The 115,343-nt window shown below is 31.5% G+C and carries 110 protein-coding genes and 3 tRNA genes (2 of these 113 only partly in view); 43 read left to right on the forward strand and 70 right to left on the reverse strand.

Annotation, left to right across the window (positions count from 1 at the left end):
* Together porV and porU are read right to left on the reverse strand one after the other, a co-directional pair.
* Nucleotides 1-608: the 5' portion of a type IX secretion system outer membrane channel protein PorV gene (gene porV, locus ABD939_RS04135; RefSeq protein ID WP_345164806.1), read on the reverse strand. The gene continues 595 nt to the left of window position 1, outside the view; 608 of the gene's 1,203 nt are visible here — the first part of the coding sequence; its start codon is at nt 606-608; its stop codon lies beyond the left edge, outside the window.
* Nucleotides 609-642: 34 nt separating this feature from the next.
* Nucleotides 643-4,560, reverse strand: a complete 3,918-nt coding sequence (porU, locus tag ABD939_RS04140) for a type IX secretion system sortase PorU (RefSeq protein ID WP_345164808.1) — start codon at nt 4,558-4,560, stop codon at nt 643-645.
* Between the two features lie 263 nt (nt 4,561-4,823).
* Between porU and gldJ the strand changes: the two genes are divergently transcribed.
* The gene (gldJ, locus tag ABD939_RS04145) at nt 4,824-6,521 is read left to right on the forward strand and encodes a gliding motility lipoprotein GldJ (RefSeq protein ID WP_345164810.1); all 1,698 of its coding nucleotides are present in this window, start codon (nt 4,824-4,826) and stop codon (nt 6,519-6,521) included.
* Between the two features lie 78 nt (nt 6,522-6,599).
* On the forward strand, nt 6,600-7,880 hold the full coding sequence (locus ABD939_RS04150; protein ID WP_345164812.1) for a UDP-N-acetylmuramoyl-tripeptide--D-alanyl-D-alanine ligase: 1,281 nt from the start codon (nt 6,600-6,602) through the stop codon (nt 7,878-7,880).
* Nucleotides 7,881-8,069: 189 nt separating this feature from the next.
* On the opposite strand, the gene ABD939_RS04155 is transcribed toward ABD939_RS04150, so the two are convergent.
* The 9 genes from ABD939_RS04155 to ABD939_RS04195 form a co-directional block, all read right to left on the reverse strand.
* On the reverse strand, nt 8,070-8,837 hold the full coding sequence (locus ABD939_RS04155; protein WP_345164814.1) for a LuxR C-terminal-related transcriptional regulator: 768 nt from the start codon (nt 8,835-8,837) through the stop codon (nt 8,070-8,072).
* Between the two features lie 101 nt (nt 8,838-8,938).
* A tRNA-Val gene (locus tag ABD939_RS04160) sits at nt 8,939-9,013 on the reverse strand.
* A gap of 62 nt (nt 9,014-9,075) precedes the next feature.
* Nucleotides 9,076-10,293, reverse strand: coding sequence for a bifunctional folylpolyglutamate synthase/dihydrofolate synthase (locus ABD939_RS04165; RefSeq protein ID WP_345164816.1), 1,218 nt, complete (start codon nt 10,291-10,293; stop codon nt 9,076-9,078).
* A gap of 3 nt (nt 10,294-10,296) precedes the next feature.
* A complete protein-coding gene (locus ABD939_RS04170; protein ID WP_345164818.1) occupies nt 10,297-11,145 on the reverse strand; it encodes an energy transducer TonB in 849 nt (282 codons plus the stop codon).
* A complete protein-coding gene (locus ABD939_RS04175; protein ID WP_345164820.1) occupies nt 11,145-11,537 on the reverse strand; it encodes an ExbD/TolR family protein in 393 nt (130 codons plus the stop codon). The genes ABD939_RS04170 and ABD939_RS04175 overlap by 1 nt, the downstream gene beginning before the upstream one ends.
* A gap of 1 nt (nt 11,538) precedes the next feature.
* Complete coding sequence (locus ABD939_RS04180) at nt 11,539-12,240, reverse strand: MotA/TolQ/ExbB proton channel family protein (RefSeq protein ID WP_345164822.1); 702 nt, start codon at nt 12,238-12,240, stop codon at nt 11,539-11,541.
* A 109-nt stretch (nt 12,241-12,349) separates the two neighbouring features.
* Nucleotides 12,350-13,741 (reverse strand): sodium:proton antiporter NhaD, encoded by a 1,392-nt coding sequence (nhaD, locus tag ABD939_RS04185; RefSeq protein WP_345164824.1) that lies wholly within the window; start codon nt 13,739-13,741, stop codon nt 12,350-12,352.
* A 6-nt stretch (nt 13,742-13,747) separates the two neighbouring features.
* Nucleotides 13,748-14,974, reverse strand: coding sequence for a Glu/Leu/Phe/Val dehydrogenase dimerization domain-containing protein (locus ABD939_RS04190; RefSeq protein ID WP_345164826.1), 1,227 nt, complete (start codon nt 14,972-14,974; stop codon nt 13,748-13,750).
* 161 nt (nt 14,975-15,135) lie between these two features.
* Nucleotides 15,136-16,200, reverse strand: coding sequence for an anhydro-N-acetylmuramic acid kinase (locus ABD939_RS04195; RefSeq protein ID WP_345164828.1), 1,065 nt, complete (start codon nt 16,198-16,200; stop codon nt 15,136-15,138).
* A gap of 138 nt (nt 16,201-16,338) precedes the next feature.
* Here ABD939_RS04195 and ABD939_RS04200 point away from each other — a divergent pair, with 138 nt between their 5' ends.
* The 10 genes from ABD939_RS04200 to ABD939_RS04245 all read left to right on the forward strand — a co-directional run bounded on the left by ABD939_RS04200 (nt 16,339) and on the right by ABD939_RS04245 (nt 24,725).
* Nucleotides 16,339-17,481, forward strand: coding sequence for an acyl-CoA dehydrogenase (locus tag ABD939_RS04200; protein ID WP_345164830.1), 1,143 nt, complete (start codon nt 16,339-16,341; stop codon nt 17,479-17,481).
* A gap of 131 nt (nt 17,482-17,612) precedes the next feature.
* On the forward strand, nt 17,613-17,948 hold the full coding sequence (locus ABD939_RS04205) for an arsenosugar biosynthesis-associated peroxidase-like protein (RefSeq protein ID WP_345164832.1): 336 nt from the start codon (nt 17,613-17,615) through the stop codon (nt 17,946-17,948).
* Between the two features lie 77 nt (nt 17,949-18,025).
* Nucleotides 18,026-19,081 (forward strand): arsenosugar biosynthesis radical SAM (seleno)protein ArsS, encoded by a 1,056-nt coding sequence (gene arsS, locus ABD939_RS04210; protein WP_345164834.1) that lies wholly within the window; start codon nt 18,026-18,028, stop codon nt 19,079-19,081.
* 9 nt (nt 19,082-19,090) lie between these two features.
* Complete coding sequence (locus ABD939_RS04215) at nt 19,091-19,585, forward strand: rhodanese-like domain-containing protein (RefSeq protein ID WP_345164836.1); 495 nt, start codon at nt 19,091-19,093, stop codon at nt 19,583-19,585.
* Nucleotides 19,578-20,207, forward strand: coding sequence for a TIGR04282 family arsenosugar biosynthesis glycosyltransferase (locus ABD939_RS04220; protein ID WP_345164838.1), 630 nt, complete (start codon nt 19,578-19,580; stop codon nt 20,205-20,207). Before ABD939_RS04215 ends, ABD939_RS04220 begins: the two co-directional genes overlap by 8 nt.
* The gene (locus tag ABD939_RS04225) at nt 20,200-21,012 is read left to right on the forward strand and encodes a purine-nucleoside phosphorylase (protein WP_345164841.1); all 813 of its coding nucleotides are present in this window, start codon (nt 20,200-20,202) and stop codon (nt 21,010-21,012) included. The genes ABD939_RS04220 and ABD939_RS04225 overlap by 8 nt, the downstream gene beginning before the upstream one ends.
* Before the next feature lie 75 nt (nt 21,013-21,087).
* Nucleotides 21,088-22,059 carry an arsenosugar biosynthesis arsenite methyltransferase ArsM gene (arsM, locus tag ABD939_RS04230; RefSeq protein WP_345164843.1) on the forward strand — a complete coding sequence of 324 codons (972 nt, stop codon included), beginning with the start codon at nt 21,088-21,090 and terminating at the stop codon, nt 22,057-22,059.
* Nucleotides 22,060-22,128: 69 nt separating this feature from the next.
* On the forward strand, nt 22,129-23,028 hold the full coding sequence (locus ABD939_RS04235; protein ID WP_345164845.1) for a sterol desaturase family protein: 900 nt from the start codon (nt 22,129-22,131) through the stop codon (nt 23,026-23,028).
* Between the two features lie 19 nt (nt 23,029-23,047).
* Complete coding sequence (locus ABD939_RS04240; protein ID WP_345164847.1) at nt 23,048-23,923, forward strand: DUF547 domain-containing protein; 876 nt, start codon at nt 23,048-23,050, stop codon at nt 23,921-23,923.
* Complete coding sequence (locus ABD939_RS04245; protein WP_345164849.1) at nt 23,916-24,725, forward strand: TIGR04283 family arsenosugar biosynthesis glycosyltransferase; 810 nt, start codon at nt 23,916-23,918, stop codon at nt 24,723-24,725. Before ABD939_RS04240 ends, ABD939_RS04245 begins: the two co-directional genes overlap by 8 nt.
* 3 nt (nt 24,726-24,728) lie before the next feature.
* On the opposite strand, the gene ABD939_RS04250 is transcribed toward ABD939_RS04245, so the two are convergent.
* The gene (locus tag ABD939_RS04250; protein ID WP_345164851.1) at nt 24,729-25,457 is read right to left on the reverse strand and encodes a metallophosphoesterase family protein; all 729 of its coding nucleotides are present in this window, start codon (nt 25,455-25,457) and stop codon (nt 24,729-24,731) included.
* A 119-nt stretch (nt 25,458-25,576) separates the two neighbouring features.
* Here ABD939_RS04250 and ABD939_RS04255 point away from each other — a divergent pair, with 119 nt between their 5' ends.
* The 3 genes from ABD939_RS04255 (at nt 25,577) to ABD939_RS04265 (ending at nt 27,868) form a co-directional block, all read left to right on the forward strand.
* Entirely contained in the window at nt 25,577-26,689 is a 1,113-nt protein-coding gene (locus ABD939_RS04255) for a helix-turn-helix domain-containing protein (protein WP_345164853.1), read from the forward strand.
* Nucleotides 26,690-26,804: 115 nt separating this feature from the next.
* Complete coding sequence (locus tag ABD939_RS04260; RefSeq protein ID WP_345164856.1) at nt 26,805-27,296, forward strand: hypothetical protein; 492 nt, start codon at nt 26,805-26,807, stop codon at nt 27,294-27,296.
* Between the two features lie 5 nt (nt 27,297-27,301).
* A complete protein-coding gene (locus tag ABD939_RS04265) occupies nt 27,302-27,868 on the forward strand; it encodes a YceI family protein (RefSeq protein ID WP_345164859.1) in 567 nt (188 codons plus the stop codon).
* On the opposite strand, the gene ABD939_RS04270 is transcribed toward ABD939_RS04265, so the two are convergent.
* From ABD939_RS04270 to ABD939_RS04290, 5 genes are read right to left on the reverse strand one after another with little or no spacing between them, the layout of a single operon-like run.
* Nucleotides 27,865-29,130 (reverse strand): POTRA domain-containing protein, encoded by a 1,266-nt coding sequence (locus tag ABD939_RS04270; RefSeq protein ID WP_345164862.1) that lies wholly within the window; start codon nt 29,128-29,130, stop codon nt 27,865-27,867. The genes ABD939_RS04265 and ABD939_RS04270 overlap by 4 nt on opposite strands.
* Nucleotides 29,127-29,855 (reverse strand): hypothetical protein, encoded by a 729-nt coding sequence (locus tag ABD939_RS04275; protein ID WP_345164864.1) that lies wholly within the window; start codon nt 29,853-29,855, stop codon nt 29,127-29,129. The genes ABD939_RS04270 and ABD939_RS04275 overlap by 4 nt, the downstream gene beginning before the upstream one ends.
* Complete coding sequence (locus ABD939_RS04280; protein ID WP_345164867.1) at nt 29,848-30,852, reverse strand: glycoside hydrolase family 113; 1,005 nt, start codon at nt 30,850-30,852, stop codon at nt 29,848-29,850. The genes ABD939_RS04275 and ABD939_RS04280 overlap by 8 nt, the downstream gene beginning before the upstream one ends.
* Before the next feature lie 36 nt (nt 30,853-30,888).
* Nucleotides 30,889-31,761, reverse strand: coding sequence for a hypothetical protein (locus tag ABD939_RS04285; protein WP_345164869.1), 873 nt, complete (start codon nt 31,759-31,761; stop codon nt 30,889-30,891).
* A gap of 52 nt (nt 31,762-31,813) precedes the next feature.
* Nucleotides 31,814-32,527, reverse strand: coding sequence for a DUF547 domain-containing protein (locus ABD939_RS04290; protein WP_345164871.1), 714 nt, complete (start codon nt 32,525-32,527; stop codon nt 31,814-31,816).
* A 244-nt stretch (nt 32,528-32,771) separates the two neighbouring features.
* On the opposite strand from ABD939_RS04290, the gene ABD939_RS04295 reads away from it, so the two are divergent.
* Genes ABD939_RS04295 through ABD939_RS04315 form a run of 5 tightly spaced genes read left to right on the forward strand, consistent with a single transcriptional unit; the run spans nt 32,772 to nt 38,317 of the window.
* Nucleotides 32,772-34,073, forward strand: coding sequence for an NAD(P)/FAD-dependent oxidoreductase (locus ABD939_RS04295; protein WP_298339620.1), 1,302 nt, complete (start codon nt 32,772-32,774; stop codon nt 34,071-34,073).
* A gap of 2 nt (nt 34,074-34,075) precedes the next feature.
* Nucleotides 34,076-35,665 carry a 4Fe-4S binding protein gene (locus ABD939_RS04300; protein ID WP_345164873.1) on the forward strand — a complete coding sequence of 530 codons (1,590 nt, stop codon included), beginning with the start codon at nt 34,076-34,078 and terminating at the stop codon, nt 35,663-35,665.
* Entirely contained in the window at nt 35,665-36,141 is a 477-nt protein-coding gene (locus ABD939_RS04305; RefSeq protein ID WP_345164876.1) for a toxin-antitoxin system YwqK family antitoxin, read from the forward strand. Before ABD939_RS04300 ends, ABD939_RS04305 begins: the two co-directional genes overlap by 1 nt.
* Nucleotides 36,138-36,830 carry a glycosyltransferase family 2 protein gene (locus ABD939_RS04310; RefSeq protein ID WP_345164879.1) on the forward strand — a complete coding sequence of 231 codons (693 nt, stop codon included), beginning with the start codon at nt 36,138-36,140 and terminating at the stop codon, nt 36,828-36,830. Before ABD939_RS04305 ends, ABD939_RS04310 begins: the two co-directional genes overlap by 4 nt.
* Nucleotides 36,827-38,317: a cellulose synthase family protein gene (locus ABD939_RS04315; RefSeq protein WP_345164882.1), complete on the forward strand. Its 1,491-nt coding sequence runs from the start codon at nt 36,827-36,829 to the stop codon at nt 38,315-38,317. Before ABD939_RS04310 ends, ABD939_RS04315 begins: the two co-directional genes overlap by 4 nt.
* Nucleotides 38,318-38,474: 157 nt before the next feature.
* On the opposite strand, the gene ABD939_RS04320 is transcribed toward ABD939_RS04315, so the two are convergent.
* Nucleotides 38,475-39,161 carry a hypothetical protein gene (locus ABD939_RS04320; RefSeq protein ID WP_345164885.1) on the reverse strand — a complete coding sequence of 229 codons (687 nt, stop codon included), beginning with the start codon at nt 39,159-39,161 and terminating at the stop codon, nt 38,475-38,477.
* Between the two features lie 163 nt (nt 39,162-39,324).
* Here ABD939_RS04320 and ABD939_RS04325 point away from each other — a divergent pair, with 163 nt between their 5' ends.
* Nucleotides 39,325-40,722, forward strand: coding sequence for an MptA/MptB family glycosyltransferase (locus ABD939_RS04325; protein WP_425550276.1), 1,398 nt, complete (start codon nt 39,325-39,327; stop codon nt 40,720-40,722).
* Between the two features lie 39 nt (nt 40,723-40,761).
* On the opposite strand, the gene ABD939_RS04330 is transcribed toward ABD939_RS04325, so the two are convergent.
* Nucleotides 40,762-40,983 (reverse strand): hypothetical protein, encoded by a 222-nt coding sequence (locus tag ABD939_RS04330; protein ID WP_345164888.1) that lies wholly within the window; start codon nt 40,981-40,983, stop codon nt 40,762-40,764.
* 14 nt (nt 40,984-40,997) lie between these two features.
* Nucleotides 40,998-41,318 carry a hypothetical protein gene (locus tag ABD939_RS04335; RefSeq protein WP_345164890.1) on the reverse strand — a complete coding sequence of 107 codons (321 nt, stop codon included), beginning with the start codon at nt 41,316-41,318 and terminating at the stop codon, nt 40,998-41,000.
* 232 nt (nt 41,319-41,550) lie between these two features.
* On the opposite strand from ABD939_RS04335, the gene ABD939_RS04340 reads away from it, so the two are divergent.
* Nucleotides 41,551-41,919, forward strand: a complete 369-nt coding sequence (locus ABD939_RS04340) for a VOC family protein (RefSeq protein WP_345164893.1) — start codon at nt 41,551-41,553, stop codon at nt 41,917-41,919.
* Here the strand turns inward: ABD939_RS04340 and ABD939_RS04345 are convergent.
* The 7 genes from ABD939_RS04345 to ABD939_RS04375 all read right to left on the reverse strand — a co-directional run bounded on the left by ABD939_RS04345 (nt 41,916) and on the right by ABD939_RS04375 (nt 48,604).
* Entirely contained in the window at nt 41,916-42,758 is an 843-nt protein-coding gene (locus ABD939_RS04345; RefSeq protein WP_345164895.1) for a pseudouridine synthase, read from the reverse strand. The genes ABD939_RS04340 and ABD939_RS04345 overlap by 4 nt on opposite strands.
* 54 nt (nt 42,759-42,812) lie before the next feature.
* On the reverse strand, nt 42,813-43,775 hold the full coding sequence (locus ABD939_RS04350) for a carbon-nitrogen hydrolase family protein (protein ID WP_345164897.1): 963 nt from the start codon (nt 43,773-43,775) through the stop codon (nt 42,813-42,815).
* A complete protein-coding gene (locus ABD939_RS04355) occupies nt 43,776-44,678 on the reverse strand; it encodes a geranylgeranylglycerol-phosphate geranylgeranyltransferase (protein ID WP_345164899.1) in 903 nt (300 codons plus the stop codon). It lies immediately after the preceding gene.
* A gap of 73 nt (nt 44,679-44,751) precedes the next feature.
* Nucleotides 44,752-45,681: a mevalonate kinase family protein gene (locus ABD939_RS04360; RefSeq protein ID WP_345164902.1), complete on the reverse strand. Its 930-nt coding sequence runs from the start codon at nt 45,679-45,681 to the stop codon at nt 44,752-44,754.
* Nucleotides 45,682-45,754: 73 nt separating this feature from the next.
* Nucleotides 45,755-46,852: a diphosphomevalonate decarboxylase gene (locus ABD939_RS04365; RefSeq protein ID WP_345164904.1), complete on the reverse strand. Its 1,098-nt coding sequence runs from the start codon at nt 46,850-46,852 to the stop codon at nt 45,755-45,757.
* 9 nt (nt 46,853-46,861) lie between these two features.
* Entirely contained in the window at nt 46,862-47,392 is a 531-nt protein-coding gene (locus tag ABD939_RS04370) for a DUF1697 domain-containing protein (RefSeq protein WP_345164907.1), read from the reverse strand.
* Nucleotides 47,393-48,604, reverse strand: coding sequence for a BaiN/RdsA family NAD(P)/FAD-dependent oxidoreductase (locus ABD939_RS04375; protein WP_345164909.1), 1,212 nt, complete (start codon nt 48,602-48,604; stop codon nt 47,393-47,395).
* 47 nt (nt 48,605-48,651) lie between these two features.
* Here ABD939_RS04375 and ABD939_RS04380 point away from each other — a divergent pair, with 47 nt between their 5' ends.
* A complete protein-coding gene (locus ABD939_RS04380) occupies nt 48,652-49,446 on the forward strand; it encodes an SdiA-regulated domain-containing protein (RefSeq protein ID WP_345164911.1) in 795 nt (264 codons plus the stop codon).
* A 19-nt stretch (nt 49,447-49,465) separates the two neighbouring features.
* Here ABD939_RS04380 and ABD939_RS04385 read toward each other — a convergent pair whose 3' ends face one another.
* The 10 genes from ABD939_RS04385 to msrB form a co-directional block, all read right to left on the reverse strand.
* Nucleotides 49,466-50,707, reverse strand: a complete 1,242-nt coding sequence (locus tag ABD939_RS04385; RefSeq protein ID WP_345164913.1) for a cation:proton antiporter — start codon at nt 50,705-50,707, stop codon at nt 49,466-49,468.
* Nucleotides 50,708-50,841: 134 nt separating this feature from the next.
* Entirely contained in the window at nt 50,842-51,153 is a 312-nt protein-coding gene (gene trxA / locus ABD939_RS04390) for a thioredoxin (RefSeq protein ID WP_345164916.1), read from the reverse strand.
* Nucleotides 51,154-51,254: 101 nt separating this feature from the next.
* Nucleotides 51,255-54,926: a metallophosphoesterase gene (locus tag ABD939_RS04395; protein ID WP_345164917.1), complete on the reverse strand. Its 3,672-nt coding sequence runs from the start codon at nt 54,924-54,926 to the stop codon at nt 51,255-51,257.
* 37 nt (nt 54,927-54,963) lie between these two features.
* On the reverse strand, nt 54,964-55,926 hold the full coding sequence (locus ABD939_RS04400) for an aldo/keto reductase (protein ID WP_345164920.1): 963 nt from the start codon (nt 55,924-55,926) through the stop codon (nt 54,964-54,966).
* Nucleotides 55,926-57,146: a bifunctional alpha/beta hydrolase/OsmC family protein gene (locus ABD939_RS04405; protein ID WP_345164922.1), complete on the reverse strand. Its 1,221-nt coding sequence runs from the start codon at nt 57,144-57,146 to the stop codon at nt 55,926-55,928. Before ABD939_RS04405 ends, ABD939_RS04400 begins: the two co-directional genes overlap by 1 nt.
* Nucleotides 57,136-57,657, reverse strand: a complete 522-nt coding sequence (locus tag ABD939_RS04410) for a peptide-methionine (S)-S-oxide reductase (protein WP_345164925.1) — start codon at nt 57,655-57,657, stop codon at nt 57,136-57,138. The genes ABD939_RS04405 and ABD939_RS04410 overlap by 11 nt, the downstream gene beginning before the upstream one ends.
* Complete coding sequence (locus tag ABD939_RS04415; RefSeq protein ID WP_345164927.1) at nt 57,657-59,219, reverse strand: protein adenylyltransferase SelO; 1,563 nt, start codon at nt 59,217-59,219, stop codon at nt 57,657-57,659. The genes ABD939_RS04410 and ABD939_RS04415 overlap by 1 nt, the downstream gene beginning before the upstream one ends.
* Nucleotides 59,216-59,464, reverse strand: a complete 249-nt coding sequence (locus ABD939_RS04420) for a glutaredoxin family protein (RefSeq protein WP_345164930.1) — start codon at nt 59,462-59,464, stop codon at nt 59,216-59,218. Before ABD939_RS04420 ends, ABD939_RS04415 begins: the two co-directional genes overlap by 4 nt.
* 87 nt (nt 59,465-59,551) lie before the next feature.
* Nucleotides 59,552-60,091, reverse strand: a complete 540-nt coding sequence (msrA, locus tag ABD939_RS04425) for a peptide-methionine (S)-S-oxide reductase MsrA (RefSeq protein ID WP_345164933.1) — start codon at nt 60,089-60,091, stop codon at nt 59,552-59,554.
* Entirely contained in the window at nt 60,081-60,542 is a 462-nt protein-coding gene (msrB, locus tag ABD939_RS04430) for a peptide-methionine (R)-S-oxide reductase MsrB (RefSeq protein ID WP_345164936.1), read from the reverse strand. The genes msrA and msrB overlap by 11 nt, the downstream gene beginning before the upstream one ends.
* Before the next feature lie 158 nt (nt 60,543-60,700).
* Between msrB and ABD939_RS04435 the strand changes: the two genes are divergently transcribed.
* Complete coding sequence (locus ABD939_RS04435) at nt 60,701-61,966, forward strand: Pycsar system effector family protein (protein WP_345164941.1); 1,266 nt, start codon at nt 60,701-60,703, stop codon at nt 61,964-61,966.
* Nucleotides 61,967-61,975: 9 nt separating this feature from the next.
* Here ABD939_RS04435 and ABD939_RS04440 read toward each other — a convergent pair whose 3' ends face one another.
* The 5 genes from ABD939_RS04440 to ABD939_RS04460 form a co-directional block, all read right to left on the reverse strand.
* On the reverse strand, nt 61,976-64,348 hold the full coding sequence (locus ABD939_RS04440; protein ID WP_345164943.1) for a GAF domain-containing protein: 2,373 nt from the start codon (nt 64,346-64,348) through the stop codon (nt 61,976-61,978).
* A gap of 204 nt (nt 64,349-64,552) precedes the next feature.
* Nucleotides 64,553-65,209, reverse strand: a complete 657-nt coding sequence (fsa, locus tag ABD939_RS04445) for a fructose-6-phosphate aldolase (protein WP_345164946.1) — start codon at nt 65,207-65,209, stop codon at nt 64,553-64,555.
* A gap of 10 nt (nt 65,210-65,219) precedes the next feature.
* Nucleotides 65,220-67,256 (reverse strand): transketolase family protein, encoded by a 2,037-nt coding sequence (locus ABD939_RS04450; RefSeq protein WP_345164949.1) that lies wholly within the window; start codon nt 67,254-67,256, stop codon nt 65,220-65,222.
* A 334-nt stretch (nt 67,257-67,590) separates the two neighbouring features.
* Nucleotides 67,591-69,105 (reverse strand): sugar porter family MFS transporter, encoded by a 1,515-nt coding sequence (locus tag ABD939_RS04455; protein WP_345164952.1) that lies wholly within the window; start codon nt 69,103-69,105, stop codon nt 67,591-67,593.
* A gap of 261 nt (nt 69,106-69,366) precedes the next feature.
* Nucleotides 69,367-69,448, reverse strand: a tRNA-Leu gene (locus tag ABD939_RS04460).
* A gap of 101 nt (nt 69,449-69,549) precedes the next feature.
* On the opposite strand from ABD939_RS04460, the gene ABD939_RS04465 reads away from it, so the two are divergent.
* The 6 genes from ABD939_RS04465 (at nt 69,550) to ABD939_RS04490 (ending at nt 76,997) form a co-directional block, all read left to right on the forward strand.
* Complete coding sequence (locus ABD939_RS04465; RefSeq protein WP_345164954.1) at nt 69,550-70,938, forward strand: dipeptidase; 1,389 nt, start codon at nt 69,550-69,552, stop codon at nt 70,936-70,938.
* A complete protein-coding gene (locus ABD939_RS04470; RefSeq protein WP_345164957.1) occupies nt 70,939-72,189 on the forward strand; it encodes a DoxX family protein in 1,251 nt (416 codons plus the stop codon).
* A gap of 154 nt (nt 72,190-72,343) precedes the next feature.
* On the forward strand, nt 72,344-73,204 hold the full coding sequence (locus ABD939_RS04475) for a DMT family transporter (protein WP_345164960.1): 861 nt from the start codon (nt 72,344-72,346) through the stop codon (nt 73,202-73,204).
* Between the two features lie 83 nt (nt 73,205-73,287).
* On the forward strand, nt 73,288-73,653 hold the full coding sequence (locus tag ABD939_RS04480) for a BlaI/MecI/CopY family transcriptional regulator (RefSeq protein ID WP_345164963.1): 366 nt from the start codon (nt 73,288-73,290) through the stop codon (nt 73,651-73,653).
* Between the two features lie 2 nt (nt 73,654-73,655).
* Nucleotides 73,656-75,842, forward strand: a complete 2,187-nt coding sequence (locus ABD939_RS04485; protein WP_345164966.1) for a M56 family metallopeptidase — start codon at nt 73,656-73,658, stop codon at nt 75,840-75,842.
* 54 nt (nt 75,843-75,896) lie between these two features.
* Nucleotides 75,897-76,997 carry a DUF4407 domain-containing protein gene (locus ABD939_RS04490; RefSeq protein ID WP_345164969.1) on the forward strand — a complete coding sequence of 367 codons (1,101 nt, stop codon included), beginning with the start codon at nt 75,897-75,899 and terminating at the stop codon, nt 76,995-76,997.
* A gap of 5 nt (nt 76,998-77,002) precedes the next feature.
* Here ABD939_RS04490 and ABD939_RS04495 read toward each other — a convergent pair whose 3' ends face one another.
* Nucleotides 77,003-77,281, reverse strand: coding sequence for a hypothetical protein (locus ABD939_RS04495; RefSeq protein ID WP_345164970.1), 279 nt, complete (start codon nt 77,279-77,281; stop codon nt 77,003-77,005).
* 227 nt (nt 77,282-77,508) lie between these two features.
* Here ABD939_RS04495 and ABD939_RS04500 point away from each other — a divergent pair, with 227 nt between their 5' ends.
* Genes ABD939_RS04500 through ABD939_RS04510 form a run of 3 tightly spaced genes read left to right on the forward strand, consistent with a single transcriptional unit; the run spans nt 77,509 to nt 81,455 of the window.
* Nucleotides 77,509-80,538 carry an aminotransferase class III-fold pyridoxal phosphate-dependent enzyme gene (locus ABD939_RS04500; protein ID WP_345164972.1) on the forward strand — a complete coding sequence of 1,010 codons (3,030 nt, stop codon included), beginning with the start codon at nt 77,509-77,511 and terminating at the stop codon, nt 80,536-80,538.
* Nucleotides 80,539-80,546: 8 nt separating this feature from the next.
* Nucleotides 80,547-80,975, forward strand: a complete 429-nt coding sequence (locus ABD939_RS04505) for a YybH family protein (RefSeq protein WP_345164974.1) — start codon at nt 80,547-80,549, stop codon at nt 80,973-80,975.
* A 3-nt stretch (nt 80,976-80,978) separates the two neighbouring features.
* Nucleotides 80,979-81,455, forward strand: coding sequence for a GNAT family N-acetyltransferase (locus ABD939_RS04510; protein WP_345164977.1), 477 nt, complete (start codon nt 80,979-80,981; stop codon nt 81,453-81,455).
* A 1-nt stretch (nt 81,456) separates the two neighbouring features.
* Here the strand turns inward: ABD939_RS04510 and ABD939_RS04515 are convergent, their stop codons facing one another.
* From ABD939_RS04515 to ABD939_RS04530, 4 genes are all read right to left on the reverse strand, one after another.
* Nucleotides 81,457-82,704, reverse strand: a complete 1,248-nt coding sequence (locus tag ABD939_RS04515) for an NAD(P)/FAD-dependent oxidoreductase (protein ID WP_345164979.1) — start codon at nt 82,702-82,704, stop codon at nt 81,457-81,459.
* Between the two features lie 18 nt (nt 82,705-82,722).
* A complete protein-coding gene (locus ABD939_RS04520) occupies nt 82,723-83,733 on the reverse strand; it encodes a 4-hydroxyproline epimerase (protein ID WP_345164982.1) in 1,011 nt (336 codons plus the stop codon).
* A gap of 22 nt (nt 83,734-83,755) precedes the next feature.
* Nucleotides 83,756-85,339: an aldehyde dehydrogenase (NADP(+)) gene (locus ABD939_RS04525; protein ID WP_345164985.1), complete on the reverse strand. Its 1,584-nt coding sequence runs from the start codon at nt 85,337-85,339 to the stop codon at nt 83,756-83,758.
* A gap of 88 nt (nt 85,340-85,427) precedes the next feature.
* Nucleotides 85,428-86,384, reverse strand: coding sequence for a dihydrodipicolinate synthase family protein (locus ABD939_RS04530; RefSeq protein WP_345164987.1), 957 nt, complete (start codon nt 86,382-86,384; stop codon nt 85,428-85,430).
* 137 nt (nt 86,385-86,521) lie between these two features.
* Here ABD939_RS04530 and ABD939_RS04535 point away from each other — a divergent pair, with 137 nt between their 5' ends.
* Nucleotides 86,522-87,367, forward strand: a complete 846-nt coding sequence (locus tag ABD939_RS04535) for an AraC family transcriptional regulator (RefSeq protein WP_345164990.1) — start codon at nt 86,522-86,524, stop codon at nt 87,365-87,367.
* A 128-nt stretch (nt 87,368-87,495) separates the two neighbouring features.
* On the opposite strand, the gene ABD939_RS04540 is transcribed toward ABD939_RS04535, so the two are convergent.
* The 6 genes from ABD939_RS04540 to ABD939_RS04565 are packed head-to-tail and all read right to left on the reverse strand — an operon-like array spanning nt 87,496 to nt 91,544.
* Complete coding sequence (locus ABD939_RS04540) at nt 87,496-87,864, reverse strand: MmcQ/YjbR family DNA-binding protein (protein WP_345164992.1); 369 nt, start codon at nt 87,862-87,864, stop codon at nt 87,496-87,498.
* Nucleotides 87,861-88,472, reverse strand: coding sequence for a DUF4230 domain-containing protein (locus ABD939_RS04545; RefSeq protein WP_345164994.1), 612 nt, complete (start codon nt 88,470-88,472; stop codon nt 87,861-87,863). The genes ABD939_RS04540 and ABD939_RS04545 overlap by 4 nt, the downstream gene beginning before the upstream one ends.
* Nucleotides 88,473-89,222 (reverse strand): cyclase family protein, encoded by a 750-nt coding sequence (locus ABD939_RS04550; protein ID WP_345164997.1) that lies wholly within the window; start codon nt 89,220-89,222, stop codon nt 88,473-88,475. It abuts the gene before it with no gap.
* Entirely contained in the window at nt 89,219-90,352 is a 1,134-nt protein-coding gene (gene hemW / locus ABD939_RS04555; RefSeq protein WP_345164999.1) for a radical SAM family heme chaperone HemW, read from the reverse strand. Before hemW ends, ABD939_RS04550 begins: the two co-directional genes overlap by 4 nt.
* The gene (gene ruvC, locus ABD939_RS04560) at nt 90,352-90,906 is read right to left on the reverse strand and encodes a crossover junction endodeoxyribonuclease RuvC (protein WP_345165002.1); all 555 of its coding nucleotides are present in this window, start codon (nt 90,904-90,906) and stop codon (nt 90,352-90,354) included. Before ruvC ends, hemW begins: the two co-directional genes overlap by 1 nt.
* Nucleotides 90,906-91,544 carry an outer membrane beta-barrel protein gene (locus ABD939_RS04565; protein ID WP_345165004.1) on the reverse strand — a complete coding sequence of 213 codons (639 nt, stop codon included), beginning with the start codon at nt 91,542-91,544 and terminating at the stop codon, nt 90,906-90,908. Before ABD939_RS04565 ends, ruvC begins: the two co-directional genes overlap by 1 nt.
* Before the next feature lie 31 nt (nt 91,545-91,575).
* On the opposite strand from ABD939_RS04565, the gene ABD939_RS04570 reads away from it, so the two are divergent.
* From ABD939_RS04570 to ABD939_RS04580, 3 genes are read left to right on the forward strand one after another with little or no spacing between them, the layout of a single operon-like run.
* Nucleotides 91,576-92,550 carry a lysylphosphatidylglycerol synthase domain-containing protein gene (locus ABD939_RS04570; protein ID WP_425550277.1) on the forward strand — a complete coding sequence of 325 codons (975 nt, stop codon included), beginning with the start codon at nt 91,576-91,578 and terminating at the stop codon, nt 92,548-92,550.
* The gene (locus tag ABD939_RS04575) at nt 92,547-93,671 is read left to right on the forward strand and encodes a glycosyltransferase family 2 protein (RefSeq protein ID WP_345165009.1); all 1,125 of its coding nucleotides are present in this window, start codon (nt 92,547-92,549) and stop codon (nt 93,669-93,671) included. Before ABD939_RS04570 ends, ABD939_RS04575 begins: the two co-directional genes overlap by 4 nt.
* Before the next feature lie 20 nt (nt 93,672-93,691).
* Nucleotides 93,692-94,426: a Bax inhibitor-1/YccA family membrane protein gene (locus ABD939_RS04580; RefSeq protein WP_345165011.1), complete on the forward strand. Its 735-nt coding sequence runs from the start codon at nt 93,692-93,694 to the stop codon at nt 94,424-94,426.
* Here ABD939_RS04580 and ABD939_RS04585 read toward each other — a convergent pair.
* From ABD939_RS04585 to ABD939_RS04600, 4 genes are read right to left on the reverse strand one after another with little or no spacing between them, the layout of a single operon-like run.
* Nucleotides 94,423-94,899: a hypothetical protein gene (locus ABD939_RS04585; RefSeq protein WP_345165013.1), complete on the reverse strand. Its 477-nt coding sequence runs from the start codon at nt 94,897-94,899 to the stop codon at nt 94,423-94,425. The genes ABD939_RS04580 and ABD939_RS04585 overlap by 4 nt on opposite strands.
* Before the next feature lie 39 nt (nt 94,900-94,938).
* Nucleotides 94,939-96,069, reverse strand: coding sequence for a tetratricopeptide repeat protein (locus ABD939_RS04590; RefSeq protein ID WP_345165016.1), 1,131 nt, complete (start codon nt 96,067-96,069; stop codon nt 94,939-94,941).
* Nucleotides 96,070-98,490 carry an energy transducer TonB gene (locus tag ABD939_RS04595; RefSeq protein WP_345165019.1) on the reverse strand — a complete coding sequence of 807 codons (2,421 nt, stop codon included), beginning with the start codon at nt 98,488-98,490 and terminating at the stop codon, nt 96,070-96,072.
* 2 nt (nt 98,491-98,492) lie between these two features.
* A complete protein-coding gene (locus ABD939_RS04600) occupies nt 98,493-98,855 on the reverse strand; it encodes a BlaI/MecI/CopY family transcriptional regulator (protein ID WP_345165021.1) in 363 nt (120 codons plus the stop codon).
* A 143-nt stretch (nt 98,856-98,998) separates the two neighbouring features.
* Between ABD939_RS04600 and ABD939_RS04605 the strand changes: the two genes are divergently transcribed.
* The gene (locus ABD939_RS04605) at nt 98,999-99,502 is read left to right on the forward strand and encodes a DUF456 domain-containing protein (protein ID WP_345165024.1); all 504 of its coding nucleotides are present in this window, start codon (nt 98,999-99,001) and stop codon (nt 99,500-99,502) included.
* A 271-nt stretch (nt 99,503-99,773) separates the two neighbouring features.
* Here the strand turns inward: ABD939_RS04605 and ABD939_RS04610 are convergent, their stop codons facing one another.
* The 4 genes from ABD939_RS04610 to ABD939_RS04625 all read right to left on the reverse strand — a co-directional run bounded on the left by ABD939_RS04610 (nt 99,774) and on the right by ABD939_RS04625 (nt 103,907).
* Nucleotides 99,774-100,448 (reverse strand): response regulator, encoded by a 675-nt coding sequence (locus ABD939_RS04610; protein WP_345165027.1) that lies wholly within the window; start codon nt 100,446-100,448, stop codon nt 99,774-99,776.
* A 5-nt stretch (nt 100,449-100,453) separates the two neighbouring features.
* Nucleotides 100,454-102,256, reverse strand: coding sequence for a tetratricopeptide repeat-containing sensor histidine kinase (locus ABD939_RS04615; protein ID WP_345165030.1), 1,803 nt, complete (start codon nt 102,254-102,256; stop codon nt 100,454-100,456).
* A gap of 151 nt (nt 102,257-102,407) precedes the next feature.
* On the reverse strand, nt 102,408-102,551 hold the full coding sequence (locus tag ABD939_RS04620) for a hypothetical protein (RefSeq protein WP_345165032.1): 144 nt from the start codon (nt 102,549-102,551) through the stop codon (nt 102,408-102,410).
* 345 nt (nt 102,552-102,896) lie between these two features.
* Complete coding sequence (locus ABD939_RS04625) at nt 102,897-103,907, reverse strand: LacI family DNA-binding transcriptional regulator (protein ID WP_345165034.1); 1,011 nt, start codon at nt 103,905-103,907, stop codon at nt 102,897-102,899.
* A 196-nt stretch (nt 103,908-104,103) separates the two neighbouring features.
* Between ABD939_RS04625 and ABD939_RS04630 the strand changes: the two genes are divergently transcribed.
* Together ABD939_RS04630 and ABD939_RS04635 are read left to right on the forward strand one after the other, a co-directional pair.
* On the forward strand, nt 104,104-104,907 hold the full coding sequence (locus ABD939_RS04630; protein ID WP_345165037.1) for an HAD family hydrolase: 804 nt from the start codon (nt 104,104-104,106) through the stop codon (nt 104,905-104,907).
* 117 nt (nt 104,908-105,024) lie between these two features.
* Nucleotides 105,025-105,174, forward strand: a complete 150-nt coding sequence (locus ABD939_RS04635; RefSeq protein ID WP_345165040.1) for a PspC domain-containing protein — start codon at nt 105,025-105,027, stop codon at nt 105,172-105,174.
* A gap of 110 nt (nt 105,175-105,284) precedes the next feature.
* On the opposite strand, the gene ABD939_RS04640 is transcribed toward ABD939_RS04635, so the two are convergent.
* The 3 genes from ABD939_RS04640 to ABD939_RS04650 are packed head-to-tail and all read right to left on the reverse strand — an operon-like array spanning nt 105,285 to nt 107,216.
* The gene (locus ABD939_RS04640; protein ID WP_345165042.1) at nt 105,285-106,598 is read right to left on the reverse strand and encodes a glycoside hydrolase family 2 TIM barrel-domain containing protein; all 1,314 of its coding nucleotides are present in this window, start codon (nt 106,596-106,598) and stop codon (nt 105,285-105,287) included.
* A 53-nt stretch (nt 106,599-106,651) separates the two neighbouring features.
* Nucleotides 106,652-107,002, reverse strand: coding sequence for a hypothetical protein (locus ABD939_RS04645; RefSeq protein ID WP_345165044.1), 351 nt, complete (start codon nt 107,000-107,002; stop codon nt 106,652-106,654).
* Nucleotides 106,989-107,216, reverse strand: a complete 228-nt coding sequence (locus ABD939_RS04650; protein WP_345165047.1) for a hypothetical protein — start codon at nt 107,214-107,216, stop codon at nt 106,989-106,991. Before ABD939_RS04650 ends, ABD939_RS04645 begins: the two co-directional genes overlap by 14 nt.
* 348 nt (nt 107,217-107,564) lie before the next feature.
* Between ABD939_RS04650 and ABD939_RS04655 the strand changes: the two genes are divergently transcribed.
* Nucleotides 107,565-109,097 (forward strand): tetratricopeptide repeat protein, encoded by a 1,533-nt coding sequence (locus tag ABD939_RS04655; protein ID WP_345165049.1) that lies wholly within the window; start codon nt 107,565-107,567, stop codon nt 109,095-109,097.
* A 429-nt stretch (nt 109,098-109,526) separates the two neighbouring features.
* Here ABD939_RS04655 and ABD939_RS04660 read toward each other — a convergent pair.
* The 4 genes from ABD939_RS04660 to trxA (ABD939_RS04675) form a co-directional block, all read right to left on the reverse strand.
* A tRNA-Asp gene (locus tag ABD939_RS04660) sits at nt 109,527-109,600 on the reverse strand.
* Between the two features lie 80 nt (nt 109,601-109,680).
* On the reverse strand, nt 109,681-110,610 hold the full coding sequence (locus tag ABD939_RS04665) for a DUF58 domain-containing protein (RefSeq protein ID WP_345165051.1): 930 nt from the start codon (nt 110,608-110,610) through the stop codon (nt 109,681-109,683).
* A 107-nt stretch (nt 110,611-110,717) separates the two neighbouring features.
* Nucleotides 110,718-111,260: a ClpP family protease gene (locus tag ABD939_RS04670; protein WP_345165054.1), complete on the reverse strand. Its 543-nt coding sequence runs from the start codon at nt 111,258-111,260 to the stop codon at nt 110,718-110,720.
* 83 nt (nt 111,261-111,343) lie between these two features.
* On the reverse strand, nt 111,344-111,661 hold the full coding sequence (trxA, locus tag ABD939_RS04675) for a thioredoxin (RefSeq protein WP_345165057.1): 318 nt from the start codon (nt 111,659-111,661) through the stop codon (nt 111,344-111,346).
* Nucleotides 111,662-111,954: 293 nt separating this feature from the next.
* Here trxA (ABD939_RS04675) and ABD939_RS04680 point away from each other — a divergent pair, with 293 nt between their 5' ends.
* Both ABD939_RS04680 and ABD939_RS04685 read left to right on the forward strand, forming a co-directional pair.
* Entirely contained in the window at nt 111,955-112,386 is a 432-nt protein-coding gene (locus ABD939_RS04680; RefSeq protein ID WP_345165059.1) for an SRPBCC family protein, read from the forward strand.
* Nucleotides 112,376-112,702: an ArsR/SmtB family transcription factor gene (locus ABD939_RS04685; RefSeq protein WP_345165062.1), complete on the forward strand. Its 327-nt coding sequence runs from the start codon at nt 112,376-112,378 to the stop codon at nt 112,700-112,702. Before ABD939_RS04680 ends, ABD939_RS04685 begins: the two co-directional genes overlap by 11 nt.
* Nucleotides 112,703-112,704: 2 nt before the next feature.
* Here the strand turns inward: ABD939_RS04685 and dinD are convergent, their stop codons facing one another.
* Complete coding sequence (gene dinD, locus ABD939_RS04690) at nt 112,705-113,544, reverse strand: DNA damage-inducible protein D (protein WP_345165065.1); 840 nt, start codon at nt 113,542-113,544, stop codon at nt 112,705-112,707.
* A gap of 14 nt (nt 113,545-113,558) precedes the next feature.
* A protein-coding gene (gene dnaE / locus ABD939_RS04695) for a DNA polymerase III subunit alpha (protein ID WP_345165068.1) crosses the window boundary here: on the reverse strand, nt 113,559-115,343 show its end. The gene runs 2,619 nt beyond the window's last position; only the last 1,785 of its 4,404 coding nucleotides appear in the window; its start codon lies off the right edge, out of view — the gene reads right to left on this strand; the stop codon is at nt 113,559-113,561.

The following is a 115,343-nucleotide window of genomic DNA, read 5'->3' on the forward strand; positions in this document are numbered from 1 at the left end:
AAGTCAGAATAAGCTTGTTCTTCTCCTTGATAAAATCCCGAAATATCTACCCCAAAAGTACTTGCCGGAGTAGCATCTCCATCTACACCATCTAATCTTAAATCCGAACGCAAGTAACGCATAGCTACCGACATAGCAAACTGATCTGATAAACGCAACGCATAGGATGCATCTATGGTTAATTCATTTGGCCTTTGAATTAATGCTTCAGAGAATTCATCTGTTACAAACTCAATATCTCCTAATGAGAAATATTTTAAACTGGCTGCGAAAGCACTACGTTCATCTATTCTATTAAAATATGTAACATTTCCTAGAAAAATATCGTTTACAAGTTTGCTTAAGTATGGTGTATAACTAACTCCAATACCCGACTTGGTTTCTGAAAAAGCATATTTTGATGAATTCCATTGTTGAGAAAACGCATCAACCGATGTAGCAACTCCCATATCTCCTAAACCAGCTGCACGAGCATCTGGAGCTATCAATACAAAAGGCACTCCTGTTGTAATAACCCTTCTATCTTGGTTAGGGAATATTATTGTTTCTTGAGCATTTACTTTAATTATGAAAGCGAACGCTATATATAGCAATATTTGATTCTTCATGTAATAATTTTTATTTAGCAAATATAATTTTTTATTAGAGTATAACAAGTTTCTCTATTTTTTCTACTTTTTTATTCAATAGGCTGGAATACACTGTAAGCTTATATAAATAGACTCCTTTTCCTATTTTATCACCAAAATCATCTCTTCCATCCCAAATAATATCTTTCGATAGTGAACTGGTAGCTTTTGTACCACCAATAGTTTGCCCATTTAATGTTCTTACTAGTTTTCCTGAAACGGTGAATATCTGTATAGAAACGTCTAAAGGTTCAGAACTATTGTGATTAAACCAAAATTCTGTATAATTTACAAAAGGATTTGGGTAGTTTAGCACATTGTTTATAACCAATTCTTGATCTTCATCGAATACAATAAATTGAATTTCTGATATTGATGAATTATTGTAAACATCCCATGCCTTAAGCGTTAAGGTGTGTAAACCAGGTTCTAAATCTCTAAGAGGGAAACTAAGAACACCCTTTTGATAATCATCAACTTCAGTTTGGTAATAATCATTTAAAACTATAGGATTAGTTTCGTCTCCATCAATAATTGCAACAATATCGTGCCCTATACCACTTGCAGTATTTATTCCATTTTCATCTTCCAATTTAGCTAAAAGCGTAGGAGATTCGTTAGTGATACCGCCTGAAACGAAATTTTCATCGTTCATAAACAGTGTAATTACAGGACCTACATTATCCTCTGTAGCGTTTTCATTTATACCTCCTATTCTTAATGTACTTATATCTGCTCCTGTTTGATCTTGAAGCAATTGCTCATTCTTAGCATAAAAACTTATTTTACCCAAGCCTACAGGTATTCCTATATCTTTAGGTACTACAAAATCGAATTCAAATTGACCATTGGTAACCGATGCTTGGCCTCTAAATATTATTTCACCAAGAGTAGTAAAATCCAGTTTTATTAAGTCTCCTGTAGCATTATCAGTTGTTCCATCGTTTGCTAAAGTTTGCCTATTAACAAGTTTATCATAAATTGTTGCTGATAGTATGCCATTATAATCATCTAATACATTTCCAGACACATCTGTTACTTCACCTGCAAGTTTTATATAGCTTAAAGATTTTAAAGTATCTGTTGGTTGAGTTACCGGAACATCATTTATTTTTGTTAACCGAATACTAGGTTGAGGAAATGCTAGTTTCATTGCTGGGTCTCCAATAAAAAACACCAGGCGTTTTTGGGCTGACCCTGTTATTCTAGAATCATTCTTAGTTAACCTTAAAGCTTCTGCCATAGAAGGATATTCATCATCTTCAAAGTTATCATTATCACTATATGAAAATAAATATTGCCCTAAGGTTTCATTAATATTAATACCAAAAGTCACAAATACTTGTCGGGTTGTTGTTATTAAACCTATAGCTCCTGCTTCTTTACTCCAATATGTAAACTCACCTGCTGTTTCCCGAAATGGGTTATCAAATTTTGTGAATTCACAAGTTACAGTAACAAAACAATTGAGTTTACAAAAATTACGAAACGCCAAAATATCTGGTTTTGACAAAATACGTTCTCCTGCTAAGCCTTCTTCTCCTCCATGCCCAAAATAATTAACTACTAAAGCTCCATTGTCAACAGCATTAATTATTTCATTATTTACCTGAGGATATCTGTTCCCTCCAGCTGAAGATTCCTGTTGAAAAGCATCAGTATGAATTTTAACCACATTAATAAAAGGTTTTTCTTGAGTTACCTCGTCTCCAATAATATCTGTTGTTCCTTGAATAACTTTTTCCCAATCTGAAGTCACTCCCGTGGCGGGATTAAAACTTCGGTCTACATCATCAGATATTACTACAAAATTATTTCTCCAACTACCAAAAGTTTCCTTTGCATAATACGATTCAATTTTATCTACCAACTCTTTTGCTCTTTGAGGAGTATCTGCAAGTATCCTTCCAACAGCGATATCCAACTTATCACTAGTTGCCATAGTACCTTCGTTTTCATCCATCATCCCATAAAAATCATCAGATACAAAAGAATTAGTCAAATTAAAACTATTGTAAGAATACCAAGATGGGACAATATTAGTGTTGTTGGGAATTCTATCTTTATAATCAAAAGATCCATCACCAAATAAACATACATACTTTATCTTATTTTCTGTTGTACTTGCATTATCGTAAACATACTTTATCAAATTTCTTATGGCGCCTACGTCTTGGTTTCCTGTACTAAATTCTGTGTAAATTTCTGATAAACTATAAACCTTTACGTTTAAATTGTATTGTTTTCTATTAATTTCTGCCAAACGATTTGCTTGATTAAGCATATTGTTTGGTGCAACAATGATATAATCTACGTCTTCAAAACTCCCTTCACTATTTAAAAATACTGTACCTTTTATATTTTGGTTTGTTACAGTTGTATTTTCATCAAATTTAGGATCAAAATAGTCTGTAGGCGTTAAAGCAACATAGGTTTTTAAAGTCCCTAATTGAGAGGTAAAAGTAAGATTAGACTCTTCATTGGAGTTTAAAAAGCTAGAAACATTGTATATATCTGTTACGTCCCAAACTTCAGAAATTTGTGAAGCATTACTTATACTGTATTGGCCAACACCAGATAAATTAGCTACAGCCCTCTTTTTGAATTGAAATTGATTTCCTTGAAAATTAAGTGCTCTGGTAGCTTCTATTGATATATAATCTAAATATCCTAATGCGCTTGGATTTCCTTGATTATCATAATCAATACCTACAGAAATAGTTGAACTATTTACATTTAAACTAGCAACATAAAAAGCTTCACTGGCCAAACTTGGAGTAGAAGAACCAGATAATGATCTGTTAGCAACAGATGTCCCATTAACAGAAATATCAACTGAAGTTGTCGTGGTTGAGGCAGCAGCTGTAAAAACTCTTAATTGAATTGGTTCTGTGGTAATTAAATCTGGAAATTCAAAATCAAATGTCTTGCTATTGGATACGTCAAATCGGTCTCCAAACCAACGCCTTCCTATAGAAGCAATGTTATATTGATCAATTTCATGAAATTTATAATCTTCAAAAGTATCTATAACCAAATCTACAGGACCCGTTGGCTGGCTAAAGGGTTGAATTCTTTTACCGTTACCAGCGCCAACATTTATATAATAGTAAGTTTTATCTGTGTAGCAATTAATATTGGTATTACTTTCTGCATTAAACTCTTTAGGACCTTGAGCATAAAATAAAATATAGTCCTGATTATCAAAAACACCATCTTCTTCTCCAACAAATTTTATAGCATTTTCTTGAACATCAAAAGGGTACTCAACAGAATTAGAGAACGGAATCATTCGTCCGCCATTACCATAAAGCTTTATATTTCTTGGATCTACGGTATTTACATTAACCCCCAATCTTTGTAAAAAACTTCTAGATAATCTAAAAACACCAGTAGTGTCAACATAAAATTTATACCATTCTCCAGAATTTAAAACAGAATTAGTAATAATTTTAGAGTTTCTACTTGTTTTAGAAGACAGCTCCTTTCTAGTATTATTACTGTTATAATTTATTTGAAATGATGTAATTTTTTTTAAATTACCATTATCATCCTTTATTATTGGAGATAATTGAAGAAGTGCATTAAGTTTATCTCTAGATTTTGTGTTTTTTAATTTAAATTTTACACCATTTGGTATTAAGTTTACATCTAAATCTTTTAAATCCTGTTTTGTAATAGACTCATACACTACATTACTTATTGTAGTAGAAGTTTCATTTATTTCACTAAAAATTTTGAATTGATTAACAAATTGTAACCCTTGATCAAAATCAAAAGTAAAATACTCTTTGTCAAAAGATGGAATCTCAATACTGAAATTACCTCCAGACAATACTTTTGAAGCCTCCCATTTAATAGTATATTTCTTCTGTTGAGCAAACAGAATAGTCGTACTAATAAAAAATAATAGCAATAATTTTTCTTTCATTGTTAAAATAACGTCTATAATATGTTGTTATTATTAAAAAAACTACATTTTTAAAAACTGCTTCAAAAATACAATAATAAATTATGAAATCGGGCGTTAATACAACACAAAACAATGGTAAAATACATCAAAAACATCGTTGTAATGCATGAAAAATAGGGTGAAATACACTTTTTTTTGGTTAAAATGCATAAAATAGCTTGCGTTATTCGGTTTAATTCTTATATTGCAGCACCAAAAATATTATTAGCTTACTTAAAAGTATGGATATGAAAAAAGTAGTATCATTAAAGGTTTTGTTAGTTTTAGCACTTGTAGTTGTTTCAACTGGCTGTAAAAAATCTTCTAGCTCAAAGAATAGTTCAAGAGCAACAGGATGGAATATCAACTCAAGAGAAGGTGGTTTCCAATACAACGCAGATTTTAAAGAACAAGAAACTTCTCCAGGTTTAGTTTTTGTTGAAGGGGGAACTTTCACAAAAGGTAGAGTTCAGGATGATGTAATGCATGATTGGAATAATAGTCCTAATCAACAGCATGTTCAATCATTTTATATGGATGAAACAGAAGTTACCAATGCTATGTACATGGAGTATTTAGATTGGATTAAAAGAGTTTACCCACCATCGGATGAAAATTTTAGAGCTATATACCATGGTGCTTTACCAGATACATTAGTATGGAGAAATCGTTTAGGCTTCAATGAAGTAATGACGGAAAATTATTTACGTCATCCAGCTTATGGAGAATATCCTGTAGTTGGTGTAAGTTGGATTCAAGCTGTAGAATTTGCCAACTGGCGTTCAGACCGTGTAAACGAATATAACTTAGAAAAAGCTGGTTATTTAAAGCGTGATGCAAAAATATTAGATGTTAATGCTGATTCAAACTTTAGCACAGACACTTATATAAATGCACCAACTTTAACATACGGTGGAAACGAAGAAATTATAAATGCTCAAGGTAGAGGTAGAAGAAATGTACAAACCGATGCTGATGGTAATGAAACTAATATTTATGCTACTCGTGAAACTGGTATAATTTCTCCTAAATACAGACTACCAACTGAGACAGAATGGGAGTATGCTGCGTTAGGATTAAGTGAGATAAGAAGCTATAATATGTACAGAGGGCGTAAAAAATATCCTTGGGATGGACAATACACACGTTCTGGAAAACGTAAAACTAGAGGCGATCAAAAAGCAAACTTTAAGCAAGGAAAAGGTGATTATGGTGGAATTGCTGGCTGGTCAGATGATGGTGCAGATATTACAAACGCTGTAAAATCATACGAACCAAATGATTTTGGATTATATGATATGGCTGGTAATGTTGCTGAATGGGTAGCTGATGTTTACAGACCTATAGTAGATGATGAATTTAATGATTTCAACTACTACCGTGGTAACGTTTATACAAAAAATGCCATTAATGATGATGGTACTGTAAAAGTTGTTACTATTGATGATATTGTTTACGATACCTTATCTAATGGTAAAGTTGTAGCTAGAAATTTACCTGGTGAAATTTTACAAGTTCCTGTAGATGAAAATGAAACTTATTTACGTACTAATTTTGATAAAAGTGATGAAATAAACTTTAGAGATGGTGACAAGCGATCTTCTAGATATTTTGAAAGCTTTAATGATGATGAAGGAATGGAGGGTGAGAAAAAAGATTCTGAAACTAGAAAAATGTACAATTCTCCAAAACACTCTATAACAAGAGATTCTCTTGGAAATATTGTGAGAGAGTATGATAAAGGAAATAACAGAACATCTTTAATTAACGACGAAGTAAGAGTTTACAAAGGTGGTTCTTGGAAAGACAGAGAATATTGGTTAGACCCAGCTCAACGTCGTTATTTTCCTCAAGATATGGCTACAGATTACATCGGCTTCAGATGTGCTATGTCTCGTGTAGGATCTAAAAGTAAAGCAAAAACGAAAACAAAAAACTAGTTAAGTTTTTTAATAATAATCAAAAAGTCCTAGCAATTGTTAGGACTTTTTTTATACATTTAATTCAAAATTTAACCTTTGAAAATAGAACAAATACATCAGCTTTTTTTAGAATGTAATTCTGTTAGTACAGACACTCGTAACATTCAAAAAAACGATATCTTTTTTGCCTTAAAAGGAGAAAACTTCAACGGAAATACCTACGCCAAAATCGCTTTAGAAAAAGGAGCCAAATATGCTATAGTTGATGAAACTGAATTTAGCACCTCTTCAAAAACAATATTAGTGGATAACGCTTTAGAAACACTTCAAAAGCTTGCTACGTTTCATAGACATTATATTGATAAACCAATAATAGCCTTAACCGGCAGTAATGGTAAAACAACAACCAAAGAATTAATAAACGCTGTCTTATCTCAAAAATATGTTACAACTGCTACAAAAGGTAATTTAAATAATCATATTGGAGTTCCATTAACTCTATTATCCCTAACTGATAAAACCGAAATTGGTATTGTTGAAATGGGAGCTAATCACCAAAAGGAAATTGAATTTTTATGTAACATTGCCCAACCAGACTTTGGATATATTACAAATTTTGGTAAAGCTCATTTAGAGGGTTTTGGAGGCGTTAAAGGCGTTATAAAAGGTAAGAGCGAAATGTATACTTATTTAATTAAAAATAAGAAAACAATATTTGTAAATGCTAATGACCCTATTCAAGTTGAGAAAACTAAAAAAGCAAATGTTTTCACTTTTGGTAATAGTGTTTTAGGAACCGACGTGTCAATTAATTTTGTTGAAGCACAACCTTTCGTGTCTTGTGTTTTTAGAAATGCTATAATTCAAAGTCAACTTATTGGCGAATATAATTTCAATAACATTTCGGCAGCAATAACAATTGGTAATTATTTTAAAATTGAACCTAATGATATTAAGTCTGCTATTGAGAATTTTGTACCTAAAAATAACAGATCCCAGATAATAAAAAGAGGTACTAATAAAATTATTTTAGACGCCTACAATGCAAATCCTTCAAGTATGAGAGCTGCATTGGTTAGTTTTGAAAAACAACAAGGGTATAAAATTGCTATTATAGGAGATATGTTTGAGTTAGGAAAAGACGCTAAATTAGAACATCAAAATATTGCTGCTTTGGCTATTTCTTTAAATATTGATCAAATATTTTTTATTGGAGAAAACTTCTATGAATCAAAAATAAATTCTGAAAAATCCTTTCAATGCGACACATTTGATGATTTTAAAAATGAATTTGATTTATCTCAAATGGAAAACACTACTTTTCTAATTAAAGGCTCGAGAGGTATGGCTTTAGAACGAGTTTTAGATTTAATTTAATAAAATTAAAAAAGTGCCTGTTTTAATTTACTAAAACAAACACTTAATATTATATAATTCTCCCTAAGAACTAATTAATAGCATTGTAAATATCTAACTTAAAGACTTAATCTACAATACTCAATTTGAGTATTTTAATGTATTTACTTCTGGTTTTCGATAAAATGGCATTTAAAACAGCTTAATAACTTATATTAAATTCTGATTTAATTTTAAAATACCAATTAACTCTCCAGTAGATGAGATGTTTAATTTTTTCAAGATATTTCGTCTATGTGTGTCTACAGTGTTAGAACTTATACTAAGCTTTTCGGCTATTTTTTTACTTGAATAATTTAAGATTAATAAACGTATTATATCTCGTTCTCTATTGGTAATACCATTTGATAATAGCTTTTGCGAAAAATTACTAAAATATTTAGTTTCATACTCATTAGCATCATTAAGCAATTTAGCTGAAGCACAAATTTGTAAATTAACGTCTGGGTGTAAAACTGTGTAGTGCGCTAAGCCAATAATAGGTTTATTTTCTTTATCAAATTCTAACGGGGTAGTATTCTGTATAATATTCACATATTTATCATCCCCGTTTTTTAGTCTATAATTCCAAGTATAAGTCATTTTACCTCTATCCTGAGCATCGATTTCTTTTAAGGTAAAAATCATAAGTTCATTGAGGGCTTTTAACCAGTTTTCCACATCGTCCTCATGCATTCTTCCCCAGAAATAACGCATGCCATTACTTTTTAGAGTTTCTTTATCAAGACCTAAACAAGCAGTCATATTTTTACTTATATATTCAAAAGTTAAATCTTGGGTATTGGTAATACAAAAAAAAGTAGAACTATAAGGCAGATAAGCATCTAGCTCAATTATTTTACGAATATGCTCATCTAAGCTCGGGTGCCCATAAGATTTAAAAATTTCGCTGTATACATCTTTTATATTCTTATTCATTAAGGTGAGAGTTTTTTTAAAAGATAAAACAAATCAATTAAAAAACAAATCTAAATGAAGAGTATAAAAAAACCTGATAATAAATTATCAGGTTTTTTGTGTGGGCGCGAAGGGATTCGAACCCCTGACCCCTTGGGTGTAAACCAAGTGCTCTGAACCAACTGAGCTACGCGCCCTCTAAATTGGACTGCAAATATAATCTAGTTTTTAATACTGCAAAAACTTTTTTACTAAAATTTCAAATTATTTCTGCTACTACAAAAGTACTTCCACCAACAAAAATAAAATCTTCTTTTCTAGCATTATTTAAAGCTTCATTATAAGCTTCATTAACAGAACTGTAGGCTTCACCTATTAGACCATAATCATTAAAAATTCTTTTTAATTCATTCTCATCTAATCCTCGTTTTATATTTGGCTTACAGAAATAATACAAGGCTTGTTTTGGTAATAAATCGATTATAGAACTTATATCTTTATCATTAACAACTCCAAAAACCATGTGAAGATTATTAAAAATCTCTCCTTTTAATTGATTCATTACATAGATTAACCCTTCTCTATTATGACCTGTATCACAAACTACTTTTGGTTTTTCATTTAAAATTTGCCAACGCCCCAATAGTGAAGTATTCTTTACAACATTTTGTAATCCATTTTTAATATGCTCTTTTGTTAATTTAAAACCTTTCTCTTTAAGCTTGTTTATGGATAGAATTGCTGTTTTAGTGTTTTTAATTTGGTAACTACCTGCTAAATCTGATTTAAAAACTTCACTAATTTCTTTATCAGCAAAAGTAATCTCAGAATTGTTTTTTGATGCTATCTTCTCAAAAACTGGTTGAGTTTCTTTTTGAGTTTCACCAATAACCACAGGGATATTTGGTTTAATAATACCTCCCTTTTCATAAGCGATAGCCTCGAGAGTATTGCCTAAAAACTGCATGTGGTCCAAACCTATATTAGTAATTACAGAAACCTCTGGAGTAATAACATTTGTTGAGTCTAATCTACCGCCAAGGCCAACTTCTATAACAGCTATATCTACTTTTTGCTTTGAAAAATAATTGAATGCCATACCAACAGTCATTTCAAAAAAAGATAACTGATGATCTTCAAAAAAAACCTTATTCCGTTCAATAAAACTAATTACAAATTGTTTACTTATTTCTTTACCATTAATTTTAATACGTTCTCTAAAATCTTTTAAATGTGGAGACGTATACAATCCTACTTTATAACCCGCTTCTTGAAGAATTGATGATAGCATATGGCTTGTAGAGCCTTTTCCATTGGTACCAGCAACATGAATGGATTTAAATTTTTGATGTGGATTTTTTAAATGATTTACTAATAAAATAGTATTATTCAAATCCGTTTTGTAGGCAGATTTCCCTTGTTTTTGATACATTGGAAGTTGTGAAAACATCCAATTAAGAGTATCTTGATACGTCATTGTTTACTGTCCCAATTTGAAGTTTACTTTAACAAAACCTATTTGTTTTGCTGGGGCTTTTGAATCTGCAGGCCATTTATGAGATAACGCTATTTTTTTTGCAGGATCTAATAAACATTGTGCCGTATTTGTAGTGCCTTTTACACCAGGTACTGCCTCAACTACATTTCCACTCTGGTTTACAATAATCTTAACAATTACCATTCCAGATTCGTTACAATCTTGTTTAAGAGTTTTATAAGTTGCTCGTCCTCTACCATTTAGACCATAACCTACACCACCACTTCCTGTGCCTTTGCCTCCAAAGTAACTAGGCGCATACGGATCTCCATCTAATTGTCCTTTGTCTCCTGCTCTGTTATCATTTCCTTCACTTCCAGTTTCAGTACCTTCAGATTTACTTACGCCTCCAATTAATGCATCTAGCTTTTTTCGTTTTTCTTCTTGTTCTCGCTTTTCTTTTGCAATTTTATCTGCTTCAGCCTTTGCTTTAGCATCTGCAATAGCTTTAGCCTTAGCTTCAGCTGCTTTTTGCTTTTTGATAGCTATTTCTTCAGCATTATCTGCTGTTAAAACCTCTTCTTTAGCTTCTGTCGATGATGTCGGTTCTACTTTTGAGGCTTCTGGTTGGGGTGGCTCCTCTACTTTAAGAGGCTCTGATTTCACAGGAGCTTTAGGTTGTACTTTACCTTTACCAACACTACTATTGCCAAAATTAACAGCAACACCATACTCTTCTGGAGGATCCATATAAGGCGCTCCAACAACAAACAATAACAACAATATAATTACTGTTATTAAAGTGGTTATTTTTGCCGAATCTTTTTCGTGTTTGGTTTTAAAGTATTTCATTAATTGGGTTTTACTGCTAAAATTACTTTAAATTTATTTCTATTAGCTATATCCATAACCTTTACAACATTTTCAACAGGTACCGATTTTTCAGCTCTTAAGACTATAGTTGGCTTTTCTTGAGAAGACAGTGCTGCTAAAAGCTCATTTTCTAAAACGCTTTCTCCTACTCTTTTTTGATCTATATAATACGTTAAATCCTTTTTTATACTTACTGCAACAGATTTTTTGTTTTCTGTTTTACCACTTGCTTTTGGCAATAAAATATCAATAGCATTGGTTGTTACTAAGGTAGAAGCAATCATAAAAAAGATAAGTAATAGAAATACAATATCCGTCATAGACGACATATTAAATTCTGGTGTTACTTTATTTCTTCCTCTAAAATTCATACTAGGTTGGTTCGTTTAAATGATCTAAAAATTCTAATGAATTTGCTTCCATTTGATACACTACCTTGTCTGTTCTAACTACTAAATGGTTGTAGGCTATATAAGCAACAATACCAACTATTAAACCAGCAACTGTAGTTGTCATTGCGGTGTACAAACCACCAGCTAAAACATCCATTTGTATGGTTCCGCCAGCATTGGCAAGTTCAAATATTGCTAATATCATTCCAACAACTGTACCAAGAAAACCAATCATAGGTGCTGCTCCAGATATAGTTGCTAAAATACTTACGTTTTTTTCTAGTCCGTAAATTTCTAAACGTCCAGCGTTTTCTATAGCTGTATTTATATCGGCTAATGGTTTCCCAATTCTAGAGATTCCTTTTCCTATTAATCGTGAAACTGGAGAATTTAATTGTGCACAGAGCATTTGCGCCGAGTCTATTTTCCCATTACTAACATGGTCTTTAATTTGATTCATAAAATTCGAATCAACCTTAGATGCTGCTTTAATTGCAAATATCCTTTCAAAATAAATATAAGTAGCTACAATAAGTAATAAGAATAAGATGGCAATTATAACTTGTCCAGCAGCACCACCACTACTTATTAATTCTATGATTGAAAGAGTTTTTTCAACAGATTCTCCATTAGTAAGCACTTCTGTACCTTGTTGTGTGTTTTGTAATATTGTGTTTAGCATATAATAATTAATTTATTGCAACTGTATAACGCTTATTTTTCTATAAAAGTATAGTTCGTTATTTTTTGATTCCTATAATTTTATTAGATAATTCTTTTGAATATTATTTCTAAAAAACTGTTCTAGTAAGCATGAATGCAGCTGAACCTACTAAAAATCCAACAGCAGCTAACCAAGCTATCTTTTTTAAATACCAGAAGAAATCTATTTTTTCCATACCCATAGCAACAACACCAGCTGCAGAGCCAATAATTAACATACTACCACCTGTGCCAGCAGAAAAGGCGATAAAGTGCCATAATTCATGATCTGTAGGCTCAGAAAACATACCCAAGCTAGCAGCAACTAACGGTACATTATCAATTACGGCAGAACCAACACCTAAAAGTAAGACTACCAAATCTGAAACACCACCTGAGTGCATTTCAGTTCCTAATTGAGGCATTGAATCTTGCAATGATGTTGCAAAATTAAACAGTATTCCTAATGATTCTAAAGCAGCAACAGCCATCAGAATACCCAAGAAAAATAATATACTTGGCAATTCTATTTTTGCTAAAGCTGAATGAACTGGACTATGATGTGCATGAGCTTCATGTTCTTCCGAATCATGCCCAGACATACTAAACTTAGAGCTACTATAAATTTCAGCAAATGTGGCAACTATTCCTAATGACAACATCATACCAACATAAGGTGGTAAATGAGTAACCGTTTTAAAAATTGGCACAAAAACAATAGCTCCTAAACCTAAATAAAGCATAGTAGCACTAAATCTAGATTTTGGTTTCTCATCAGCCTCTTCCATTTGTAAATCTCCTTTAAATGCTGGCAGAAAAGATGCGATTAATGTTGGAACAGCCATACATAAAAATGAAGGCAGTAATAAGTATCCTATTAAGTGACCAGTAGTTACTTTCTTACCAATCCACAACATTGTTGTTGTTACGTCACCAATTGGAGACCATGCACCACCAGCGTTTGCCGCAATAATAATTAAACCGGCGTACCAGATTCGTACATTTCTATCTTTTACAATTTTCTGAAGAATAGAAATTAATACAATTGTAGCGGTTAGGTTATCTATTATTGCAGATAAAATAAAAGCTAGAATAGCAAATATCCATAGGATTTTAGATTTCTTCTTAGTCTTAATAAAACTTTTGATAGTTGAAAACCCATCAAAATAATCGATGATTTCAACAATAGTCATTGCACCCATTAGAAACACTAATATTTCAGAAGTTTTACCTAAGTGATGAAGCAACGTTTCTTCCATCAGGTGCATTTTTTCTTCATGACCTAATAAACCAAAGTTCTCCATAAGCAAGTGCTTGCCAGAATCAAACCACTGCGGAAACGTTTCTAAACCAAGAGCTATTAGCGCCCAACAAATAGCCATCATGACCAGTGCTGGTATAAGTTTATCAATTTTTATACTATGCTCTAGGGTAATGGCTAAATAGCCCATTACAAATACTAAAATAATTACTGTTTCCATATATGGTTAAATTAGTTGTTTGAGCGCAATTTCAAATGCTGTTGCACTCATTTCGGTTTTTGACTTATTATTATTGTATACTTTTTGTATGGCGTCTCTAATTATGTTTGATGTATCGTTAAAAATGGCTTCATCAGTCATTTGTACTTTACGCTCCATAAAATACGCAAAAACTCTTGCCATTCCACAATTTGAAATAAAATCTGGAATTAAACTTACTTTATAATCTGTGTGCTCCATGATTGGTCCAAAGAAAATTTCTTTGTCTGCAAAAGGCACATTTGCTCCACAAGATATAACTTCTAGTCCACTATCAATCATTTCGTCAATTTGATGAATAGTAATTAAACGTGAGGCTGCACAAGGCGCAAAAATTTCCGTTTTTAGTGCCCAAATCTTTTTATTAATTTCTTCAAAAGGGATTAAATTTTCTGCTACTAAAGTATTACCCTTTTTGGTAACAAAAAAATGACAAATGTCATCGAATGAGAATCCATCTTCATTTATTAGGCCTCCGCCAATATCAATAATTCCAACAATTTTAGCCCCCATTTGAGATAAATAAAATGCTGCTGCTGCTCCCACGTTTCCAAAGCCCTGAACTACAGCACGTTTCCCTTCAATGGAACCTCCATAAATATCATAATAATGTTTTGCAGCTTCAGCTACTCCAAAACCTGTAATCATATCTGCTACAGTATATTTTTTTGTAACATCTGGGGAATAATCGGGGTTTTCAATAACCTTAATCACACCTTGCCGTAACTGTCCTATTCTATTTATTTTATCAGCTTCAGTCGGTTTAAAATGCCCGTTAAAAACTCCTTCTTGTGGGTGCCAAACGCCACTTTGTTCCGTTATTGGAATAACCTCATGGATTTCGTCTACATTCATATCTCCTCCTGTTCCGTAATAACTTTTCAACAAAGGTGAAACAGCTCCATACCAACGTTCTAATACGCCTTTTTTTCTAGGATCTTTAGGATCAAAATTAATACCCGATTTAGCACCACCAATAGCTGGACCAGAAACTGTAAACTTGATTTCCATGGTTTTTGCTAATGATAAAACTTCATTCATATCAAGCCCCTTACGCATTCTTGTTCCTCCACCAGCAGCACCTCCACGCAATGAGTTTATAACTACCCAACCTTCAGCTTCTGTTTGAGAGTCTTTCCAATTAAAGACAATTTCTGGGGTTTTATTTTCGTATTTTTTTAATAATTCTTTCATTTCTATTTAAAATTGATTCATTTATAGCTAACATTCTTAGTTTTTATTCTGAGGTAAGTTTAAATGCAGCTATAATTGAGTCATAAGAAATCTATTAAGTTATTATTAATGTAACAAATATAAAAAACTAAAAATCCTTTAAGATTAATTTTATGTGATTTTTAAGGAAGAAATATTCTACCCGAACTGTGGTCTTTTGATGCACCGGTAACACTTTTTAAGCAATTAACTTCATTTCTAAGCTTTAAAACACCTAAAAAACCAAAAATTAGTGCTTCTTTAAACTCTATAATACTATTTGAAGGCAATAAAATTGAAGTTTTTGAATGATGTTTTAATCTTTCTATTAAAAATGTATTGTAAACTCCTCCGCCTGTTGCAAGAACAGTAGCTTCTGCTTTTTTGTTAGTCTCTGAAGCAATTTGAATAGCGATATGCTCAATAAAAGTTCTTAAAATGTCTTTTAAATCAAGTTGAAAACCATCTATAATTGGAAAAATATTATGGTTTACCCACTCTAAACCTAGAGATTTTGGATGTTCCTCATTATAAAACTCTAGATTATTCAATTTATCTAACAATTTAAAATTCAAACTACCACTTTTCGCAATCCTACCCTCATCATCATAAGGCAACCCAAGTTGATTTACATATTTGTTTAAAACAATATTAACCGGACATATATCGTAAGCAATACGCTCACCATCAAAATTCATTGAAATATTGGCAAATCCTCCTAAATTCAGACAAAAATCATATTCTGAAAACAATAACTCATCGCCAATAGGAACTAGGGGCGCACCTTGACCACCTAATTTAACATCTTGTATTCTAAAATCACAAACCACATTTTGATTTAACAAATCTGCTAAAGCAGGTAAGTTACCTATTTGATATGTTAAACACTTGTGTGGTTGATGTAAAGCGGTATGTCCATGAGAACAAATTGCATCTATATGGGTTATTTTATTCTTCTCTAAAAAACTATTAATAATCTCTCCAAGATATTCGGTATAATCTTTATCTATATTTTGTAATTCTTCAAAAGAGAAAGAAACTAAAGACTTTAATACGCTATACCATTTCTTACTGTATTTTATGGTATCGGCATTAATAATCTCAAAACCCCAATTTTTCTGTTTCTGAAAATTGACTAATACTAAATCTACTCCATCCAAAGAAGTCCCAGACATGACACCAATTACATTATACTCAGATTTCATCATAGAAAGTAAAAGTAATCATCTTAGTTAAAATTATAAAGAATTTAAGCAGTGAAATCAAGCTTTTAGTTTTTAAGAATTCACAATTAAAAGCTATATTTGTAAACATTTTTTATTAAAACATTAATTTAATTAAGAATTATGAATTTTAGCCTTTCAGAAGAACATATAATGATTCGCGATGCGGCTCGCGATTTTGCCAGAACAGAACTGCTTCCAGGAGTTATTGAGCGTGATAATAAACAGGAATTTCCTAAAGACCTTGTTAAAAAAATGGGAGATTTAGGTTTTATGGGAATTATGGTAGACCCTAAATATGGAGGAAGTGGTATGGATGCGATTTCATATGTTCTGATTATGGAAGAATTATCAAAAATTGACGCATCTGCCTCAGTAATTGTTTCCGTTAATAATTCCTTAGTTTGCTATGGTTTAGAAGCCTATGGAACTGAAGAACAGAAACAAAAATACCTAACAAAACTTGCCACTGGAGAATTTGTTGGTGCTTTCTGTTTAAGTGAACCTGAAGCTGGAAGCGATGCTACATCACAACGTACAACTGCTATAGATAAAGGCGATCATTACATAATTAACGGTACAAAAAACTGGATTACAAGCGGTGGACGTGCCGATGTTTATTTGGTTATAGCACAAACAGATAGAGACAAAGGGTCTCACGGAATTAATGCTTTTATTGTTGAAAAAGGCACTAAAGGTTTCGACATTGGACCAAAAGAAGATAAATTAGGAATACGCGGAAGCGACACACATACCTTGCAATTTAACGATGTAAAAGTGCCTAAAGAAAATAGAATTGGGGTTAACGGTTCTGGATTTCGCTTTGCTATGAAAACACTTTCCGGTGGACGAATAGGTATTGCAGCTCAGGCTCTGGGAATTGCTTCAGGAGCTTATGAATTAGCTTTAAAATATTCGAAAGAACGAAAAGCATTTGGTACTGAAATTTGCAACCACCAAGCTATAGCTTTCAAATTAGCTGATATGTATACCGATATTGAAGCTGCTAGAATGTTAGTAATGAAAGCCGCTTGGGATAAAGACCAAGGCAATAACTACGATAAATCTAGCGCCATGGCAAAATTATATGCATCCAAAGTAGCTATGGAACACACTGTTGAAGCTGTTCAAATACATGGTGGTAACGGCTTTGTTAAAGAATATCATGTAGAACGTTTAATGCGTGATGCAAAAATTACGCAGATTTACGAAGGAACTTCCGAGATCCAAAAAATTGTGATTTCAAGAAGTTTAATTAAAGAGTAATGTAATAACTAAACATACTTTTAAAAATCGCCATGCAATATTTTTTAATATTAATTGGCGATTTTTGTTAAGTTGCAATAAACCTTCCGACTTAATCATTTAGATTTCTATCTTTAGCCAAAAAATATTTTATGAGTAAAACATATTACGATCCTGCAGACTTAAGAAAATTTGGAAAAATCACTGAATGGAGTGAGGAATTAGGTAACAAATTTTTTGAGTACTATGGCAAAGTTTTTGAAGAAGGCGCACTTTCAGCTCGCGAAAAATCTTTAATAGCCTTAGCAGTAGCGCATACTGAACAATGCCCATATTGTATTGACGCTTACACCAAAGACAGTTTGCAACGTGGCGTAACAAAAGAAGAAATGATGGAAGCTATTCACGTTGGTGCAGCTATAAAAAGCGGCGCAACGTTAGTGCATGGTGTTCAAATGATGAATAAAGTAAACAAGTTAGACGGGTAAAATAAGGTACAGCTTTTGAACTACGGTTTTTTGATTTTTTATCACGAATTTGTAGTTCATAATTCTCAAATCAAAATATGGCAATAAAGTCACTACACAAACGCGAGAGCGATTTAGCAAACAGCAACAGGCAATTAGAAATTCTGTCTAATGGTATTTTTAAAAATGGAGAATTACCAACATTTAAAGAAAAAATATCAGAAACAGATCAGTTTCCTTTAAAAGCAAAAAAGCTAGAAATATTACAAATTAATGTAGGTTACATGTGTAATCAAGTTTGCGAACATTGTCATGTTGATGCTGGTCCAGACCGCAAAGAAATCATGACCAGAGAAACCATGCAACAATGTTTGGACGTTATAAAAAATACAGGTGCACATACTTTAGATTTAACGGGAGGCGCACCAGAAATGAATCCTGATTTCCGTTGGTTTGTTGAAGAAGCTGCAAAAGTTGGTATTAAAGATTTTATTGTGCGATCTAATCTAACCATCATCAGAGCTAATAAAAAATATTACGACTTACCCGAATTCTTTAAAAAACACAATGTGCACGTAGTAAGTTCTATGCCACATTGGACACGTGGCAAAACTGATAAACAGCGTGGTGATGGTGTTTTTGATAAATCCATAAAAGCGCTTCAAGAATTAAACGCTGTTGGTTATGGTATGCCCGGAAGTAGCCTAAAATTAGATTTGGTTTATAATCCATCAGGTGCTTTTTTACCAGGTGACCAAATGGCTATGGAAAAAGATTTCAAAAAAGCATTACTCGAAGATTTTGGCATTCAGTTTCATAATTTATTTGCCATTACTAATTTACCAATCTCACGTTTTTTAGATTACTTAATTGCTTCAGAAAATTATGAAGATTATATGTATTCTCTAGTTGAAGCCTATAATCCTGCTGCTGTTGAAAATGTAATGTGTACCAATACACTCTCTGTAAGTTGGGATGGTTATTTATTTGATTGCGATTTTAATCAAATGTTAGAACTTCCAGTAAATAGTAAAGCAAAACACATATCAGAGTATAACCAAGACTTGTTAGAAGGACGAAATATTGTTATTTCTCAGCATTGTTATGGTTGTACAGCTGGCGCAGGAAGTAGTTGTCAAGGAAGCGTTGCTTAAAAGCATGACATGAAAAACATATTTTTATTCATATTAATTGGAATTTCAATTTCTGGGTTTTCACAGAAAAAATTATCTAAACTCTTAAAACAACAGAATCAAGAGACGATTCCATATATATCTGTTGAAGCTCTAAGTAATGAAAAAGAAAATGTTATTTTATTAGATTCTAGAGAAGAAAAAGAATTTAAAACCAGTCATTTACAAGATGCTATTTGTGTGGGTTACGACTCATTTAACTTGGCTTCTATTCAACCTAAGCTACCAAATAAAGATTCAAAAATAGTAGTGTATTGTTCTTTAGGTATTCGCTCTGAAGATGTAGCAGAAAAACTTAAAAAAGCAGGATATACCAATGTTTACAATTTATATGGTGGTATTTTTGAATGGAAAAACAACGATTTAGAAGTTCTAAATTCGCAAGAAAAAACAACAGATTCCATTCACACATTTTCAAAGGAATGGAGCAGATGGCTAAAAAAAGGTATAAAAGTATATGAATAAAGCACTGGTAATTGTTTTTGTGAAAAACATAAAACTTGGAAAAGTAAAAACTCGACTTGCAAAAACCATAGGTAACCAAGGAGCTTTCGAAGTTTACAGCGAGCTGGTAAAGGTTACTGAAAAAGCCACAAAAAATTTAACTGCCGATAAACGTATTTATTTTTCTGATGCTGTTGTTGACTCAAAATGGTCATCAGATTTTAAAGCCGTTCAAGAAGGTATCGACTTAGGTGAGCGCATGAAGAACGCTTTTAAGAAAGGTTTTGAAGATGGTTACAACCGTATCGTTTTAATAGGCTCAGACTTACCAGATATTACAGCAAATCACATCAACAAAGGGTTAGAGGCTTTGAAAGAAAATGATATGGTTTTTGGACCCGCTGAAGATGGTGGTTATTATTTAATTGGACTTTCAAAAATGAACAACTTAGCTTTTGAAAATAAACCTTGGAGTCAAACGCACTTATTAGAGGAAACACTTCAAGAATTAAATGAAAAACACATCACATTTACTACCTTAGAGACTTTAAATGATATTGACACCTATGAGGATTTAATAGCTTCAAAGTTTTATCAATTTAATACACAATTACAAGAAAAAATTAAACAATTACATGATTAAGTTTATAGAAGAAACGATTGATTATTTAAAAGACAAAGGTTTTGACAACCCAGAAGTGGGTATTATTCTAGGCACAGGGTTAGGGCAATTAATAAACGAAATAGAAATACAAAAAGAGGTTAGTTATAATCATATTCCTAACTTTCCAACAGCTACTGTTGAGTTTCATAAAGGAAAACTCATTTATGGTAATATGGCTGGTAAAAAAGTTATTGTCATGCAAGGGCGTTTTCATTTATACGAAGGTTATTCGTTGCAAGACGTTACTTATCCAGTTCGTATTATGGAAAAATTAGGCATAAAGACCTTATTAGTATCCAATGCTTCCGGAGCTATTAACCTCAACTTTAAAAAAGGTGAACTCATGCTAATTGAAGACCATATTAATCTTCAAGGCAGTTCTCCACTGGCATTTAAAGGTGTTGAACTTCTAGGTGAGCGTTTTACTGATATGAGTGCTCCTTATGATTCTAATATCAATTCAGAATTTAAAAAAATAGCGAAAAACAACAATATAAAGCTTCATGAAGGTGTTTATGTAAGTGTTGTTGGACCGCAATTAGAAACCAGAGCAGAATACCGTATGCTAAAAATAATGGGAGCTGATGCTGTAGGAATGAGTACCGTTCCGGAAGTTATTGTTGCCAACCATTTAAATTTAAAAGTAGCTGCTGTGTCAGTTTTAACAGATGAATGCGACCCAGACAATCTAAAACCTGTAGACATTAGTGAAATTATAGCAATGGCAGGAAAAGCAGAACCCAATATGGTAAGCCTTTTTACGGAATTAATTAAAACACTTTAATTATGTAATAAGGGTTACATACACCCCTTATGAAACAACTATTTTTATACAGATAAATTTTACTGAAAATATACCATGCGCACATACTTAGAAACAACCCACGACGTATACAAAGAAGCAGCACTAACTCCAGACGTTGGACTATGCTGTACTACAAACCCAATTTGGGAATTACCGGGTTTAAAAATCCCTAAAATAATGCAAGAAATGAACTATGGTTGTGGTTCAACAGTTCATGCTCGTGATTTAACAAATAATCCAAAGATGCTTTATGTTGGTGTTGGTGGAGGTATGGAGTTGCTTCAATTCTCATATTTCAATCGTCAAAAAGGCGGTGTTGTAGGTATTGATGTGGTTGATGAAATGTTAGAAGCTTCTAGAAAAAACTTTATAGAAGCTGAAGCTCAAAACGATTGGTTTAAAAGTGAATTTGTAGATCTAAAAAAAGGTGACGCAATGAATTTACCCGTTGAAGACAACAGTATTGATGTTGCGGCTCAAAATTGTTTATTCAATATTTTTAAAGCTGATGATTTAAAAAAAGCTATAGAAGAAATGTACCGTGTTTTAAAACCACATGGACGTTTAGTAATGAGCGATCCTACTTGCGAACAGCCTATGAATGATACGCTCCGTAACGATGAACGTTTAAGAGCCTTATGTTTAAGCGGAAGTTTACCAATTGCTGATTATGTTAAAGCATTAACAGATGCTGGTTTTGGAACTATAGAAATTAGAGCTAGAAAGCCATACCGTATTTTAGATCCTAAAAATTATCCAACAGACGAATTAATCTATATAGAATCTATTGAAGTAGCAGCTATCAAAGACCCTATGCCAGAAGATGGCCCTTGTATTTTTACTGGTAAAGCTGCTATTTACTATGGTTCTGAAGATTATTTTGATGATAAAAAAGGGCACGTTCTATTAAAAAATCAACCCTTAGCTATTTGTGATAAAACTGCTGGAGCAATAGCTGCACTTAATAGGGATGATATTTATATTAGTGAATCTACTTATCATTATGATGGTGGGGGATGTTGTTAATATTTTCTGCTAAAGTCAGTAATTAATTAAATCGAATTGTAACAGATTCCCTCCTTCAAGGGAACGAAGATGGAGAAATATATAGACATCATAAAAAACTCCTATTCTGGTTACTGGAATTATCTTAAAAATGAGATATTCTTCCAAAACCACTGGGACAACTATTTTTATGGTTTAATCATTATTTCACTTTTGGTTTGGGGTCTAGAAATTTTATTTCCATGGCGTAAAAATCAATCTATTTTTAGAAAAGATTTTTGGTTAGACACGTTTTATATGTTCTTCAATTTTTTTTTATTAAATCTTATTATCTTAATTGCGCTTTCAAACACTGCTGCTGAATTTTTAAATGATATTTTATCAAGTGTTGGGTTATCATTACAAAGTCTTCAAATTTTTGATGTAGATAATCTACCAAATTGGCTGGGACTATTTGTGTTCTTTATAGTGTCAGACTTTGTACAATGGAACACACACCGTTTATTACACCGCGTACCCTTCTTATGGAATTTTCACAAAGTACACCACTCTGTAAAAGAAATGGGATTTGCAGCACATTTACGTTACCATTGGATGGAGCCTGTTGTTTATAAATCGTTACTTTATCTTCCAATTGCTATTATTGGAAATTATGATGCTAAAGACGTTGCTATAGTTTATTTTTTTACAATTACCATCGGTCATTTAAACCATGCTAACTTAGGTTGGGACTACGGGTTATTCAAATATATCGTCAATAATCCCAAGATGCATATTTGGCATCATGCCAAAGCTTTACCAAAACATGTTAGGTTTGGTGTTAATTACGGACTAACATTAAGTATTTGGGATTATATTTTTAAAACAAACTATATTCCACATAATGGAAAAGACATTGAATTGGGTTTTTCTGGTGATGAGACTTTCCCTAAAGATTTTATAAAACAAGAACTTTATCCTATATTATCGAAAAACAAAGATTTTGATTAATTAAAAAACTGAGCTTCACATGAAATACCTACAACTATTAATCACTGTTCTTTTTATTAGTTCTTGCTCTAGCACAAAACGTATCACTGAAACATCTTCTGAAAAACCAAAAACAAAAACAGTAGTTATTGCAAAAGATTCTATTGTTCCAGAAATTGAAACTACAAAAGCTATTGTTAAAACTGACACTATTAAAGTTTTGGAACCAGAAACTAATATAACAAAGAATATTGAAGAGCCAGCTACCACTTTTAATCATGATAAATGGAATAATCTGCTTAAAAACCATGTGTCAAACCAAGGAAATGTTGATTACAAAGGATTTAAAACCGACAGAAAAGCACTATCAAATTATATAGCAAGTTTAGGTGAAAATCTCCCAACTGACACCTGGACTAAAGATGAAAAACTTGCCTATTGGATAAACGCCTACAATGCTATGACTATAGATTTAATTCTTCGTCATTATCCAATAGAAAGTATCAAAGACATAAAAAAACCTTGGCACCAACGTTATTGGAAACTTGATGAAAAATGGTATAATTTAGATGATATTGAACATAAGATTCTAAGAAAAATGAATGAACCCAGAATTCATTTTGCCATTGTCTGTGCATCTTTTTCTTGTCCTAAACTACAAAATGAAGCTTTTGATGCTTTGAAGTTAGAATCACAACTTGAAAATGCTACCAAAACTTTTATAAATGACCCTAAAAGAAACTACCTCACACCAACAAAAATAGAATTATCTAAAATCTTTGCTTGGTTTGACAAAGACTTTTTGATTAATAATACAGGAAGCATTATTCAGTATATCAATAGATATTCAAATGTGAAAATCTCGCTAAAAACACCAAAACGTTTTATGGATTATAATTGGGATTTGAATGACTAAAAACCACGAAGCACGTCATCAAATATCTATTATAATTCCTGTTTTTAATGAAGAGGGTTGTATTGGTAAACTTTTAGAATATTTACAGGTTAATGCTTCAGCCAAAAACATCTCTGACATTATTGTAGTTGACGGTGGTAGTTCAGATAATACAAAACATATTATAAAAGCATTTTCAAACTTCTCAACCATTGATAATATTGCAGCATTTAATTATATAGATCAAACTACCGTTCTAAAGAAAAAAAATCTTTCTAGTAATGCTCTAATAGCTCCTATACAACTGTTAAATTCAGAAAAGGGACGCGCCAAACAAATGAATTTAGGAGCTAAAAATACAACAAAAAGTATTCTTTATTTTTTACATGCCGATTCACTTCCTCCTAAAAACTTTGACCAATTGATTATTGATGAGGTTGAGAAAGGTAATCAAGCGGGATGTTTTAGAATGCAATTTGACAGCAACCATTGGTGGTTGCGTTTAGCAAGTTGGCTAACCCAATTTAGATGGCGTGCTTGCCGTGGAGGAGATCAAAGTCAATTCATTACCAAATCGCTATTTGATGACATAGGAGGCTTTGATGAACGCTTCATTATTTATGAAGATAATATTTTAATAAACGAGTTATACGCCAGAAATGAATTTGTGGTTATTAACAAAAAACTGAAGTCTTCTGCAAGAATGTACAGAAAACATGGGGTTTGGAAACTACAATATATTTACTGGTCTATTTATGTAAAAAAGTGGTTTGGAGCAGATAATAATGCTTTATATAATTTTTACAAAAAGCAATTAAGCTAAGGTTTACTTATTTCTCCCCTTTTCATTTGGATATAAGTCTGGTAAATTATCACTCTGAAAGACTTCTTTAGTATCAATATTTACACCTGAAATTTTCCCTGTAAATGCTGCCCCTGTATCAATATTCCAAACATTAATAGCTTGCATAGGCACATCAGAATTAAAATTGATAGTTGGTGTGTGTCCAATGTAAATTTCTTTGTAGTGTTTTAATCTGTTTGGATAAATAGCTGAATCCTTTTCAATTCGTTTATCCATGGTTAGAGCCATTTCCCATAGTGTTCTATCAAAATACAGTGTAGTCTCAAAAACTTCCTTTTTTACTCCGTGCATCGACGTAAAACCTGCATGCAAAAACAATCTATTGTTTTCATCTAAATAGTATAACGGCATATTCTCAAAAAACCCTAGATGCCTTTTTTTATCTTCTTCAGAAAAACCTTCATAACTTTCTATAGTTTCTTTTCCACCATGCATATACCATGTTGGGTTAACCTCTCCGCTTCGTAACCATTCCTCACACCAAACATCATGATTACCTTTAATAAACACAGTGTTTATTTTTTCTGAAAGCTCTAATAAAAATTGAATTACCTGTGCAGATTCGCTCCAACCATCTACGTAGTCGCCAACAAATATTAGTTTGTCTTCATCTTTAACTTTTATTTTATTTAATACTTGTATTAAGGCTTTTAATCCGCCGTGAATATCTCCAATAGCAAAAGTGCGCATATCTATTAGTTTTTGGCAAAACTAATAGATTACAGTATAAATTCGTGCTTTGAATATTAAATTTAGTTTAACAAAAACAACCTATTGCAGAATTTAATGACTTATGTATCTTTATAGAAATGAAACCACTAGAAGTTCTACTTACTGTTTTATTAGGTATTGGAGCCATCCAAGGCTTAGTATGTGGCATCATTTTATGGAACAATAATAGCCAAAATAGAACAGCCAACAAATTTCTAGCTGCTATTTTATTTTTCTTTTCCTATCGCTTAATTGTTGAAATACTGAAACTTTTTAATATTGGCTTTTATGATTTTTGGTACCATTTTCTTCTAGAGTATAATTGGATTTATGGAGCGTTAATTTACTTTTTTGTCAAGGCTTATATTACTCCAAAATTCAAATTGAATTTAAAAAATGATTGGATTCATTTTCTACCCGTTGGCATTGAGTTTCTTTGGAGTAATTTTATAAAATCTCAAAATTTTTATTGGGATGGTACTCGAGAAAGCTTATCATGGCTAGGTTATTACGGCTATATTATTTGGATGCACTACCCTACTATGTATATTATTTCAGGATTACTAATCATATATTATTCCTTTAGATCTGAGAAACTTTTAAACATAAAAAATAATCCTGTTTTCGAAATAATTTCTGAAAATACAATTTGGATTAAACGTCTATTAAAGGTTTTAAGGTTCTTTTCAATTTTGATTATTCTTATTGTACTCATTGACTTAATTTTCTTTAACTACGCCTTCAATAGATGGTATCATTATCCTTTATTTATAGGCATGGCTTTAATAACTTACTGGCTAGGAATTGAAGGTTTTGGCAAACGAAACCAATTAGCTTCAAAACTTAAAATCGTTCTCTCTTCTAAAGAGAAAAGTCAACTTGATGAATTATCTAAAAAGATATCCCATTTGATGATTGAGAAAAAAATATTCAAAAATCCAGACTTAACTTTAAATTCACTTTCTGAAGCATTAAACGTAAAACCATATTTAACTACCAAGTGTTTAAATTTAATCTTCAATAAAAAATTCAATGATTTCATTAATGAATACAGAATAGAAGAAGTGAAAAAATTAATAAACAATCCTGATAACAATCAATATACTCTATTAGCGTTAGCTTACGATTCTGGATTCAACTCTAAAGCATCATTCAATCGAGCAGTAAAAAAATTAACCGGAAAATCTCCTAGTGCTTTAAAACAAATTTAATAATGTACCAATTAGATAATTGACACAATTCCTAATACTTAAAAAGGTCTCATTTAACTAATTGAGACGATTAGTATTACTTTTAATCTCACTTTTGTTTCATCAAAAATATAAAATGATGAAAACAATAATCTTATTCCTAATCGTATCATTTCAGTTTGGTTTCGGACAATCAAATTACGGAACTCCAACTAACAATATACCGTTACCAAAAAAAATTAAAGACCTTAGAGTCGCTATTGACGTTAAACATTTCCCAAAAGAGAATGACCCAGTAAAAATTAAAAACGCCTATTACTGGAAACATGCAACAGCCATTCTTTGTAAAGAGGCTGAAATTACTATTACTGAATACGGAGCTTTCCTTTTTTACAATGAAAAATGGAATTTAAGAAAAACATATGCACTAAAGGAATTAGATAAAACATTTGGAACAAAAAAACAACTTATGCTCCAAGGTCAACCTTATGTTTGGGCTAACAACTGGCGCATTGATAATAAACTTTTTGGAGGTTGGGCGATGTGGTATTTTATTGGCACAACCAAAAAAGGTGAAACAGTTTGCGGATACGAAACTATAAACACAACCTCAAATCTTTTAAATTAAATAATATGAAACTTTCTAAATCTCTAGCGATACTTTTATTTATATCGCTCACTTTGCAATCTTTTGGACAAATAAAAAAAATAAATATTGAAAAAAGCCTTTTGAATTGGACTGGAAAAGCCGCTTTTAGTTCTTATACATTAACAGGACATATTAAACCTAAAAGAGGTGAAATTGAAATAAAAAACGACAGAATAATAGCTTTAACCATGGTAATTGATATGAAAAGTATTAATCATGAATATAAAGACTTAGTAAAGCACTTAAAGAGTAAAGATTTTTTTGAGGTCAAAAAATTTGAGGAAGCTAATTTCGAATTAACTAAACCGTCAGCAATAAAAGATAATATAGCAGTTCTAACAGGAAACATGACCATTAAAAACGTAACTTATCAAGAAAGCATCACAATCAATCTTCAAGATAATTATAATTCTATTTCTTTTAAAACATTACTAGATCGAACGAAATACGGGATAAAATTTAATTCGCCAAATTTTTTCAAAAAACTAAAAGAAAATGCTATTGCGGATGAATTTAAATTAGAAGGCACACTAAATTTGGAGGTAAATTAAAAATATTGGCCGATGCCAAATACAAAACCTTTACTGGAATTTGGAGTAACACCAACACCATAATCAATTCTGAAAATAGCATTGTAGATTTTTTTATGAATAAAACGAAGTCCCAGTCCTGGATAGACTTTAATATTATCATCTTTACTAAAATCTCCAAAGTCTCCTCCAGGGTTTCTCCATGAACCAGCATCAATAAAAGCATTGCCTTGCAAAACAAACCAACCTTTTTCAATAAGTGTTTGCCTGTATTCTGTATTTAAAACTATAGCACCTGTACCTCTATCAATTGTATTTCCAACACCTCTAATATTTAGGTTATTATCTACAGAAAAAGGTGCAAATGGTGTTTCATCGTTTGTAGAAATCCCAAGTCTTAAACGATTTGCCCAATTCCCTTTCTCGCCTACTCGTTTAAAAAGAAAAAAGTCATTCCATCCTATAAAAAAATCAGGAAGCATATCGTTTGTTGAAGTAACATACTGAAAGTTAAACTGACTTTTAAAACCAGAAACGTATTGGTAAAAATAATCTAGTTTATTATACTCGTAAATACCTTTAGCGAGCCATTTATGAACATTCAGCTCTTGTGGTACGTTTGGATTGGTAGCACCAAACTTATATTGATAATCTTCAACAAAATAATTTATACCAAACTCTAATCTATTACTAAAATTGAACTCATACAATCCTAAAACTTCAATAGACTTATTATTATATTTATAATTAGAAGATGTATTATCAAAAAAAACAGGTTCTTGGGTAGTTAAATCTTGAAAATTAATAGCTAAACCCACTTTATTTGAAAATAAATATGGTGCTCTGAAATTTATGGCATAACTATCGTAAATATCTTTTTGGTAAAAACCTCCGAAAGTTATATTTCTTCCAAGAGCATTAAATTCATACAAACCTAATCTGTATGCAAATTCATCATTATCGGTTGTAAAAATATTAGCAGAAGGGATTAATGTGAAATTTTCTTCTATGTTATAAAAGACGTTATATTGGTTATCATCAGAGGGAAATACTTGATAATAAGCATGAGAAACTGATGGCAATCTTTTTAAACGTAAGATATCTTGCTCTATAATAGTAGAATCTAAAATACTACCAGATTTAATTGAAGATATACTTTTTACGAATGAGGATTTTAGCTTTTTATTCCCTTGTATCTTTAAATCGTGAACTATTTTATTTTGGGCACTTACACCTGAAATTACAAAGGCAAATAAAAAGATAAAGTTTACTAATTTCTTCATTCAGCAATAAATGATTTTTGGATAACCAAATTTACCCAATTATCTAGACTTACGTCCATTAAGGTGAAATTATATTTATTATTTAGTATTAAATCTGGAGGTGAATTGGTTGTTACGTTTAAAACAACATTATCTGTATTGTAGTACAGAAAATTATTTTCAAAAGTATAAGTGCCAGATAAAAGATTGTTTTCATCATCTGAAATAACTTGAAAATATATTGCATTATCACCTTCAGAATCATCCTCCCATGAAAAATTTGGCATTCCAGTTAATAATTGGTTTATAGTAACAGAATCGTTCCAAACAGTAGGCTTAGAAACTTGTTTTGTTCTAATTGGGTTTGATATTTTAATTTCACCATCTAACTCAAATGTGATAATAATCCATTTTTCGACTAAATCGTTTTGAATAAACTTTCCTAAATGACCGTTAAAAAATGGTTCTGGGCTCAATGAATTTTTGGTATAATTATCAAAATTACTTTCATCTACATCAGCGTTTACTGTCTCGTAGAACCTTATGTTTGAGGCTCCTAATTCTGGATAGTAAAAAGTTAGAACTTCACCAGTATCTTTATCACTTGCAGCACATGCAATAACGGCTCCCATCTCTATAGTCTGTCCTTGAGTATATACTGCTAAAGTTTGTAAGACATCATCATTATCTTCAGAGCAAGACAACAGCAATGCAAAACATATAATGATGTGAATTATCTTATTCATTTTTATATTCTTTACGTAATAACGCTTCAACAGGCTTATTCTGTGGTGTAAACATAAAATTATCTGGCCCTCCTACTTTATCATGTTTATGAAACCACTTCCATATAAAACCTCCTGCAAACCAATCCTCACTCCAAAAAGTTTCAAATAAAGCTTGTGTGGTATTTGTTTGCGCTTCAAGATTTACTTGATTTAAACTTCTATCGCTTACCCAAGGTGTTTTACCTGAATAATCAACACTTCTATAACCATATTCTGTAAACAAAATAGGTTTATCGTGTTTTTTATGTAAACTAAAAATAACCTGTTTATGCTTTTCCCAACCTTTCAAACAATCTTCAACTGTTGGTGTTTTACTATCACTTACAGGAAAATAAGCATCTACGCCTATATAATCCAGCTGACTCCAAAAAGGAGTTCTTTTAAATTCGTCCCAATTAGCTGCATAGGTTAATTCTCCTTTATACTTAGCTTTTATTTTTTCAATTAAGCCATTCCAATATTCAGGTCTATTTTCTATAAATTTCTCTAACTCAGTACCAATACAGAATATTTCTGCATTCACCTCATTTGCAAGTTCGGCATATTCTAAAATAAAACTTGAATATGATTCCTCTAAAGCCTTCCAATCATCTTCATTTTTCATTTCAATAAACCCTGTAAACTCGCCATGCCAAACCCAGATTTGAGGCTTTATCATGACTTTAATATCCTTTTTTCTAAGCTCACCTATATATTGCTTTGCCCCTGCCCTTGTTTCGCCAAACCATTGTCTATCAGTATTATGAATGATTTCTGGGTTATTTAAATTCCTTACAAAACCAAAAGGCATTATGGCAGCATAATTAGCATTAACATTTACAACTGGGTTAACATGAGTCTCATTTACGGCATCTCTTGAAGCTACAAAACTCACACCATTTATCTTTTTGGTTTGAGTTTTACAAGACTGTGTACACAGTATTAATGAAAAAATTAGGAGCTTAAATAATCTCATAGAAAGAAGTTTAAGCCCCTAATTTACTATTTATCATTAAAATAATGCTCTTAAGCCAATGTTAAAAGATTCTCCGATACCTGAATTAGAACCTCTAACAAAGCTACTATAAAGCGCTTCTAAATTTAAAGTTTTTGTTAATTGGTATTTCCCTCCAAAACCTACTGCTGTAAAATCTTGTTCAAAATCTCCAAGTCTTTGAAAATGCTGAACAAATCCTAGGATTGTAGATTTATCACTTGGAAAATAACTCATAAATACACCAGGAGCAAGCACAAAAGTACCATTAGCAAAACTTTCATCATCACCAAAATTATATTCTGTATTTAACTCAGTAAATAATTGCCAATTACCACTTGGCAGAGTATAGTCATAGAAAAAACGATTTTGGAACGTATATGCCGTTTGGTCTAGAAACACGCCTTGAGCATCAGATTCCTCACTAATGAGCGGAATATGAAATGCAGACTGAATTGTAAAATTACTAACGTCTTTTAATGGGTTAAATTTAATTACTGGTGCAATTGAAGTTAACCCAGAACGGGCTGTCCCTCTTTCTCCATCAAATGAAAATATATCTAAGGCACTTCTATCTCCTATAACATTAGATCTTAATTCAGCTAATAAACCAACATTGATTTTACTGTTTTCTGAAACTCCAGTAAATATATCTATACTAGATGTAAAAAATGTTTCTCTATCTAAATTTTTAGTTATGTCTCCATTACTATTTGCAACTTTTGTTTGGGTATATAAATTATTAAACCATTTAATATCCCACTGTCCTTTTTTCAATAATTTTGAAGGTGTATATGTTTGAATAACACTTCCTTCGTTTTCTTGATCTTCTTGTGAATATCCTGTATATGATATTACTGTTAGTACTAATATTGCGATTATTTTTTTCATTATTTCTATTTTGGTTTGTTGTTTGTTATTTATTCTTTTTTGGTTATTTCTGTTATTGTTTATTTACTTTCCAATTGTAAGGAAAGTAACTTAATTTGTATTTACCTTCTAATTTTTCTGTTCTGTATTTATTTATAAAATCGATTTCAGTCATTCCATTCATTTTGAAATCGCCTTTATACCATTCCATAATTTGTGATACCTCTACACGTTTCTTTTTTGTATTTACTCGAATAAAATCTCCATTAATTGCTTTTTTAGTTTGTGCTTCTAATTGCGCATTTAATGTATTAGGCAAATATGCCTTATTAATTAATGGCGGACAACCAACAGCACCACATACTAATACAAAGTGAAAGCGCGCATCGTTAAACTGACCTCTTAAAAGTTTGTGCTCAATATCATTTAAAGTGATGTTTTTTCCTCCTAAACTATGCTTAGTTTTATCAAAAAAACCTGCATTATCAAGTGGCGAATTTGTTGGGTAGTTATCAATAATCCCTTTGATTACAGATAAATTATAAGCGTTAATCCAAAAGGCTTGATAATTGTTGGCATCACTTTTTGAAACCGAAATCCCTTCAGCTAAACCTAAAAGATCGTTTAATTGTGACGGAGCTGCATGTATTTTAGAATATGCCACTCTTCCGTTTGAGACATTAGCTTTAAAAAAAGCATCTGCTTTACTAAAAAAAGTATTTAAATCTTGAGAAATCCCTTCAAAAGATATTAGTGCTATTAGTATTACTATAAATTGTTTTTTCATTTTTATGTTATTGTTTTGCCTTATTATTGTTTAAGACTGTTTTTAAAATTTTTAAGCTCTGCAAAGTAACTGCCTTTAGGTCGAACTAAAATTCAGGTAATTACACATTAAACAAACTTTTTTTCGGGTCTTATTGCTTTTCCAATCCTTACAAAAAAAAATCTATTTAAACCCATTCTAAATTACCAGTTATCTTTAAGTTCTTATCTTTAGCTACGACCTAAACCTTTATAACAATCAAATTATGAAAGAACACATCGTCATTATTGGAAACGGAATTTCTGGTGTAACAGCAGCAAGACATATTAGAAAATTGTCTGACAAAAAAATTACCATTGTATCTGCTGAAACTGAATATTTCTTCTCAAGAACAGCACTCATGTACATATATATGGGACACATGAAATTTGAACACACACAACCTTATGAGAATTGGTTCTGGAAAAAAAACCGAATCGATCTTAAAAAAGGATATGTTAGTAATATTGATACAGACGCTAAAACACTTCATTTTGCTGAAGGCGACTCCTTAAAATATGATAAACTTATTATCGCAACTGGTAGCAAACCCAATAAATTTGGATGGCCAGGTCAGGATTTAGAAGGTGTTATGGGCATGTATCATAAACAGGATTTAGAAAATCTTGAAAAACATGCGCCTAATAAGGAGGTTTGTAAACGCGCTGTAATAGTTGGCGGAGGGTTAATTGGTATTGAATTAGCTGAAATGCTAAATTCAAGAAGTATTCCTGTTACATTTTTAGTAAGAGAAGACAGTTTCTGGAATGGTGTTTTACCTTCTGGTGAAAGCGAAATGATTAATCGTCATATAAAAAATCATCATATCGATTTACGTTTGGGCATGAATCTGAAGGAAATAAAATCCGATGAAAACGGAAAAGTAAAATCCATCATTATTCAAGAAACCGGAGAGGAAATTGAATGTAATGTGGTTGGTTTAACCGCTGGTGTATCTCCTAATATAGATTTTATAAAAGATTCTAATATTGAAACTGGTAGAGGAGTAAAAGTTAATCGTTATTTAGAAACTAATATCCCTGATGTTTATGCTATTGGAGATTGTGCAGAACAACACGAAGGTATAAATGGTCGCAGACCTATTGAAGCCGTTTGGTACACAGGACGAATGATGGGAGAAACTTTAGCACAAACTATCTGTGGAAATAAAATACAATATAATCCTGGGCATTGGTTTAACTCTGCTAAGTTTATGGATATTGAATATCAAACCTATGGATGGGTATTTGCAAATCCAAGAGAAAACGAAGCACATTTTCATTGGAAACATGAAGACGATACGAAATGTATAACCATTTGTTATGATACCACCACGAATGCCTTTTTAGGTATTAATACTTTTGGAATTAGAATGCGTCATGAAACTTTTGACACATGGCTTACAGAGAAACGAGATGTTGATTATGTAATAAATCATCTTTCTGAAGCCAATTTTGATCCTGAATTTTACAGCCATTACGAAGCCGATATTCTTTTAGCTTATAACAAACAACTACAAACAGCATAACCATGAGTAATAAAATAAACCACAGCATGTCTTTAGCTAAACCAGACGCTTTAGACATTACAAACAAACAAAAAATAGCTCTTGCAATAGGCATTATTGGGTTATTAATTTTAACACTAGCTCTTTTTAATACAGACTTTCCAAACAAAGGATTATTCTTAACACTTGCCTTAGGGTTAATATCTGGCGGCATTATAATCTATTCGAGAGAAGCGTATTTATCTAAGCTAGAGGGTATAAAAAATGATGGAGTTTGGTTTAAATCCATTTCCTCACGAGGTACTTGGGGTTGGATTGTTGGTGTTATACTCACTGCATTTTACATCATATTATATTTCTTTCCTAAATATTTAGGATTAGGAACAGACGGCGCAGAAAACACGGGATTAATTAGCTTGTTCGACCCTTTAAGCAAATTATTAAGTGGCAGACCTGCAAGCCAGTGGTTTGTTTACGGTACACTTTACACGGTTGCTATTTTAGCCTTTGGATATAAATTTATTTTAAAATACAGGCACAATCGTTACCAACAATTACGTACAGGTTCTGTAATGTTTTTTCAATTAGGTTTTGCTTTTTTAATTCCAGAGTTCATGTATGTTATGAACAACGATTTGCCTTATTACGATTTAAAAAGTGTATGGCCACTTAACTATTATATTTTTGATGAATGGTCTGTAAACGGCTTTCTTTCAAACGGAAACATTGGTTTAGCTTTAATCTTATTTGGTATCATTTCCATTTTTGTAATCACACCCATTTTAACTTACAAATATGGGAAACGCTGGTATTGTTCTTGGGTTTGTGGTTGTGGCGGTTTAGCCGAAACTGCTGGAGATTCTTTTAGACAATTATCTTCTAAAAAAATGTCTGCTTGGAAACTAGAACGCTGGTTAATACATACTGTTTTAGTATTTTCTGTAGTGATGACAGTAGCTATGATTTACACCTATTTAGGTTATGATAAAAATGATTTCTGGTTAACACGAGGTGTTTTTATTTCTTTAGTTATCGGGTTCCTAACATTAGTTTTTGCAGGTGTTATGTATTTTAAAAGACAAGAATTAGGTAAAGATGCTAAATATGGTGCTATTGGTTTCTTTGTTGTCATTGCATTATTACTTATCATGCATTTTACAGGAACAACAAATCAAATATTTTATATTAAATCGGGTGCGCTAAGATCTGCATATGGTTTATACATAGGTTCTATATTTTCAGGTGTTATTGGCACAGGCTTTTATCCTATCTTAGGAAGTCGTTCTTGGTGCAGATTTGGTTGCCCTATGGCTGCTATTCTAGGATTTCAACAACGTTTATTCTCTAAATTTAGAATTACAACTAATGGCGGACAATGTATTTCTTGCGGAAACTGCTCAAATAGTTGTGAAATGGGAATTGATGTGCGTCACTATGCGCAGAAAGGCGAGAATATTGTACGCTCAAGTTGTGTTGGCTGTGGTATTTGTTCTGCAGTTTGCCCAAGAGGTGTTTTAAAACTTGAGAACGATGGTATGGAAGGACGTATAAACCCTACTGAAATACTATTAGGAAATGATGTTGATTTAATGGATTTGGTAAACAAAAAGTAATGAAACATTTATTTTGTCTCATAATATTTCTAACTGTTTTTAACACTTTCGCTGAAAAAAAATACCATAGAACATATTTCGAAAATGGCAATATTCAATCAGAAGGATGGCTTGAAAATAACCAAAAAATTCAATTTTGGAGGTTTTATTACAAAAACGGAAGTCTAAAAAAAGAAGGTCACTTTTTAGCAGATAAAGAAATAAAATATTGGAAGTTTTACACAATAAATGGGAAGTTAGAAAAGGAAGGTCATTTTAAAAATGGAAAGAAAAATGATTGGTGGTTGTTTTATGATAACAGAGAAAAAATAAACCATAAATGTCAATTAAAAGACAATAAAAAAAATGGATATTGCTTAATGTATGAAAACGAAAAACTAGTATCAGCTTGTAAATATAAAGCAGGGGAAAAATTAAAAGAATGGACTACCTTTGCATCCTTTAAAAAGGAAAACAAACTAAGCGACCTTAAATGACCAATATCAAAGTTATCATTCCTGCATATAATGAAGCAGATTCTATAACGCATGTAATCAACGATATCCCAAAACATGTTAATGAAATTATTGTCGTAAGTAACAATTCAACTGATGACACCGAGATAAATGCTAGAAACGCCGGTGCTACCGTTTTAAAAGAGAGTAATAAAGGGTATGGTTATGCCTGTTTAAAAGGTATGCAACACATTGCTAATCAAAATGAAAAACCAAATATCGTTGTTTTTCTTGATGGTGATTATAGTGATTACCCAGAAGAATTAACTAAAATAACAGCACCAATAATTAATGATAATATAGATTTTGTAGTTGGAGCTAGAGTGAAACAATTGAGAGAAAAAGGATCCATGACGATACCTCAAGTTTTCGGAAATTGGCTAGCCACCTTTTTAATGAGCCTTTTTTTTGGAGCTAAATTTACTGACTTAGGGCCTTTTAGAGCTATTAAGTATAATAAGCTATTAGCACTTAAAATGGAAGATAAAACTTATGGATGGACTGTAGAAATGCAACTCAAAGTCCTTAAGCAAAAACTTACATACATCGAGGTACCAGTAAATTATAGAAACAGAATAGGTATCTCTAAAGTTTCAGGTACGGTAAAAGGTGCTATATTTGCAGGCATAAAAATCTTAGGTTGGATTTTTAAATACAGTTTTAAAAAATGATTTTAGAAACCATTACCATAATCATATATAGCGTTTCGCTTTTGCTTATTTTCATGTATGCATTAGCGCAACTTAATCTGTTATTTAATTATCTGTCTTCTAAAAGATTAAAAGATGATTGCCCTAAGTTAGATTTATCAAATCCAGCCGAAATACCTTTTGTTACCATTCAACTTCCTGTGTTTAATGAAATGTATGTAATGGAACGTTTGTTGGATAATATTGCACTAATTGAGTATCCTAAAAACAAGCTCGAAATTCAAGTCTTAGATGATTCAACTGATGAAACTGTTGAAAGCACACGCCAACATATAGAAAAACTACAAGCCACAGGTTTAGATATAAAACACATTACTAGAATAGATCGTAAAGGCTTTAAAGCAGGAGCACTTAAAGAAGGATTAGAAATAGCAAAGGGTGACATTATTGCCATTTTTGATTCTGATTTTCTACCACAAAAAGATTGGTTAAAAAGAACAGTGCCTTATTTTAAAGATAAGGATATAGGCGTTGTACAAACCCGTTGGGGACATATAAATAGAAATTATTCTATACTCACTAAAATTCAAGCCTTTGCTTTAGATGCCCATTTTACTTTAGAACAAGTTGGGAGAAATAGTAAAGGGCATTTTATCAATTTTAATGGTACCGCTGGTTTGTGGAGAAAAGCATGCATTATTGATGCTGGAAACTGGGAAGGAGACACCCTTACTGAAGACTTAGATTTAAGTTACCGCGCCCAATTAAAAAACTGGAAATTTAAATATTTAGAGCAAGTTGAAACACCTGCCGAACTTCCAATAGTTATAAGCGCTGCACGTTCTCAGCAATTTAGGTGGAATAAAGGTGGTGCAGAAAACTTTCAAAAAATGCTTGGTCGCGTCGTAAAAAATCAAAATATTTCAACAAAAACTAAAGTACATGGTTTGCTACATTTACTAAACAGTACCATGTTTCTAAACGTACTTATAGTAGGTGTTTTAAGCATTCCTATGCTCTATATAAAAAACGAATATGCACATTTAAGACCGTATTTTTACGTCATGAGTTCTTTCGTTTTAAGCACTATCATATTTTTTGTGTGTTATTGGTTTATGTATAAAAATATTTACGGTGGTGGCTTTAAAAATTTTATCCGCTACATAGGCATGTTCTTCGTGTTTTTTTCAATAGCTATGGGGTTTTCATTACATAATTCCATTGCTGTATTAGAAGGTCATTTAGGAAAAAAATCAGAATTTGTGAGAACGCCAAAATTCAACATCAAAAAATATAAAGATAATTGGAAGAACAACAAGTACATGAAAAAAACAGTATCCGTTCACGTTATTTTTGAGGGTATTCTTATGCTTTATTTTGGTTTTGGTATGTACAGCGCCTTTATTGTAGGTAATCAAGGTGGCGATTTCGGACTCTTCCCATTCCACCTTATGTTATTCGTTGGCTTTGGGTATGTATTTTTTAAGTCTCTTGCTTCAAAGGTGTAAATTAATTGGGCGTTACCACAAGGGTCGCGCTTTCCGCTATATCTTTTTTTCGTACCTCAAAAAAGGATGCCGCTGCAATCGCTAACGCGGGCTTATTAGCTAATTTCGTTTTAAACCAAAAAGTGAAGATTTTTTGGATATGTTCGTTTAACGTTTTTTATTCATTTTCTGTGTAATCACATTTCGCGTTAATAATAATTTTTTTATTTATTTTATTATAACCAACTATTTCTTCTTTAATACTTAGCTTTCCAGAATATTCAAATAGAAGCCTTTCCTTAAAAATTCCATTCGGAATGTTTTTTTTGCTTCTCCATTCTTCATAAGCTGTTGAAAAATATAAAACCGGTAAATGAAATTTTGTATTCTTATCTATTATATAAATTTCAGTACCGAGTTTCTTCCTCTTTTCTTTCTTTGGCTTTATTGAAGTTAGTTTATATCTGGCATACACAATTCCATTAATTAATGTATCTTTTAGATTAAAAAAGTCGTATTCCTTTATTCGAAATTTATATGGATTCCGATATTTCCAAATGTAATCACATTCGACGTTAATAAGTTCAGCTTTAATTAAATCAGATTTTAAAAAGTTAACATTAAATGATAATCCATTTTCATCCTTAAAATCCATTTGGTAGTTCAAACTATCTAAGTTCGTGATTACAGCCAAATAGCTATTTTTTTTTGCGTTTGTTAAATAATATCTGGAAATAGTTTTCTCTGTTAATGAATCATTGTAAAAAGTATGTTTATATTCTATCAAGTAATCAAATTCATATTGTTTTTGAGAAAAACAGAAGATTGTTGATAGTGTTAAAATTAATGTTATAAGCTGTTTCATCAAATGTTTTGTAATGACTTGACACGAAATCGTTTTAATACTGAAACAAGTTCAGCACATGTGTTTTATATCTAATGTTAAACGAAGTTATCGTTTTTTTCTGACAAATTCAAGTAAGCTTCTTTTATAAAAAGCAACAAACAAATAGTATTATATTTGGTTCATGCTTTTAAACCCAACGTTTTTAAAACTTAATAAATTGCCATTATTGATGGTACTATTTAGTGTATTGTTCTATTGGGCTTTTGCTTACAATTTAGTGAGAACAGATTATGTAAAACTCATCATGCTTTATTGTGCGTTGTTTTTTTTGTTCTACAAATTGGTACAACGTTTTAAAAGTAATATTTCATTTTTAACCTATTTAGCCTTTGGATTTCGTGCTACTTTTATTTTAGCAATACCCAATTTATCTCAAGATTTTTATCGTTTTATTTGGGATGGTCGTATTATTTTAGAAGGTATAAACCCATATTTATTTACAGTAGAAGATTTTATAAGTCAAGATAAATTCCCTGTTGCTGAAGCACTAGAATTACGCGCTGGAATGGGCGATTTAAACGCTAGCCACTTCACCAATTATCCGCCAATAAATCAACTCTGTTTTGTTATTTCTGCAGTTTTTGCAAGTAAAAGTATTTTAGGTTCTGTAGTTGTGATGCGCCTTATTATTATTGCTGCTGATTTTGGGACACTCTACTTTGGAAAAAAGCTTTTAGAAAAATTAAAGCTTCCAACTCACAACATATTCTGGTATATCTTAAACCCATTTATTATTATTGAATTAACTGGAAACCTTCATTTTGAAGGCGTTATGATTTTCTTTTTAGTATGGAGTTTGTACTTGCTTTTTGTTGGCAAATGGCAATGGGCTGCTGTGGTATTGGCGTTATCCGTTTCCGTTAAATTAATCCCTTTAATCTTTTTACCTTTATTTTTTCAATGGTTTAATAAGCGTACTACACTTGAAAATGAGGCTTCAACTTCACTCAATCTAACAAAGCTAATTGCTTTTTACATCATAATCGCTGTTACTACATTTCTACTTTTTGCCCCTTTTTATTCTTCAGAATTTATAAACAACTATTCTAAAACCGTAGCACTTTGGTTTCAAAACTTTGAGTTTAATGGAAGCCTGTACTACATAGCAAGGGAAATTGGCTATCTTTTTAGAGGCTATAACGAAATTGCTATCATTGGAAAAGTAACACCTATTATTGTAGTTCTGTTCGTTTTAGGTATTACATTTTTTAGAAAGAACAGAACCCCTATTGAGCTTATAACAGCCATGTTATTGGCACTATCGTTTTACTATTTTACAACCACTACAGTACATCCTTGGTATGTGGCAACACTTTTAATATTATCAGTATTTACAAATTATAAATTTCCGTTGGTTTGGAGCTGCGCCATCATACTTAGCTATTTAGCTTATATTAATTTAAATAAAGCTGATAAATCTGAAAATCTCTGGATAATTGCTCTAGAATACACCATCGTTTATGGTGTTTTTATTTGGGAACTATACATAAAGAATACTCCTGAAACGGAGTCTAAATAATTATTAGCCTTTTAATGTTTTTTTAAAACCAGAGCCCTTCTAAAGTGGCTTTAAACTTTCTACTCTGTAAATAGGATTGTCCTCATCACCATCTTCAACAAACGTAATTCTGAAATCTTTATCTATCAAGCTTTCATCATTTTTTAAATCATATTGTTTTAAAACCCGTGGATGCACTTCTTCAAAGGCTAATTCTTCACCGTTTTCAAACCAAAAATTGTAAAAACCGTTTTTGTAGGATTTAAAAGCGGCAGTTCTCATAATACTAAAATTATTTAATCGTTATCTATATCTTCATCAGTAATTTCTGGAGCTTGAATTGCTTCAGGGTCGTCATTATCAAAATCTTCGTAGTCATCCACATCATAATTCTCCATAGTCACTTCTAGTTTTGTGCTAACTTTCACCAAATACTTGGTATCTTCAGTAATTACATCTACGGCTTCTATGGTTTCGTTGTGCTGATTTTTAAACGTTACAATATCGTCATCATCATAACCATCAGGGTATTTTTCGACTAGTAAAGCCAAAATCTCTGGGGTTAACTTTTTAAAATCTACAATAACACGTTTTAGGTTATCATTTTTATTTTTCATGGTTGGATACTATTTGATTTGGTTTTTTATAAACCTAAAATACATAAAAATCGGAAATGCAACAATAATCGGATAAATTTTAAGTAATAAAATTCTATTTTAAAGGATTAAATTTAGATGTTTAAAGTTAAGTTGGTGTTAACTTAATGATAAACAAATACTAGTAAACAAATAATTTTAAAAGTTTTAAACGGCAGAAAAAAGAATTACATTTAAGACAAAATCGTAAAATATGAATCATCATATAAAATCTATAAGACCCTTTATTGGAGCAAAAGATTATCATTTATCTCGACAATTTTATATTGATTTTGGTTTTGAAGAAATTAAAATTTCAAATAATATGTCTTATTTCAAATCAGGAGATTTTGGATTTTATTTACAAGATGCTTATGTAAAAGATTGGATTGATAATTCTATGATTTTTCTTGAGGTTGAAAACCTAGAACAACATTTACTAGAAATTGCAACGTTAAATCTTGATACTAAATATAAAAATGTAAGAGTCTCAGAAATTCATTACATGAACTGGGGAAATGAATATTTTATCCATGACCCTTCTGGAATTTTATGGCACATAGGTGAATTCAACAATAACTAAAGCATGTTAAGAGTATTCAATTCCTGCTCTGTTAAGTGTTTCCAGTGTCCTCGAGGAATATCTTTTTTAGTTAAGTGCCCAATAGCAACACAATCTAAACTTAAAATATCATATTTAAAATATTCAAAAATAGTTCGGATAATAGTATTCCCGGTATTCTTGATTTTTAAACCAATTTCTTTTTTTGAAGCACCATCTATATAGCTAATTTCTTCTACTTCAATTAGTTTTCCTTCTACCTTAAAACCATTTTGAATCTTTTTTAAATCTTCTAGTTTTAAATTTTTGTCTAATTCAATATGAAATAAACGTGCTACTCCATTTTTAGAATTAGTAAATTTTTTGGTAATAGCATCATCATTAGTAAACAATAATAATCCTTTAGAGTTTCTTCCTAAACGCCCAATCGGTTTTATTTTAGAGTTGGTGGCATTGGATACTAAATCCATAACCGTTCTCCCTTTTCCTTCGCTTGTAGTAGTTGCAAACCCCTTTGGTTTATTTAGTAATACGTATGCTTTTTTTTCTGGGTTTATTCTAGCACCATCATAACGCACTTCGTCTCCTGGTTTCACTTTATATCCCATTTCAGTGATTATCTTTCCATTAACAGCAACTAATCCTGTGGCAATATGCACATCGGCTTCACGACGTGAACACATACCCGAGTTAGCAACATATTTATTTAATCGAATTTCGTTAGGGTTACCCGATTTTTTTTGTGCTGGATTATTCTTTTTCAGAGGCGTATTTCCCTTAACATTTCTGGTAAAACGTTTACTTTCATTACCACGTCCTGATGGTTTTCCTTTTCCTTTTTCCCCTTTGTGTCTATTCATCACTTATAATTTTGTGCAAAGATAGATTTAAAATTATGATATACGATTTTTGATTTATGATTTGTTTCTTTCTGAAAATTCTACAGTAGATTGTCGTTTTGTATTAACGTGTAATTGAGTAACATCTGGTCTTGAATAATGCCCAACAGGGTCAAAATTCTGCCGTTCTTCATATACGCGATTAAAATCGATTGTTTCGATAATTAAGCCTTCTTTATGCAATACTGGTTCAACAATCCACTCACCATCTGGTCCTGCTATACAACTACCACCATTGGCTAAAACTTCAGGAGATTTTTCTAAAATCTTATTTAAATACGGTGTTTGCTTCGGGAATTCTTCTTTTTTCATCAAACTACTCACAGATATTACAAAACTTCGAGATTCTCTGGCTATAAATCGCGTAATATCCTTTGTATTGTGATCGCTCCCTGGCCAAACAGCTATATGCAAATTTTCACCTAAACCATAAAGTGCCGCTCTTGGTAATGGCATCCAGTTTTCCCAACAGTTTAGACCTCCAACAGTAAAATCTTTTAGTTCATGTACTTTCAATCCATTGCCGTCTCCTGGAGCCCATGTTAATCGTTCATCGTATGTAGGCTGTAACTTCCTGTGAACTGATTTTATTTCTCCGTCTCGATTTATATACACCAAAGAAGCATAAATACTATGGCCTCCTCTATCTAGAGGGCGTTCTATTACACCTAAGTAAATAGCCATATTATGTTGCTTGGCCAGACTACAAATACCATCTAAATCTCCTTTTTCAATAGTGATGGAATTTTTCACATAATGTGCATGAATTGCTTTATTCACATCTTTATTCCATTCTGCTCCTCCTGTTAAAGCTAACCAAAATGGATAGCCTGGAACCAAACCTTCTCCAAAAACAATTAACTCGCAGCTTTCTTTTGAAGCATCAATAATAGATTGCTCTACCTTTTTAAGTGTTTCAATTTTATTCAACCAAACTGGTGAAATTTGAGCTAATGCTACCTTTAATAAATTTTGCATTTAAATACGATTTAGAATAACACTCACATCTATTAATAGGATACTAAAAACCCCTGCGAGAATTATAAATTTTAAAATATTATGTAGTATTAAATATTGAATTTTTGTTTTTGATAGCCATAATAGCAATAGAAAAACAACTAATAAAAAAATGCTTAAATAAAAAAAGAAATACATATAGCCTACTTCAAAATAAAACAACAGTAAATAAGTTGGTCCTAATGTTAATAGCGCTAAAATGGTTAACATTACTTTAGATGTTTTTTCTCCGTAAGCCACAGGAATAGTGATATAATTCTGAGCTATATCACCTTTTATATTTTCTAAATCTTTTGTGAGCTCTCGCATTGAAATCATTAAAAACAGAAATACAGCATGAACAAAAATCACTTTTTCAAAATTCTTATAGTACATAAAAATAGCGAAGAAAGGTGTAATAGTTAAAATTGCAGATGTTAAGTTTCCTATAAAAGGTAATTTTTTAAGCTTGTGCGAATAAAACCAAATACCAAAAATATAAATTGAAAAAAACAATACGGCCTTGAATGATACATAGCTTGCCATTATTGCTGCTAAAAAATTCAATACAAAATAAAATGATAATTTGGTGTTTTGCCCTACCAATCTATCTAGTCTAGACTTTATTGGTCTATTTATTAAATCTTTTTCTGAATCATAAAAACTATTAATAATGTAACCGCCAGCTATAGTAGCTGATGACGCTAAAACCAACATTAATAAATTTAAATCAAAAACAACTTCCTTTACAGGTTTATCATAAGCCAAAATGTAAACTGCTGTAAGGTATTGCGCTATAACAACAATAAGAATGTTGTAGCCCCTAACCACAGAAAACATACTGAAAAACTTAAGCAAAATATGTTTCTGTCTTCTTGATAACATTTAAAAAAAGATTTCTTTTGAATGTTGTTTTCAACATTCAGAACGAAAGTAAAGATAATAATAATAATGAAGTTTAGAAGTTGTAAACTACCTCTAATTTATAACCAGAAAGTGATTGTTTTGCCTTTTCAATATCTTCAGTAAAACCGAGGATATATCCTCCACCGCCAGATCCGCAGAGTTTTAAATAATACTCGTTAGTTTCAATACCTTTTTTCCATAATTCATGAAATTGCTTAGGTATCATTGGTTTAAAATGGTTTAAAACTACTTTTGAAAGTTGCTTGGTATTTCTAAACAAAGATTTCACATCGCCTTTTAAGAAATCATCAACACAAGCATCTGTATGTTTTATAAACTGATTTTTAAGCATGCTACGGAATCCTTCTTGCTTCATTTTCTCCATAAAAAGACCAACCATAGGTGCCGTTTCTCCAATTATACCACTATCTAATAAGAATACACCACCTTTACCTTGACTTTGCTGAGCTGGTATTCCTGTAGCTTCTATGTTATCTTTAGAATTGATGAGAATTGGTATACTTAAGTAACTATTTAAAGGATCTAAACCTGACGATTTACCATGAAAAAAAGATTCCATCTCAGAAAATATTGACTTTAACTTTAAAAGCTTTTCTCTTGTTAAATTCTCAAGTACTGTAATTTTGTCAAAGGCGTATTTATCGTATAAAGCTGCCACTAAAGCCCCACTACTTCCTACACCATAGCCTTGAGGAATTGATGAATCAAAGTACATACCTGATTTTACATCTTCTTGTAATCTGTCATTATCAAAACGAACAATAGTATCATCAATATTTTTTAGATGATCAGCAAATCGTTTTAAACTTTCGTTGGACTTTATAGCGTCCTGTGAAGGGTTTTCGTCTTTTTTTAAAGCACCATTGTAAAAACTATACGGAATTGATAATCCTTTAGAATCTTTAATAATGCCATATTCCCCGAAGAGTAGAATTTTTGAGTAAAAAAGAGGTCCTTTCATGTGTTTATTTGAAATAGAATCAAATATTGTCTAACAAAAATAGTAAATTTTTAAACAATTTTGATTAAAAATATCATAATTTATTGGCTCCCAAACCAATAATGTCGCAAATATACTGTCCATTTTGACAATAAGCAACTAATTCATTCTTAATGAACTCTAAAACTTTTGTTGCTTCATTTTCAGGATATAGTACATGTACATTTGCACCAGCATCTAATGTAAAGCAAACTTTAGAACCTGACCTTTTTCTGTAACCCCAAATTTTATTGATAATTTCCAACGTGTTGGGTTTCATAAGAATAAAGTATGGCATACTTGTCATCATCATAGCATGCAGAGTTAATGCTTCACTTTCAACAAGAGCAACAAACTTATTTAAATCGCCATCTTTTAAAATGTCAACCAAATCTGTTAGGTTATTATTTGCTTGTTTAAAACGTTCTTGGGCAAATGGATGTCCATGCATTAAATTATGACCAATCGTACTACTCACCTGCTTTTCACCTTTATCAACTAATAGAATTGTATCTTGATAATTTTTAAAATTAGCATGTACCTCATAAGGGTATTTAATACCAAATAAATCTGAACTTCCTTTAATATCGTCGTGCTTCCCCCAGACAACCAAATCGCCTTCCAAACTTCTACAAGCACTTCCAGAGCCCAATCTAGCTAAAAAAGATGCTTTTTGAATAAAATGAGATTCCTCCATTGTATTTGAAGTACCATAAGAACTAATTAGTTCTTTCTCAATACTCATTAAACATAATGCTAGAGCACTCATTCCAGATGCTGAGGATGCAATACCAGAACTGTGTGGAAATGTATTTGATGTTTCTATTTTAAAATGGTAATCCTTTAAAAAAGGTAGGTAAACTTCAATACGCCTGAAAAAAGTTTCAATTTTTGGCTTAAAATCATCCTTTTTTTCATCATCTAAAAACACTTCAAAAGAAAAATTGTTATCACTCTCTCGTTTTGTAAAACTTAGTTTAGTAGTAGTTTTACAATTATCGAGTGTAAAACTTATTGAAGGATTTTCAGGTATTTGTTGTGCCTTTTTTCCCCAATATTTAACTAGTGCAATATTACTGGGCGAAGACCAAATAAAACTGCCATTTTCAACTAAATTTGTATAAGGTTTTGGAATAAAATCTTTTTCTAACATTTATAATCTTTAAGTTGACAAAGATAATAACTTTACCATTGTTTTATAGTTTCTAGCTGTTGCCGTAGTTTTTAATTTTCGTTCAAAAAAATTGTTGCCACATTTTGCCTTTCCATAGCCTACAGAGCAATAGAAATAAATACAGTCATCGGTTATTAAAAACTCTTCATTTGGGTATTCTAATTTTGATGTTTCATTAACTAAATAAGTATCTGGAATAGAATAGAGCATCATAAAATAGCTATTCATTTTCTCTTCTTCATTAAATGGACAATCATCAAAAATTTTTTGTATTTCAGTGGGTGTTTTTACAATAACTGGAACTTCAAAACCAAATTCCTTTTTAATAGCATTACGGATTTTTAATTGTAAATGTTCTTTATCATCTTCAGAAGATTTAAATATAATATTCCCACTTTGGATGTAAGTTTGTACACTTTCCAATCCATTATTAGCTAGTAATTCTCGAAGGTTGGCCATAGGGATTTTCTTTTGACCGCTAACATTAATTCCTCTTAAAAGCGCAATATATGTTTTCATTTAATTAGAAATGTTTTGTGCTGCTATGTAAGCTCCAGTCCAAGCATTTTGGAAATTAAAACCGCCCGTAACAGCATCAATATTTAATACTTCTCCTGCAAAATAAAGATTTTTAACAAACTTACTTTCAAAAGTTTTAAAGTTAACCTCTTTGAGATTTATACCACCTGCGGTAACAAATTCTTCTTTAAACGTGCTTTTACCATCAGCATCAAAAATAGCTTGAGTTAGTTGACCTGCTAAACGCTCCAATTGCGATTTATTTAAATCTGCCCAACGCGTTTCTTCATTCATATTGGATGCTAAAACCAGTTTATGCCAAAGACGTTTTGGAAGTTGAAACTGAGTAGATTTGAATACTGCTTTTTTAGCTAAGTTTTGTTTTAATTCTTTTAACTCACTTAAACAATCATTAAAAGACCTCTTTATAAAATTAATTTCAATTTGAAACTTATAATCCCTTTTTGCTAACTCTAGAGCACCAAAAGCAGAAAGTTTTAAAATTGATGGCGCACTTAAACCCCAGTGCGTAATTAGTAATGGGCCTTCGCTCCACAAATCTGTTTCTAAAACTTTTACTTCAACATCTTTAGCTACTACACCAGGAATATCATTTATACGTTCATCCTTTATATTAAAAGTAAATAATGAAGGTACTGGCTGCGAAATATTATGCCCAAAGCCTTCAAGCAACTTCCATATTTTAGGATTACTACCTGTTGCAATTAATACTTTTTTAGATGAAAAAACACCTTGAGTAGTTTCAATTTGAAAAGTTTCATTTTTATTAGAAATAGACTTAACAGAATGATTATACAAGACCTCAACTTGATGTTTATCGGCTTCACTTAAAAAACAATCTATTATAGTTTGTGATGAGTTAGAAATTGGAAACATACGTCCATCATCTTCAATTTTCAGTTCAACACCTCGTTTTTCAAACCAATCTATGGTATCACCAGTCATAAATTTATGAAAAGGCCCAAGTAATTCTTTTTCTCCTCTTGGATAGTTTTGCACCAATTCTTGAGGTATAAATTCGGCATGAGTAACATTGCATCTACCTCCACCGGAAACTTTTACTTTGGTAAGCCCTTCCTTTCCTCGTTCTAATATAAGAACTCTTAAACTTGAATTTTGTTCTGCGATATTAATTGCTGCAAAAAAACCTGCTGCTCCACCGCCAACAATTATAACATCGTATTCTTTCATAAATCTTAAAAACACTGTAAATTTACCATTATTTACATAATTATATTTTGAAAAAAATTCTTGTTTTTTTATTCATTTCAATTCTTGCTTGCAATACGGGTAAATTAAAAATTCTTGCTGATATTAATAGTGATTTAAAAGAAGCCTCTGCCATAGAAAAAGTTACAAGTTCAAGTTTACTTTGGACAATAGAGGATTCTGGAAACAAAAACAATATTTACGGTTTAGATTTAAAAGGAAACATCGTAAAAGATATCGATATTAGTAACTCTAGTAATATAGATTGGGAAGATTTAACGTCTGACAAAAAGGGCAATCTTTACATTGGTGACTTTGGGAATAACAGTAAAAATCGTGATGATTTTACAATTTATAAAGTATCCGATTTAACTAAAGATAAGACCAAAGCAGAACGCATCAATTTTTTACTTCCTAAGAAAATGAAATCGGAAGATTTTGAAGCGTTTTTTCTTTTAAAGAATCACTTTTACATTTTTAGTAAAGAAAACAAATCAACAAAACTTTTTAAAGTTCCTAACACAATAGGTAAGCACACCGCTAAGTTTGTTGCTGAATTTAAGATGAAAGGCAAAAACACCAAAGTTACCTCTGCCGCTATTAGTGAAAATGAAAAAACCATAGTACTTTTAAATCATGATAAACTGTGGAAAATTTCAGAATTTAAAGATGACAACTTTTTTAAAGGCGATATAAAAGAACTAGAGTTTAACCATGACTCCCAGAAGGAAGGTATTTGCTTTAAAGGTGCTAATTCTGTTTACATCACTGATGAAAAAGATAAAAGTGAAGGTGGTAATTTATATGAGTTTAGTCTCAACTAATTGATTTTTATCAAAGCGTTTAATTTCTGTTAAGTTTTTTAACCAAGCCACCTATGGTTAGTCCTTGTGCTAGTATTGAAAATACCACAACTATATAAGTAATTACCAAAAACAGTTCTCTGTGCATTTCTGACGACAAACCTAATGCCAATGCTATAGAAATGCCACCTCTTAAGCCTCCCCAAGTCATTATTAAATTTGTATTCGGCACAAAATCTAGTTTCTCCTTAAACAACTTAATTGGAAACCACAATGAAATAAAACGGCAAACTAAAATAACTGGTATAGCGAGTAATCCTGCTAAAAAATATTTCCCTTCAAAAACTAAAACTAGCATTTCCATTCCTATTAAAACAAATAACACTGCATTTAATAAAATATCAATTAGCTCCCAAAATTTATCTACATAGAGCTCGGTAGTCTCTGACATAGACGTGTTTCTTAGCGTATCATTCCCAACAACTAATCCAGCAGCTACTATAGCTAATGGCGCAGATAAATGTAGTTTTTGAGCTATTATGGTTCCGCCCATTACTGCAGATAATGTAATAATTACTTCAATATCAAAATCGTCAATAGACCTGAGCAATCTGTAAGTAATCCAACCTAATAATAATCCAAAAACAATTCCTCCTATAACTTCAATTCCAAATAATTCAGCGACTCCTAAAAAATCAAAATCACTACTTTCTGATGTCGCAATTTGATAAATAGTTAGAAACACAACTACACCAACACCATCGTTAAATAAGGATTCTCCAACTATTTTTGTTTCTAATTTTTTGGGTACGTTGGCTTTCTTTAAAATTCCTAAAACCGCTATTGGATCTGTTGGAGAAATAAGCGCACCGAATAATAAACAATAAATAAATTTAACCTCAAGTCCTAATAGCTGAAGTAAATAGAACATTATACCTCCAACTAAAAACGTAGATACTAAAACTCCTAAAGTTGCAAAAAGTAATATAGGCCAACGCTGTACTTTTAATTGCTGAAAGTTGGTATGTAAGGCACCTGCAAAGAGCAAAAAACTCAACATATGGTCAAGCAGTAAGTCTTTAAAATCAATTTGCTTGATTAAGGCTACCTCAGCTTTTAATAAAGTATCGTCAAAGTAGCTTAATGCGAATACCCCTAAAGTATAAAGAATAGTTATCAGCATCAATCCAATGGTATTTGGCAATTTTAAAAACCGAACATTGATATAACCAAATATTGCTGATAATGTAATTAGCGCGGTTGCTATGAGGTAAAAATCCATAGAGTTTTTTTGATTTCGTTTATGCTATAAATATAGATAGAACTAATTCTTTTTCTTGACAATTTCATTTTTTTAATTAAATGCTCCATTGCTAAAAGATAACACTTTAAAAACTCATAAATGATACATGTATACTAAGCTGTGATACTTGAATGCGTTTGAATAACATGTAAAATATCCTTCTTTTGAAGAACACCTGACTGTCTCCACTTAGGTGCTCCATCTACAAATAGCATCATAGTAGGCACGCTCCTTACCTGATATTTTAATGCTAACGGATTATTTTTATCAATGTCGATTTTTACAATTTTAACATTATCTCCAACTTCATCTTTCACTTCGCTAAGAATTGGCATAAGTGCTTTACATGGGCCACACCAGGTTGCAAAAAAATCTACTAATACTACTTTTTCAGAATTGATTATATCGTTAAAATTGCTTTTCATTTTTTTAGATTTACTTTTCAGAATTTTTGACGTAAAAACCCAAAGAAAATTACAGTCATTTTAAAAGAGAACCCTTAAACATGTTCAGGAAAAACTATGTATTAAAACCCAAACCCTAATTTAAACGCCAAAAGTAAGCCGTCATCACTATTAAAAGCAGAAAGATTCAAAGTCAGCATATCTGCTGCGTTTGCAAAAACACCTCCACCGAAAGCATTGTTCCATTTATCAGAGTCTTCACCATCTAACCATACGCGTCCATAATCTACCCCTCCATACAGCCCTATATTCAATGGTAATAATCCTGTTTTTACTTTTCTTAAATTTAATCTAATATCGGTAGTTTGCACAAAAGCAGAATTACCAATAAAACGTTCGTCCCTGTAACCTCTTAAACCATTATTCCTTCCTAGGCTTGCTGCTTGATAAAACTCAAAATCATCACCTAAATTAAAGTGCCCTCTAAGTTTTGTAGCCAATACTAATTGCCCACTCGGTATTAGTTTATAATCAAACCCTAACTCTGGAATGATATATCCAAAGCCTTTTGAAGTACTCACATTATTTCTATAACCTGCATGAACAGCAAACAACATACCCAAGGTTGGAAACGCTTCATTATCAGTATTGGCAAATTCATATTTCGCATCTGCACCATAAAAATCCTGATTATCAAAAACAGAAGTATTAATTACATTAGGTTGAGATATAAATCGTCCTGCAGTATTATCTACTTCATTGGATTCATAAGACACGCCTATTCTTAAACTTGCACCTAACTTTCCTCGCCATGTTAGTGCAGGAGCAACCTTAAAAGTTCTCAGTTTTACACGGTTGTAATCTAGATCGAACATATCATCATCTTCAGCATTCGGATTTACAGTTTCGTTTCCAAAACCAAAGAAATTAATAGCATAATTTGGACTTGTAAATTTAGTATCTATCGCTAGATTCCATTGTCCTACAACATTTGCGAATTCTACATGATATCCTAAATCAAAACCACTTGTTGCAAAATAATAGGCTGCTGAAACTGTATGTTGTGAACTAAACGGATTACGCTCAAAACCATAATGGGTTAAGGTATTTACAAAACCAATTTTGAAACCATCATCTGGATTTGCACCAACAGATGGTACAAATTGATTTGAACTGTTTTTTAGTTTTTTATGATCGTAAACATTGGTTTCATAATTATCGGTAAACTTTCTTATGCCTTTATTTGTTAAGAACGTATTCTCTTTTGTTTTATGATCGTAAATCTTTAATTGTTTTCCGTTAGTAATATTATACACATCGTTGTTTTGCCCTCCAATAATTCGAATTTTAATAAGGTTCTCGCCGTTACCAAAAACTTCAAACCTATCATCATCATCTAAACCATAAATCCATATTTCTTTAGTTTCAGAAGATTTGTAAATACGTTCATGAAATTTATCTTTCTTTTCTCCCTTTTTTATTCGATAAACAACAACTTTAGTTTCCCCATTTGCTAGTCGCTCAATATCAAACCAATCATCTTTATTCGTTCCTTTAATAACGCCATATCTATTTATATGGTGATAATAGTTGTCTGATATTTTTTGAAGATTTGCAAGTCTTCCAATTAACTTTTGTTTTATCTCTTTAACAGAGTTTTGATTCACTTCGGATGGAAAATTTTTAAACGCTTCTTCAATTACATCATAAGTCAAGCCCTCTAAAATTCGTTTTACTTGAGCATCCCAAACATCTTTCCCAGACTGATTGATTAATGCCATATCTAAGGGATACGGCTCAAGATTAAACCATTTAGGACTCTTCAATTCCTCATCATAACTTTGCATTAAACGTAACGCTGGAACAATTTTTGTAGCCAAACCTAACAAGGCACCATCTGCCATAATTGAAAATGCTTGGTCGCGATCCCTAGGCACTGGTCTGTAAATCTTTTTACCATCTTTTTTAAACTCTGCCCAACGCCATTGGTCTTCGTGTCTATCCCAATCGCCAATAAGCATATCAAATAATCTTGCTCTTATATAAGCTTCTTCATCAAGTACAAAATCTTCATCTTTGTTCAACTTCTTTAGGACATCATCTGTACTAATTAATTCATCTGAATATCCAAAACTTGCTTTATCTCCATGACCAGAATCGGTACGCTCTTCAATCATGTATAAGGCATCACCAAATTCATCTGCAAAATACCCCAGCGCGTTTTGTTTTGGCACATAATACAACACAGGGTTGGTATGATAAACACCCACGGCATCCGACAAAGTACCAATTGTAAATGGTGCATAAGGATGAGAACCTGTAAACACATCTAATAAAAGCCCTTCGGTATAGGTGTTATCAAATTGCCCTTCAATATATTGATCCTTAAATGCTACTGCCTGCAGATATTGCACTGCATTTTTCCTTAGCGCACGCATTACATATTGCCTACCCTTTTTATCCTCTAATCTTAAGGACATAGACTGGTGTCCTCCACCTTTTCTAATCACTTTTAAGCCTCCAAATAAAGTGTCTAAATCAACCGTTGGAGCTTTTACTTTTTCGCTAAAATCTTTTCTATATCTATCTCCCCAAAAGAATTTATACAATCCACCTTTGGTAGTTTCCTCTTCCGTATAAATTGATGCTACTTTATCTTTTGGATAGGACGTTGGATATGTAGTGAATACTTTTTTATCGTCTGCCTTAAGCACTTGAGTTTGAAATGCGACTTCATCATCAGCATAAAAACGAACATATGACGACCCGTCTTTAAACACGTCCAATCTTGCATACCCCATAGCACCGTATGAAAATTGTCCGCCTCCAATATTTCGTGTCGCCATCTTTTTAGATCCTGAGCCACTTACTATTTGGGGTAAATTATCCTCAACGATGTACTGCAAATTATGATCATGACCTGACACGAAAATGGTTTTATCATTCTCTTGAGCCATGGTAATGATATGATTTCTAAATTCGTTATAACGTTTATTTTGATTATCAACTGTAACTACGCCACCAGTTTTTCTAATAAGATTTTTTATGCTTCCTAAAACGGGCACTGGCGACATATGACTGCCAAAAGAATACTGCCCACCATGTGACCCATTTGTAAACATAGGATGGTGTAACGCAATAATTGTTGTTTTCCCTCTAGCCTTTTTTATTTCGCCCTCTAATTCATCAAAAAACTTGGTTCTTGTTTTTATTTCACAGTCATCATTTATGGTTGGATGCCTATCCCAATCGGTCATATACCATTCTGAATCAACAACAATCAAAACGATATCATCTCCAATTTTCACCCGCTCTATTGGGCATCCGTTTTCAGGCATAAACGTATTTTTGCCAAGAGCGTCTTCAATAAATTTTTCTTGACGCTTTAAGCCTTTTAAACCGTCGCTATACCAATCATGATTTCCTGGAATAAATACAGTTTCACCTTTAAAATCTTTTACTGCATTAATTTGAGCATTTAATTGACTTTCTGCCGAAGCACGACCTTCATCTCCTTTTTTTGGTAAACCTTTCGGGTAAATATTATCTCCTAAAAAAACAACTGTACTGTTTTGTGAAGCTTCAGATAATTCAGTTTTAAAATGTTGTACTGCTTTAGAAGATTCAGATTCTGCAGAAATACCAGCATCACCAATAAGATAAAATGAATGCACTATTTCTTTATCTGGAAATTTAGTTTGCAAATTCTTAGCCTTGTAATGTGGTTTATAGGTTGCACAAGCATTCAAAATAAAAAAGAAGTATATTAAAAGTGATGATCTTTGAAATTGCATTGATGGATGATTATTTGTTTAAAGATAAGAATTTGATTTAATTCCAACTCAACTGGCTACGTTCTTCCCAATAACTTTTTGCGGAAGTATTTAAGGTTTGCAATAAATTTAGTTCATGTTCAGAAAACCTAAAATCTAAGACTTTTAAGTTTTGTTTAAGCTGAATTGAGTTAGAAGCGCCACTAAGAACATAAGTTGGCTTTAAACTATCTACAACAAATCTTAAAGCAATGGCATCTATACCTGCATCATACTTTTTTGACAACTCTTCTAAAATTTTGTATTCTTTACTATAATGCTGAAATTTTTCATTTTTAAAAACACGTCCGTTAGCTAGGGCTTCTTTAATAATAACTTTTTTTCCTTTTTGAAGTGCTTCAGTTAATACAGAAAAAGTAGATTGTTCAAAAATATTATATGTTACTTGATAACTATCAAAAAGAGCTTCATCATCGAGAGAAACTTTTAGTGCTGCTGCAATAACCTCATTTTGGTTTGGTCCACTGGTAGTAATTCCAATCTTTAATCCTGTAGCTTTTTTTATTTCTAATAGCTGATTTAAAACAGCCTTATTTTCTAAAATCCCACTTTCAAATGTTGCCGAATGTACTTGATAATATTTAAGATTCGGCATCAGCGCTTTAGAAACCTTCCATTGCTCTAATAATTTCTCTAATGAGTGCTCTTTTATTTCATGTTTTCCATCATACCCTAATTCCCAATTGGCAACATAAGTATAGCCCCATTTTGTACCTAAAACAATATCTTTATGATTCTTAGAATCATTCCATTCTTGTAAAAAAGCTTCTCCTTTTCCGTATGAAGGTGCAGTATCAAAATAACGAACTCCCAATTTGTATGCTTCGTCTAAGACTGAAAACGTATTTTGCTTAAAAGCAGTTTCAGATTTATCAATAGATTCATTATCTCTAATATTAATGTATTCTGGTCTACCTAAGGCAGCTAAACCCAATCCAATTTTTGTATTGCTTTTGTTCATTAATTAATTACTTCAGTTTCTATAATAGTTTCAGATAATAGAGTTCTATGCACCGGACATTTGGATGCTATTTCTTTCAATTTTGCTTTTTGAGTATCGTCTAAATTACCAATAAATTTTAGCCTTTTTTGCAAATGATCAATACGCTTTGGTTTATTTGAATCTAACATTAAATCATCACTATGTTTTTTGGAATAAGTAATGTAAGCATATACCTCTTGTAAGTCCCATTTCTTACGTTCAGCATACATTTTTAAAGTCATTACGGTGCAGGCTGCTAATCCGGCACTCAAAAAATCGTATGGCGATGGTCCAAAATCATCACCGCCAATAGTTTCAGGTTCATCAGCAATAAAATGATGCTTTTTGGTTTGAATTGAGGTTGTAAAATTATTTTCAACTAAGTCTAAATGCGCTACTAATTGCTCTCCATTTGTATCCAACATGGTATTATTTTGAGGCTCAAAATAACGATCTACCCATGTTCCAATAACATTACCAACATACCTACTATCTCGCGAGTTCGATAAAAGATGATCTGCATCATCTAAACTTACAAAACTTTTAGGATGATGAGCATTATGGTATAACTCATGTGCATTATTGATTCCCACCGTTCGATCAAAAGGCGCATGCATAATTAATAAAGGTTTACGAAGATTTTTAGTTATTTCCGGTAAATTAATTTTATTAAAATCTGACACAAACTCTTCATTTATTTTGAAAGGTCTACCGCCAATATTCACCTCAACTTCACCTTTTTGTTTTACTTCTTCAATGCCATGAGAGAATAAGTGAGTAACATGACTTACCGTTGATGGAGCCCCAACTGTTGCTACTGCTTTTATATTTTCTAATCTAGAAGCTGCAACAATTACCGCAGCACCTCCTAACGAATGCCCTACTAATAAACCGGGTGCTTTATACTGTTGCGTTACGTAATCATTTACAGCAATTAAATCATCTACATTAGCAGAAAAGTAACTCTCAGCAAACTCACCTTCACTTCTTCCTAAGCCTGTAAAATCAAAACGAATTACACCAAAACCATGAGATGTTAGTGATCTGCTAATATTTTTTACCGCAAACAAATTACTATTACAGGTAAAACAATGCGCAAAAATGGCAAAATAATGTGGCTTTTGATCTGCCGGTAACTCTAGGTATGCTTGTAATTTGTGTCCTTTTTTATTTTGAATACTTAATCTCTCACGATTCATAGTTTAAATGCTTTAGTTTTTTTTGATCAGTATATTTTGAAAACTTTTTTAATAAAGTTTGAAGTTTTGGATTGATAAAACTTTCACAAAACGGTTTATTGGGGTTATTATAATAATAATTTTGAATTTCCATTCTTGATTCTTTAAATGTATCAAAAGGCAAAACCTGAGTAACAATTTTATCTTTAAATTGAAACTGTAGAAACTCCAATTGTAACTTTACCTGATTCATTTGATTTTCTGAAAAAACATACACTGCAGAACGGTATTTGGATCGCATAGAATGATTTGATGTACTTTTATGGGTATGTAAATGAATTTCAATAAGTACTTCTGTTGAAATTTTAGAATCATCAAAGTGAACAATTACAGCTTCTGAGAAATCACTATTATTATGTGTTGAAGCTACAAAACCTTGTTCTACTTTTAAAACACCTATTAAAGATTGAAATACGGCTTCGGTACACCAATGACATCCGCCTCCAAATGCTATTTTGGTCATATGTCCCATTAAGAACTACAAGACAACATAGAGCATCCTACTTTATCTCTTGCCCAATCCGGGCGTTTTGCAAACCATTTTTCATATTCTGGTTGTTCATCGTATGGCTTTTTTAACATTGTAAATAGCTCATCAATTAAACTATAATCCCCTTTATCTGTCTCATCTATTGCTAATTGTGCCATATAATTTCGCAACACGTATTTAGGATTTACGCTGTTCATTCTATCTTTTCTTACCTTATCAGAAATATTTTCCATTTTAAGCCTTTCTGCATACTTTTCAAACCAATTAAACCATCTCATTTCAATATTTCCTGAAACTTCTTCTGGCTTGTAAAAACTCTCTGTTATTATGTTTAATCCATGAGATGTTTTCTCTTTGTTAAAATCGCTTAAATTTCTGAAGAAAATTGTCATATCTATTTCTGTTAAATGCAATATATCTTCTAATTCTAATATAAATGATTTATCATTATCATCTTCAATTTGCAAACCTAATTTAGAACGCATCATATGTAATCTGCCTTTATCAAAATCAATTTTATATTGATTTAAAATAGTTTCTAAAGGTTCAGTATCTTCAATTAATGGATAAATAGCATTTGCTAATTCTAACAAATTCCATAAGCCAATATTGGGTTGGTTTCCATAGCGATATCGCTTATGCTGCCTGTCAGTAGTATTTGGTGTCCAACCATAATCGTAGCCTTCTAACCAACCGTAAGGTCCATAATCTATTGTTAACCCTAAAACGGACATGTTATCGGTATTCATAACACCATGAACAAAACCTACGCGTTGCCAATGAATAATCATATCTAAGGTGCGTTTAGTTACTTCTTTAAAAAACTTAACATAAGTGCCTATTGAAGGCTCGCCTAAATTTGAAAAATGGTATTTTATTGTATAATCAACCAATCGTTTTAAATTCTTATTGTCTTGTCTTGCGGCAAAAATTTGATAGTTTCCAAATCTTAAAAACGATTCGGCTGTTCTACAAACAATAGCACCTTTTTCGTAAGCTGGATTGCCATCATACATAACATCTCGCAATACTTCATCGCCTGACAAAGCCAGAGATAAAGCTCTAGTGGTTGGCACACCCAAATGAAACATGGCTTCGCTACACAAGTATTCACGAATTGAAGAGCGTAAAACAGCTAGTCCGTCCGCCGTTCTTGAATACGGGGTTTCTCCTGCGCCTTTTAGTTGTAATGCCCAGTTTTTACCATAATGCTCCACTTCAAATAAATTAATTGCACGACCATCACCAAGCTGTCCTGCCCAATTTCCGAATTGGTGGCCACCGTAACACATAGCATAAGGCTCTGTATTTGTTAATACTTTATTACCAGTAAATAGGTTTAAGAACTCTTCACTTTTTGCATCAGTTTCTGATAATCCTAAATTTTCAAGCATTTCAGGAGACACATGCAAAAGCTCTGGTTTTGAAGTTTGCTTTGGTGTAACGAATGAAAAGCATGACTCAGATACTTGCCTTCTGGAATTTTCTAGAACTGGGTCTGAAGGTAGTTCTTTATTAAATTTATCTTTTATATTGAAGTTCATAGTAATTTTTCAATCCACTTTTTTAAATCCTTATCTAAAGGGTTTCTCAACTTCTTTTCTCCAATAGTAATGGTTGGGAAATTCAGTTTTCTATTTTCATATAAGCCTCTTAGTGCATTGGCATTAGCCTCATTTTGTTCTACATCAAGAAACTCATAATTTAAATTTAAGCCTTCTAAATATCTTTTATAATATTGACTTTTATGACATCTTTCAGTGCCATAAAGTATAATTTTTGGTCTCATAAGATATGTAGCTTTAGACATCAATAAAGGCAAAAGATTTTTTATTGATTTAAAACCTACAAAGCTTCTAAGCCTTGTAGGTTTATTTTATTTTAACTTATCTGCATGAAGTTTCCTTAGCTTTGCCAACTTTGGTGTAATTACAAAACTACAATACCCTTGTTGTTTATTATTTCTGTAATAATCTTGATGTTCTTTTTCAGCTTCATAAAAAACATCTAAAGGCGAGATTTCCGTTACAATAGGGTTTTCATAATATGGCATAACTTCTTTCACTACAACTTCTGCAATTTCCTTTTGGTTCTCATTATGGTAGTAAATTACAGAACGATACTGTGTTCCTCTATCTGCTCCTTGTCTATTTAAAGTTGTAGGATCGTGGGTCGTCATAAATATGACCAAAATATCTTCATAAGAAATGATATTCGTATCAAAAGTAATTTGGATAACTTCCGCATGCCCCGTTAAACCTGAGCAAATTTCACGGTATGTAGGATGCCCTGGAACGTTACCTCCAGAGTAACCAGACACTACCTTCTCAACACCTTTTACTTCCTGAAATACGGCTTCTGTGCACCAAAAACAACCACCTCCAACTGTGGCTATTTGAATATTATTAGTTTTCATTTACAACACCTTTCTCTAACTGCATAGATTCTGAATTAATACAATAACGTAACCCACTTGGTTCTGGACCATCAGGAAATACATGCCCTAAGTGTGCATCGCAAGTATTGCACATCACCTCAACGCGAACCATTCCGAAGGCCGTATCGCGTTCATACTTAATGGCATTTTCTTTAATAGGTTGTGTGAAACTGGGCCATCCTGTACCAGACTCAAACTTAATAGTAGAGTCAAACAAAGGTGTTTCGCAACAAATGCAATTGTATTTACCAGCTTCATGAATACTACAAAGAGCTCCGCTATGCGGACGTTCTGTTCCCTTAAGCCTGGTAATTCTATATTGTTCTGGAGTTAATAGAGCCTTCCATTCGGCTTCTGTTTTTTCGACACGTTGGTCTGGAATTGGGTTTCCTTTTACGGAAAAGTTGATAACTTCTTTCCAAGTCAGCATAATATGTTTCCTTTCTTTTTTTAGTTAATTTATAATATGCTTCAACAGATAATAAGTCGATATTAACTTCGTTTCCTTACAGTTAAAATCTTTAAAGATAAAGCACCATAATATATTTAAAATTTAGTAATTTGTGGTGGAAAAATCAACTTGTTTTTATGTCAAGATTAACTGAAACTACAGAAGAATTTGTATTTGATTTGTTTAAAAACGAATTAGACCAAACTTATATATACCACAATTACACTCACACAGAGCGTGTTGTAAGAAGTTTAAAAGAAATTCTGGACAACATAGATATTGATGAAAAGGATGCTGAAATATTAACACTAGCTGCATTATTACATGATACCGGATACACTAGAACAAGAGAGGGGCATGAAGAAGAAAGTGTAAAAATTGCGACTGACTTTCTAGAAAAAAATAAGGTTGATAGTTCTACAATAGAAGCCGTAAATGAATGCATTATGGCAACTAAATTTAAGGACTCTCCTAAAACATCTTTAGGAAAAATAATTAGAGATGCTGATGCATCGCATTTTGGTAAAAAATATTTTGCAGAAGCTAGTGAGTTTTTAAGAAAAGAATTGGAAGTACAAGGTATTGCAAGTTATTCTCCAGCTGAATGGAGAAATGAAAACATAAAAGTACTTACAAAAAAACATGAGTTTTATACTGATTATGCTTTAAAAAATTGGCAACCAAGAAAAGAGAAAAATTTAGCTAAACTTTTAAAAACCAAGAAGAAAAGAAAAAGCAAATTAAATACAGAAGAATTAAAGGCAAAATACAAAGCTCAGTATAAAAATGAAAGTCCAGAACGAGGCATTCAAACCTTTTACAGAGTAGCCTTAAGAAACCATATAAAGCTCAGCGATATTGCTGATACTAAAGCCAATATCTTGCTATCTGTAAATGCCATTATTATATCGTTAGTATTGGCAAATTTAATTTCAAAACTTGACAATAATGCTTACCTAATATATCCAACAGCAATATTTACGCTATCCTGTGTAATTTCCATGGTATTGTCCATCATAGCTACAAGACCAAACATAACAAGTGGAGAATTTACTAAAGAAGATGTTAAAAATAAAAAAGTGAATCTTACTTTTTTTGGAAATTTTCATAAGATGAGCTTAGAAGAATACGACTGGGCAGTTACAGAGCTTTTAAAAGACAAAAATTATGTTTACAGCTCACTCACAAAAGACCTTTATTTTTTGGGAAAAGTATTAGAACGAAAATATAGAATTTTAAGAATTACCTATACCATATTTATGATAGGGATGATTATTTCAGTCCTTTCATTTGGCATTGCATTAAAATCAAATGGAGCACAATTAGAAGATGTTTTGCCTGATGAAAACGCTAGTATTTCCTATGTATCATACATAAAAACACCTAAGATATTAAAGAAATAATATTTAAACTTAAGACCTAATCTCTTTAATTAAATCATCGTAAGTATAAAAAGCTTTATCATCTTCATTTTTATGGTAAAGTACACTTACACGAATAGCTTTAAGCCCTGTTACTGCTTGCAAATCTTGCAGTTCTAAAATCTCTATATCGTTATCAAGATAGTTTTTAGACTGTAAAAACTTAACATAACGCAAATATTCCTGTTCGTCTTGCTTTTGAGAATACACAATAGTTATTTTTCCTTTTTGCGTAATACGTTCTGTGGTACCCTTAATATAGGCTTTATCTACACGTTTTTTAACGATTTCATATCTAGCATTGTAAGTTCCATCAACATCAAACTGCTTTTCGTCCATTCTAAAACTTATAGATAGCGGTTGGCTGAATACTAAAATCATTGACGCTACATCTAACGATACTGGAAAATCAGATCGCATTTGATAATAGCTATTCTCCATTTCGCACATAACCTGCAATTGCCATAAACGTAAATTATAAAGGTAAATAAGATTAAAACTATCTTCTTTAGTAATAGATTCACCAATATACATGTTATGCTCGACACCATCTGTTTTAAAACGTTCAAAATAATGCGGATACATTTGTTGTGCTTCTACTTGCTTTTTATCTAGTAAAGAAGCCATTTCTACATTTATTTTAGATATCGTATCATCATAATCTTTCCTGTATTTGTATAGGATATTTACTTTACCATCTATACTATCATAATACTCTTGAATCTCATATTTTAAACTATCAACTGAACTAAGATGCTTTAATAAAGGTTCCATGTCTTGTTCAAAAAAGCTTGAAATTTGTTGTTCACTATCTACTTGAAAATTCTCATCAAGCCCTCTTTGATAGGTATCAATTTGATATATAAACTGCTCATATATAGGTAAAGTTTCTAGAACAGAAGCTTTTTCTAAAATGTTTTTAACTGCAGTTAACTGTAATGTTAAATCGCCTTTTGTTGCTTTATTTCTCGCTTGAGAGGAACCTTTTATATCTATCTGACCGTATAACGGATAAACATTATCAAACCCTATCTTTTTAAAAGAAGCTTCTTTTCCTTCCATTTCATCTTTAATGAAATTTTTCGCTTCTTTGGCAAAACGCCAATGTACACTTGGATGAATAGATGTACATTCCTTCTGAATTATAGCTTCAATTAAATTTTCTTCATCATTTTTAGAACGCTCAACAGCAGAAACTATAAATGGCATAACGTCTATTAACTTATTTGCATTAATACTGTTAAGCATTTGAGGTGTGGAAGACACAATCTCTATAATTCCCATTAACTCATCATCATTGGCAATTGGTGCAAAAATAGCACTCTTAATACCTTGTTTCTTTAAATTGGCAATATGTGGCGATTTTCCTTTTGAAATATCAAAATCTCTATCTACATCAGAAACTGAAAAATATTTTTTCTCTTTTAATAATCGGTTATAGGACCAATGACATAATGAGTCTGAACATTGTCTAACCTCTGTTTCTCCGAGAAGATAACTGTGCATACCAACTCCATATACACGCTCAAAAACATCTTCTTCTTCATTATAAATGGAGAAACCAACTTTAATATCGTTAATCCCTAAAAGGGATCTAAAAATATCATGAAAGCTATCCATGAAACCTTCCTCTTTCCTTTTTTCATCACCAATTAAACTTGACTTTATGTTTGAAATTGACTGGTCTTCAGTAACATCAAAAATATTTGAGATAACAAAACCTTTAAAAATGTAGCTATTGGGTGGAAATTTTTCTTTCCATAGCGCTACGTTTTCAAAATTATCTAGTAATTCATCATAATCTTCTTTAGTTATTTTTTTTGCTTTTTCTGTTGGAATAATTTCACAAAAATCAGCATTATAAAGAATTTTATAATAACGAAGAATACCATTTGCGTCTGGTATTTCGTAATAAAATGGGCGTTTAAAATTTAAATTATATCCGTAACAAAAATTCAAAATAATTGTACAAGCAATAATATACCTATCATCATCAGGCATATTTTTGATATTCAATTCAAAATCTTCTCCAGCTATATTTATAATATTTTTAAATCGTTCTGAAGAGTTGAAAATTAAATTATGAAACGGTACAGATGCAGTCTTTATTTCATTTGTAGTTAAAACTGGCGCAAAAGAATCTTGAAGAATTACACTTATTTCGTGCTCTCTATCTTTTAAAATTTGCATATCACTAAATCCGTCTCTTAATTCGGGGTAAGATTCAGCAGATTTTAAAACACGCTTCGCCTTAGCTGATAAAAAATCATCATTACTTTTAGCTAACTTTTCATAATGCTTAAGTAACTTATTGAACCCAACTTTAAGCATCATTGGCGATTCAATACTATCGTTAATATCCATGCTAAGAAAATTTTTGTAAAACAAAATTACGAAATTATGTGTTAGTCTGTATTAAGTAGACTTACTAACACCAAAAATGTTACAAAAAGAAACAGCAATTTTTTGTGTTTTGCTGCTAAACTTTATTTGTGGCAATAAGTAAAAAAGCTTCTTAATTCCGAATTGGAATTAAGAAGCTTTTAAATCTTTAACGGGTAATAATACTTAACTATTCCCTTTTTTATAGTCTGCTAAAAACTTAGCTAATCCTATATCTGTTAAAGGGTGTTTTAACAATCCTTTGATAGAAGACAAACCTCCTGTCATAACATCACTACCTAATTTAGCACAATCAATGATATGCATTGTATGACGTACAGATGCTGCTAAGATTTGAGTTTGAAATCCGTAATTATCATAAATTTGTCTAATTTCAGCAATCAAGTTTAAACCATCTGTTGAAACATCATCTAACCTTCCAATAAACGGAGATACATAAGTTGCTCCAGCTTTAGCTGCTAAAAGCGCTTGACCTGCTGAAAAAACTAAAGTTACATTTGTTTTTATCCCTTTATCTGAAAAGTATTTACAAGCCTTAATTCCATCTGCTATTAAAGGTAATTTTACAACAATTTGAGGATTTAAAGCGGCTAAGGCTTCTCCTTCTCTAACCATGCCTTCAAAATCTGTTGAAATAACCTCAGCACTCACATCGCCTTCAACAATTTCACAAATTTTCTTGTAATGCGCTATAATGTTATCTTCTCCAGTAATACCCTCTTTTGCCATTAAAGACGGATTTGTTGTAACTCCATCTAAAACACCTAAAGATTGTGCTTCTGCAATGTCATCAAGGTTTGCTGTATCAATAAAAAATTTCATAAGTTTCGTTTTATACTGTTTTTAAATATTCTAATACTTGTTTACTTACTTTTTCGCCTGTAAAACCAAACTTATCATCTAGCACAGTTGCAGGAGCTGAATAACCAAAATGCTCTAAACCAAACACTTTACCATTATCGCCAACTAAAGCTTCCAAATTTACTGGCAAGCCAGCTGTTAGTCCAAATAATGGTTTGTTTTTAGGAATGACGCTATTTTGATAATCTTTAGATTGTAATCTGAATAGCCCTTCAGAAATCACTGAAGCTATATTCACTTTTAATCCATTTTCTTTTTCTAAAATCTCAGAAGCTGCAACTAACGTAGAAACTTCAGAACCGTTTGCAATCAGAACAATATCCGGGTTTTCGACTTCTTTTACTAAATACCCACCTTTTTCTGCAGCTAAAGCCTCTTCATACCTTGATTCTCCTTGAGCAGGAACATCTTTTATACCTTGTCTAGATAATATTAAACCTGATGGTGTATCTGTATTTTCCAAAGCCATTTTCCAAGCTACACTAGTTTCAGCTGAATCGGCAGGACGTAATGCTAAGAAACTATTTTTTCCACTGTGATTTTTAAGCTTTTCTAATAAACGAATTTGAGCTTCTTGCTCAACTGGTTGGTGTGTTGGCCCATCTTCACCTACTCTAAAAGCGTCATGAGTCCATACATATTTTACACCTAACTCTTGAATACCACTTAAACGAATAGCTGGTTTCATATAATCTGAAAAGACAAAGAATGTCGCTACTACAGGAATACAACCACCGTGTAACGCAATACCATTTGCTATACATGACATGGTTAATTCTGCAACGCCTGCTTGTAAAAATGATCCGCTAAAATCACCTTTTTGTAATGCTGAAGATTTCTTTAAGAATCCATCAGTTTTATCACTGTTTGATAAATCTGCTGAGGACACAATCATATTTTCAACATTATCAGCTAAATAGCCTAAAACATTAGAAGATGCCGCACGAGTGGCTAAACCTGCTTTGTGCTCAATAGATTCAAAATCTAATTCAGGAAGTTCTCCAGACAAGAAGAAATCTAATTTACTTGCTAGAACACTGTTATCTTTTCTCCAAGCATTAATTACAGCTTTCTTCTTTGCTGCTTGTTCCGTTTTTTCAGAAATTATGTTTTTATAAAAATCACTTACTTCACTAAAAATATCAAAAGGATTCTCAACACTTGCCCCTAAATTCAATAATGTTTTTTCATAATCGGCCCCAGTTGCACCTATCGGTTGTCCGTGAAGTTCGCAATGCCCTTCAAACATACTTCCATCAGCAGTTACACAACCTTTACCCATTATTGTTTTACCAATAATTAAGGTTGGCTTTTCAGTTTCATTATTAGCATCTTTTAATGCTTTTCTTATTTCATCATGATTATGGCCATCAATAGTTACAACTTTCCATCCCCAAGCTTCATATTTTGCTGCAGTATCTTCACTAGTAACCTCATCTGTAGATGTTGATAATTGTATATCGTTAGAATCAAAAAACATAATAAAGTTACTCAATCCTAAGTGACCTGCTATTCTACCAGCACCTTGAGAAATCTCTTCTTGAATACCACCATCAGAAATAAAACCATATACCTTATGGTTCATCCAATCTCCAAAACGTGCTTGCAAAAATTTAGCTGCAATTGCAGCTCCCACACCCATAGTATGTCCTTGCCCTAATGGTCCAGATGTGTTTTCAATACCTCTTGCTACATCAACTTCTGGATGCCCCGGTGTTATTGAACCCCATTGTCTGAAGTTTGCAACATCGTCTTTAGCATAATTCCCTAAAAGATAATACTGTGCATACATTAATGTAGACAAGTGGCCAGCATCCATAAAGAAACGATCTCTGAACGGCCATTCCATATCGGAAGGATCATAATTAAAAAATTCTGAATATAGAACGTGCATAAAGTCTGCACCTCCCATTGGACCACCTGGGTGACCCGATTTTGCTTTTTCTACCATAGCTACAGCTAATGCCCGTATGTTATCTGCAGCTTGTAAATTAATGTCTTTGTTCATTCTTTTAATTATGATTTATATTTAATGGATAAAATGCGTTATTCAAAAGTTAAAATAGCTTCTAAAATACACACATTTTGCAAATATATAATCTTTACATTGCTTATGTATCCTGTAGATGAAAATAATTTAATAACAGATGTTAACATCTTTATAAAACCCCTCTTTACCTACCATAATTTAAACAAAACTTGATGGCAAAAACGATATTTTAGTTGAAAGATGTTTCTAACTTAATATCTAAAAAAGTAATTTGAGTAATAATATTATTGTGTACTGATGAAAACGGTTGATTTAGTAAAAAGGACAATGCAATTACTTAAATGAAGTTTATTTAGTCTAATAGTAACAACTCTTCAACTTCTTCTAAACTTTTACCCTTGGTTTCAACTACAAACTTCATTACAAATAGCAACGACAAAATTGCCATTCCTGCATAAATTGCAAATGTTACTGTAGGACCTAAGTTTGTTAATTCCCATGGAAAAAATTGAGTAACTGTATAACTTACTAGAGAATTAAAAAAACCAACTACTGATATTGCTATACCTTTTATATTTCCTGGGAAGATTTCAGATAATAAAGTCCACATTACTGGCCCCAATGAGATTGCAAATGCAGCAACATATAACAAAATTGCTATAAGTACTAAATTTGCATTTATAGATATAAAATTCTTGACTTCATTTCTTTTAAACTCATGCAATTGAGTTTCATTTAACAAGGGTTCTACATTACTAAATAATTCTTTTTGAGAATTAAAAATCTCGCCTTTTAAATTACTAATTGCAGACTTAATCTCAATATTTTTAACCTTAGTAATATTAACGCTATTTAAATTATAGCTAGCATTATTAAATGCTATGGTTGCCATCGACAAAGCAATAGCCATAGTAGCTGTACCAATTAACAAAAGTGGTTTTCTGCCCAATCTATCTATTAATCTAATAGCTATAAGTGTAAATATTAAATTGGTTAAACCTACAACAATAGCTTGAAGAAATGAAGAATCTGTACTTCCTCCTGCCTGTTCAAATATGGTGGGAGCGTAATAAAAAATTGCATTAATACCTGTTATCTGCTGAAAAAAAGCGATACCAAATGCGATTATAATAATGGTACGCATTCTACTACTAAACAAATCTGAAAAAGTTCCTTTATTTTCCTTTTTTGCAATGCCACGCCTAATTTCTTCAATTGTTGATATCGCATATTCATTGCCCCCTATTTTTATTAAAGTCTTTTCTGCTGCTTCAACTAAACTTAACTTTTGGATCAGCCATCTTGGACTCTTTGGAACCAGAAATAAAGCCATAAAATAAATAAACGCAGGAATTGCTTCAACACCTAACATCCATCTCCAACTTTCACCTTCTAAATCCTTCAAAAAATAGTTTGAAAAATAAGCCACAGAAATACCAATAACAATATTAAGCTGATTTAAAGATACCAGACTACCTCTTAATTTTGGTGGTGCAACTTCAGCTATATAAATTGGTGCAATCAAAATAGCACCTCCAATACCTACACCTCCAATAATTCTAGCAATAACAAACTCAATATAACTAGTTGCCAGAGCAGACCATGTTGCAGAAACTGTAAATAGTATAGCTGTTACAATTAGTACTTTTTTTCTACCAAATCTATCACTTAAAGGTCCTGCAGTTATATTACCAGCCATTGCGCCAAAAATGACACAGCCAACGGAGAAACCTAGCTCCCAGTCAGACATATTGAATTGCATTGTAATACCATTAATGGCTCCTGAAATAACAGCACTATCAAACCCCAAAAGGAATCCTCCTAATGCCACAACAAAACTGATAAAAATGGTATAACCTCTATTCATATATTTACTATTTATAACCGAGTGTTTGACCAAAACATTTTTAATGCATGCTCTTTAAGCTAAAAACACTAATGAACTAAAATATCTAAATTTCAAAAAACAATATAGCGATATGTTAGCATATTTACTAATTATGAAGTTTTAGCAGTATCTAAACAATTTTAAAACTAAGGTTTCTAGCATAATTATGTAAGATAAAATGCTAATATTTAATTCAATAAAAAAAGCCTCTTGTTTACAAGAAGCTTTTTTACTTTACAGTGCGGGCGGGGAGACTCGAACTCCCACACCTCGCGGCACTAGATCCTAAGTCTAGCGTGTCTACCAATTCCACCACGCCCGCTAAAGGACTGCAAATATAAACAACATTTTTAAATTGCAAACTTTATAGTATCAAAAAACATTCTTTTTTATACTTTTGAATACATCCTTATAAAAACACATATGAACCACATTCAATCTTATATATCTGAGCATAAAGATCGCTTTTTAAATGAACTTATCGAACTGCTTAAAATCCCTTCTATCAGTGCAGATTCTGCATACAAAAATGATGTTTTAAAAACAGCAGATGTTATAAAAATAAGTTTAGAAAAAGCAGGGTGCAACACTGTAGAAATATGTAAAACTGATGGTTACCCTATTGTTTATGGTGAAAAAATAATCGATAAGAGTCTACCAACAGTATTGGTTTACGGGCATTATGATGTTCAACCACCAGACCCTATAGATTTATGGGATTCTCCACCATTTGAACCGGTTATAAAAAATACAGAAAAGCATCCTGAAGGTGCTATTTTTGCTCGCGGCGCTTGTGATGACAAAGGACAAATGTACATGCATGTAAAGGCTATGGAATTTATGACTGCCACCAATCAATTACCTTGTAACGTTAAGTTTATGATTGAAGGCGAAGAGGAAATAGGTAGTGCAAATCTTGCAACCTTTGTTAAAAACAACCAAGAAAAGTTAAAGAACGACGTTATTTTAATTTCTGATACTGGGATGATTGCTAACGATGTTCCATCCATCACTACTGGACTTAGAGGTTTAAGTTATGTTGAAGTAGAAGTTACAGGACCAAATAGAGATTTACATTCTGGATTATATGGTGGCGCAGTAGCTAACCCAATAAATGTACTTACAAAAATGATTGCATCACTTCACGATGAGAACAATCATATTACTATTCCTAGGTTTTACGACAACGTTGAAGAACTCTCCAAAGAAGAACGTGCTGAAATGGCAAAAGCGCCTTTCAGTCTAGAAAACTACAAAAAAGCTTTAGATATCGATGCGGTTTACGGAGAAGCTAGTTATACAACAAACGAACGAAACTCTATAAGACCTACACTTGATGTTAATGGTATTTGGGGTGGCTACACAGGAGAAGGCGCAAAAACAGTAATTGCTAGTAAAGCTTATGCTAAAATCTCTATGCGCTTAGTACCACATCAAAATTGGCATGAAATAACACAACTATTTGAAAATCACTTCGAAAGCATTGCACCAAAAGGAGTAACTGTAAAAGTAAAACCTCATCATGGTGGTCAAGGTTATGTAACCCCAATAGATAATATTGGGTATAAAGCAGCCAGTAAAGCATACCAAGACACTTTTGGAAAAACCCCAATTCCCCAACGTAGCGGTGGCAGCATCCCTATTGTATCATTATTTGAACAAGAATTAAAAAGCAAAACCATTTTAATGGGCTTTGGTCTAGACAGCGACGCTATCCATTCACCAAACGAGCATTTTGGTGTATGGAATTACCTTAAAGGCATCGAAACTATTCCGTTATTTTATAAATATTTCACAGAATTAAATAATTAAATGTTATTATCTCAGATATATAAAGATAATTGGTCTGCCGGAAGTAAAGTGTTTTTCAGGTTTATATTTTCTTACTTCTTACTATACATTTTTTTAATGTTCGCTAGCGGATTGTTTGAAACTCCCTTTAAATGGATTGGTAAAACACTAATCGGTTTAAACTACGACTATGATGTAAGTGGTTATGGAAGTGGCGACAATACATATGCTTATGTTACGCTTTTTTCAAACTTTATATTAGCGATAATTATAACTGTTTTTTGGTCCATTCTTCACAAGAATCAGGAATCCTATAATAAGTCGTTTTATTGGTTCTTGGTAATCTTAAGGGTTTTCTTAGTAGCAGCAATGCTACTTTATGGGTTTGTAAAAGTATTTCAAATTCAGTTTCAGCAACCTTCATTTGTTAAATTGCTTCAGCCAATGGGTGAGTATTCTCCAATGGGTTTAGCATGGACATACATGGGATACTCAAAAGGTTTTGGAATGTTTGCTGGCATAATGGAAATTCTTGGTGGAGTTTTACTCATTTGGAGACGCACCTCTACACTTGGAGCTTTTATTATTATTGGTGTAATGACGCAAGTTGCCATGATGAATTTAATGTTTGATATTCCGGTTAAACTATTTTCAATACATCTTGTTTTAATGGCTGTTATAATATTTATGACAGATGCTAAACGGTTTACTTCTGTATTCATAACAAATAAAGCTACAGAAACATACAAGTATTATCATCCTGTAACATCTGAAGGTTATCATAAAATTATAAACATTTTTAAAAAAATTCTTCTCCCAATAATATTAGTTGCTGGTTGTATTCTAAGTTATTTAGGACAATTGAATATTAGTGATGAAAATCATAGACCCGAATTATACGGAATTTGGAAAGTCAAAACTTTTGTTAGAAATTATGATACTATTCCACCATTGACAACAGATAATTCAAGATGGAACTATTTATTAATCGAACGAAAAGACAAGGCTATTGTTAAAACGATGACAGACGAGTTGCTAAAACACGTATTTATAACTGACACTACCCGAAGCAGAATATCGCTATACCATGAAAACAATGCTAAAGATAGTCTTAACTTTAAATATGAAGTTGAAAATTCTAAGTACCTTAAACTAAATGGAAAACTAGAAAAAGATAGCCTATCAATAATATTTACTAAAATAGAACTAGAAAAATTTCCATTAAAATCAAGAGGCTTTCACTGGATTAACGAGCGTCCTTTTAATCGATAATAATTATTGAATTTGAATTTTTTTTCAATTTGTAAAATGTATTACAAAACGCAAGAATATGCAACTTTCAAAAATGGAAGAACATCTATAACATACTTAAAAACCAAAGAAATCTTTATATCAGACCCTTTAATAGTTAGCTAAGAATATATACATGAAAAACCAACATACCAATCACCTTTTACTATTAGGTCTCGCCACATTATTCATAAGTACATCAGGTGTATTAGGAAAATATATAGATCTTCCAACACCTTTAATTATATGGTTTAGAAGTGCTTTAGCAGCCATTTTCTTGTTTCTATTCTGTAAATTCAAAAAGTTAAATATTAAACTCAAATCTAAAAAAGATTTACCTACCATTGTCTTAGGTGGTGTATTGCTTGGTATACATTGGGTAACTTACTTTTTAGCTCTAAAATTAAGTAATGTAGCAGTTGGTATGCTTTCTATGTTTACGTTTCCAGTAATTACTGCTTTACTAGAGCCTTTTTTTACAAAATCTAAACTAAACCCGATACATGTTATATTAGGCCTCATGGTGTTATTAGGCATTTATATTCTTGCTCCTGAGATAAATTTTGAAAGCACTTATTTAAGAGGGATACTCTTAGGTGTATTTTCCGCTTTTAGTTATGCATTACGAAATCTTATTTTAAAAAGACATGTTTCCCGATATGATGGAACCGTATTAATGATGCAACAATGTACAATTGTCGCCTTGTTATTAATACCTGTTTTATTCAATATAAATATTGAACAAATACAAACGCAAATCCCCTTTCTTTTAATCTTAGGCTTAGTCACTACAGCTTTAGGGCATTCTTTATTTATAAGTAGTTTAAAGCATTTCTCGGTAAGTACCGCAAGTATTATTGGTAGCGCCCAACCTATTTTTGGTATTATTATGGCTTATTTTTTCTTAAACGAAATTCCAACTCTAAACACTTTTATAGGTGGAAGTTTAATTCTAGCAACAGTAATCATAGAGAGTATTCGGTCTAAAAAAGCATAATTTTTTCAATTTTAACACCTCTACACTTGTAGAATATATATTTTTATTCTACATTTGTAGAGAACATTCTAATATTGTAGAATATGCAACTATCAAAAACAGAAGAAGAATTAATGAATCACCTTTGGAAGCTTGAAAAAGCTTTTATGAAAGATTTATTGGACATTTATCCGGAGCCAAAACCTGCTAATACTACCGTAGCAACATTACTAAAACGTATGACTGACAAAGGTTTTATAAATTACAAGTTGTTTGGGAAATCAAGACAATACTACCCTTTAGTAAAAAAGAAAGATTATTTCTCAAAACATGTAAACGGATTGATAAAAAACTTTTTTAATGATAGCGCCTCTCAATTCGCTTCGTTTTTTACAAAAGAAACGAATCTAACTAAGGAAGAGTTGGAAGATTTAAAAGCCTTAATCGATAGTGAAATTAAAAACAAATAACTATGCTTTTGTTCTTATTAAAATCTAGTGCTTGTTTAGCCATTTTGATGTTATTCTATAAACTCTTTTTAGAAAAAACAAGTGCGCATACGTTTAAGCGTTACTACCTAATTATTGCGATTTTAATTTCAATCGGTATTCCGTTTATTACGTTTACAGAGTATGTTTTGGTAGAACCAGAAAACTCAATCTCAACTACTGGATACATAAACAAAGTTGCATTTGATGCTACTAGGGCTAAAGAACAGATAAACTATTTACCAATAATTATTTGGAGTATTTATGTCATTGGAGCTCTTTTGTTTTCTTTCAGGTTTTTTAAAAATCTTTATAAAATTATTCATAAAATAAAAACCAACCCGAAGTTTAAAAATGAAAAGTTTGTTAACGTTTTATTACATGATTTAATACATCCACATACCTTTTTCAACTACATTTTTCTCAATAAAAATAAATACGAGAACAACCTAATCCCAAATGAGGTTCTTTTACATGAGCAAGTTCATGCTAAACAAAGGCATGCTTTAGATATATTATTTATTGAAATACTACAAATAGTTTTTTGGTTTAATCCACTATTACATTTCATAAAAAAAGACATAAAACTAAATCATGAATTTTTAGCAGACCAAGCTGTTATTAACAATGGTACTAGCACTAAACAGTATCAACAATTATTATTAGCATTCTCATCAAATGCTTCTCACAACCAATTGGTAAATACCATAAACTATTCATTAATCAAAAAACGATTCACAGTTATGAAAACAAAAACATCAAAAACAAAAATTTGGGCTAGGAGTTTAGCACTTTTACCATTACTAGCTATCCTTATCTTCAGTTTTAGTTCTTATAAAAAAGTAGAAAAATATGTTACTTCAGAAACTTCTGGTATAAATCATACAGCTAGGAGTATTGAAATTGAAGTGTTCCAAAATGGTACATATAAAATAGATGGCATTTCCGCCAATAAAGAGACATTTATCTCAACTATTAATAATTTACATCAAGATATTACTCCTGAAATACGAAATAGAATAATAAATATTCATGTTAATAACGGTAAAGTAGTATCTGATAAAGAGGTTTGGTTTATCTATAATGCTGTGATTGATTATGGCTTTCATCGGATTGTTACTTATAACCAAGAAATAATTCGTGAAAAAGGAAACAAGCCTTTTGCTATTACAAGCACGGTGAAACAAAAAGGAGCATCAAAAGAACAAGTTGCTGAGTATAATAAATTAGCTAAAAAGTATAATACTCAACCTGAGAACAAGCGTATTATTAAACTAAAAGACGTAAAACGCTTGGAGTATTTATATAGTTTAATGACAAAAGAACAAAAGGCAAATGCTGAATCTTTCCCAAATATTCCACCACCACCAGAACCTCCACATATAAAAAAAGTAGAGCCTTCAAATATTCCACCTCCGCCACCACCGTCTCCCTTAACAGATTCAGATAAAGATTTATCTCCTAAGCTATTAAAATTAAAAAAAGAATATGAAAAAGTATCTAATGAATATGGAAAATCTATTAGTAAATATCTAAAACAAAAAAACGGAAATACTTCTGAATTAAAAGAGATGTACAAAAATCTCATGAAGCTTTACAAAAACTATAATACTTTAGCTAAAAAAGAAGATTATTTACTACCTCCTCCACCTCCTCCTGCACCAAAAGTAAGAGAAGCAAAAGAGATTTCAGATAATCAAACTATTGATTTAAGCCATATTAAAAACTCTAATTCACCTTGGAAGGTTACGATTGGGGTAAATGCAATGGAATTAAATAATATGGTTTTAAATGATGTAAACACACTCCAAAAAAATGCAAGTAAAAAAGAGATAGATGAATACAATGCTTTAGCAAAAAACTTTAAAGCAAAACCAGAAAACAAAAGAATTATAAAATTAAATGATTTTTCACGAATACATCAACTTTACCTTAAGATGAGTGATCATCAAAAAAAAATAATTGAGCCTTTCCCTAGTTTTCTTACACCTCAAAAATCAGATGAACAAATTGTTATAGACATGATAAAAAATGGTGCTATTTGTTATTTAGACAATCAATTGGTAGCACCAAAAAAAATTATTAAATTAATCTCTGATAAAAAATCACTTAAAGTATCTTCTGAAATTATAGAAGGGGAAAATCACTTAAAATTTAAGTCGATTATGTAACAAATCATTAGCTTTAACGTTCTAATAGTCAATCAATCAAAAAACAATCAAATTATGTTAAAGCGTTTTTTTATCATTTGCTCTGGGGCAGATACAGATATTTTAGAGGATTGTTCCGTAGGTGAACAAAACAAATATGCAGGTATTGGAGCTACCGTTTTCTTCACAGCAGTTATGGCATTTATTGCTGCAAGCTACGCACTCTTTACTGTTTTTGACAACCTTTACACTTCTATTTTCTTTGGTCTCATTTGGGGACTACTCATTTTTAATTTAGACAGATATATTGTTTCCACCATTAAAAAAACTGGAAATATCATTGATGAACTCATTCAAGCATCGCCTAGAATTATTTTAGCTATTATTATTGCAGTTGTAATTTCGAAACCTTTAGAATTAAAAATTTTTGAAAAAGAAATTAATCAAGTGTTATTAGAGCAAAAAAATGAGCTAACACTTGCTAATAAAACACAACTTGCAGAACAGTTTACACCTAATATAGAAGCTTTAAATAATGATATTCTAGCCTTACAAGAGCAAATTGATACAAAAGAAGCAGAAGTTAACCAACTGTATGACACCTACATTGCTGAAGCTGAAGGAACTGCTGGCACCAAACTATTGGGTAAGGGCCCTGTTTACAAAGAAAAACGAGAAAAACATGATGCGCTTTTAGCTGAATTACAGCTACTAAAAGCTGAAAATAAAGCAAAAATTGCAACCGCTGAAAGTGATATTGCAAAACTTAAAGGCGATTATGAAGCACAAGTAGTAAATACACAGCCTATTATTAATAGCTTTGATGGTTTAATGGCTCGTGTTAACGCTTTAGGAAAGTTACCTTGGCTTCCATCCTTTTTTATATTTATGCTTTTTTTAGCTATTGAAACATCTCCTATTTTCGCGAAACTATTATCGCCAAAGGGTGCATACGATTTTAGATTAGAAGATCAAGAAACAGCAATTAAAACTAACGTACTTCAAAATAAAAATCAAAGAGAAGCTCTATTAAAAACAGATCATGCTATAAACGATCGAATTTATACCGATATAGCAACTGAAGATGAACTTTATAATTACAAGCGCAAAAAAGCGAGGGAACTTATGCAATTGCAGGCAGATGCCTTTTATAAAAATCAAAAAAATGCGCTGTAGTCTGTTTATGCAGCAACTTGAGATTTAAAGTGATTATATAAATCTTTACACCCTAAACCAATAATTGAAAAACTTTTATTTTTTTCAATAGATTCGTTATGTAATTCTGCTAGAGCATTTACACCATAACGATCCATACTTACTATATCTTCAATACTGATAGTAACCGTATTGGTTTTATCAAAAATATTTCGGAATTCATTTCGAAATACATCTAAGTTATTTCGATTTAAAGTTCCTTTAATTTTAAAAAAATTGTTACAGTTTGTAATTTGTAAATCCATAATAAAGTTTCTTTTAATGATTAGATAATAAACTTGAGGGAGAGTTAATTACTTGATAATGAATTAAAAGTATAAAACTTAGAAGCTAACACCACTAATTAATCGATGAACACAAATTAACATTAGTTAAAAAAATATTTAGTGTAAATTTAATCGATGAGTAACCTTTTTAAAGTAGTATTCTTTATTTTTACTTAATTAAGATAACCTAAACTTTTATCGATATATTGAATTCTAAGATATCAAGTAAAACAGCTGAGGACATATTATTTAAACTTTACGGAATAACAGCAAAACCTATAAAACTTCCTGGTGAGGTTGACTTCAATTTCAGGATAAAAGTTACAAATGAAGATGGTTTTATTCTAAAAATTTCAGGTATAAACCAAGACATTTCCAAGTTGGATTTTCAACAAGAATTGCTTCAATATGTTGAATTACACAAAGACAACTTAATAGTTCCTAAGGTTGTAAAAGACAAAAATGAAAAAACTATTTCTGAGATTACAGACACTAATGGTAAAATACGTTACGTAAGATTACTCACATGGGTTTCTGGAAGATTATGGAGTAATGTAAATCCAAAATTAAAAGATCTACGTTATAGTTTAGGTAAAACTTGTGGAAATACAACTAAAATACTTTTAAACTTTAAACATCCAAAAGCAAATTATGAGTTTGATTGGGATATTGCTCAATCTCTTTGGACTAAAAATTATTTACACCTTTTTTCCGAAGAAGAAAAAACTATAGTTACTGCGTTTCAAAAATCATTTGAGTCATGTCAAAAAAGCTATATAAAATTAAGAAAAAGTATTATTCATAATGATGCAAACGATAACAATATAGTAGTTTCTGGTAATTTACTTAACCCAGAAGTTAAATCTGTTATCGACTTTGGCGACGCCATATATACGCAAATCATTAACGATTTAGCTGTAGCCTGTGCATATGCTATTATGGATTTTAATGACCCCTTAGAAGCTTCATTAGCTATTATTGAAGGTTATCACAAATCATTCGCCTTAAAAAAAGAAGAGTTAGAGCATTTATATATTGCTATTGCGATGCGATTAGTTATTTCGGTAACAAAATCTGCAATAAATAAAACTAAAGAACCTGAAAACAAGTATCTTTTAATAAGTGAAAAACCAGCTTGGGAATTACTTAAAAAGTGGTATACGATAAATTCTAAATTTGCATTATATAGCTTCAGGAACGCATGTGGTTTCAATCCACATCCTCTAGAAAAGGATTATAAAAATTGGACAAAAGACCAAGATTTTAATTTATCAGATTTATTCCCGAGCGTAAACAGTAACAAAGTCCATTCATTAGACTTAAGTGTTTCGAGCACTTGGATTGGACATGAGGTGGAGTTTAATGATTTAGATTTTTTTCAATACAAGATTAATAAGCTACAAAAAGAATACCCTAATAAAATTATATCTGGAGGCTATTTAGAACCTCGACCCATATATACATCAAATGCCTATGATAAAATTGGAAATTCTGGCAAAGAAAGTAGAACTGTACATTTAGGTATAGATTTTTGGCTACCAGAACAAACACCTATCCATGCACTTTTTGATGGTGAAATCGTTATAGTTACTAACGATTTTGGTTATAAAGAATATGGTGGTTTAATTATTTTAAAGCATTCAGTAAATAGCTTAGAGTTTTTTACACTCTATGGGCATTTATCTGTTGACAGTGTAACTAAAGTAAATGTTGGAAAAAAAATTAAAAAAGGCGAGAGAATAGCTGAACTCGGGAATTGTATTGAAAACGGAAATTGGGCACCACATTTGCATTTTCAAGTTATGCTTACACTATTAGATTTTAAAAATGACTTTCCCGGTGTTGCATACAATAATCAAATTGATGTCTGGAAGAGTATTTGTCCAGATCCAAATTTGCTTTTCAAAAACTCAAATCTTCAACCAAAAAAACTCGTCTCGAAAAACAGCTTAATAGAATATAGAAAACAACATTTAGGTAAAAGTTTAAGTCTCTCGTATAAAGAGCCCTTAAAAATTGTTCGTGGATCTGGGCAATATTTAGTTGATGAGACAGGACGTAAATATTTAGACACCATAAACAATGTAGCTCACGTTGGTCATGAACACCCAAAAGTAGTTGATGCAGGCAAAAAGCAAATGGCCATACTAAACACCAATTCACGGTATTTACATGAAAACATTAGTCATTTTGCTAAAGAGTTAATAAGTACTTTACCACCAGATTTGAATGCCATACATTTTGTAAATTCAGGAAGCGAAGCCAATGAGCTTGCCATTCGAATGGCAAAAGCAGTAACAAATGAGAAAGACATATTAGCTTCAGAAGTTGGATATCATGGAAATACTAATATTTGTGTAGATATTAGTTCTTATAAGTTTGATGGAAAAGGAGGCAACGGAGCCCCCAAACATACACACATTTTTCCTTTGCCAGACACCTTCAGAGGTAAATACAGAGGAGAAAATGCAGGAGATTTATACGCTCAAGAAGTAAATGAGCAAATTAAAAATATAAATAAAAAAGGCAGAAATGTAGCTGCGTTTATTATTGAGCCTATTATTAGTTGTGGCGGACAAATAGAATTACCAAAAGGCTTTTTACAAAAGGCATATCTTTATACTCGAAAAGCAGGTGGTATTTGTATATCAGATGAAATACAAACAGGTTGCGGTCGTATGGGAAAAACCTTTTGGGGTTTTCAACTACATAATGTAATTCCAGATATTGTTACAATTGGTAAGCCACTGGGCAATGGGCATCCATTGGCTGCTGTGGCTTGTACTCAAGAGGTAGCAAATAAATTTGCCAACGGTATGGAGTACTTCAATACATTTGGCGGAAATCCAGTATCGTGTGCTATAGGTACTCAAGTTTTAAAAACTATAAAACAAGAAAAACTACAAGAAAACGCTCTAAAAATAGGACAGTTTTTAAAAACTGAATTACAAAAATTATCATTAGAATCACCTATTATTGGCGATGTAAGAGGTCAAGGATTATTTCTTGGCATAGAATTGGTTGATAAAGATTTAAATCCGTTAAAAGATGAAGCCAGTTATATTGTAAATAGAATGAAAGATTATGGTATTTTAATGAGTACTGATGGACCCGATTATAATGTTATAAAAATAAAGCCGCCAATGGTTTTTAACATCGAAAATGTTAAAGAACTTATCTTTTATTTAAGAAAAGTTTTAATTGAAGATTTTATATTAAATTACAAAGCAAAATAGATTTGAAAATGAAAAAACTAATATTACTTTTATGCCTAATAACAGCTTTTAATGGCTTCTCTCAAGATGAAGAGAAAGACAAAAAAGCGATTCAAAAAGTTTTAAAAGCGCAACGCATTGCCTGGTCTAAAAATAATATTGAGGACTTTATGGAGGGCTACTGGAAAAGCGACTCACTAAAATTTTATGGCAGCAATGGCGTTACTTATGGTTGGGAAAATACTCTAGAACGATACAAAAAAGCCTACCCTACAAAAGACCACACAGGAATTCTTAGTTTTAAAATTAACGATATATCTAAAATAAGTGATGGTGCTTATTATGTTTTAGGGGAATATCATCTAAAAAGAGAAGTTGGAAATGCCGATGGTTTTTTTATGATTATTTTCAAAAAAATTAATGACGAATGGAAGATTATTGCAGACATGTCTAGTTAAACCATGATACCTTCCGTTAGAAAAGCAACATTAAAAGATCTACCCATATTATTAGATTTTGAACAAGGTGTAATAATAGCTGAACGTCCTTTTGATCCAACAATAAAAAAAGGAAAAATAACTTATTACGATATTTCTGAACTGATAACTAGTGAAGATTCTGATGTTTTTGTTGCTGAGATAAATAATGAAATAGTAGCATCTGGTTATGCAAAAATAAAAACAGACAGGCATTACTTAAAACATAAATACCAAGGTTATTTAGGTTTTATGTTTGTTTCAAAACAACACAGAGGGAAAAAAATTAATAAATTAATTGTTGACGAATTACTAAAGTGGTGCAAAAAAAGGAATATTTTTGAAATTAGATTAGACGTTTATCAAGATAATATTCCTGCAATAAAAGCTTATGAAAAAGCAGGCTTTAAAAAACATTTAATCAATATGCGTTTAGATATAGAGAATTTTGATTTAGAATAATTCAGAACTTTCTATCTGGATGAAAAGAAGATAAGCCAAGTGACGTTTTCTTTTCAGAAATAATCTCAGATACCAACTTTCCTGTTCCTGTTCCCATAGTCCAACCCATCATTGCATGACCTGCTGCAATTGTTAGATTTTTACATTTTAAAGATTTCCCTATATAGGGTAATCCATCTGGCGAAACAGGACGTAAGCCGCATGCTGCATCATTTTTTTCTTCTTGTGTTAAATTAATTTCAGGATAATAACGTTTAACTGCATTTGCTATAGCTTCTACTCTAACTTTATTAATATTATGGTTAATCCCTGCAATTTCCATTGTACCAGCAAATCGTGTAAAACCATTCATTGGGGTTACAGCTACTTTAGCTTCTGTTAATATTGCCGGAATAGTTATTCCTGTATTATTTTTAGTATTAATACGATACCCCTTTCCAGCTTGAATTAGTAGCTTAATCCCTAGCTTTTTAGTTATTATTGGTGACCATGAACCAGCGGATAAAACTACTTCATCTGCTTTTAAAACGTTTTTGTTTGTTTTTATTGATGTTATTTTCTTTCCTTTGATTTCAATATCTTCAACTTTTTCGTTGGTATAAAAAACAGCGCCTTTATCTTTTAAGTAAGCTTTAATTTCTGCCATAAACTCATGAGGTGTTGTATGAGAATCGCATTTATAAAAAGTAGCACCTTTTACATTTAAATCTGTATTTGGCTCTAACTTTTTCAATGCTTCAAAACTAATTGCTTCTGCATCTAAACCTTGTTGCTTTGCTAAATTTGCCGTTTTAATTTCTTCTTCTAGCATTTTATCTGTTTGACACAACATGAGTAAACCTTTCTTTTCATAATGAAATGAAAAGCTTTCATCTCGCTTTATATCATCATACAAATCTTGACTTAAAAGTGAAATATCTTTAATAACTGGAATTGCCTTATTTACATGTCTTGGATTACACGATTTATTAAAAGCTAAAGTCCATTTCAAAAAATCTAAATCTAGTCTTGGTTTTATATAAAGTGGACTTGATTTATCGAACATCCATTTTAATCCTTTTTTCATTACACCTGGTGCAGATAGAGGAATAATATGGCTGGGAGACAAATAACCCGCATTTACGTAAGATGCTCCTGAATCAAGATTTGATTTGTCGATAATAGTAACTTGGTGTCCTTCCTTTTGAAGATAATAAGCAGAACACAAACCTATTATTCCACCTCCTATTATTATAACATTTTTAGACATCAAATATAATTTCAAAATTTAAATTACTTGAAAACCATGTGCATACGGGTCGTCTTTATCATCAATCAATATTGTATTATAACCATAAACCTTAGCCCAACCCTTTACACTTGGTATAATAGCTACTTTGCCGTCCATTGTAGTTTCCTCTTCAACACAACCTACAAAGGTACTACCTATATAACTTTCATGAATATAAGGTTCTCCTTTTTTTAATTTCCCTTTAGTATATAACTGAGCTAGTCTTGCTGATGTTCCTGTACCGCAAGGGCTTCTATCAATAGCTTTATCACCATAAAAAACGGCATTTCTTCCAGAAGATTTTGGGTTAATTGGATTACCCGTCCACAACATATGAGTTACATTTTTAATGGTTTCATTTTCTGGATGTATAAATTTATTAGGATATTTTTTGTTTATTCTATCTCTGACTATTTGAGAAAACTGAATGATAATATTTGCTGAAAAATCTTGAATTCCAGTAAAATTATTTTGCGGATCTACGATTGCATAGTAATTTCCTCCGTACGCCACATCAAATGAAATTACACCTAAATCGGGACATTCTATAGTCAAACCTTCTGCAGCTAAAAAGCTTTTAACATTAGTTAGTTTAACCCATTCTACTTTATTTTCCTTTTGTTTGTATTCAATTTCTACCAAACCGGCAGGAGCCTCCATTCTTATTTTTCCTGGAGTTTTAGGTTTTATTAAGCCTTCTTCTATAGCTATGGTTATAGTACCAATTGTTCCATGCCCGCACATGGGCAAACAACCTGAGGTTTCAATAAATAAAATAGAAAAATCATTTTCTGGATTGTGTGGTGGATACAAAATACTTCCACTCATCATATCATGACCTCGTGGTTCAAACATCAAACCTGTTCTTATCCAATCGTAATTCTTCATGAAATGAAGGCGCTTTTCATTCATGGTACTTCCAACTAACTCAGGACCACCTTTTTTTATTACTCGCACAGGATTTCCGCAAGTGTGGGCATCAATACATTCAAAGATATGTTTAGCCATTTTGACTAGATTAGAATTATTATTAGATCTTATCTGTTGTATTTAAATTATCGACTAATCGTGAAATATTCAACGGATTTTCATTTTTAAGTTCATCTGGAAGCAAATAATTTGGCCAGTTTTGATAACTCAAAGGTCTTACCCAACGTTTAATTGAGTTTATACCAACTGCCGTAAACCTAGAATCTGTTGATGCTGGATATGGTCCGCCATGGACCATAGACGGGCATACCTCTACTCCAGTTGGCACACCATTAAAAATTAATCTACCAACTCTGTTTTGCAAGGCAGAAATAATATTGGTATAGTTATTTAACTCATAATCTTCAGCTATAATTGTACCTGTTAATTGTCCTTCTAATTTTGAAATAACATACTGTAATTCTTCAGCATCATCACACTCTACAACCATAGAATATGGTCCAAAAACTTCCTGATGTAAAGCAGTATTTTCTAAAAATGTTTTTCCTTCAACTTTAGTTACTGCTTGTTTAGCATAATTATTTTGAACACTAGCATCATAATTTGCAATTACCTGTAAACCTGATTGAGAAAGTGCTACTTCCTTATTCTTGCTATATGCATTAAGAATGTTGGGATGTAACATACAAGAGGGATCAATTTTAATAATTTCATTCGATAGATTTGAAATAAACTCATCCATCTCTTCACCCTTAATACCTAATAACAACCCAGGATTTGTACAAAATTGTCCTGTACCCAGAGTTATCGAAGCTGCATACGTTTTTGCTAAAGCTTCATGTCTATTCTTTAAAGCTTTTGGTAAAAAAACTACGGGATTAATACTACCCATTTCAGCAAAAACAGGAATAGGCTCTTCTCTTCGTGAAGCTAAATCATACAATGCTCGTCCTCCTTTTATACTTCCAGTAAAACCAACAGCTTTTACTTTTGGGTTGGCTACCAATTGTTGCCCAACTTCTATTCCGCTTGAATTTAAATTAGAAAAAACGCCATTTGGCATTCTTGTTTTCTCAGCAGCTTTTACGATTGCAGAAGCCACCAATTCACCTGTTCCAGAATGCATTGGGTGTGATTTTACAATTACAGGACAACCTGCTGCTAAAGCAGCTGCAGTATCGCCACCAGCAGTTGAATACGCTAAAGGAAAATTACTAGCCCCAAAAACCACAACAGGTCCTATAGGAATATTCATTTTTCGAATATCTAATCTTGGCATTGGCTCTCTGTTCGGTTGTGCTTTATCTATAGTTGCATCAACCCAAGAACCTTCATCTACTAGATTTGCAAAACTTCTTAATTGACCAATAGTTCTTCCTCTTTCTCCCTTTGCTCTTCCTTCAGGCAAACCTGTTTCTGAACAATACATTTCTATTAAAATATCATCAAGAGCTAAAATTTCGTCTGCTATTGTATTTAGAAATTCGGCTTTTCTTCTTCCAGAAATACTTCTAAATTCTTGAAACGCCTCAGATGCTAAATCTACTGCTTCTTCAATCTCTTCTGAAGAAGCTTCTATAAATTCAACCTCATTTTCTTGGTTCAATACTGGATTGAATGTTTTGTATGTTTTATTTCCTTTGGCTGATTTTTGATTGCCTATGTAGCTTTTTCCTGTAATCATCTTACTTATTTTTTTAATGTTTTTGTCAAATTTACTCCCTTATTGGCTAGTTTTTTTGATAATAGGTGTTTTTCAATATTTGAAAGCATCAACTTATTAAGTCTAGCACTTCAAGTCTTTGTTTTGCCAACATATATCTTGTACGAACATTGTCAATTTGCTGTTTCGTTAATTTCTTACCAAAAGTACGTAGGCCTCCAGCAACATCATTATTATGAATTCCCATAGCAAGCTTAAGATATTCCATAAGCAGTGGCTGAGCATCCAAATAGGATAAGGAATTTAAAGCCTGAGAAATTTTGTTTGCCTCAGTCCATTCTCCATTTAAAACATACTCCTGCATGGTAACACTAGCTTTTGGAAAGATACAACCTACACCCGTAATTCCGCCACATGCTCCAGCAAGTCCTGCATGTACAGTAACTGTATCTACTCCCGCTAAAATTTTTAAATCTTTGTTCTCTAACATCAGCGTTTCAATAATTGAAACATCTATAGTCGATATTTTAAGAGCAGTTATGTTTGGAAGCACAGAAAGTCTCATAAGAAGATCAGTTGAGAGCGCATGATAACCAGCTGCATCAGGATTGTTATAAGGCATAATTGTTACGCCTGCATCTTTTGCAGTTGCTTCAGAAAGTGCATAGTACTCATACATTTCTTTTTCAGACGGAACCGCCTTCGTTTTTGGCGGCATCACCATAACTGTATCAACTCCTACTGTTGCAAGCCCTTCAATGATTTTAGCAAGATCTTCCTTAGTTTCTGCTGAAGCTCCACTAATCAAAGGAACATTGTATTCTTTAGCCACCTCAGAAAGTGATTTCAATAAAGAAAGACGCTGTTTGGTTGTCAGGTAGCTATTCTCACCTAAAGTACCAGAACCAACAAGTCCACTCATTCTACTTCCTCCCTTTCCTTGAGCTTGTAAAATACTTGCGGCCTGTTTTTGTGTTGCATCTAAGTCAATTTCAAGAGCGCCAGATTTTGACTCCTTCAACCATGTAAATACAGCAGGCATTACGCCATTCCATTTTAAACTCATAATAAAATTTATTTAAGACAAAATTACATTATGAAGTCGTTGGATAGTTAATCTAGCTTTATCCAAAATATGTACAATATTATCCAAATATAAAAATATTTGTATATTTAAGAATATTATTTGCATATTTTAGCTGTGTGAAAATATTACCATTTCAAATACCAAAACCAGAGCATGATGCATTAATTTATCAAGAAAATAAAGAACTAGTATTTTACGATAAGTTTCATCAGCATAGAGAAATTCAAGTAAGCTATATTTTAAAAGGCGAAGGTACTTTAATAGTTGGCGATACCATTAACTATTATAAAAAAGGAGACATATTGGCTATTGGCAGTAATTTACCACATGTTTTTAAAAGTGATTCTAGCTTAAATACACAGTCAGAAATGTTGTCACTCTTCTTTTCTAATGATGCGTTTGGAACATCCTTCTTTGAATTAGAAGAATTGAGGGAGCTAAAATCTTTCTTTAAAAAAGTAGATTACGGTTTTAAAGTAACTCCAAAATCAAAAAAGCTTGAAAATCATTTTTTTCAATTAAATGAAAGCAGCAAATTACAACGTTTTATTTCGCTATTAGAAATCTTAAAAATTCTTTCTAAATCTAAAACTCAACCTTTATCGTCTTTTATTTATGATAAAAAATATACTGACACTGAAGGGAAACGCATGAGAGATGTCATGGATTTTACCATGCAAAATTACCAGCAACAAATTAGTTTGGATGATGTTGCTCAAGTTTCAGCTATGACTAAAAATGCATTTTGCAAATACTTTAAAAAGCGAACTAATAAGTCTTATTTTAAATTTTTGAATGAATTAAGAGTTGAGAATGCCTGTAAATTGCTCTTTTCGGAAGAAGGGTTTTCAGTTGCAGAAGTTGCTGAAAAATCTGGTTTTAATAATATTTCAAATTTTAACAGACAATTTAAAGCTATTAAACACTTTAACCCTTCTGAATTTAGAAAGATAACCTTTTAAAGTCTCTTTACGTTATCTGTAATAATTACAATTTATTGTGTACCAACTTTGCCTTTATATACTAATCGTTATCAAGATCTAAACATATTTGAATAGTATGTTGTTTCAAATTTGAAATCAAGCTTATATCACAATTCGTTTAGTTGATTTCTCATCTTTTTAGTCATACCCTTTACAACCATATCATAAGAATGGTCAATCAATTCTTTGATAAAATCGGGTTGTAATTCGCCCTCATAAATATTTATAGTATTCCAATGTTTATTACTTACATACGGACCTGCATAAATACTTTTGTATTCTCCTCTGAGTTCTTCAGTATATTCAGGATTACACTTTAATGTTATTGTAGATTCTCCTTTGTCCCACAATCGTAACGGTGCCAATACAAACATTTTGGTTAAAACCTTAAAAACTAGTGTATCTTCATCAAAAGGAAAACTTTCTGAGGCTCCTTTTTTGCTTAAGCAGTGTTCTCGAATTTGTTCAATATTCATTTCTGAAGTTTCTTTGTCTCAGAGGCTTCTATTTCTAAAGCAGTATAATCTAATTTCCAACCAATAGTTTCAACAATAGTTTCAATTAAAAGAATGGTTTCTAAAGCTTCTTTTTGAGCTATTTGAATAAGTCCACTCTCAGGAATTTTATCTTGAATATGCTGTTTGGCATCGTTATGTAAGTCTGTTAAATCATTTGCTTCAAACTTATTGAAATACCCATCAGATTTATCGTAATAATTTAAATTGGTTTCAATTGATAATACTTCAGGCTGTGGAAAGTGTTTAAGTATGACCTTCTTGTTATTGGTATCGGCTTGTAAATCAATTTTAGACAAATCGTACCCCACATGTGCTTTTGCATTAATTACAACAAGTGCTTTCTTTTTACTTGTTAAGAGTTTTAAAAATCTTTGTTTTACATCTTCGTAATGATAAATTTCAGCAAAGTCACCTTCTACTGTAATAAATTTACACACCTTTTTTATCTTGTCTAAAAGAATGGTGGATTGCGAATTTACAAGCTGCTTTTTCTTTATAGATTTTAAAACAGTTACAACGCCTAACGTAACTAAAACGGCAATAATAGCGACTAAAAAAACTTCCATTTAACTAATAACTTTATATAAAATTGGTTTGCTTGGTGTAGCATCATTCTCAAACGGTGCTATTTGTAAATTTAAAAAATACTCTCCATCTTCTATCTTATTGGACACATAAATAAACTCTGTAATTGTAGCATCTAATCGTAATTTACCTTGTGTATTCCAAAAGGCATTATGCCCCAATAATTCTCCTCCATCTTTTTCTCTATCGATACTTGGCAAATCTATGAGCAAATGTTTAATACCTTTATTTACCAAGAATTTTACAGCATCTTCCTTTAAATATGGCCAATTGGTATTGGAATATTGCCTCGAAAACTTGTCTCTGGTATTAGGTATTGTTCTAATAACTACTGCATCCCTTTTTTTATTTCCCAACACAAATTGTAATTGTTTTTTTGAAATGACTTTATCTTTCATGAAATTTTCTGGCGCAACAGTAATAACTTCTGCTAAAAAAAAGAAGGTTTTTAAGTGCTCATTTATAGAATATACTTTTTCTGTAATATGCCCAACACATTCGGTATGTGTGCCATGTGCATGCGGATTAAATTGAATATTATTGAAATTTATACTAGCTCCTTCACTTACAGCAGCAATCCATTCACCGTCTTCAACGGGTTCTATTTTAGGTTCATCAATATACCATGCATTAACATTGTTTTTTGATGATACGAGTGGCATTGAAATATCTAGTGGTTTTGATAAATCTATTTGTAATTTTCTAGAATTGTATCGTATTGTTGCAATCAAACTAAATTAATTTTAAAAAGGTTTGAAGCAATGCCATCACTTAAAAATTTACCTTTTTTTGTTGTTAACAATTTGTCATCATCAATATACAATAATTGTTCCTTAATGTAAATTTCTGACTGCTGTAAAAGGTATTTTTTATAGTTTGTTCCAAAATCATTTTCAACTTTTTTTAATGACACGCCCCAAATTGTTCTTAAACCTGTCATTACATATTCATTGAATTTATCTGTTGCAGTAAGTATTTCTATTTCTGATGGTAATTTATTTTTCTGAATACTTTTAATATACTTTGTATTATTAGACACGTTCCAACTACGTTGGTCACCATCGAATGAATGTGCCGATGGACCAATACCTAAATAGGATTTCCCTAGCCAATAAGAAGAATTGTTTTTACTAAAAAAATGGGGTTTTCCAAAATTTGAAAGTTCATAATTAACAAAACCTGAGGTTTCTAATTTATCTACAAGAATATGAAATTGCTCTTGAGCCAAATCGTCATCAACATTATCAATAATACCTTTTTTTATAAACGTTTCTAAAGCTGTTTTAGGCTCTACTGTTAAAGCATAACAAGAAATGTGCGGTACATTAAACGACAGAGCTGTTTCTATATTTGTAATCCATTCTTCATTACTCAATCCTGGGATTCCGTAAATTAAATCAATCGAAATATTATTAAAATATTGAGTTGCGGCAGATAAACATGCTTTAGCTTCGTTCTTATTATGTGCACGATTCATCAACTTTAAGTCTCGCTCAAAAAACGATTGAATTCCAATACTTAATCGGTTTATTGGACTATCAGATAATTCAATAATAATATCGTTTGATAAATCATCTGGATTCGCCTCTAAAGTTATTTCTGGGTTGATAATAACTGGATAGTTTTCATAAACCGTGTTTACAAGTAATTCTAATTCGACTCTATTTAATAAACTTGGAGTTCCCCCGCCAAAATAAATAGTTTCTATGGTATCATTTTGAAGTTCGTTTTTTCTTAATTGTAATTCTTTAACTAAACATTGTATGAGCTCATCTTTCTTCTTCAAAGACGTTGAAAAATGAAAATCGCAATAGTAACAAGCCTGCTTGCAGAAAGGTATGTGAATGTAAATGCCGGCCATTATTTCTTAATTCTACCTTCATTTTGCTTAACAAAAGCACTCCAACCAGAATAACTTTTACCCACTTCAATTCTTCCTGAATTATAGAAATGGCATACCGCAGCAGCTAAACCATCAGTAGCATCTAAATTTTTAGGAAGTGTTTTTAAACCTAATAAACTTTGAAGCATTTTAGCCACTTGTTCTTTACTGGCGTTTCCGTTCCCAGTAATAGCCATTTTAATCTTTTTAGGAAGGTATTCTGTTATGGGAATTTCTCTACTTAAACCAGCTGCCATAGCTACGCCTTGCGCTCTACCTAGCTTCAACATACTTTGTACGTTTTTGCCAAAAAAAGGCGCTTCAATGGCAATTTCATCAGGATTGTGAGTATCAATAAGTTCAATAGTGCGTTCAAAAATTAGCTTAAGTTTTAAATAATGGTCGTCGTATTTTTTTAAATCCAACTCATTAAGCTGCATAAATTCCATGGTTTTTCCAACTACTTTAATAAGTCCAAAACCCATAATGGTTGTTCCAGGGTCTATTCCTAAAATTATTCTTTCTTTTTGCATTAATCTCCACAATAATAACAACCACTTAACGATATAGATGCGCCAAATGTTATGGTTAATAAATCTCCATTAAATGAACCAAATCCATCAGAAATAGGATTAAATTCTTTACCGAAACCTAATATATAAGAGGTGTCTAAATAAATAGAAAGCTTGTCTGATATACCGTAATGAAACTCAACACCACCAAGCATATTTAAATAAGAAGTTTTATTTGCTCCATAATTCCCCAAAGGCTTAATAGTAGATAATCCAGGACCTGCATGAATAAAAGCTCCTATTCTATCAGAAAAACTGGTGATTTCAGAAACATCATAAACCAATTGTACATTAATGCGCGAATAATTAACTTTAAACTCTGTAGAATTATCTGCGTTTGAAAACCGATTGAAACCAAAATCTAACTTGCCTCCTAATTTTGGTTTAAACATATATTGCAACCCCAAATTTATTGTTGGAAAATTAATTGAATTTGCCTCAAAAGCAGTAACAAACCCATTTGAAGATGGGCTATTTACACCCAGAGCAAATTGTGCTTTAATAGTGCTGGTATCACCTTGGGAAAAACTTGAAAAACTACTAAAAAGTAAAACTAATAAAACCCATATGTAATTATTCCATTTAAAATTTAAGGCCATTGTGGTAATATTAATTTAATTTGCAACACTAATGCATTATGCGCTTCCATACAAAACTAAACAATTCTTTTTTGTGCTTGTTAAATTAAGTATTGTTGTTGGTGCTTTTTATTTTATTTATGAAAAATTAATAAATAACGACGCATTAAGTTTTTCTAATTTTATAGAGATTTTAACAAAAAACAAGGTTTTTTCAGTCAAAAACATCACTTTTTTAATCATTTTAAGTTTTTTAAATTGGTTTTTTGAAATTTTAAAATGGCAAACCTTAGCAAGTTTTATTAAAAAAATAAGTTTTAAAAGTGCTTTAGAACAAAGTTTAGGAGCATTAACCGCATCCTTATTTACTCCAAACAGAATTGGAGAGTATGGCGCCAAAGCTATTTATTATGCTACTCATTATAGAAAACGCATTATGCTTGTTAATTTAATGAGCAACCTTTTACAAATGAGCGTTACTACTATTTTGGGAATTATTGGTTTTAGTTTTTACATATTAAAATACAATCCAGAAATAAATCATTATAAACTAGCTCGATTTGTGATTTTAGGTTTAATGATTTTTATCTTATTGGGTTTTGGAATAGCAAAAAGTAAATTCAGTATCAAAGGGTTTTCATTAGAAAAAATCAAATATTTCATTATACAATACCCTACACATAAACTGGTCTCTGGGTTTATATTATCTGTAATTAGGTATACTATTTTTTCCTTTCAGTTTTATGTACTATTGTGTATTTTCAATGTGCAATTAAACTATTTAGATGCCATGATTATAATTACCTCAATGTATTTATTGGCTTCGGTAATTCCTTCTATTTTTATTTTTGATATTATTGTAAAGGGTAGTGTAGCCGTCTATTTATTTACTTTAATTGGAATAAATGAATTAATTATTTTATCAATTATTACAATTATGTGGTTATTAAATTTTGTTATTCCAAGTATTTTTGGAAGTTATTATGTGGTTAATTTTAACTTTCCAAATGATAAAGATGAACTATGATTTTAATTAGCCTTTTTATTACAATTATCTATTTACTTTTAATAGGAAGTTTCATTTTTGGCTTTGACAAAATTCCTGTGTTTCATCTTGAAGACATTACTTCTAAGACTAAATTTTCAATAGTAATTCCTTTTAGAAATGAGGCAGAAAATTTATCCAGTTTGTTAAATTCTATTGAGTGTTTAAATTATCCTAAACATCTTTTTGAAATTATTTTTGTGGATGATGATTCGGAGGATAATTCAGTTGATATCATAAAAAAAGCTCTCAATGGTACTAAAGAAAACATTCAAATTGTTTTAAACAATCGCAAAACAAATTCTCCAAAAAAAGATGCTATAACCTCAGCTTTAGAAAAAGCAAAATATGAATGGATAATTACTACAGATGCCGACTGCATTTTACCTAAATACTGGTTAGATAGCTTTGATGAATTTATTCAAAAAAACAATTCAGTTTTCATTGCTGCACCAGTTAGTTATACTCGTAATAATTCATTTTTAAATCGTTTTCAAACACTAGATATTTTAAGTTTGCAAGGTGCTACAATTGGCGGTTTTGGGCTAAACAAACCCTTTTTATGCAATGGAGCCAATTTAGCTTACAAAGCGTCTATTTTTAATGAAGTAAATGGTTTTCAAGGCAACACGAATATAGCCAGCGGAGACGATATTTTTCTGCTTGAAAAAGTCCATAAAAAACAGCCAACCCAAGTTCATTATTTAAAATGCAAAAAAGCTATTGTAAAAACAAAATCGCAACCTACTTGGAGCGCCTTAATATCTCAGCGTAGGCGTTGGGCAGCAAAAACAAGTTCTTACAATAATTTATTTGGAAAACTAACAGGCTTAGCTGTTTTACTAATGAATATTTTAATCATTATTGGTTTGTTAATGTCTTTCCTTGGGGTTTTAAAATTTAAAACCTTCTTTTACATCATATTTATAAAGTTTAATATCGACTTCTTTTTAATTTATAAATCATCCTTGTTCTTTAATCAAAAAGATATTTTAAAAAGCTATATATCAGGATTCATTGTATATCCTTTTTTTAGTATTTATATAGCTTTTACTTCTTCTTTTAGTGGTTATAAATGGAAAGGACGTTACTTTAAAAAATAATTTTATTAGTTTTATCTCTTATGGATTTATTTAAAAAAACTTCCAATCCAGCCTTTAATAATTACTTTTTTGAGGAGAAAAAGACTCCGTCAAAAACTATGACGGTAACTGGTATTTTTATAAAATCCATGTTTTCCATAGCTATTATAATCATCATATCTGTTGGTATGTGGAGACTTCATCAAGAAGGTATTAAAATAAAATGGTACTCTTTAGGTGGCATGTTGGCAGCTATTATTATTAGTATTGTTATTTCTGTACATCAACATTGGGCACATATTCTTGTTCCGCTTTATGCTATAGCTAAAGGGTTTTTCTTGGGAGCTGCAACAGTTTATGCACACGCACAGTTTCCAAATTTACCCTATCAAGCCATAGCTATTACCGTAGTTACTTTTATAGTTATGTTGTTACTCTATCAAACACAACTTATTGTTGTTACAAAAAAGCTGAGGAGCGTTATAATTACAGTAGCTACAAGTATTTTTATAATCTATATTATTTCATTGATATTGAGCTTTTTTGGAATAAAAGTTTTTATTTGGGGTACTTCATGGCCTGCCATAATTTTTAATATTATAGCAGCCATTTTCGCCTCATTATCGTTACTTCTAGATTTCGATTATATAGAACGACATAAAAACAAATCGCCTAAATACAAAGAATGGTTAGCCACTTGGGGACTTCTTGTAACCTTGGTTTGGTTGTATATGGAAGTATTAAGATTAATGCGGAAACTAGCTATTAGATTTTAGTTTACATTAATAATAACTGGCAAATTAAACTCTGTAGTTACTTGTTGGCCTCTTTTAATAGCTGGAAAAATTTGAGGAAAAGAATCTAAACTTTTATTAATTAATTCTTTGATATTAGGTATTTCAAGCTTAGTTAAGGAGTCCATATCAAAATCCATAAGAAATATTTCTCCTTTTTTAGAAATTTTAAAATGTAAATTGATGGTATCTTTTATGTCTTGTGTAACAATTAATTTTTCGTCTTTTAAATACTTACAAATATTTGTGGTTAAAACATTCTGAAAGCAGACTTTTTTTTCTTCTTTTAATAAAAGAGAATCACATTCAGTGAAACTTGGATACTCATCAACATCGTTCCAATTAAAAACCTGTAATTCCTCTTTTAAAATGGCTTCAGATGATGTCTTTTTCACATTAAAATACTCGCAAGAGAAAAGCATTAAAACTATAATAAAGACTAAAGTTTGTTTCATGGTTTGGCTAAAGCCCGAAAAATACGATTTTTTTGGTTTTTAATCTGTTTTCAAGAATTTTTCCTTTTTAATTTGTGAAATTTTTTCATCAGCAAACTTACTCATCCTTCCGTTTGAAAACTTTTTCTTAAAATCTTCATAGGCTTTAATCTTAGCATCATAATCTTCATAATAGGCTTCCAAAGTTATTGCTAAATGAAAATGAGCAAACTCATTTGACGGCTCTTCCTTTATAGCTTTTTTTAATGCAGCTATAGACGCTTTGTACTTTTTTTGACGATTTAAAACGGTGGCTAATTTCATATATTCTCTATCTAGCGGTTGATCTAGTGCTAAAAGTGCTTGTGAAATATATTTTTCGGCTAATTCGAAGTTATCTAATTCGCTATAATACGTACCTATTACATATCTAGCAGTAGCGTCATTTGGATTGTATTTTAAAGCCTTCAATCTATTTTCTAAAGCTTTTTCAATATTGTAATGCTGGTAATAGCTTAAACTCAATTTTTCATAAATAAACTCTGAGGTCTCTCCTAATTCAATCAGTTTTTCAAACCATTTTATAGCACCTTTATAGTCTTGTTTCCAATAATAGTTTTGTGCTTTTAAACTTATGAGTTCAATATTATTCTCGTAAGTTTCAAAACCTTTATCTATGTACATATCTACCATATCGTGCTTACGCTTTTGGAGATAGTATTTTGCAATTTTATAAATGGCTTTTTGATGAGTTTCATCTAACTCGAAAGTTTTTTGAAAACGTTTCATTGCAGTAGAATCTTTTAGTTTTTCCAAAACTAATCCTAACTCATAGTGGTAATTTGGATTATTATCATCTTTATTAATCAAATCTGCAAATACTTGAGATGCTACTTCATATTTTTTAGTTCTTGAAAGTAACCTTGCATATTCAAATTTTATCAAGGTATTGTCTGGGTTAGCTTTAACACTAAGTTCATAATGCTCAAGAGCTTCTTTATAGTTACCAATAGCCATGTAAGCTCTGGCTATCTTATCAAAAACTTCATATTTGTTATTATATAATTTGTATTGCTCTATAGCTTTTGAATAATTACCATTTACATATAAGCTATCTGCAATGTTCAAAACCGAAGTTTGAGCTTCGGTTTTGAATAGTATCAATAAAAATATTATTAAGTATCTAATCATTTATTTTTTATCTGCTACTTGAAAAATTATTGGTACAGAATAAAGCACATCAATCTTTTCTCCTTTATTTTCACCAGGAATTAATCTTGGAATTGATTTAACAACACGTATTGCCTCAGCTTCTAAATCGGGATGCGGAGCTCTAGATTTTTCAATTTCAATACTACCTTTTTTTGTAATTTTAAAAACAATATTTATTCGTTGCTTACCCTTTAACCCTAGTTGTTGTGCCATTTTGGTGTTAAACTTTTCAGCTATAAATTTTTGAATACCAATTGAAGTACATTCTCTTTTCTCGTTTTCATTTTCTAAATCTTGGCATTCTGGTAATACTGGAGCCACTTCTACAATAGCGAAAGGCAGTGTCGTTTCGTCTAAAGTTTCTTCTTTATCAATTAACTCATTAACTTTATCTGAAGCCTGTTTGCCTTTAATATCAAAAATAATAGGTAACGAATATGGGACAGTAACCGCCTTGCCTTTTTGCATCCCTGGTTTCATTTTTGGTAGTGATGAAATAACCCGAATTGCCTCTGTTTCTAATACAGGGTGTGGACCTCTAGACTTAATACCTATTATATTTCCTTTTGTATCTATTTTAAAAATGACATTTATCCGCTGTCTCCCTACTAAACCATATTCACTAGCTTTTTTTGTATCAAAATTTTCCACTACATATTTAGCAAGTTTTTCATTCATACAATTTTTCATTTCTGCATTATTCTCTAAATCCTCACAACCTGGATAGACTGGCACATTCTCGATAACAGCAAAAGGAACTTCAACTTCATCTTGCAGTACTAAATCTGTTTCGTTATCATTTGCTTTATCTAAAACTTGAAAAATTATAGGTAATGAATATGTAACACTTACTATTTTTCCTTTCTGTCTTCCTGGAATCATTTTAGGCAAGGTTTTTATAACGCGAATTGCTTCCTCTTCCAAACTTGGATGGGGAGCTCTAGATTTAACACCTGTAATATTGCCTTCTATATCTATTTTAAAAATAAGGCTTATACGCTGTCTCCCTTTTAAACCTAACTCTGTAGCCAGATCTGTATTAAAATTTCTATTTACATGCCTAGATATGCTTCTAGACATACATTCTTTTTTAGCGTTATTTGTTGTTAATGATTCACAACCTGGGAAAATCGGAGCTTCTTCTACTACCGCAAAAGGAACTTCTGTGGAATCTTTATATTTTGCTCTTGACCTTAATAGTTCTATCACCTTTTCCTTTTTTTCCTTTGAAAAGTTTGTTGAAGGTTCTTTAGGCTCCCATTTAAAATAGGTTACATACGACGTTCCATCAGGAAAAGATAACTCGCTTTTTGAAAACCCTTCGGGAACTTTTTCATTAACATTATGAACACTATAATTGATAGTGTTTTTTTCTTTATCAATGTTAGACCAGCCAACATAATCTTTATTTTTTTTAAGGAATGACTCATACTTTTCATGAATCTTCTTTTTTTCCCCAACAGGTTTTTCTCCTTTTACTGAAGTATAAGAGTATTGACTTAAATCAATATTTTCCTTTTCAGCTTCTTGAGCCTCTGCCGAAGTATAAATTAGCATAGCAAAAACCATTGGAATCAGCAATGCATATTTAAATAAATGACTTTGTTTTGACTTTGCTTTTGATAACATAACGATTCGTTTTTTGATTAATGATTGTTTAAAAAAAGTATTGATGAATGATATATTTTTAGTCTCGAAAACTTGAGACAAAAGATTTTGATAGTAAGCGTTTTTATCTTGATGTTTTACTGCATTTGCGTCAGCAATAAACTCATGCAATGTTGCCATTCTATTTTGGTAAATGTAAACTAATGGGTTAAACCAAAACGCAATACGCAGCAACTCAAAAAACAATAAATCTAAAGTGTGTTTTTGTTGGGTATGAATAAGTTCGTGTTTTAAAATGGTTTCTTTCTCTTCAGCATCAATACGTTCTCCTAAGAAAATGTAATGAAAAAAAGAAAACGCTGCAGTACTATTAAACAGTTCTACCAAAATAATATTCCCAATAGCTTGCTTTGGATTTTTAATAATTAAAACAAAAATTTTAATCAACTTATACACAAACAAACACAACGCAATGGATAAACCTATATAAAATATAATTTCCCAAAACGATATAGTATTTCGTTCCAAGATTACTGGATTCAAATTAATGGTATTATTTAGTTTTCCTGAAGATTGACCTATAACAACTTCTGGTAATGAAATGATATAATCTTGCGGCACTACTTTTTTAAAGCTATCAACCTTTATAAACGGAAGTATTAACGACAATACTACGGTAGATAAAAGATACAATCTGTTCCATTTAAAAAAGGTTTCTTTTCTTAAAAAAACATCGTATAACAGCAAAAAAATGAGTTGAAACGCTATTGTTTGTAAAATATAATGTAACATAACTATAACTCGTTTTTATTAATTTCTTTTAACACAGATTCTAAATCTTTAATATCCATATCATTTTTCTTTACAAAAAAGGACACCATACTTTTAAACGATCCTTGAAAGTAATTATCAACTAACTTATTTATAGACTGATTACTGTAATCCTGCTTTTTCATCAATGGAAAATACAAATGCCCTTTTCCTGCTTTTTCGTAATCAACAAATCCTTTATTTTCTAAAATTCGAACAATTGTAGACACTGTATTGTATGCGGGTTTTGGTTCAGGAAGTTGTTCTATTATAGCTTTTACATTCGCTTTTTTTAACAGCCATAATATCTGCATAATGTCTTCTTCTGCCTTTGTAAGTTGCTTCATAATTATTATTGATTTAACTTTTAACTAAATGTTTAGTTGAACAAATATAACTAAATTTTTAGTTTAAACTAACTCTTTAGTTACATAATGTAACATTTCTTGTTTTTAAACGTCTAAACATATGTAGAACACAAATATTTTTTATGGATATAATTCTAATCATTATAGCTTTTATGTTTATGCTTTTAGGCATTATTGGAAGCTTTTTACCCATTTTACCAGGACCTATAACTAGCTGGCTTGGTTTACTTATTGCTCATTTTACTAATGCAATTCCCATAAACAAAAGCTTTTTAATTATTACTTTTATTATAGCTGTTTGTATATGGGTTTTAGATTATATAATTCCTGCAATTGGCACAAAGCGCTTTGGAGGAAGTAAAGCAGGAATGATTGGTACTACTATTGGTCTTATTGTTGGTTTATTAGCCCCAATACCGGGCGGTATTATTTTAGGTCCGTTTTTTGGTGCTTTAGTAGGAGAACTTATTCATAAGAATGATTCAAAAATTGCCTTAAAAGCTGCTTTTGGTTCTTTTATTGGCTTCTTAACTTCTACTTTTATAAAGTTTATTGTTGCTATTATATACTTCGGACTTTTTATTGGAATATTAATCGATTACGGAAGTATAATTTTTAAGTTTTAATGAAAGAAGAAGTCCTGTGGGTCTCTCACCTCCACAGGACTTATGTAAATTGCTATTATCAACAAAAAAATTGAGGGATTAATTAATTTTTGAAGTGTTGATAGTACAAATATATATAGAACTTTCATCTTCAAGCTGTGGAAAAACCGTAACGCTTTTACGGTTAATTTATAGAACTTAGATATAACAAGCTTTTTGGATTGAAAAAAAAAGATAAAAAATTTAAACTTTTTATCTTTTCACCTTTTTTGGTAGTCTTTTGTTTACAAATTTAAACAAATCCTTTTTTTCTAGCTTCATTTAAAAGGGTCTCATCTTGACCATCTTGAACATTAAAAAGGTCTTTTAACTGCTTTTTCCTCTTTTCTACTGCGCTTAAAGATATATCTAAATGAGAGGCAAGGTTTTTAGTTTTTACTCCTTGAGAAAGCAAATGAAGTATTTTTCTATTTTTCTCATCAATTACAATATCGCTGGTAATTGTTTTTCTTATATGACTATTCACCGTTCCGCTATAAAAAGGTGGATTATTTAAAACGGCTTGAAATGCACTTGCAAGCTCGCTCGATGTTAAATCGCTCTTTATTAAAAAGCCTTCAGGATCTATAGTCTTTATTATATTATGTATTCTAAAAGATTCATTAAACATGGTTAATATAATAATCTTAGCATTAGGCAACACGTTACGTGCATATTCTGCTAAATCTTCACCAGAATTCATTGAACCATCTGTTGAAGGTGGTAGACTAATATCTACAAATAGGACATCATATGGTGTTGCATGCTCCATAGCCTTGTCCATAAAGTGAATGGCTTCGTCACAATTATTGGCAATATCTATGGTTAATTCTTGATTATCCTTTTTTGTAAAAAGCAATGTATTTTGATACCCCTCTATAATCATAGGGTGGTCATCAATCATCAATATTTTAATCTTTTGGGTCATTAAATTTAATGTAATGCAATTGGGGCTTCAATAGTAACTGTTGTTCCTGATTCCTTTGTCGAGGTTATGTGTATTGTTCCTTCTATTTCATTAATTCTAGAGTTCATATTTTTTAAACCTATACCAGATTTAGTTTTATTTACGTCAAAACCAGAGCCATTGTCGTTTAAAGTTAAGCAAATTTTATCATTTTTCAGTTTAAAATCAATATTTACAAGTGTGGCATTAGCATGTTTGTAGATGTTATGAAGCGATTCTTGAACTATTCTGTAAAAGTGAATTTTTGTTTTATTAGATACTTTATCCCAGCTAATAACATCCTCATGATTCAAATTATAATCTAGATTATATACTGTTGTCTGATTTTCTACTAGCGTTTTTATAATATCTATAAAGCCTGAACCTGAAACAAAGTCTGTATTTAATTCATGAGATACTTTTCTAATATCCTCCTCTATAGTTTTAAGTTCACTTATGTATTGACTTCGTGTTTTTATGGCTTCATCACTATTATTCATATTTAAGCTATCTAAACTCAAACGTGTTCCAAATAAACGTCCTAAAACACCATCATGTAGCTCTTCAGAAATACGTTGCTTCTCTAACGTCCTTGCTTCCTCTATGCCTTCATTCTGAGATAACATTAAGTTATATATTTCCTCATTCGCTTCCTGTTGTTGCTGCACAAATTTTAATTCTTTATTCTTGTTTCTTTGGTTTATTACGATATATATTAATACAGATGTAATAATTACAACTATTGATATTATAAGCAACCACATACGCTCTCGCGCAATTTGGACATTCTCTTGCTCTATTTGGTTAGTTTCAAAACGAATTCTTGCCAATTTGTCACGAGTAGAGCGTTCAACTTTTATTAAACTATCACTTAATTTTACGTAGGCATTTAAATGTTTTGCAGATGCCTTACCTTCTTCTATTTCTGATAATAACTTAAGTGATTTTAATAAATCGTCGTTATAATACTGTTCAGAAATATCTTTGGCTTTATAGGCATAATACAAAGCTGAATCCTTTTGGTTTTTGTCATGGTAATATTCTGCAAGGTGGCGGTTAATAATTATTGAGTTATAGTTATTTACACTAAAATTTTCACTAACGCTTAGTGCCTTCAAATATAAATCTGGAAGCTTAGTGAGTTTCCCTGATTCATATAATGTATTAGCATAATTATCTAAAACTAAGGCATAAAAACTAGGTCGCTCTTTAATCAAGTTTACATTGGCTAAGATTTGATTAAAAAAACCCAATGCAATATCAAATTGTTTTAAATTTTTATAAACGAACCCAATGTTATTCAAAGAATTATCAACTCTATTTTTATCATTTAACTTTTTTCTTAGCTGTAATGCCTTTTTATGGTATTCTATAGATTTATCAAATTGCCCCAGTTCATTAAAACTGATTCCCAAATTATTGTAAACATGAGATTTGCATATATCAGCCTCATAAGAAACTTTGAAATTTTCAAGTAGTGAGATAGCTTCAAATGAAGTCACTTCAGCACCTGTATAATCTTTCTCATCAGATTGAATAGCACTTATACCGTATAATGTTTTTGCTAAGAGTAGTTTTCTATTAAGTTTTCTCGAAATTTTTTCGGCTTTATTATAATAATAATAAGAGCTATCAGTTAGGTAATTAAGCCTATATTCATGACCTAAATCATAGTAGGCTTCTGCTAATTTAGTGGAATCAACTATTTTAAAATTAGAAATGTTTTTATGAATTGAGTCTACTTTAGATAAATCTATTTGTGCCTGCACCAAATTAATGAAACAAGACAATAATGTTATATAAATGAGATTATTCCTCAACTTGATGAATTAAACAACTTATTTATCAAATGTATTTATAATTTTTCATTTATATAAATTAAAAAGCCCCTTTACAAATTATGTTATGTAAAGAGGCTTATATAATTTGCAATATTACGTTTTAGTCTTTTACTTGACCTCCAGTAAAATACTCTTGAGCTTCGTTATCAGTTAAAACATCATTCTCGTTTAAATCTTGTTTAGTACAAGATGAGAACATGGTTAAAAGTAATGCTAAAATTAAGGTAATTTTTAGGGATTTCATATTATTCGATTTAAGGTTAATTTATTTTTCTCTTTGTTTAATAATTAAATACAGATCGAAGACTTTGTAAAACAAAATCTTTCATGAGGGAAAAATGGATAATTAACTTAAAAACCGAACACAAATAAGTGCACAAATTTTTATACTTGCGAGGGATTGCGACCAAACAGTCTTAAAATGGATTAATTAAAACTTAGTTGCTAAGGGAATATTATTGGGGCACAAACTAAGAATGGCTAAAATAGAATAAAAAACAAGAATACAAACAAAATAATCGATTAAATGTTATTTTTTAACGTTTAAATGCGTTGTATTGATTAAGAATTGTTGATAACCTGTTAAAAACTATTTGAGAGTAGATTTATTTTTTACGAAACTTGTCTTCACAATTTTTGTTTTTACATCGCCTTCCCTAGAGGTGTTTTGCATCCTTTCAATTAACATTTGCGCAGCATTAGCTCCTATAACTTTAGCATGCTGCCTTATAGTTGTTAATCTTGGTAAAGAAAGGTTTGATGCAGATTTACTAGCAAAACCAATAACAGATATATCTTTTGGTACATTTAATCCAAACTTAGCCGAGGTATTTATAGCTATGATTCCTGAAGCACTATCTGCAGAAATAACACCATCAATAGGTTTATGTTTTTTGAAAAAGGATTTTATTTTTTGCTGAGCATCTTTATTCTTGTTAATCTTCAATATTAGAGGTTCATAATTCGTGTTTTCTAAAATTGCTTTCGCATATCCTCTTTCACGAAGCTTACCAATACTCAATTGATCAATATTACTTATAAAAGCAATTTTCTTTCTATTTTCTTTTTCAATTAAATACTTTGTAGCATTGTAAGTGGCATCAAAATCATCGACTATCACTTTATCACACATCACGTCATGAGCAACTCTATCAAACATAACTATGGGTAATCCATGATTAATAGTTCTCTTAAAATGCTCGACTTCATTTTTCGTTTGGGTTTCTTCAGCAACAGATAAAATAAAACCGTCAACACTTCCATTAGCTAGAAGCTGTAAACTCTCTTTTTCTTTATCTAAAGATTCATTTGATATACATGTAATTATATTGTAACCATGTTTTGTAGCCTCTCGTTCTATTCCAAAAAGTACCTTTGCTAGAAAATGATTTAAAATATCTGGAATTATAACGCCTATAGTTTTTGTTTTATTCTGCTTTAAACTTAAAGCTACTTTATTAGGTTTATATCTGTAAAGCTCTGCAAGTTCTTTAACACGCTTTACTGTATCTTCTCCAATTTCTTCGCTATTATTTAAAGCTTTTGAAACTGTAGATATTGAAACATTTAACTCTTTAGCCAGTTGTTTTAAAGTAACCATTAACTATATATGTATTACAATTTATTTAACGTTATCATGCAATTTACAAAACCTAATCATCAATTTGTATCAAAAATAACATTTTACAAAATTTATGATTAAAAAGTTAAGCAAACACATTAGATATTATACGAAAATGAAAGAATTTAATCTTGTAACAATCTTAAGAATACTATTTTTGTCGTTTTGACAAAATATGGACTTTTCAAAGGTTAAACTTATAGCTACAGATTTGGATGGCACTTTACTAAACAACAAAGGTGAAGTAAGCTCTCGTTTTTTCAATCTGTTTAAACAATTAAAAAAACAAAATATTCATTTTGTAGCAGCAAGTGGCAGACAATTTCAGAGTATTACTGCTAAATTAAATCCAATTAAAGAAGATATTTCAATTATTGCCGAGAATGGTGGTGTTATACAATTTAATGGTAAAGTAAATTCTTTATTAAAATTATCTTCTGAAGACGTCTTAATGGCTGTAAACACGTTACGAAGTATTAAAAACTGTTATATTGTATTATGTGGTAAAGAATATGCATACATAGAAACTGACAATGAAAAGTTTATTTCTAAATTCAGCGAATATTACAACGCTTACTATATTGTGGATGATTTAACCAAAGTTGAAAATGATGATTTTTTAAAAATTGCAGTTTATCATTTTAAATCTTCTGAAAATTATATTTTACCTCACATTAGTAACATTACAAATAAATTAAAAGTTACTGTTTCTGGTAAAAACTGGTTAGACATTTCTCATATCAACGCTAACAAGGGTTATGCTTTAAATAAACTTCAAAAAAAGTTAGGTATAACGGAAGAAGAAACTATGGTTTTTGGTGACTACAATAACGATATAGAAATGCTTCAACTTGCACATTTTAGTTACGCCATGAAAAATGCTCATGATAATGTTAAAGAAGTTGCGCGTTATGAAACGTTAAGTAATAATAATGAAGGTGTAGAACAAATTCTTGATTTACTTCTTAAACAATATTAATTTACTATTTTACATTTTTTTGAAAATTGGCTGGTAGTAAATACCTCAAAAAATATAATTAAATAAACCAACACAAATTGAATTGTTTATATTTGATTTACTAAAAAAAATAAAACTATGATTTTAGGAGTTTCAGATTGGTTAAGTGGTAAATTAGGATGGAAAGCAACTCATATCCGAATAGCTTTTGTAGTAGCTGTACTATTCTTTGGTGTAGGCATTGGACTTTATTTAATTCTTTGGATAGTTAAAATGCTTTCTAAATAAGCACTATTAATTAAATCCTTCAATAATATAAATTTCTTCGATATACCTAATATTTCCGTTCCTTAGATTGGGTTAAGCTGATCTAAAAAAACTGAACAGAATTTTAAAGATTAGTCCTCTACCCAAAATGGAATATTGGCATGAGCTGTATGATTGTTGCCATCTTCTACATAGATGAATAGTCGATAAGCACCCGATTCGGATGGGGCTAAAAATTTAGTATTTTCATTTGTGTTATCAGGAAATAAGCCTTTAACAGTATCTGGAATATACTCTGCATCTCCACCAGATTTAGTTGATCCACTTTCTTTCATAATTTCCCAACGAAAGATTAGTTTATCGTTATCAGGATCAGAAACTTCAACTTGGGCAGTGTAAGCTTTACCTGCTTTTAACTTTATATTGTTTACCGCTCTTTGTCCTTCCAATGTAAAATCATGTAATCTAGGTGTTCTGTTTTCTGGCCATTTTCCATTCCAAACATAGTGCATTACGTCAACTGATTCTGTCTCATTCCCATCTGCCATAAACATGCCGAACCAGGTGGGTGTTCTTTCTTGCTTTTGACCCCAGAGAAATACAAAAGAACCCATAACTTGTGATTGAGATATAATTGAATTTTGATATCGACTACGATACAAATCTGCTTTAACAGAACTATTATTTTCTAATGGTGCTCCCCATTGGGTTTTTCCTACTTCCCAATAGCCAGTTGCTCCCCATTCAGTTATTAATAAAGGTCCTTCATAACTAGATCTCGCAATAATTTGAGGAAGAACATCTATAGGCGCATATAATTGTATACTCAAAAAATCTAAATCTGGTGCTCTATTTGCAATCAAATCTACATTCCGTTTATCGATTCCAGCCAAGGGTGTTGTAGTTAAATGATGTGGATCTACTTCATGAATCATTTTAGATATATCATTAACTGCTTCCCAAACTTTAGGGTTTTTTGATTGATGGTTCATTTCATTACCTATTCCCCAAATCATCAATGCAGGATGATCTTTCAATTCCATTACACGTTTGCGAATACTTTCTAATTGTTCTTTTACAGCTTTTTCATTGTTGTAATCAAAACCGTGGCGTTCTAAACCAACCCAAACTCCCATCATAACTTTCATACCAAGTTCTTGAGCTTGGTCTAATATTTCTTTACCATTATCTGTACTCCAAGTTCTACAGGCATTGGCTCCATGATTTTTTAAAGCCTCAAGGTTACCGTTATCTGCTAGACCTGCTCCTTTAATATAGAATGACTCTCCATTTAAAAAAATACGGTATCCCCCATCTGTAAGTCGGATTTCAGATTTTGTTATATCGGTCTTGGATTTCTTTTTGTTTTGCGCATTACAACTACAAAGCAATACAAAAAGAGAAATAAATATTAAGTAACGATTTTTAAAAATTATGTATTTCATTTATTTGCTTTTTAGTTGTTATGTTAATATTTGGTTTTCTTTTCGAATATTAGTTATATAGTATTTAACATATAGTTTTGTACACCTTCAATTTGATTGGTAAAGCTTTTTGATATATTAAAATACGGCAATCCAACTTTGATACATGATTTCCTTATGAGCTTGCTATGAGTAATCATATTCTTTACATGATCTATAATATAAGCATCAGACTTATCCAATAACCAATCATTTTCTTTTTTACTAAAAGATCTTATTTCATTTACTTTTTGGTCAATATTTACATTTGAATAGCCTAAAAAACATATTTTTATTTCTTCAGGATAATCCTTTAACAGTTCAATTATCAATTCTGGCAAAATGGCTTCTCCTTCAATAATACAGTTTGTTTTAGCGAATATCATACTCTCTCTCTAGCATAGCTTTTAAAAAACTCCATAATCTTTCTGCTATGTCATCTGGAAATAATAAATCATGAATTCCATATTCGGGAATTCCATTTGTAAAACCCATCATAATCCAATCTAACGATAAATAAGGAATTTTCATTTTAACCGATAGTTCTTCTGCAATAATAGTTTTTCCAGATCTTGATGCACCACCAATTATATATAACATATTATAGATTCTTACTAAACTATTACTTTTATACTCCTAGTAGCTAATTTATTAAAAAGTTAAGATGTTTCCTAGGTATTTACTTTTATGAATTAACATTAAGTAAGATTTTGGAAACTATTATTTTTATTTTAGTCACTTCAAAATCATAAAATTTGTTAAATCTTGAAATCTGAACTTGATATTTAATTTCCCTCTAAAATTAAAAGTCTTTCAATATGAATACTACGATTCATTCTGAATTTTACAACATTTTCTTCTTTAGAAACTTATCCCATATCATCTTCTAAATAGGTTCTCGGACTCCTAAACTTCATTATTTTATAATTTGGTATAAATTTATATGCAATGAAACAAATTTTAATTTCAATATTCATATTATTCGTAATACCAGTAAAAAGTCAAACCTACCAATTAAATAAAAATTTAATAGACAGAGATAAAAAAGACTTCTTAGGGTGTAAAAAAGAGGTTCTAGATGTTGAAGAAAGTTTTACGTTTAATTTAAGCACAGGAGATTTAGCAGCATCCTTCAATGATGTAAAAGACGAAAAATCCATAAGTCCTGAATACCTTGAAAAGTTGAAAGACTCTCTAACTAAGGACTCATTGAATTCTAAATTACTCTTTGATATAGGCAATTATTATGACAGAATTCATGACAAAAATAACAGCAACAATTACTACAAAGCCGCTTTAGAGCAAATTGATGTTAAGCTTTTCGAGAGTGATTCGGCATTATTTTATGGCACCAGAGGTTATTTAAAATTTAAACTAGGTATGCAAGGATACATTGAAGACGCCAAAAAGGCGCTTAATTTAAACCCCAACGAAGAAGCATCTTTAGGATTATACCTAACATCTTTATTGTCCAATAATAACTATGAAAAGGCAAAAAAGTTTACCATTAATAGATTAAATAATAACGAATCGTTCCCAGAAATCTCTATTTTATATTTAATAATTATTAATAGCATAGAGCATTTTTCTAAATATATGTCCATGGATCCGACCTATAAAAAAGAAATAAGTCAGAGGCATTTTAACAAGTTAATAGATTGGTCATCCATCGAAATCTACTGTAACAAACTAAATGATAAGCAAGCCGCTTTAAAACTGAATAAATTAAAGTTTTTTTTTAACCTTATTGTAAAAGTCACCCTCTTTGATAAAAATGAAAGTGGAAAAATACTTTTTAATTTTTCTGAAAATGAAAAAAAACAAATTAAAAAACTAGAGCGTTGGTTGGTCAGCTCCTTAAAGCATAAAACGTTAAATCCATATACCGCATATAAATGCCTTGGACTTATTAATTTCTTCTGTTTTGAAGACGCGGAGGTCGCTACTAATTATTACCAAAAAGCAATACAGATCTTCCCCATAAACAAAAAAAAAGGCGAATTTAATCTAGACGAAGTTTATACAAATTTATTATCCATTTATAGCTATTTAGATAACAAGACAGAATACGAAAATTTACTATTAAAAAAAATTGAAGACCCTGAAGTTAAATCTATTTCTGATTATATTAACCTGTCTAAATTCTACTTTTTAGAAAATCAAATAGAAAAAACCCGATTCTATATAAATGAAGCTGAGAAAATAAATTCACATCAATTTGATATTTATCGTTTAAAAGCGCATGCAGACTTTGTTGAGGAAACAGATATTATTCTGGAAGGGTATTACATGAATAAAGCATCCCGATTAGCAAAAACCGATTATGATTATTATCGCCTTTATTTACAATATGCCATCTATGACATGTTTAATAATAAACCCAATGAGGCATTTAATAGACTAAGTATTATTAAAAAAAATAGTGAAGATTGTAAAACTTGTGATAGACTCATCACAACATATTTTAAAATTGACAACTAATACATAAAAAAAGAAAAGCTACACCGCACATGTTAACCTTATTTTTCTCTTTTGTTCTTTCTAATTAATAGTATAATTTATTGAAGTGTAAATTAAGGAAGAGCAAAAAAAAGGCATATGCAAACACATACGCCTTATACTAGCTATTAACCTTCAAATCCTTGTTTGAAAGAATTAAAAGCCAAATTAATACTTATTGAAGTTTTCTATGTAACATTTATTACAGATCGTAAATGCTTGATTAAATTTTTATATCCCTGAAGCGATCTAAAACAAAAAAGCTTCACAATTTCGATAACTCGAAAAAGGAAAGCTTTCCATTGGTTACCAAATCACTTTGGCAAACTACATCCCAGACACCTCTGGGACAACACAACATCTTAATACTAAAAAAGCTCTAATTTCTCAGAGCTTCTTTTGCAATTTTTGCGGTCTGGACGGGACTCGAACCCGCGACCTTCGCCGTGACAGGGCGACATTCTAACCAACTGAACTACCAGACCGTTGCATTATTGCGGTTGCAAATATACACGCCTTTTTTTATATCTCAAATCTTTTTTCTCTTTTTTATAGAAAAAAATTATCAAGAGAACTTTTGACGTTCTATCATGTAGGTGGTGAGGATGTTATTAAAATCCTTCTTAATATCAGCCTCTACATACTTTATTTTGTATTGAGCACATTTTAATCGTAAAGCTTCAAAATAAGTGTCTACGGTTTTATTGTAACCCTCTTTTATAGAATCGGCGTACAAATTAATATACTCACCTGTTTCAACATCAATAAACCTTTTTGGTTTATTATCAAAATCGAAATTTAATTCTTTAGCTTTATCAAACACATGAAACAAAACCACTTCATGCTTATTGTATTTTAAATGGCGTAAAGCCTCAAACAACTTCACCTCATCTTCAGAGGTTTGAAACATATCTGTAAACAAAAATATCATAGAGCGTCTATGAATCTTTTCGGCTATTTCATGAAGATACTTATACGTTTCTGTTTGTTTATTCTGTGGTTTTGAGACCACAGCTTCACTTAAATGATTCAACAACATTTGATGATGCCGCTCACTGCCTTTTTCAGGCGCATAATAATCATAATTATCACTATAAATACTTAAACCAACAGCATCACGTTGTTTTTTCAAAATCTGCATTAACGAGGCTGCTGCCAATGCTGAAAATCCAACTTTATTTAAACTATCAATCGAAAACGAATCCAATTTCGGATAATGCATTGAGCTACTATTATCTAATATAATATGACAACGCAAATTGGTTTCATCATCATAGCGTTTCGTGTAAAGTTTATCTGTTTTAGCAAACAGTTTCCAATCTATATGTCGCGTACTTTCACCTTGATTATAAATTTTATGCTCCGCAAATTCTGCTGAAAACCCATGAAACGGACTCTTATGCATTCCGGCAATAAAGCCTTCAACCACTTGTTTTGCAAGTAACTCAAGATTTTTAAAACCTTCTGCTTTATTTAGTTCGCTTTGTAAATTCATTTTTTATAAGATGCCAGACCACTTCGCTATTAGAATCAAGAAATAAGACTTCAAACAAAAATGGAACTCATCTTTATTCTCTTATCTATTTTCTCTTCTCTAAAAAATTAGATAACACCATCAACAATCCCATAAGCCACAGATTCCTCTGCACCCATCCAATGGTCTCGATTAAAATCTTTCATAACTTTCTCAAAACTTTGTCCACAATTATCTGCTAAAATTTTTGCGCTTAACTCTTTAGTTTTCAAAATTTCTTGAGCTGTAATTTCAATATCACTGGCTTGCCCTCTTGCTCCTCCACTTGGTTGATGAATCATCACTCGTGCATGTGGCTGAATAAAACGTTTTCCTTTGGCACCAACCGATAACAATATAGACCCCATTGAAGCTGCCAACCCTGTACAAATAGTCGACACATCACTATTTAAAGACTTTATACAATCATACATAGCAAAACCAGAAGTTACATAACCGCCTGGACTGTTAATATATAAATGAATATCTGCAGTTTCCAAAGCATCTAAATAGAGTAATCTATCAATCACATGTTTAGCAGATTCATCATCTACCTGACCCCATAAAAAAACTTTACGTTGTTCTATAAATTTGTTATTAATTGCGTCCTGAACTTTTATTGGTTTACTCATTTCTATTTTTATATTTATTCAACTAAAATAAAAAAAGGTTCACCATTATGGCAAACCTTTTAACTTTCTTTTTATTAAACTTTCTATAAAAGTCCATCAATAGCTTCTGTGTAAGCATTTTTTGGTGCAACACCAACTTGTCTTCCAACTACTTCTCCGTTTTGAAAAACTAAAACAGTAGGTATGTTACGCACACCATATTTAGCAGCAAACTCTTGGTTCGCGTCCACATCAACCTTTCCTACAACAGCTTTACCTTCATATTCATCGCTAATTTGTTCAATAATTGGTCCAACCATTCTACAAGGTCCACACCAAGCTGCCCAAAAATCAACCAATACAGGCTTATCACTGTTTAAAACTGTTTCTTCAAAAGTCGCATCTGTTATCTCTAATGCCATAATATTTATATTTTAATAAGTTCTTAAATCATTTTAATTACACAAAATTAGTCAAAAAAAAACCCAAAGCTTACAAACAGGCAATTTGTTTTCCCTATAATGGCATCAATTGGTTTTATTTAAATGTTTTGGGCGCAACCACAAGGGTCGGGCTATCCGTTACAAGTCCTCGCTCCCACCAAACGGGGTCGCTGTGGGCTTTCCTCTACTATCCCTTGCGCGGGTGCAGAATACCAATTGAAACTCCAGTTAAGCAACTAAAAAGTTGCATAATAATCAAAAATCGAACTATAATGAAAGATTCAATCAAAAAAGAAGTAATTTTTAATCACGCTATAGACCAAGTATGGAATGCCATTACAAAAGCCGAAGAAATATCAACATGGTTTATCCCAGCCGATTTTAAAGCCGAAAAAGGATATAAATACCTATTCACATCTCCACCAAACGAAAAAGGCTGTACTACCATTGGCGGAGAAATCTTAGAAGCAAATCCTTATGTTTTAGTTTACACATGGATTGTTGGCGGAACAGAAACAGAAACCACTGTAAAATGGGAACTAGAATCCACCGCTGAAGGCACAAAACTAACCCTAGAACACACAGGTATTTCAAACTATGCAGGCGAAACGGCTATTGAAATGTTCGAAAGCTTTAATGGCGGGTGGGACAATTGCATAAACGGTTTGACTAGCTATTTAAAAGATACAGTTAATGCAGGATAAAATCACCAGGCTTTTTAAAGCCATAGCAGACCCAACAAGGCGTGATATTTTTCATGCCTTGGTTATTGCAACCTCAGCATTATCAATCACTCAAATTTCAAATCAGTTTGATATGACGCGCCAAGGCGTTACCAAACACATTAAAACTTTAGAAGAAGCGGGATTAGTTTACATTAACTCACAAGGAAGAGAACGCTTTTGTAATGCCAACCCAAAAGAACTACAAGAAGTTAACAAATGGATAAAGCTCTACGAGCAATTCTGGGATGATAAATTGAGTAGTTTGGGGGATTATTTGGATAAACGAAACTCATAAATCTATTTAAGTTTATCTGGATTTTTTCCTAGTTTTTTAGATTCTGAAGTTACTCTTCTTTCTAATTTCTTAATATCTTCTTCAGCAGGTAATTCTTCAGGTTTGATACCTCTTTCTTTTAACAAACCTCTAACTCCCCTATTATTCCTTATATGTTCGGTAGTTATACTCTGTCCCGTAGCCAGCCCTTTTTCTTTTGTATTAAAAACAGTAATTTCAGTTGCGAAATCTTTAGCTTTTATGGTAATTGTTGGTAGAAAATCAGCTAATGCCCTACTTTGCGGAACATTCAACTTTTTTTTCATTTCTCTAGTAGACCTACCAAATAAAGCTTGATCACCTTTACTTCGTATTAATCCGAAGTTCTTATCGCTGCCTGTTCTTTCATAAATCAATTCAGACAATTCTTTTTCAGATAATGTTAGTTTTTGTCTCGCTTGTAAGCGTTCCCAATCTTTAATACGTTGTTCAATTAATTCAAATTTCCTCGTTTGAATTGCAAAATAGTTTTGAGCAAAAGCAATTTGCTCTTTCCTTGGATCTCCATTTTGAGCTATTAAATAACATGCATACCTTGTAAGCATAATATCTTCAATTTCTCTACTACTTCCTGATCCAAGAGCTACCATTTTGTTGACGTCAACAAAATGGTCAGAAACAACATTATCACTTGCTTCACAAGAAATTTTAGATTTCACTATTACTTTTTGAAAATTTCTCCATTCTGAATATCCTAAAAGATGCTGAATATCTCTCGCAAACCAAAATTCAATACCATTCTCAGTCGTCTGTGAATGGTTTTCAAAATTATCAGTCAATGATTTTATTATTTCTGATTTCATATTAATTTTTATTCTTAATTCATTTTGTTTAAATAAACTTTATTTAGTTTACAAACTATTTCTTTTTCAGTCAAATCATCTAAAAGCTCTTTAGACATTTTGATTTTTGTATTTCTACTTAAAGCTTCGACAGTAATATCATCATCATATACTACAAAATCTACTTTACAATCTCCCTCATGTTGATTCAACAACTCATTAAGACTTCTTATAAATTCCTTCTCAACATTTTTTAATTTAAAATGAAAAGACACTTTTTTTGCTTCCTTCTCTAGAATATCATGCAATAATTGAAAATTATTAAACTGTAATCTAGGGTCACTTTTCTTTCCTGTATCTTTATTTGTCCATCCTTCACGAATAAAGGCTTTTACTTGAACAAAATTATTAGGTAATAAAAAGTGTCTATATTTTAGATACTCTTCTCCAAAAATTCTAAGTTCAAAACTATCAGTATAATCTTCAATGGTAAACATTGCCCAACCTTTCCCTTGTTTACTCACACGATGTTGCACATCTGTTACTACACCTCCAAAAGTAAGTTCACTATTTAAATACGATTCCAAATGATTAAACATAGCTACGTTAGCATTACATAAAGCCTTAATCTCTATGCTAAAATCATCCAACGGATGTCCAGAAATATAAACCCCAACAACTTCGCGCTCTTTACTCAAGGTTTTCATGGTGCCCCACTCTTCACATGGTGGCACTTCGGGTTCTGCAAATTGCACACTGCTCTGCTCACCAAACATATCTATTTGTGCAGAATTCTTATTCTCCTTATATTTTTGAGCAAACTTTATCGCCTTTTCTAAAAAGGTAATCCCGTCGCCATCATCATGAAAATATTGTGCACGATGTATATCGCCAAAGCCATCAAAACCACCAGCATAGGCTAAATTTTCAAAGGCTTTTTTATTAGCTGCTCTTAAGTCAATACGTTTTGCGAAATCAAAAATAGAACTGTAATGCCCATCTTCTTTTCGGTTGTCTACAATCGTCATAACCGCACCATGACCCACACCTTTTATGGCACCCATCCCAAAACGTACCGCACCGTCTTTATTTACCGAGAACTTATAATAACTCTCATTCACATCAGGCCCTAAAACGTCTAACTTCATACGTTTACATTCTTCCATAAAGAAGGTTACCTGCTTGATGTCATTCATATTATTAGACAAAACAGCAGCCATATATTCCGCTGGGTAATGCGCTTTTAAATACGCTGTTTGGTATGCAATCCACGCGTAACATGTAGAGTGAGATTTATTGAAGGCGTAACTCGCAAAAGCTTCCCAATCCTTCCAAACCTTTTCTAGAATTTTAGCATCATGTCCGTTTGCACTGGCCTGCTCAATAAACTTAGGTTTCATTTTATCAAGTACAGCAATCTGCTTTTTACCCATCGCTTTACGGAGTACATCGGCTTCACCTTTTGTAAAACCAGCAAGACTTTGAGACAGCAACATTACTTGCTCTTGATATACCGTAATACCATAAGTTTCCTTTAGATATTCCTCCATGGCTGGTAAATCGTATTCGATTTCCTCATCGCCATGTTTTCTGCGCACAAAACTTGGAATATATTCCATTGGTCCTGGACGGTACAAGGCATTCATGGCAATTAAATCTTCAAAAACCGTTGGTTTTAAATCCCGAAGGTGTTTTTGCATCCCAGGCGATTCGTATTGAAACACACCCACCGTTTCACCACGTTGAAACAAGGCGTAGGTTGCTTCATCATCTAAAGGAAAACTTTCTGGATCCAATTGAATATCATGCTTAGCTTTAAC

Source organism: Algibacter aquimarinus, assembly GCF_039543265.1.
GTDB classification, from domain to species: Bacteria; Bacteroidota; Bacteroidia; order Flavobacteriales; family Flavobacteriaceae; genus Algibacter_B; species Algibacter_B aquimarinus.

Bases quoted from the DNA above. Each gene is read 5' to 3' on its own strand.
- ABD939_RS04195 (WP_345164828.1), bottom strand. From the start codon at position 16,200: ATGATGAAATCTGAGTATAATGTAATTGGTGTCATGTCTGGGACTTCT.
- ABD939_RS04415 (WP_345164927.1), bottom strand. From the start codon at position 59,219: ATGAACTTCAATATAAAAGATAAATTTAATAAAGAACTACCTTCAGAC.
- ABD939_RS04640 (WP_345165042.1), bottom strand. From the start codon at position 106,598: ATGAAATACATAATTTTTAAAAATCGTTACTTAATATTTATTTCTCTT.
- ABD939_RS04440 (WP_345164943.1), bottom strand. From the start codon at position 64,348: ATGGATATTAACGATAGTATTGAATCGCCAATGATGCTTAAAGTTGGG.
- ABD939_RS04450 (WP_345164949.1), bottom strand. From the start codon at position 67,256: ATGAACAAAGACATTAATTTACAAGCTGCAGATAACATACGGGCATTA.
- ABD939_RS04180 (WP_345164822.1), bottom strand. From the start codon at position 12,240: ATGCTAAACACAATATTACAAAACACACAACAAGGTACAGAAGTGCTT.
- ABD939_RS04330 (WP_345164888.1), bottom strand. From the start codon at position 40,983: ATGAGAACTGCCGCTTTTAAATCCTACAAAAACGGTTTTTACAATTTT.
- nhaD (WP_345164824.1), bottom strand. From the start codon at position 13,741: ATGGAAACAGTAATTATTTTAGTATTTGTAATGGGCTATTTAGCCATT.
- ABD939_RS04410 (WP_345164925.1), bottom strand. From the start codon at position 57,657: ATGGGACATATGACCAAAATAGCATTTGGAGGCGGATGTCATTGGTGT.
- ABD939_RS04630 (WP_345165037.1), top strand. From the start codon at position 104,104: ATGGACTTTTCAAAGGTTAAACTTATAGCTACAGATTTGGATGGCACT.
- ABD939_RS04420 (WP_345164930.1), bottom strand. From the start codon at position 59,464: ATGAGACCAAAAATTATACTTTATGGCACTGAAAGATGTCATAAAAGT.
- ABD939_RS04275 (WP_345164864.1), bottom strand. From the start codon at position 29,855: ATGAATAAGATAATTCACATCATTATATGTTTTGCATTGCTGTTGTCT.
- ABD939_RS04505 (WP_345164974.1), top strand. From the start codon at position 80,547: ATGAAAAAACTAATATTACTTTTATGCCTAATAACAGCTTTTAATGGC.
- ABD939_RS04520 (WP_345164982.1), bottom strand. From the start codon at position 83,733: ATGGCTAAACATATCTTTGAATGTATTGATGCCCACACTTGCGGAAAT.
- ABD939_RS04600 (WP_345165021.1), bottom strand. From the start codon at position 98,855: ATGAAGCAACTTACAAAGGCAGAAGAAGACATTATGCAGATATTATGG.
- ABD939_RS04285 (WP_345164869.1), bottom strand. From the start codon at position 31,761: ATGAAAAAAATAATCGCAATATTAGTACTAACAGTAATATCATATACA.
- ABD939_RS04525 (WP_345164985.1), bottom strand. From the start codon at position 85,339: ATGATTACAGGAAAAAGCTACATAGGCAATCAAAAATCAGCCAAAGGA.
- ABD939_RS04225 (WP_345164841.1), top strand. From the start codon at position 20,200: ATGATTAAGTTTATAGAAGAAACGATTGATTATTTAAAAGACAAAGGT.
- ABD939_RS04295 (WP_298339620.1), top strand. From the start codon at position 32,772: ATGAAAGAACACATCGTCATTATTGGAAACGGAATTTCTGGTGTAACA.
- ABD939_RS04510 (WP_345164977.1), top strand. From the start codon at position 80,979: ATGATACCTTCCGTTAGAAAAGCAACATTAAAAGATCTACCCATATTA.
- ABD939_RS04385 (WP_345164913.1), bottom strand. From the start codon at position 50,707: ATGGATTTTTACCTCATAGCAACCGCGCTAATTACATTATCAGCAATA.
- ABD939_RS04270 (WP_345164862.1), bottom strand. From the start codon at position 29,130: ATGAAGAAATTAGTAAACTTTATCTTTTTATTTGCCTTTGTAATTTCA.
- ABD939_RS04200 (WP_345164830.1), top strand. From the start codon at position 16,339: ATGAATTTTAGCCTTTCAGAAGAACATATAATGATTCGCGATGCGGCT.
- ABD939_RS04310 (WP_345164879.1), top strand. From the start codon at position 36,138: ATGACCAATATCAAAGTTATCATTCCTGCATATAATGAAGCAGATTCT.
- ABD939_RS04570 (WP_425550277.1), top strand. From the start codon at position 91,576: ATGCATTATGCGCTTCCATACAAAACTAAACAATTCTTTTTTGTGCTT.
- ABD939_RS04405 (WP_345164922.1), bottom strand. From the start codon at position 57,146: ATGAATCGTGAGAGATTAAGTATTCAAAATAAAAAAGGACACAAATTA.
- ABD939_RS04470 (WP_345164957.1), top strand. From the start codon at position 70,939: ATGTTATTATCTCAGATATATAAAGATAATTGGTCTGCCGGAAGTAAA.
- ABD939_RS04305 (WP_345164876.1), top strand. From the start codon at position 35,665: ATGAAACATTTATTTTGTCTCATAATATTTCTAACTGTTTTTAACACT.
- ABD939_RS04465 (WP_345164954.1), top strand. From the start codon at position 69,550: ATGAACCACATTCAATCTTATATATCTGAGCATAAAGATCGCTTTTTA.
- ABD939_RS04435 (WP_345164941.1), top strand. From the start codon at position 60,701: ATGTCAAGATTAACTGAAACTACAGAAGAATTTGTATTTGATTTGTTT.
- ABD939_RS04620 (WP_345165032.1), bottom strand. From the start codon at position 102,551: ATGAAATCCCTAAAAATTACCTTAATTTTAGCATTACTTTTAACCATG.
- ABD939_RS04280 (WP_345164867.1), bottom strand. From the start codon at position 30,852: ATGAGATTATTTAAGCTCCTAATTTTTTCATTAATACTGTGTACACAG.
- ABD939_RS04365 (WP_345164904.1), bottom strand. From the start codon at position 46,852: ATGTTAGAAAAAGATTTTATTCCAAAACCTTATACAAATTTAGTTGAA.
- ABD939_RS04685 (WP_345165062.1), top strand. From the start codon at position 112,376: ATGCAGGATAAAATCACCAGGCTTTTTAAAGCCATAGCAGACCCAACA.
- ABD939_RS04175 (WP_345164820.1), bottom strand. From the start codon at position 11,537: ATGAATTTTAGAGGAAGAAATAAAGTAACACCAGAATTTAATATGTCG.
- ABD939_RS04475 (WP_345164960.1), top strand. From the start codon at position 72,344: ATGAAAAACCAACATACCAATCACCTTTTACTATTAGGTCTCGCCACA.
- ABD939_RS04320 (WP_345164885.1), bottom strand. From the start codon at position 39,161: ATGAAACAGCTTATAACATTAATTTTAACACTATCAACAATCTTCTGT.
- ABD939_RS04680 (WP_345165059.1), top strand. From the start codon at position 111,955: ATGAAAGATTCAATCAAAAAAGAAGTAATTTTTAATCACGCTATAGAC.
- ABD939_RS04165 (WP_345164816.1), bottom strand. From the start codon at position 10,293: ATGACGTATCAAGATACTCTTAATTGGATGTTTTCACAACTTCCAATG.
- ABD939_RS04650 (WP_345165047.1), bottom strand. From the start codon at position 107,216: ATGTTATATATAATTGGTGGTGCATCAAGATCTGGAAAAACTATTATT.
- ABD939_RS04350 (WP_345164897.1), bottom strand. From the start codon at position 43,775: ATGCAAAATTTATTAAAGGTAGCATTAGCTCAAATTTCACCAGTTTGG.
- ABD939_RS04515 (WP_345164979.1), bottom strand. From the start codon at position 82,704: ATGTCTAAAAATGTTATAATAATAGGAGGTGGAATAATAGGTTTGTGT.
- ABD939_RS04360 (WP_345164902.1), bottom strand. From the start codon at position 45,681: ATGAAAGGACCTCTTTTTTACTCAAAAATTCTACTCTTCGGGGAATAT.
- ABD939_RS04235 (WP_345164845.1), top strand. From the start codon at position 22,129: ATGGAGAAATATATAGACATCATAAAAAACTCCTATTCTGGTTACTGG.
- arsS (WP_345164834.1), top strand. From the start codon at position 18,026: ATGGCAATAAAGTCACTACACAAACGCGAGAGCGATTTAGCAAACAGC.
- ABD939_RS04625 (WP_345165034.1), bottom strand. From the start codon at position 103,907: ATGGTTACTTTAAAACAACTGGCTAAAGAGTTAAATGTTTCAATATCT.
- ABD939_RS04250 (WP_345164851.1), bottom strand. From the start codon at position 25,457: ATGCGCACTTTTGCTATTGGAGATATTCACGGCGGATTAAAAGCCTTA.
- ABD939_RS04335 (WP_345164890.1), bottom strand. From the start codon at position 41,318: ATGAAAAATAAAAATGATAACCTAAAACGTGTTATTGTAGATTTTAAA.
- ABD939_RS04490 (WP_345164969.1), top strand. From the start codon at position 75,897: ATGTTAAAGCGTTTTTTTATCATTTGCTCTGGGGCAGATACAGATATT.
- ABD939_RS04495 (WP_345164970.1), bottom strand. From the start codon at position 77,281: ATGGATTTACAAATTACAAACTGTAACAATTTTTTTAAAATTAAAGGA.
- ABD939_RS04355 (WP_345164899.1), bottom strand. From the start codon at position 44,678: ATGTTATCAAGAAGACAGAAACATATTTTGCTTAAGTTTTTCAGTATG.
- ABD939_RS04595 (WP_345165019.1), bottom strand. From the start codon at position 98,490: ATGTTACATTATATTTTACAAACAATAGCGTTTCAACTCATTTTTTTG.
- ABD939_RS04205 (WP_345164832.1), top strand. From the start codon at position 17,613: ATGAGTAAAACATATTACGATCCTGCAGACTTAAGAAAATTTGGAAAA.
- ABD939_RS04545 (WP_345164994.1), bottom strand. From the start codon at position 88,472: ATGGAAGTTTTTTTAGTCGCTATTATTGCCGTTTTAGTTACGTTAGGC.
- msrA (WP_345164933.1), bottom strand. From the start codon at position 60,091: ATGAAAACTAATAATATTCAAATAGCCACAGTTGGAGGTGGTTGTTTT.
- ABD939_RS04325 (WP_425550276.1), top strand. From the start codon at position 39,325: ATGCTTTTAAACCCAACGTTTTTAAAACTTAATAAATTGCCATTATTG.
- ABD939_RS04345 (WP_345164895.1), bottom strand. From the start codon at position 42,758: ATGAATAGACACAAAGGGGAAAAAGGAAAAGGAAAACCATCAGGACGT.
- ABD939_RS04670 (WP_345165054.1), bottom strand. From the start codon at position 111,260: ATGAGTAAACCAATAAAAGTTCAGGACGCAATTAATAACAAATTTATA.
- ABD939_RS04155 (WP_345164814.1), bottom strand. From the start codon at position 8,837: ATGAATAAGAATATAAAAGATGTATACAGCGAAATTTTTAAATCTTAT.
- ABD939_RS04265 (WP_345164859.1), top strand. From the start codon at position 27,302: ATGAAACTTTCTAAATCTCTAGCGATACTTTTATTTATATCGCTCACT.
- ABD939_RS04580 (WP_345165011.1), top strand. From the start codon at position 93,692: ATGGATTTATTTAAAAAAACTTCCAATCCAGCCTTTAATAATTACTTT.
- ABD939_RS04190 (WP_345164826.1), bottom strand. From the start codon at position 14,974: ATGAAAGAATTATTAAAAAAATACGAAAATAAAACCCCAGAAATTGTC.
- ABD939_RS04485 (WP_345164966.1), top strand. From the start codon at position 73,656: ATGCTTTTGTTCTTATTAAAATCTAGTGCTTGTTTAGCCATTTTGATG.
- ABD939_RS04370 (WP_345164907.1), bottom strand. From the start codon at position 47,392: ATGAAAACATATATTGCGCTTTTAAGAGGAATTAATGTTAGCGGTCAA.
- ruvC (WP_345165002.1), bottom strand. From the start codon at position 90,906: ATGCAAAAAGAAAGAATAATTTTAGGAATAGACCCTGGAACAACCATT.
- ABD939_RS04260 (WP_345164856.1), top strand. From the start codon at position 26,805: ATGATGAAAACAATAATCTTATTCCTAATCGTATCATTTCAGTTTGGT.
- ABD939_RS04340 (WP_345164893.1), top strand. From the start codon at position 41,551: ATGAATCATCATATAAAATCTATAAGACCCTTTATTGGAGCAAAAGAT.
- dinD (WP_345165065.1), bottom strand. From the start codon at position 113,544: ATGAAATCAGAAATAATAAAATCATTGACTGATAATTTTGAAAACCAT.
- ABD939_RS04530 (WP_345164987.1), bottom strand. From the start codon at position 86,384: ATGAGTTTAAAATGGAATGGCGTAATGCCTGCTGTATTTACATGGTTG.
- ABD939_RS04290 (WP_345164871.1), bottom strand. From the start codon at position 32,527: ATGAAAAAACAATTTATAGTAATACTAATAGCACTAATATCTTTTGAA.
- ABD939_RS04635 (WP_345165040.1), top strand. From the start codon at position 105,025: ATGATTTTAGGAGTTTCAGATTGGTTAAGTGGTAAATTAGGATGGAAA.
- ABD939_RS04585 (WP_345165013.1), bottom strand. From the start codon at position 94,899: ATGAAACAAACTTTAGTCTTTATTATAGTTTTAATGCTTTTCTCTTGC.
- trxA (WP_345165057.1), bottom strand. From the start codon at position 111,661: ATGGCATTAGAGATAACAGATGCGACTTTTGAAGAAACAGTTTTAAAC.
- fsa (WP_345164946.1), bottom strand. From the start codon at position 65,209: ATGAAATTTTTTATTGATACAGCAAACCTTGATGACATTGCAGAAGCA.
- ABD939_RS04220 (WP_345164838.1), top strand. From the start codon at position 19,578: ATGAATAAAGCACTGGTAATTGTTTTTGTGAAAAACATAAAACTTGGA.
- ABD939_RS04215 (WP_345164836.1), top strand. From the start codon at position 19,091: ATGAAAAACATATTTTTATTCATATTAATTGGAATTTCAATTTCTGGG.
- ABD939_RS04300 (WP_345164873.1), top strand. From the start codon at position 34,076: ATGAGTAATAAAATAAACCACAGCATGTCTTTAGCTAAACCAGACGCT.
- ABD939_RS04575 (WP_345165009.1), top strand. From the start codon at position 92,547: ATGATTTTAATTAGCCTTTTTATTACAATTATCTATTTACTTTTAATA.
- ABD939_RS04255 (WP_345164853.1), top strand. From the start codon at position 25,577: ATGAAACCACTAGAAGTTCTACTTACTGTTTTATTAGGTATTGGAGCC.
- msrB (WP_345164936.1), bottom strand. From the start codon at position 60,542: ATGCTGACTTGGAAAGAAGTTATCAACTTTTCCGTAAAAGGAAACCCA.
- ABD939_RS04610 (WP_345165027.1), bottom strand. From the start codon at position 100,448: ATGACCCAAAAGATTAAAATATTGATGATTGATGACCACCCTATGATT.
- ABD939_RS04455 (WP_345164952.1), bottom strand. From the start codon at position 69,105: ATGAATAGAGGTTATACCATTTTTATCAGTTTTGTTGTGGCATTAGGA.
- ABD939_RS04645 (WP_345165044.1), bottom strand. From the start codon at position 107,002: ATGATATTCGCTAAAACAAACTGTATTATTGAAGGAGAAGCCATTTTG.
- ABD939_RS04375 (WP_345164909.1), bottom strand. From the start codon at position 48,604: ATGAAAGAATACGATGTTATAATTGTTGGCGGTGGAGCAGCAGGTTTT.
- ABD939_RS04540 (WP_345164992.1), bottom strand. From the start codon at position 87,864: ATGAATATTGAACAAATTCGAGAACACTGCTTAAGCAAAAAAGGAGCC.
- ABD939_RS04245 (WP_345164849.1), top strand. From the start codon at position 23,916: ATGACTAAAAACCACGAAGCACGTCATCAAATATCTATTATAATTCCT.
- ABD939_RS04400 (WP_345164920.1), bottom strand. From the start codon at position 55,926: ATGAACAAAAGCAATACAAAAATTGGATTGGGTTTAGCTGCCTTAGGT.
- ABD939_RS04665 (WP_345165051.1), bottom strand. From the start codon at position 110,610: ATGAATTTACAAAGCGAACTAAATAAAGCAGAAGGTTTTAAAAATCTT.
- ABD939_RS04565 (WP_345165004.1), bottom strand. From the start codon at position 91,544: ATGGCCTTAAATTTTAAATGGAATAATTACATATGGGTTTTATTAGTT.
- hemW (WP_345164999.1), bottom strand. From the start codon at position 90,352: ATGGCCGGCATTTACATTCACATACCTTTCTGCAAGCAGGCTTGTTAC.
- ABD939_RS04170 (WP_345164818.1), bottom strand. From the start codon at position 11,145: ATGAAATACTTTAAAACCAAACACGAAAAAGATTCGGCAAAAATAACC.
- ABD939_RS04480 (WP_345164963.1), top strand. From the start codon at position 73,288: ATGCAACTATCAAAAACAGAAGAAGAATTAATGAATCACCTTTGGAAG.
- ABD939_RS04590 (WP_345165016.1), bottom strand. From the start codon at position 96,069: ATGATTAGATACTTAATAATATTTTTATTGATACTATTCAAAACCGAA.
- trxA (WP_345164916.1), bottom strand. From the start codon at position 51,153: ATGAAAAGCAATTTTAACGATATAATCAATTCTGAAAAAGTAGTATTA.
- ABD939_RS04395 (WP_345164917.1), bottom strand. From the start codon at position 54,926: ATGCAATTTCAAAGATCATCACTTTTAATATACTTCTTTTTTATTTTG.
- arsM (WP_345164843.1), top strand. From the start codon at position 21,088: ATGCGCACATACTTAGAAACAACCCACGACGTATACAAAGAAGCAGCA.
- gldJ (WP_345164810.1), top strand. From the start codon at position 4,824: ATGGATATGAAAAAAGTAGTATCATTAAAGGTTTTGTTAGTTTTAGCA.
- ABD939_RS04605 (WP_345165024.1), top strand. From the start codon at position 98,999: ATGGATATAATTCTAATCATTATAGCTTTTATGTTTATGCTTTTAGGC.
- ABD939_RS04240 (WP_345164847.1), top strand. From the start codon at position 23,048: ATGAAATACCTACAACTATTAATCACTGTTCTTTTTATTAGTTCTTGC.
- ABD939_RS04655 (WP_345165049.1), top strand. From the start codon at position 107,565: ATGAAACAAATTTTAATTTCAATATTCATATTATTCGTAATACCAGTA.
- ABD939_RS04315 (WP_345164882.1), top strand. From the start codon at position 36,827: ATGATTTTAGAAACCATTACCATAATCATATATAGCGTTTCGCTTTTG.
- porU (WP_345164808.1), bottom strand. From the start codon at position 4,560: ATGAAAGAAAAATTATTGCTATTATTTTTTATTAGTACGACTATTCTG.